The sequence below is a fragment of the Mucilaginibacter sp. MD40 genome, assembly GCF_002288635.1.
Lineage (GTDB): Bacteria > Bacteroidota > Bacteroidia > Sphingobacteriales > Sphingobacteriaceae > Mucilaginibacter.
In genome coordinates, this window is the sequence record NZ_NRSW01000001.1 from 1,893,671 (window position 1) to 2,009,013 (window position 115,343).

General features: G+C 44.7%; 99 protein-coding genes and 1 tRNA gene (1 of these 100 cut by a window edge). 53 read left to right on the plus strand and 47 right to left on the minus strand.

Annotation, left to right across the window (positions count from 1 at the left end):
• Nucleotides 1–36 precede the first annotated feature (36 nt).
• The 3 genes from CKK33_RS08605 to CKK33_RS08615 all read right to left on the minus strand — a co-directional run bounded on the left by CKK33_RS08605 (nt 37) and on the right by CKK33_RS08615 (nt 3,023).
• Nucleotides 37–294, minus strand: coding sequence for a hypothetical protein (locus CKK33_RS08605; protein WP_095703712.1), 258 nt, complete (start codon nt 292–294; stop codon nt 37–39).
• Nucleotides 295–301: 7 nt separating this feature from the next.
• Entirely contained in the window at nt 302–712 is a 411-nt protein-coding gene (locus CKK33_RS08610) for a hypothetical protein (RefSeq protein ID WP_095703713.1), read from the minus strand.
• Between the two features lie 67 nt (nt 713–779).
• Nucleotides 780–3,023 carry a sodium-translocating pyrophosphatase gene (locus CKK33_RS08615; RefSeq protein ID WP_095703714.1) on the minus strand — a complete coding sequence of 748 codons (2,244 nt, stop codon included), beginning with the start codon at nt 3,021–3,023 and terminating at the stop codon, nt 780–782.
• 176 nt (nt 3,024–3,199) lie between these two features.
• On the opposite strand from CKK33_RS08615, the gene CKK33_RS08620 reads away from it, so the two are divergent.
• On the plus strand, nt 3,200–4,609 hold the full coding sequence (locus CKK33_RS08620; RefSeq protein ID WP_198952523.1) for an APC family permease: 1,410 nt from the start codon (nt 3,200–3,202) through the stop codon (nt 4,607–4,609).
• Entirely contained in the window at nt 4,581–5,999 is a 1,419-nt protein-coding gene (dacB, locus tag CKK33_RS08625; protein WP_095703716.1) for a D-alanyl-D-alanine carboxypeptidase/D-alanyl-D-alanine-endopeptidase, read from the plus strand. The genes CKK33_RS08620 and dacB overlap by 29 nt, the downstream gene beginning before the upstream one ends.
• A gap of 10 nt (nt 6,000–6,009) precedes the next feature.
• Here dacB and CKK33_RS19485 read toward each other — a convergent pair whose 3' ends face one another.
• Both CKK33_RS19485 and CKK33_RS08630 read right to left on the minus strand, forming a co-directional pair.
• Nucleotides 6,010–6,171 carry a hypothetical protein gene (locus CKK33_RS19485; protein WP_233138174.1) on the minus strand — a complete coding sequence of 54 codons (162 nt, stop codon included), beginning with the start codon at nt 6,169–6,171 and terminating at the stop codon, nt 6,010–6,012.
• Entirely contained in the window at nt 6,171–8,405 is a 2,235-nt protein-coding gene (locus CKK33_RS08630; protein ID WP_143822931.1) for an ABC transporter permease, read from the minus strand. The genes CKK33_RS19485 and CKK33_RS08630 overlap by 1 nt, the downstream gene beginning before the upstream one ends.
• Nucleotides 8,406–8,563: 158 nt before the next feature.
• Between CKK33_RS08630 and mgrA the strand changes: the two genes are divergently transcribed.
• From mgrA to CKK33_RS08660, 6 genes are all read left to right on the plus strand, one after another.
• Entirely contained in the window at nt 8,564–9,553 is a 990-nt protein-coding gene (mgrA, locus tag CKK33_RS08635) for an L-glyceraldehyde 3-phosphate reductase (protein WP_095703718.1), read from the plus strand.
• Nucleotides 9,554–9,760: 207 nt separating this feature from the next.
• Nucleotides 9,761–12,217: a DUF5686 and carboxypeptidase regulatory-like domain-containing protein gene (locus CKK33_RS08640; protein WP_095703719.1), complete on the plus strand. Its 2,457-nt coding sequence runs from the start codon at nt 9,761–9,763 to the stop codon at nt 12,215–12,217.
• Between the two features lie 51 nt (nt 12,218–12,268).
• Nucleotides 12,269–12,856, plus strand: a complete 588-nt coding sequence (locus CKK33_RS08645) for a chemotaxis protein CheB (RefSeq protein ID WP_095703720.1) — start codon at nt 12,269–12,271, stop codon at nt 12,854–12,856.
• 100 nt (nt 12,857–12,956) lie between these two features.
• Nucleotides 12,957–14,486, plus strand: coding sequence for a glutamine-hydrolyzing GMP synthase (guaA, locus tag CKK33_RS08650; protein ID WP_095703721.1), 1,530 nt, complete (start codon nt 12,957–12,959; stop codon nt 14,484–14,486).
• Nucleotides 14,443–15,702, plus strand: a complete 1,260-nt coding sequence (locus CKK33_RS08655; protein ID WP_095703722.1) for an ABC transporter substrate-binding protein — start codon at nt 14,443–14,445, stop codon at nt 15,700–15,702. The genes guaA and CKK33_RS08655 overlap by 44 nt, the downstream gene beginning before the upstream one ends.
• The gene (locus CKK33_RS08660) at nt 15,699–16,877 is read left to right on the plus strand and encodes an RNA methyltransferase (RefSeq protein WP_095703723.1); all 1,179 of its coding nucleotides are present in this window, start codon (nt 15,699–15,701) and stop codon (nt 16,875–16,877) included. Before CKK33_RS08655 ends, CKK33_RS08660 begins: the two co-directional genes overlap by 4 nt.
• Nucleotides 16,878–16,903: 26 nt before the next feature.
• On the opposite strand, the gene CKK33_RS08665 is transcribed toward CKK33_RS08660, so the two are convergent.
• From CKK33_RS08665 to CKK33_RS08695, 7 genes are all read right to left on the minus strand, one after another.
• Nucleotides 16,904–18,196 carry a folylpolyglutamate synthase/dihydrofolate synthase family protein gene (locus CKK33_RS08665; RefSeq protein WP_095703724.1) on the minus strand — a complete coding sequence of 431 codons (1,293 nt, stop codon included), beginning with the start codon at nt 18,194–18,196 and terminating at the stop codon, nt 16,904–16,906.
• Nucleotides 18,197–18,252: 56 nt separating this feature from the next.
• A complete protein-coding gene (locus tag CKK33_RS08670) occupies nt 18,253–19,059 on the minus strand; it encodes an energy transducer TonB (RefSeq protein ID WP_095703725.1) in 807 nt (268 codons plus the stop codon).
• 90 nt (nt 19,060–19,149) lie between these two features.
• Nucleotides 19,150–19,551 (minus strand): biopolymer transporter ExbD, encoded by a 402-nt coding sequence (locus CKK33_RS08675; RefSeq protein ID WP_095703726.1) that lies wholly within the window; start codon nt 19,549–19,551, stop codon nt 19,150–19,152.
• Nucleotides 19,548–20,255, minus strand: a complete 708-nt coding sequence (locus tag CKK33_RS08680; protein WP_095705796.1) for a MotA/TolQ/ExbB proton channel family protein — start codon at nt 20,253–20,255, stop codon at nt 19,548–19,550. Before CKK33_RS08680 ends, CKK33_RS08675 begins: the two co-directional genes overlap by 4 nt.
• Entirely contained in the window at nt 20,255–21,367 is a 1,113-nt protein-coding gene (locus tag CKK33_RS08685; protein ID WP_095703727.1) for an SPOR domain-containing protein, read from the minus strand. The genes CKK33_RS08680 and CKK33_RS08685 overlap by 1 nt, the downstream gene beginning before the upstream one ends.
• Before the next feature lie 38 nt (nt 21,368–21,405).
• On the minus strand, nt 21,406–23,247 hold the full coding sequence (locus tag CKK33_RS08690; protein WP_095703728.1) for a TonB-dependent receptor domain-containing protein: 1,842 nt from the start codon (nt 23,245–23,247) through the stop codon (nt 21,406–21,408).
• A 15-nt stretch (nt 23,248–23,262) separates the two neighbouring features.
• On the minus strand, nt 23,263–26,409 hold the full coding sequence (locus CKK33_RS08695; protein WP_095703729.1) for a tetratricopeptide repeat protein: 3,147 nt from the start codon (nt 26,407–26,409) through the stop codon (nt 23,263–23,265).
• Between the two features lie 295 nt (nt 26,410–26,704).
• Here CKK33_RS08695 and CKK33_RS08700 point away from each other — a divergent pair, with 295 nt between their 5' ends.
• Nucleotides 26,705–27,742 carry a hypothetical protein gene (locus tag CKK33_RS08700; protein ID WP_143822932.1) on the plus strand — a complete coding sequence of 346 codons (1,038 nt, stop codon included), beginning with the start codon at nt 26,705–26,707 and terminating at the stop codon, nt 27,740–27,742.
• Here the strand turns inward: CKK33_RS08700 and CKK33_RS08705 are convergent.
• The 6 genes from CKK33_RS08705 to CKK33_RS08730 all read right to left on the minus strand — a co-directional run bounded on the left by CKK33_RS08705 (nt 27,739) and on the right by CKK33_RS08730 (nt 36,357).
• The gene (locus tag CKK33_RS08705) at nt 27,739–28,104 is read right to left on the minus strand and encodes a PleD family two-component system response regulator (RefSeq protein ID WP_095703731.1); all 366 of its coding nucleotides are present in this window, start codon (nt 28,102–28,104) and stop codon (nt 27,739–27,741) included. The genes CKK33_RS08700 and CKK33_RS08705 overlap by 4 nt on opposite strands.
• Before the next feature lie 480 nt (nt 28,105–28,584).
• Nucleotides 28,585–31,518 carry a pitrilysin family protein gene (locus tag CKK33_RS08710; protein WP_095703732.1) on the minus strand — a complete coding sequence of 978 codons (2,934 nt, stop codon included), beginning with the start codon at nt 31,516–31,518 and terminating at the stop codon, nt 28,585–28,587.
• 139 nt (nt 31,519–31,657) lie between these two features.
• Complete coding sequence (locus tag CKK33_RS08715; RefSeq protein WP_095703733.1) at nt 31,658–32,560, minus strand: sugar phosphate nucleotidyltransferase; 903 nt, start codon at nt 32,558–32,560, stop codon at nt 31,658–31,660.
• Between the two features lie 61 nt (nt 32,561–32,621).
• The gene (locus CKK33_RS08720; RefSeq protein ID WP_095703734.1) at nt 32,622–33,740 is read right to left on the minus strand and encodes a M42 family metallopeptidase; all 1,119 of its coding nucleotides are present in this window, start codon (nt 33,738–33,740) and stop codon (nt 32,622–32,624) included.
• 225 nt (nt 33,741–33,965) lie between these two features.
• Nucleotides 33,966–34,379, minus strand: a complete 414-nt coding sequence (locus CKK33_RS08725) for a GNAT family N-acetyltransferase (RefSeq protein ID WP_095703735.1) — start codon at nt 34,377–34,379, stop codon at nt 33,966–33,968.
• Nucleotides 34,380–34,815: 436 nt separating this feature from the next.
• Entirely contained in the window at nt 34,816–36,357 is a 1,542-nt protein-coding gene (locus CKK33_RS08730; protein WP_095703736.1) for an acyl-CoA carboxylase subunit beta, read from the minus strand.
• A 191-nt stretch (nt 36,358–36,548) separates the two neighbouring features.
• Between CKK33_RS08730 and CKK33_RS08735 the strand changes: the two genes are divergently transcribed.
• From CKK33_RS08735 to CKK33_RS08750, 4 genes are all read left to right on the plus strand, one after another.
• Entirely contained in the window at nt 36,549–37,187 is a 639-nt protein-coding gene (locus CKK33_RS08735; protein ID WP_095703737.1) for a hypothetical protein, read from the plus strand.
• 116 nt (nt 37,188–37,303) lie between these two features.
• The gene (locus CKK33_RS08740; RefSeq protein ID WP_095703738.1) at nt 37,304–38,062 is read left to right on the plus strand and encodes a YoaK family protein; all 759 of its coding nucleotides are present in this window, start codon (nt 37,304–37,306) and stop codon (nt 38,060–38,062) included.
• A 5-nt stretch (nt 38,063–38,067) separates the two neighbouring features.
• Nucleotides 38,068–38,730, plus strand: a complete 663-nt coding sequence (can, locus tag CKK33_RS08745; protein ID WP_095703739.1) for a carbonate dehydratase — start codon at nt 38,068–38,070, stop codon at nt 38,728–38,730.
• 106 nt (nt 38,731–38,836) lie between these two features.
• Nucleotides 38,837–39,178, plus strand: coding sequence for a HopJ type III effector protein (locus CKK33_RS08750; protein WP_095703740.1), 342 nt, complete (start codon nt 38,837–38,839; stop codon nt 39,176–39,178).
• A gap of 3 nt (nt 39,179–39,181) precedes the next feature.
• Here the strand turns inward: CKK33_RS08750 and CKK33_RS08755 are convergent, their stop codons facing one another.
• Complete coding sequence (locus CKK33_RS08755) at nt 39,182–40,201, minus strand: LLM class flavin-dependent oxidoreductase (RefSeq protein ID WP_095703741.1); 1,020 nt, start codon at nt 40,199–40,201, stop codon at nt 39,182–39,184.
• A gap of 117 nt (nt 40,202–40,318) precedes the next feature.
• Complete coding sequence (gene pruA / locus CKK33_RS08760) at nt 40,319–41,950, minus strand: L-glutamate gamma-semialdehyde dehydrogenase (protein ID WP_095703742.1); 1,632 nt, start codon at nt 41,948–41,950, stop codon at nt 40,319–40,321.
• Between the two features lie 129 nt (nt 41,951–42,079).
• Between pruA and CKK33_RS08765 the strand changes: the two genes are divergently transcribed.
• From CKK33_RS08765 to CKK33_RS08780, 4 genes are all read left to right on the plus strand, one after another.
• The gene (locus CKK33_RS08765) at nt 42,080–43,135 is read left to right on the plus strand and encodes a restriction endonuclease (RefSeq protein WP_095703743.1); all 1,056 of its coding nucleotides are present in this window, start codon (nt 42,080–42,082) and stop codon (nt 43,133–43,135) included.
• A 106-nt stretch (nt 43,136–43,241) separates the two neighbouring features.
• Nucleotides 43,242–43,607, plus strand: a complete 366-nt coding sequence (locus CKK33_RS08770; RefSeq protein WP_095703744.1) for a helix-turn-helix domain-containing protein — start codon at nt 43,242–43,244, stop codon at nt 43,605–43,607.
• A 116-nt stretch (nt 43,608–43,723) separates the two neighbouring features.
• The gene (locus tag CKK33_RS08775; protein ID WP_233138176.1) at nt 43,724–46,501 is read left to right on the plus strand and encodes a TonB-dependent receptor; all 2,778 of its coding nucleotides are present in this window, start codon (nt 43,724–43,726) and stop codon (nt 46,499–46,501) included.
• A gap of 138 nt (nt 46,502–46,639) precedes the next feature.
• The gene (locus tag CKK33_RS08780) at nt 46,640–48,088 is read left to right on the plus strand and encodes a hypothetical protein (RefSeq protein ID WP_095703746.1); all 1,449 of its coding nucleotides are present in this window, start codon (nt 46,640–46,642) and stop codon (nt 48,086–48,088) included.
• 72 nt (nt 48,089–48,160) lie between these two features.
• On the opposite strand, the gene CKK33_RS08785 is transcribed toward CKK33_RS08780, so the two are convergent.
• Entirely contained in the window at nt 48,161–49,453 is a 1,293-nt protein-coding gene (locus tag CKK33_RS08785) for a hypothetical protein (protein WP_095703747.1), read from the minus strand.
• A gap of 95 nt (nt 49,454–49,548) precedes the next feature.
• Between CKK33_RS08785 and CKK33_RS08790 the strand changes: the two genes are divergently transcribed.
• The 3 genes from CKK33_RS08790 to CKK33_RS08800 are packed head-to-tail and all read left to right on the plus strand — an operon-like array spanning nt 49,549 to nt 52,208.
• A complete protein-coding gene (locus tag CKK33_RS08790) occupies nt 49,549–49,899 on the plus strand; it encodes a hypothetical protein (protein ID WP_095703748.1) in 351 nt (116 codons plus the stop codon).
• Nucleotides 49,896–50,450 carry an arylesterase gene (locus CKK33_RS08795; RefSeq protein ID WP_095703749.1) on the plus strand — a complete coding sequence of 185 codons (555 nt, stop codon included), beginning with the start codon at nt 49,896–49,898 and terminating at the stop codon, nt 50,448–50,450. The genes CKK33_RS08790 and CKK33_RS08795 overlap by 4 nt, the downstream gene beginning before the upstream one ends.
• Before the next feature lie 42 nt (nt 50,451–50,492).
• On the plus strand, nt 50,493–52,208 hold the full coding sequence (locus CKK33_RS08800) for a GMC oxidoreductase (RefSeq protein WP_095703750.1): 1,716 nt from the start codon (nt 50,493–50,495) through the stop codon (nt 52,206–52,208).
• Here the strand turns inward: CKK33_RS08800 and CKK33_RS08805 are convergent, their stop codons facing one another.
• Entirely contained in the window at nt 52,209–53,543 is a 1,335-nt protein-coding gene (locus CKK33_RS08805) for an MBL fold metallo-hydrolase (RefSeq protein ID WP_095703751.1), read from the minus strand. It abuts the gene before it with no gap.
• A gap of 115 nt (nt 53,544–53,658) precedes the next feature.
• On the opposite strand from CKK33_RS08805, the gene CKK33_RS08810 reads away from it, so the two are divergent.
• Nucleotides 53,659–54,135: a tol-pal system YbgF family protein gene (locus tag CKK33_RS08810; RefSeq protein ID WP_095703752.1), complete on the plus strand. Its 477-nt coding sequence runs from the start codon at nt 53,659–53,661 to the stop codon at nt 54,133–54,135.
• A 70-nt stretch (nt 54,136–54,205) separates the two neighbouring features.
• On the opposite strand, the gene CKK33_RS08815 is transcribed toward CKK33_RS08810, so the two are convergent.
• Nucleotides 54,206–56,275: a M13 family metallopeptidase gene (locus CKK33_RS08815; protein WP_095703753.1), complete on the minus strand. Its 2,070-nt coding sequence runs from the start codon at nt 56,273–56,275 to the stop codon at nt 54,206–54,208.
• Between the two features lie 490 nt (nt 56,276–56,765).
• Here CKK33_RS08815 and CKK33_RS08820 point away from each other — a divergent pair, with 490 nt between their 5' ends.
• Together CKK33_RS08820 and CKK33_RS08825 are read left to right on the plus strand one after the other, a co-directional pair.
• The gene (locus CKK33_RS08820; protein WP_095703754.1) at nt 56,766–59,435 is read left to right on the plus strand and encodes a valine--tRNA ligase; all 2,670 of its coding nucleotides are present in this window, start codon (nt 56,766–56,768) and stop codon (nt 59,433–59,435) included.
• 90 nt (nt 59,436–59,525) lie between these two features.
• Nucleotides 59,526–61,376, plus strand: a complete 1,851-nt coding sequence (locus CKK33_RS08825; RefSeq protein WP_095703755.1) for an ATP-binding protein — start codon at nt 59,526–59,528, stop codon at nt 61,374–61,376.
• On the opposite strand, the gene CKK33_RS08830 is transcribed toward CKK33_RS08825, so the two are convergent.
• Entirely contained in the window at nt 61,365–61,820 is a 456-nt protein-coding gene (locus CKK33_RS08830) for a type I restriction enzyme HsdR N-terminal domain-containing protein (protein ID WP_095703756.1), read from the minus strand. The two genes, CKK33_RS08825 and CKK33_RS08830, sit on opposite strands and share 12 nt — an antisense overlap.
• Nucleotides 61,821–61,915: 95 nt before the next feature.
• Here CKK33_RS08830 and holA point away from each other — a divergent pair, with 95 nt between their 5' ends.
• Nucleotides 61,916–62,935, plus strand: a complete 1,020-nt coding sequence (gene holA, locus CKK33_RS08835) for a DNA polymerase III subunit delta (protein ID WP_095703757.1) — start codon at nt 61,916–61,918, stop codon at nt 62,933–62,935.
• Nucleotides 62,936–62,939: 4 nt separating this feature from the next.
• Here holA and CKK33_RS08840 read toward each other — a convergent pair whose 3' ends face one another.
• The gene (locus tag CKK33_RS08840) at nt 62,940–64,814 is read right to left on the minus strand and encodes a chloride channel protein (RefSeq protein WP_095703758.1); all 1,875 of its coding nucleotides are present in this window, start codon (nt 64,812–64,814) and stop codon (nt 62,940–62,942) included.
• 69 nt (nt 64,815–64,883) lie between these two features.
• On the opposite strand from CKK33_RS08840, the gene CKK33_RS08845 reads away from it, so the two are divergent.
• The 4 genes from CKK33_RS08845 to CKK33_RS08860 all read left to right on the plus strand — a co-directional run bounded on the left by CKK33_RS08845 (nt 64,884) and on the right by CKK33_RS08860 (nt 66,830).
• Nucleotides 64,884–65,126 (plus strand): hypothetical protein, encoded by a 243-nt coding sequence (locus CKK33_RS08845; RefSeq protein ID WP_143822933.1) that lies wholly within the window; start codon nt 64,884–64,886, stop codon nt 65,124–65,126.
• Between the two features lie 156 nt (nt 65,127–65,282).
• A complete protein-coding gene (locus tag CKK33_RS08850) occupies nt 65,283–65,603 on the plus strand; it encodes a DoxX family membrane protein (RefSeq protein WP_233138276.1) in 321 nt (106 codons plus the stop codon).
• A gap of 33 nt (nt 65,604–65,636) precedes the next feature.
• Nucleotides 65,637–66,332 carry a Crp/Fnr family transcriptional regulator gene (locus CKK33_RS08855; protein WP_095703761.1) on the plus strand — a complete coding sequence of 232 codons (696 nt, stop codon included), beginning with the start codon at nt 65,637–65,639 and terminating at the stop codon, nt 66,330–66,332.
• Nucleotides 66,333–66,422: 90 nt separating this feature from the next.
• Nucleotides 66,423–66,830 (plus strand): EVE domain-containing protein, encoded by a 408-nt coding sequence (locus CKK33_RS08860; protein ID WP_095703762.1) that lies wholly within the window; start codon nt 66,423–66,425, stop codon nt 66,828–66,830.
• Nucleotides 66,831–66,834: 4 nt separating this feature from the next.
• Here the strand turns inward: CKK33_RS08860 and CKK33_RS08865 are convergent, their stop codons facing one another.
• From CKK33_RS08865 to CKK33_RS08885, 5 genes are all read right to left on the minus strand, one after another.
• Entirely contained in the window at nt 66,835–67,371 is a 537-nt protein-coding gene (locus CKK33_RS08865) for an O-acetyl-ADP-ribose deacetylase (RefSeq protein WP_233138177.1), read from the minus strand.
• Nucleotides 67,372–67,392: 21 nt separating this feature from the next.
• The gene (locus CKK33_RS08870; RefSeq protein ID WP_095703764.1) at nt 67,393–67,917 is read right to left on the minus strand and encodes an acyl-CoA thioesterase; all 525 of its coding nucleotides are present in this window, start codon (nt 67,915–67,917) and stop codon (nt 67,393–67,395) included.
• A gap of 48 nt (nt 67,918–67,965) precedes the next feature.
• Nucleotides 67,966–69,222 carry a type IX secretion system plug protein domain-containing protein gene (locus CKK33_RS08875; RefSeq protein ID WP_095703765.1) on the minus strand — a complete coding sequence of 419 codons (1,257 nt, stop codon included), beginning with the start codon at nt 69,220–69,222 and terminating at the stop codon, nt 67,966–67,968.
• A gap of 180 nt (nt 69,223–69,402) precedes the next feature.
• Nucleotides 69,403–69,942 (minus strand): adenylate kinase, encoded by a 540-nt coding sequence (locus CKK33_RS08880; protein WP_095703766.1) that lies wholly within the window; start codon nt 69,940–69,942, stop codon nt 69,403–69,405.
• 56 nt (nt 69,943–69,998) lie between these two features.
• Nucleotides 69,999–71,915, minus strand: a complete 1,917-nt coding sequence (locus CKK33_RS08885) for an ABC-F family ATP-binding cassette domain-containing protein (protein ID WP_095703767.1) — start codon at nt 71,913–71,915, stop codon at nt 69,999–70,001.
• A gap of 161 nt (nt 71,916–72,076) precedes the next feature.
• Here CKK33_RS08885 and CKK33_RS08890 point away from each other — a divergent pair, with 161 nt between their 5' ends.
• A complete protein-coding gene (locus CKK33_RS08890; RefSeq protein WP_095703768.1) occupies nt 72,077–73,117 on the plus strand; it encodes a quinone-dependent dihydroorotate dehydrogenase in 1,041 nt (346 codons plus the stop codon).
• Nucleotides 73,117–73,467, plus strand: a complete 351-nt coding sequence (locus tag CKK33_RS08895; protein WP_095703769.1) for a hypothetical protein — start codon at nt 73,117–73,119, stop codon at nt 73,465–73,467. Before CKK33_RS08890 ends, CKK33_RS08895 begins: the two co-directional genes overlap by 1 nt.
• A gap of 66 nt (nt 73,468–73,533) precedes the next feature.
• Here the strand turns inward: CKK33_RS08895 and CKK33_RS08900 are convergent, their stop codons facing one another.
• From CKK33_RS08900 to CKK33_RS08910, 3 genes are all read right to left on the minus strand, one after another.
• The gene (locus tag CKK33_RS08900) at nt 73,534–73,710 is read right to left on the minus strand and encodes a spore protein (protein WP_095703770.1); all 177 of its coding nucleotides are present in this window, start codon (nt 73,708–73,710) and stop codon (nt 73,534–73,536) included.
• A 29-nt stretch (nt 73,711–73,739) separates the two neighbouring features.
• Nucleotides 73,740–73,810, minus strand: a tRNA-Cys gene (locus tag CKK33_RS08905).
• Nucleotides 73,811–73,856: 46 nt separating this feature from the next.
• Nucleotides 73,857–74,606, minus strand: coding sequence for an RNA methyltransferase (locus CKK33_RS08910; RefSeq protein WP_095703771.1), 750 nt, complete (start codon nt 74,604–74,606; stop codon nt 73,857–73,859).
• A gap of 38 nt (nt 74,607–74,644) precedes the next feature.
• On the opposite strand from CKK33_RS08910, the gene CKK33_RS08915 reads away from it, so the two are divergent.
• On the plus strand, nt 74,645–76,951 hold the full coding sequence (locus tag CKK33_RS08915; protein WP_143822935.1) for a BamA/TamA family outer membrane protein: 2,307 nt from the start codon (nt 74,645–74,647) through the stop codon (nt 76,949–76,951).
• Between the two features lie 85 nt (nt 76,952–77,036).
• On the opposite strand, the gene CKK33_RS08920 is transcribed toward CKK33_RS08915, so the two are convergent.
• The 4 genes from CKK33_RS08920 to CKK33_RS08935 all read right to left on the minus strand — a co-directional run bounded on the left by CKK33_RS08920 (nt 77,037) and on the right by CKK33_RS08935 (nt 80,647).
• Entirely contained in the window at nt 77,037–77,570 is a 534-nt protein-coding gene (locus tag CKK33_RS08920; protein ID WP_095703773.1) for a hypothetical protein, read from the minus strand.
• Between the two features lie 52 nt (nt 77,571–77,622).
• Nucleotides 77,623–78,120, minus strand: coding sequence for a TspO/MBR family protein (locus CKK33_RS08925; RefSeq protein WP_095703774.1), 498 nt, complete (start codon nt 78,118–78,120; stop codon nt 77,623–77,625).
• A gap of 140 nt (nt 78,121–78,260) precedes the next feature.
• On the minus strand, nt 78,261–79,385 hold the full coding sequence (hppD, locus tag CKK33_RS08930; RefSeq protein ID WP_095705797.1) for a 4-hydroxyphenylpyruvate dioxygenase: 1,125 nt from the start codon (nt 79,383–79,385) through the stop codon (nt 78,261–78,263).
• A gap of 104 nt (nt 79,386–79,489) precedes the next feature.
• A complete protein-coding gene (locus CKK33_RS08935) occupies nt 79,490–80,647 on the minus strand; it encodes a homogentisate 1,2-dioxygenase (protein WP_095703775.1) in 1,158 nt (385 codons plus the stop codon).
• A 480-nt stretch (nt 80,648–81,127) separates the two neighbouring features.
• On the opposite strand from CKK33_RS08935, the gene CKK33_RS08945 reads away from it, so the two are divergent.
• The 3 genes from CKK33_RS08945 (at nt 81,128) to CKK33_RS08955 (ending at nt 83,940) form a co-directional block, all read left to right on the plus strand.
• Nucleotides 81,128–82,123, plus strand: a complete 996-nt coding sequence (locus tag CKK33_RS08945; protein WP_095703777.1) for a fumarylacetoacetate hydrolase family protein — start codon at nt 81,128–81,130, stop codon at nt 82,121–82,123.
• A 124-nt stretch (nt 82,124–82,247) separates the two neighbouring features.
• The gene (locus tag CKK33_RS08950; protein WP_095703778.1) at nt 82,248–83,141 is read left to right on the plus strand and encodes a flavin reductase family protein; all 894 of its coding nucleotides are present in this window, start codon (nt 82,248–82,250) and stop codon (nt 83,139–83,141) included.
• Between the two features lie 73 nt (nt 83,142–83,214).
• Nucleotides 83,215–83,940, plus strand: a complete 726-nt coding sequence (locus CKK33_RS08955) for a DUF3891 family protein (RefSeq protein WP_095703779.1) — start codon at nt 83,215–83,217, stop codon at nt 83,938–83,940.
• Nucleotides 83,941–84,002: 62 nt separating this feature from the next.
• On the opposite strand, the gene CKK33_RS08960 is transcribed toward CKK33_RS08955, so the two are convergent.
• The 6 genes from CKK33_RS08960 to CKK33_RS08985 form a co-directional block, all read right to left on the minus strand.
• The gene (locus CKK33_RS08960) at nt 84,003–84,749 is read right to left on the minus strand and encodes a LytTR family DNA-binding domain-containing protein (RefSeq protein ID WP_095703780.1); all 747 of its coding nucleotides are present in this window, start codon (nt 84,747–84,749) and stop codon (nt 84,003–84,005) included.
• Entirely contained in the window at nt 84,746–85,780 is a 1,035-nt protein-coding gene (locus CKK33_RS08965) for a sensor histidine kinase (protein ID WP_233138178.1), read from the minus strand. The genes CKK33_RS08960 and CKK33_RS08965 overlap by 4 nt, the downstream gene beginning before the upstream one ends.
• A 29-nt stretch (nt 85,781–85,809) precedes the next feature.
• Entirely contained in the window at nt 85,810–86,145 is a 336-nt protein-coding gene (locus CKK33_RS08970) for a DUF4288 domain-containing protein (RefSeq protein ID WP_095703781.1), read from the minus strand.
• Nucleotides 86,146–86,249: 104 nt separating this feature from the next.
• Nucleotides 86,250–87,089 carry a LiaF domain-containing protein gene (locus tag CKK33_RS08975; RefSeq protein ID WP_095703782.1) on the minus strand — a complete coding sequence of 280 codons (840 nt, stop codon included), beginning with the start codon at nt 87,087–87,089 and terminating at the stop codon, nt 86,250–86,252.
• A 183-nt stretch (nt 87,090–87,272) separates the two neighbouring features.
• A complete protein-coding gene (locus tag CKK33_RS08980; protein ID WP_095703783.1) occupies nt 87,273–88,331 on the minus strand; it encodes an agmatine/peptidylarginine deiminase in 1,059 nt (352 codons plus the stop codon).
• A gap of 118 nt (nt 88,332–88,449) precedes the next feature.
• The gene (locus CKK33_RS08985; RefSeq protein ID WP_095703784.1) at nt 88,450–89,319 is read right to left on the minus strand and encodes a carbon-nitrogen hydrolase; all 870 of its coding nucleotides are present in this window, start codon (nt 89,317–89,319) and stop codon (nt 88,450–88,452) included.
• A 210-nt stretch (nt 89,320–89,529) separates the two neighbouring features.
• On the opposite strand from CKK33_RS08985, the gene CKK33_RS08990 reads away from it, so the two are divergent.
• The 8 genes from CKK33_RS08990 to CKK33_RS09025 all read left to right on the plus strand — a co-directional run bounded on the left by CKK33_RS08990 (nt 89,530) and on the right by CKK33_RS09025 (nt 98,465).
• Complete coding sequence (locus CKK33_RS08990; RefSeq protein ID WP_095703785.1) at nt 89,530–90,501, plus strand: lysylphosphatidylglycerol synthase transmembrane domain-containing protein; 972 nt, start codon at nt 89,530–89,532, stop codon at nt 90,499–90,501.
• A 102-nt stretch (nt 90,502–90,603) separates the two neighbouring features.
• Nucleotides 90,604–92,379, plus strand: a complete 1,776-nt coding sequence (locus CKK33_RS08995) for an aromatic amino acid hydroxylase (protein ID WP_095705799.1) — start codon at nt 90,604–90,606, stop codon at nt 92,377–92,379.
• A 39-nt stretch (nt 92,380–92,418) separates the two neighbouring features.
• A complete protein-coding gene (locus CKK33_RS09000) occupies nt 92,419–93,123 on the plus strand; it encodes an SDR family oxidoreductase (RefSeq protein ID WP_095703786.1) in 705 nt (234 codons plus the stop codon).
• Nucleotides 93,124–93,275: 152 nt separating this feature from the next.
• Nucleotides 93,276–94,343, plus strand: coding sequence for an NADH:flavin oxidoreductase/NADH oxidase (locus CKK33_RS09005; protein ID WP_095703787.1), 1,068 nt, complete (start codon nt 93,276–93,278; stop codon nt 94,341–94,343).
• 222 nt (nt 94,344–94,565) lie between these two features.
• Entirely contained in the window at nt 94,566–94,985 is a 420-nt protein-coding gene (locus CKK33_RS09010; RefSeq protein WP_095703788.1) for an OsmC family protein, read from the plus strand.
• Between the two features lie 78 nt (nt 94,986–95,063).
• A complete protein-coding gene (locus CKK33_RS09015) occupies nt 95,064–95,651 on the plus strand; it encodes a DUF4230 domain-containing protein (RefSeq protein WP_095703789.1) in 588 nt (195 codons plus the stop codon).
• A gap of 80 nt (nt 95,652–95,731) precedes the next feature.
• Nucleotides 95,732–97,111 (plus strand): pitrilysin family protein, encoded by a 1,380-nt coding sequence (locus CKK33_RS09020; protein ID WP_095703790.1) that lies wholly within the window; start codon nt 95,732–95,734, stop codon nt 97,109–97,111.
• Between the two features lie 19 nt (nt 97,112–97,130).
• Complete coding sequence (locus CKK33_RS09025) at nt 97,131–98,465, plus strand: pitrilysin family protein (protein WP_095703791.1); 1,335 nt, start codon at nt 97,131–97,133, stop codon at nt 98,463–98,465.
• 120 nt (nt 98,466–98,585) lie between these two features.
• On the opposite strand, the gene CKK33_RS09030 is transcribed toward CKK33_RS09025, so the two are convergent.
• The 3 genes from CKK33_RS09030 to CKK33_RS09040 form a co-directional block, all read right to left on the minus strand.
• Nucleotides 98,586–99,704, minus strand: a complete 1,119-nt coding sequence (locus CKK33_RS09030) for an AI-2E family transporter (RefSeq protein WP_233138179.1) — start codon at nt 99,702–99,704, stop codon at nt 98,586–98,588.
• A 258-nt stretch (nt 99,705–99,962) separates the two neighbouring features.
• Nucleotides 99,963–102,062 (minus strand): tetratricopeptide repeat-containing sensor histidine kinase, encoded by a 2,100-nt coding sequence (locus CKK33_RS09035; protein WP_143822936.1) that lies wholly within the window; start codon nt 102,060–102,062, stop codon nt 99,963–99,965.
• 187 nt (nt 102,063–102,249) lie between these two features.
• Entirely contained in the window at nt 102,250–103,728 is a 1,479-nt protein-coding gene (locus CKK33_RS09040) for a glycine--tRNA ligase (RefSeq protein ID WP_095703793.1), read from the minus strand.
• A 168-nt stretch (nt 103,729–103,896) separates the two neighbouring features.
• Here CKK33_RS09040 and CKK33_RS09045 point away from each other — a divergent pair, with 168 nt between their 5' ends.
• The 7 genes from CKK33_RS09045 (at nt 103,897) to CKK33_RS09075 (ending at nt 111,413) form a co-directional block, all read left to right on the plus strand.
• The gene (locus CKK33_RS09045; RefSeq protein WP_095703794.1) at nt 103,897–104,604 is read left to right on the plus strand and encodes an ATP-binding cassette domain-containing protein; all 708 of its coding nucleotides are present in this window, start codon (nt 103,897–103,899) and stop codon (nt 104,602–104,604) included.
• A 213-nt stretch (nt 104,605–104,817) separates the two neighbouring features.
• Nucleotides 104,818–105,330, plus strand: coding sequence for an outer membrane beta-barrel protein (locus CKK33_RS09050; protein ID WP_095703795.1), 513 nt, complete (start codon nt 104,818–104,820; stop codon nt 105,328–105,330).
• Between the two features lie 99 nt (nt 105,331–105,429).
• A complete protein-coding gene (gldG, locus tag CKK33_RS09055) occupies nt 105,430–107,841 on the plus strand; it encodes a gliding motility-associated ABC transporter substrate-binding protein GldG (protein WP_095703796.1) in 2,412 nt (803 codons plus the stop codon).
• 139 nt (nt 107,842–107,980) lie between these two features.
• Complete coding sequence (gene dnaN / locus CKK33_RS09060) at nt 107,981–109,105, plus strand: DNA polymerase III subunit beta (protein WP_095703797.1); 1,125 nt, start codon at nt 107,981–107,983, stop codon at nt 109,103–109,105.
• Nucleotides 109,106–109,282: 177 nt separating this feature from the next.
• The gene (locus CKK33_RS09065; protein WP_095703798.1) at nt 109,283–109,948 is read left to right on the plus strand and encodes a DUF4397 domain-containing protein; all 666 of its coding nucleotides are present in this window, start codon (nt 109,283–109,285) and stop codon (nt 109,946–109,948) included.
• Between the two features lie 4 nt (nt 109,949–109,952).
• The gene (locus CKK33_RS09070; protein WP_095703799.1) at nt 109,953–110,702 is read left to right on the plus strand and encodes a DUF4397 domain-containing protein; all 750 of its coding nucleotides are present in this window, start codon (nt 109,953–109,955) and stop codon (nt 110,700–110,702) included.
• A gap of 48 nt (nt 110,703–110,750) precedes the next feature.
• A complete protein-coding gene (locus CKK33_RS09075; RefSeq protein WP_095703800.1) occupies nt 110,751–111,413 on the plus strand; it encodes a DedA family protein in 663 nt (220 codons plus the stop codon).
• On the opposite strand, the gene CKK33_RS09080 is transcribed toward CKK33_RS09075, so the two are convergent.
• On the minus strand, nt 111,414–112,373 hold the full coding sequence (locus tag CKK33_RS09080) for a zinc dependent phospholipase C family protein (protein ID WP_095703801.1): 960 nt from the start codon (nt 112,371–112,373) through the stop codon (nt 111,414–111,416).
• Between the two features lie 346 nt (nt 112,374–112,719).
• On the opposite strand from CKK33_RS09080, the gene rpsT reads away from it, so the two are divergent.
• The 4 genes from rpsT to pheT all read left to right on the plus strand — a co-directional run.
• Nucleotides 112,720–112,974, plus strand: a complete 255-nt coding sequence (gene rpsT / locus CKK33_RS09085; protein ID WP_095703802.1) for a 30S ribosomal protein S20 — start codon at nt 112,720–112,722, stop codon at nt 112,972–112,974.
• A 262-nt stretch (nt 112,975–113,236) separates the two neighbouring features.
• Nucleotides 113,237–113,935: a DNA repair protein RadC gene (radC, locus tag CKK33_RS09090; protein ID WP_095703803.1), complete on the plus strand. Its 699-nt coding sequence runs from the start codon at nt 113,237–113,239 to the stop codon at nt 113,933–113,935.
• A gap of 105 nt (nt 113,936–114,040) precedes the next feature.
• Complete coding sequence (locus CKK33_RS09095) at nt 114,041–114,259, plus strand: hypothetical protein (protein WP_095703804.1); 219 nt, start codon at nt 114,041–114,043, stop codon at nt 114,257–114,259.
• A gap of 150 nt (nt 114,260–114,409) precedes the next feature.
• Nucleotides 114,410–115,343: the start of a phenylalanine--tRNA ligase subunit beta gene (gene pheT, locus CKK33_RS09100; RefSeq protein ID WP_369803591.1), read on the plus strand. Its footprint extends 1,481 nt past the window's final position; the window shows 934 of its 2,415 coding nt (coding positions 1–934); it begins with the start codon at nt 114,410–114,412; its stop codon lies beyond the right edge, outside the window.

The following is a 115,343-nucleotide window of genomic DNA, read 5'->3' on the forward strand; positions in this document are numbered from 1 at the left end:
TTTTTATTTATATTAATCCAACAGCCTCATACATGGCTATGGCAAAGCCCTCCAAATAAACCAGGGCGTTAATATTAAATTTAAACCCATCATGGCCCAGCCCAGTTTTTTATCGCCCCGCCTGCGCAGCAGGTAGCCCAGCACCAATCCACCGAACAGTACCATAGCCGCGTCAAAATACATCAGACTGTCCAAAGTTGGCGGGATGATATTAATATTCAACAGCGCAAAAATATCATCCAGGTACAGATAGATATTGTAAAGGCAAAGGATATAAAGAATGGCTTTTTTCATCAATCATTTATAAAACGCTCACGCTTCCATCTGCTTTAATAAGAAAGATTGTTATAGAAAGTTGCTTCAAAGGCTGTAGTATTTTTTCCGAAAGGTTTCTATGCCCGAAATTATCCGGTAACGCAATTGCAACTTTGGTTTTAGAACCTGCGGGTTTTTGTTGCGAAATTATCATCGATGTTAAGATAGCACGAGCGACATGTGATTTAATTTGATTCGGACTAAATGTCAAACCATATCTATTAGTGCCTTTCTTAGAACTTGTTTCCCCTTTCGCTTCAATGTAGAGGGTTTCATTCGAATTTTCTGCAACTAAATCGATACCAGTTTGGATAGTAGTTGATTTTTTTTTGATAGAATACCCCAATGAGATTAGATGCGTTTCTAAGGTGTTAATAACGTCGTTTTCTGTTAACATATGCATTTAATTTTGATATACAAAAGCCCCGCTGGTTGGCGGGGGCTTTTGTATAGATTGCGTATCTTCAGATCTTCTTATCAGTCTTGATCACATGCGTTGTGGTGTTCATCGACTGTATTTTTAATTGCTTTTGAATGTGCTCATTGGTATTCACCGCATTATTTAAGTGCGGAGCAATAACCAGCGATACGATAGACATCAGCTTGATGAGGATGTTCATTGACGGGCCTGAAGTATCTTTGAACGGATCGCCCACGGTGTCACCGGTAACCGAAGCTTTATGTGGCTCCGATTTTTTGTAATAGGTTTCACCGTTTATCTCTACGCCTTTCTCGAATGATTTTTTTGCATTGTCCCAGGCACCACCGGCGTTGCTCTGGAAAATACCCATCAGCACGCCTGATACGGTTACACCGGCTAATAGGCCACCTAACACTTCCGGGCCAAAAGCAAAGCCGATAATAATAGGGGTGATCAAAGCGATCAAACCCGGGGCAACCATTTCTCTGATGGAAGCTTTGGTAGAGATAGCCACGCATTTCTCATACTCAGGCTTGGCCTTGTACTCCATAATGCCCGGTATCTCACGGAACTGACGACGAACTTCTTCAACCATTGCCATAGCCGCGCGGCCTACTGCTGAAATGGCCAGGGCCGAGAAGATAAACGGAATCATACCGCCTACAAATAAGCCGGCCAGTACATTGGCTTTATAAATATCAATGTGCTCTATGCCTGCCACACCCACAAAAGCCGCGAATAACGCTAAGGAAGTTAATGCAGCAGATGCGATAGCGAAACCTTTACCGGTTGCGGCGGTAGTGTTACCCACAGCATCCAGGTTATCGGTACGGTGGCGAACTTCAGGTGGTAACTGGCTCATTTCGGCAATACCGCCGGCATTATCCGCGATAGGGCCAAAGGCGTCAATGGCCAGCTGCATAGCGGTAGTAGCCATCATGCCCGCAGCGGCAATAGCCACGCCGTATAAACCGGCAAAGAAGTACGAACCATAAATACCGGCCGCTAATACGATGATCGGCAACACGGTTGATTCCATACCTATAGCCAAACCGGCAATAATATTGGTAGCGTGCCCGGTTGATGATTGTTTAATGATGCTCAGCACCGGGCGTTTGCCCATTGCGGTATAGTATTCGGTAATGATAGACATCAGCGTACCTACAACCAAACCTACCAGGATAGATCCAAACACACCATTCTTGGTGAACACCAATGCCCCTGCTTTAATAGCGCCGCTTGCATCCAGGTCGCGTTTTAGGTGCATTTCGCCTCCTGGCAGCATCCATTGCACCAGGAAGTAAGTTGCAATAGCGGTTAACAGGATGGAGGCCCAGTTACCCATGTTCAGGGCGATTTGCACGCTATCTGTTTCATTTTTAATTTTTACAAAGGCGGCTCCTACTATAGAGAATATTAAACCTAAACCGGCAATTACCATTGGTAATAAAACCGGTGCAATGCCGCCAAAGCTATCTGCTGATACTATTTCGCGGCCCAATACCATAGTAGCCAGCATGGTAGCAACGTAAGAGCCGAACAGGTCGGCGCCCATACCAGCTACGTCGCCTACGTTATCACCTACGTTATCGGCAATGGTGGCGGGGTTGCGCACGTCATCCTCAGGGATACCTGCTTCTACTTTACCTACCAGGTCGGCGCCTACGTCGGCCGCTTTGGTGTAAATACCGCCACCCACACGGGCAAACAGCGCAATAGATTCAGCACCTAACGAGAAACCCGCCAATACCTCAAGGGCTTTCTCCATATCGGCTCCGTTAACGTCGCCTCCGGTATTTTTAACATAAAGGGTGTAAAATACTATAAATAGCGAACCTAAGCCTATGATAGCTAAACCCGCTACGCCAAGGCCCATTACCGTACCACCTGTAAATGATACTTTAAGCGCTTTGGCCAAACTTGTTTTAGCTGCCTGGGTGGTGCGTACGTTGGCCTTTGTTGCTATACGCATACCAATAAAACCCGCAAAGGCTGATAGAAACGCGCCAATTAAAAATGAAATGGCAATAACCGGGCTTGAGGTAGCAACGGTTGTGCCGCTCCAGGCCAGTAAAATGCCGGCGATGATGACAAAGTAGCTCAGTATCTTCCATTCGGCCCTTAAAAAAGCCATCGCGCCATCGGCAATGTAGCCGGCCAGTTGGTTCATAGAGGCGTCGCCCGTTTCCTGTTTGGTAACCCATGCAGATTTGCCCGCCATAACGAGTAAACCTATTAAGCCCATCACAGGGATCAGATAAATTAGGTAATTGTTCAAAAGATCCATATAATAATTTAGTTATAAAGTGTGCTTAGTTGAAAAGCCGGGGGAAGCTTTTAATAATTGGTTGCTGCAAAATAGTAAATTAATTTATTTACAATAGCGTGTCAATTAGAAAGTTTTAAATAGTTTAGTGGTTTAATGAAAAACCCTAAATGACTAACGATTCCTCTCCCTCTAAAATGAAACACGAGCTGAGCCTGCTCGATGGCACCATGCTGGTATCGGGCTCCATGATCGGCTCGGGTATCTTTATCGTAAGTGCCGATATTATCCGCAATGTAGGTTCATCCGGCTGGCTTATCGCCGTATGGTTGATTACCGGCTTTATGACGCTAACTGCGGCATTAAGTTATGGCGAACTCAGCGCCATGTTCCCAAGGGCGGGTGGGCAGTATGTTTACCTGAAAGAGGCATATAATAAGCTTATTGCTTTTCTGTACGGATGGAGCTTTTTCGCGGTGATACAAACGGGTACCATCGCGGCGGTAGGGGTGGCATTTTCAAAATTTGCCGCTTATTTGTGGAAGCCTTTAAGTGAGGATAATATTATTTTCCAGGCTGGCGCTGTTAAGATCAGCGTGGCGCAGCTGGTATCTATCGTATTGATATTCTTACTTACCTATATCAATACAAAAGGTGTTAAGGGAGGTAAACTTATTCAAACCACCTTTACGCTTACCAAACTATTAAGCCTGTTCGGGCTTATCGCTTTTGGCTTTTTAGCTTTTAAAGGCGATATATGGCGCGCCAACTGGGCCAGTCCCTGGGGTTTGCATAACCTGGCAAAAGATGGCAGCGTTACACAACTGGGCATGGGGGCCGCGCTTGGGGCTATAGCCGCCGCCATGGTAGGTTCTATCTTTAGCAGCGACTCATGGAACAGTGTTACCTTCGTAGCCGGCGAAATGAAGAACCCCAAACGAGATGTGGCCCTGAGCATGATGTTTGGTACCATCATCGTTACGGTTATTTACATTCTGGCTAACGTGGTATATACCGGCGTACTTTCGTTACAGGATATTGCCAGCGCTGATAAGGACCGTGTGGCAGTTACGGCCTCGCATGTGATCTTTGGCAACATAGGCACCTACATTATCGCGCTCATGATCATGATCTCTACCTTTGGTTGTAATAACGGGTTGATATTATCAGGGGCGAGGGTGTATTATACCATGGCTAAAGATGGTCTGTTCTTTAAAAAGACAGGCGAACTAAACAAAAACTCGGTACCGGAGTTTGGCTTATGGATACAGGCGGTAGTAGCTTCGCTGCTTTGCCTCAGCGGCAAGTACGGCGACCTGCTGGATATGATATCATTTGTTGTAGTCGTATTTTATGTACTTACCATAATTGGTATTTATATTTTGCGCGCTAAACGCCCCAATGCTGAGCGCCCGTATAAGGCGATAGGCTATCCGGTATTACCTGCCTTATATATAATTATGGGTATTGCTTTTTGCGTATTGTTATGCGTTTATAAAAGCGATTACGTTAAATACGGATTAGGTATTGTATTGGTAGGTATACCTATCTATTATATTTCGCAACGAAACACTGGTAATGAAGATAAAACAGACCTGGTTAGTTAGTATCTTATTTATTTCGAACGCGCTATGCGCGCAAACACCTTTACAAAAGCGGCTGCAAACCGCTTTTGCCCGTTTACAAACCGATGAACAATGCAAATATGGCGCGGTATCATTAACCGTACTGGATGCTAAAACCGGCGAACTGGTTTTTGGCGGCAACCCGGATATGGGCCTGGCGCCGGGCTCTACCTTAAAAACGGTTACCAGCATTACTGCTTTCAATGTTTTAGGGAAGGATTTTCAGTTCCAAACCCAGTTAGGCTATAGCGGAGCAATTACCGCCGATGGCACGCTCAACGGAGATGTGGTGATCAAAGGCGGTGGCGACCCGACACTGGGCAGCTGGCGCTATGCAAACACCAAAGATAATGTAGTTTTAAACACTATGGTTGCTGCTTTGAAAAAGGCAGGCATCAAAAAGATCAATGGGCGGGTAATAGGCGATAACGGCGCTTACAATGGGCAATCCATCCCCGATGGCTGGATATGGCAGGATCTGGGCACCTACTACGGCGCGGGTATTGCCGGGCTTTGCTGGCGCGAGAACCAGTTTGACATACTACTGCGTACAGGCAGCGTGGGCACACCTGTAGGCATAGCCGGTACCAACCCCGAAACCAATTACCTGCAATACAAAAGCGAGCTTACCAATGGCGCTGCTAAAACCGGTGATCAGGCTTATCCTTACCTGCCGGCCTTTAACAGTAAGGTAATGTACCTGCGTGGTACATACGCTATTGATCAAACTAAAAAACGCGTAGGGGCGGCCATACCCGATCCGGCTTATGATGCCGCCCTGCGGTTAACAGATACCTTAAAACACATTGGCATACAGGTAAGTGGCGAGCCGCAGTCGTCCATAATGCTGGCGGAAAAGAACCAGGCGGTACCGGCTAACGCTACCGGTTTAATTACTATATTATCTCCCAACCTGAGCAAAATTGTTTACTGGCTTAACCAGAAAAGCATTAACCTGTATGCCGAGCAATTACTGGCCACCATTTCTTTAAAGATGGGCAAAACAGCTACCGCTGCTGATGGGGTTGCAGTTGTAAAATCGTTTTGGGAACAAAAGGGGATAGACAAGCGCTCTATGAACATCTTTGACGGTAGCGGCCTTTCGCCCGAGGATCGCATCACTACCTCAACTATGGCCCGCATACTGCAGTCGGCCAGCAGCCAGCCGTGGTTTGGTGATTTTTACGAAAGTCTGCCCGTTTATAACGATATGAAAATGAAAAGCGGAAGCATTAACAGCGTGCAGGCTTATGCGGGTTTTCAAACGCATGAGGGCCGCCAGCTATGCTTCGCTATTATGGTAAATAACTACAGCGGCACCGGCAGCGCCATACGCGAAAAAATGTTCAGGCTGCTGAACGAGTTAAAATAATATACGCTTGCTACTCCGTCCTGAGGCTTTTTACCGGGTTGGCATATGCTGCTTTTAACGTTTGCAGGGTAATAAGCAATGCTGTAACCACTAAAAGCACAACCATACTGATGAGGAAAGGCATGGGTGTAAGGCTTATTTTGTAAGCATAATCGTTTAACCAGTGCCGCATCAATAAGAAAGCCACGGGGCAGGCATAGCGCCTGATACGGCTATCGTTAGTAAAAAGTCCTTTAAAAAAAGCTTCACAATATTACCGGCTGATGAGCCTAACACTTTACGCACGCCTATTTCTTTAGTGCGTTTTTGCACACTGAGCGATATCAGCCCTATAATACCCAGTAATACAATAATTATGGCCAGCCCCGTGGCAAGGTAGCTCGCTTTTTTTAGTTGTATCTCTGTTTGATATAACTTGGCCAGCGCCTCGTCCATAAAGCCGTACTCAAAAGGTGCGTCGGGCATTTCCTGTGCCCACTTCTTTTGCAGCGCGGTAATACCCGCTTCCAGATCGCCGGGTTTCAATTTTACGGAGAAGAAGCGGTACAAGGGCTGGTAATTTACGTTTACAAACGTCATGGGCTGCAGTTCTTGCTGCATAGAACCAAAGCGGAAATCCTGCACCACACCGCAAATAGTTAATACCGGCATCCCCTGTGCTTTAAACGGTTGCCCAATAGCATCAGCCGCATGGTTAAACCCTAAAGCATGCATGTGTTTCTCGTTGATCACCACCCTGGCAGAATCGGCAGGCACATACGCGGGCCCGAAAAATTCTCCGGCCTTCAGTTTTAAATTGTAGGCTGCCGCATACTGGTTATCTACGTTTACTACCTGAGAGGTGAAGGTGTGCAGGCTATCATCGCTCATTTTGTAGGCCTGTAACTGCGCGCTGTAATTACCGTCGGGTATGGCCCATGATAGTGAAATAGCTTTTACCTGCGGCAGCTGTGCTATGCGGGCGCGTATGCCTTCCATTTTTGCCACTCCTTTTTTAGACCAGTCGCGGGGCAGCTGCGCGTAAAGCACGTGTTCTTTATCGTACCCAAGGCTTTTACCAAAGAACAGGTTGGTTTGCCGTGATACAATTATCGCGCAGATCAATACCACCGCGGCGGTGGCAAATTGGAACCCTATTAATGTTTTTCTCAAAACAACGTTCTCTTTAACCGTCCCCAACTTGCCCTTAAGCGAATCAACCGATTTAAGCGATGATAACAACACAGCAGGGTACAAGCCGGCCAAAATACCGGTAACTATAACCATGCCCGGTATAATAACGTAGAAGTACCAGGGGAAGCTAAACAAGCCTGTCATTTCGGTTTGTAAAATATCCGCGAAATAGTAGCGCCCGATCATGTACAGCACCATAGCAAAAAGGGTAGCCACGACAACCATAATTACCGATTCCGTCAGGAACTGTTTAATGAGCGCCCCGCGCAGCCCTCCTAAAACTTTCCGTATACCCATTTCCTTCATGCGCTGTGCCGACCGGCTAATACAAATGTTCACAAAGTTGATAATGGCCATAAACAGGATAAAAGCCGCTACAAGGCTCAGCGTATACAGCATTTTCTTTGGCCCCCAGTCGAGGTAATAGGTATTTAGTGGCACAATATACGGTACCAGGTTGGCGGCAACCTGTGGCTGCGCGTGTGCTTTAACGAGCTTTAGCATAGCGGCGTCAACAGCACTTTTGGAAGCACCGGGCTGTAACTCAACCAAGCCTACAACAATGGTATTGGCCCAGGTATCCAAATCGCGGCCCATAAATTTGGCTGCTCCTAATGACAGGAAGATATCGTTATTATCATCCTGGCTCAGGTTGGTAACCGAGTTTTTTGGAATTTTATCCAGTACGCCGCTTATCATAAAAGCATGCTTATCGCCCTTAAAGCTTTCAACGGTGATGGTTTCGCCTATGATATTGGTATGCCCGAAGTATTTTATGGCCTTATCCCGGGTGATCACTACCGAAAAAGGGTCATTAAAAGCAGTCGCCGCGTTTCCGGCAAGTAGTTTAAAGCCGTATATATTTAAAAGCGTGCTATCGCCTATTTGTATATGTTCGCGAAAGTGTTTGTCGCCTTTTGATACATTGGAAGTTACCCCATCCCAACGGTAATAATTTTTAACCAGGTTGGGGTATTCCTTTTTTAGCGCTAATGGTAATGGCGCGCAGGTGCCAATTTCGTAACCCATGTTGGGGTCTTTCCATTTACTAAGCAGTATATATTGGTTGCCGGCATTTTTAAGGTGATGGTTTACCTGCATTTCCTGCCATATGTAAACGGTGGTAAGCATGGTAAAGGTGATACCGATGGCTAAACCGATAATGTTGATAGCGGAGAATGCTTTGTTCCTTAAGATATTTCGCCAGCCAATAAGAAAGTAGTTGTACAGCATAGGGTTATGGTTTGTACGAATGTAGTTACCCAAAACAGGATTGCCGAAACCATTAACATATTTTAACTTATGGAGCGGCTTGTAAGTGTAGTAACTTAAAAGATACAAGTAAAACTGATTAACCAAAAAGTATTACTTTAGCCTTAAACCCAAATATGATGAATTATCAACCTTCTGCCGATAGATATCAAAAAATGCGTTATCGCCGCTGCGGTAAAAGCGGCATTAAATTACCCGAAATTTCACTGGGCCTGTGGCACAACTTCGGCCATGTGGACGTGATGGAAAACTTCCGTAAGATTTTGCACCTGGCTTTTGATAGTGGTGTTACCCACTTTGACCTGGCCAATAACTACGGCCCGCCTCCCGGCAGCGCGGAGGAAAATTTCGGTAAGATACTTAAAGACGATTTTTGTGGCTACCGCGATGAGATGATCATTAGCAGCAAAGCGGGTTATACTATGTGGGATGGCCCTTACGGCGATTGGGGTTCAAAAAAATACCTGGTTGCCAGCCTTGACCAAAGCCTTAAACGCATGGGTTTGGATTATGTAGATATTTTTTATCACCACCGCCCTGATCCCGAAACCCCGCTGGAAGAAACCATGGCCGCGCTTGACCTGATTGTACGCCAGGGAAAGGCCTTGTATGCCGGTATTTCTAATTACCCCGCAGCGGAGGCGGCAAAGGCCATTGCCATGCTGAAGGAAATGGGTACACCATGCCTGATCCATCAGCCTAAATACTCCATGTTTGTACGCGAGCCGGAACAGGGCCTGTTAGATGTTTTGGGCGAAAATGGTGTTGGCTGTATTCCTTTTTCGCCATTGGCGCAAGGTTTATTAACCAACAAATACCTGCATGGCATACCGGAAGATTCACGCGCGGCAAAATCGACCGGCTTTTTACAGGAAGGCCAGGTAACGGAAGAAGTGGTAACCAAAGTAAAGCAACTGAACAGCCTTGCCGAACAACGCGGACAAACCCTTGCCCAAATGGCACTGGCCTGGTTACTGAAAGACGAACGCGTAACATCCGTGTTGATAGGTGCCAGCAAGCCTGAACAATTGGCTGATTCGCTGAAAGCTTTGGACAATATCAGTTTCTCAGGAGAGGAATTGGCGCGTATAGAGGGGATTCTTAGTTAATACTATCCAATATGTCATTGCGAGCGATAGCGCGGCAACCTCAAAGGATAAGCATATTCGACGCACTATGAGATTGCCGCGTCGCTGACGCTCCCCGCAATTAAAGGCGTACCAAAAAAGTACGCCTTTAATTTAACAAATATTAACAGGTAGCATCTAATAAGTGCAAACAATAAAACCCATATTAGCGCTTACTTAAACTCTTTCATGAGAAACTACCTGATCATTCTATTCTCTCTTTTTGCCCTTCCGGGCTTCGCGCAAACTTATGTGTTAAGCGGTAAAGTAACGGATGATGCCGGCAAGCCAATTCCGTTTGCCTCGGTATATGTTCGCAATACTACAAAAGGTACCTCTGCCAACAGCGACGGTGGCTATACCCTCAATTTAACTAAAGGCCGACACGAGGTATTATTTAAAGCGGTAGGATATAAACAGGAGAGTCGTAACATTAGTCTGCTGGCTGATACTAAAATTGATGTCAGCCTAAAAGGGGAGCAATATCAGTTAAACGAGGTGTCTGTAAGGGCCGGGGGCGAAGACCCCGCTTATGACATTATCCGTAAGGCCATCAAAAAACGTAAGACTTACCTTAACGAAGTAAATGCTTACACCTGCGAGGTATACATAAAAGGTTTGCAGCGGTTGCTGGATGCACCTAAGAAATTCCTGGGCTTTGATGTTCAAAAATTCGCGCGGCAAAATGGCCTGGATTCTAACCGCAGGGGGATCATCTACCTTTCGGAATCGCAATCAAAACTCAGCTTTATGAAGCCCGATAAGGTACATGAGGAAATGATCTCATCAAAAGTATCAGGTAGTAACCAGGCTTTTAGTTTTAACAGGGCAGGCGATATACGGGTGAATTTTTATGAGAACATGCAAAACTGGGAAGGGTTAAGTAACCGCCCCGTGATATCGCCCATTGCCGATAACGCGCTGAGCTATTACAAGTACAAACTGATAGGTGCTACAATAGAAAACGGCGAAACCATTAACAAGATACAGGTAACGCCGCGTAATGAGAGCAACCCATGCTTTAGCGGCTATATCTATATTTTGGAGGATAGCTGGCGTCTGCAGGGTTTATCGCTTTATATCACCAAGAAAGCCAACATCAACTTTGTTGATACCCTGCGGGTAGATGAACAGTATGTGCCTGTGACCAATAAAGTGTGGATGCCGGCATCCATGAAATTTGAGTTTAACGGGGGCTTTTTGGGTTTTAAGTTTGCCGGGTACTTTGTATCGTTGTATAAAGATTATGAGATCGATCCTCAGTTAGATAAGAGCCAGTTTAAAGAAGTGTTGCGCATTAATAAAGGTATTAACAAGCTCGACTCAGTTTACTGGCAGCAGCAGCGTCCCATTCCGCTTACCGATGAGGAGAAGATTGATTACAAAAAGAAAGAGGTACTTGCGGCCAAACGCGAATCAAAAGAGTACCTGGATTCTATAGATCGTGAGAACAACAAAGTGAACATAACCAGGCTGCTATTGCGTGGCTACTTCCACCGCAACCGTTTTAAGCATGAGTATTTCACTACCAGTTCGCTCCTTAGCGCGGTGCAGTACAACACGGTTGAAGGCTTGGCGCTCAATTATGGCGGTACATTCAGCAAATTGATAGATAGTTTGAACAACAGGCGTTTCGCGGTATATGGCAATGTGCGCTACGGCTTCTCTAACAAGTTATTTAACGCTTATGGAGGGGTGGTGGTCCCGGTTGGCCCGGCTACCCTTAATCTATCAGGCGGCTCTACCATAGCCGACCTCAACGACCGCGAGCCGATGTCGTCTTTCGTTAATTCTATACATACGCTGCTCTATCGACAGAATTACAAGAAGCTTTACCAAAAGCAGTTCGCTTCGGCAACGCTTAGCACCCGTATTTACGGCGGCTGGCAAGCCAGCGCATCCGCAGAATGGGCTAACCGTAAGTGGTTAGATAACACGTCCGACTACAGCCTTTTTCACCCTAAGGGAAAGGAGTTTACGTCGAACAACCCTTTTATTCCGGAGGCGGATGTTCCGCTTTTTGAGAATAACCAATCGTTCAAGGTTACCTTAAGAAGCACCTACGATTTTAGCAATCAGTATGAAACTTATCCTACGGGCAGGCGTTACCTGCCATCAAAGTACCCTACCATCGGTGTAAGCTTTACCAAGGCTATTAAAAACGTGTTGGGCGCTGATGCCGATTACAGTCTTATCTCCGCAGACATCACCAAGAGCGACATCCCTGTGGGCTACTATGGTAAATTCTCCTTTTGGGTAGGCGCCGGTAAATTCTTTGATGTAAAAAACATCTATTACACCGATCTACGCCAGTTCTCAGGAAGCCAGATAACGGTCTATAGGGTGGGTATCGACAAGTTTATGCTGTTAAATTATTACGGCTATAGTACCGGTAATAAATACCTGGAAGGGCATATCGAACATAATTTTACAGGCCTTTTAGTAAACAAGGTGCCCCTGTTGCGCAAGCTTAAATTACAGGAGATCATCGATGTGAATTATTTAACTACCCCGGCCCTTAAGAATTACACGGAATTGGGCTTCGGCTTCCAAACCAATTTTGGCCTGAGGGTAATGTACGGCACCTCGTTTAACACCGGCGAAGGAAACGTGAAGAACGGGTTGAGAGTGGGCTTGAATTTTTAAATTCTAACAATTCACCGCTTCCCCCGTTATTAGCTAATAACCCTCCTCTCTATGAACAACTACAACTTTTATGTGATCGGTATGGGTGCTTCGGCAGGGGGGATTGAGCCTTTGGTAAATATTGTTACCGGCATACCGGCCAACATCAACGCCGCTATTATCCTAAATCAGCATTTACCCACCGGCACACCAAGCAATTTGGGTAAACTGGTAGAGCGTAACTCCAAACTTAAAGTTGTTGTAGTTGAAACCATTGAATACATTGAACCGGGTAATGTATATGTTATGGCCAGCGGCATGCAATTTAAACTGGAGGGGTGTTTTTTGCAGGCAGAGGCACGTGATGCCGGCGAAAAGATCAACCATACCATTGACAAACTTTTCTTTAGCCTTGCCAAGGTTGCAGGCGATAAAAGCGTTGGCGTGATATTATCGGGTACGGGAAGCGATGGTTTGCAGGGCGCGCAAGCTATTGAAAACCAAAAAGGTTTGGTGATCGTTCAGGATCCCATAACCGCCGAGTTCCCATCGCTACCTCAGAACCTGATCGCGAATGACCACCCCGATTATGTGCTTAGTCCGGATGAGATAAACCGAAAGATCTGTGAGTACGCGGGTACAAGGGCTTTAAATAACTAATTCTGTACATCTGGCTACGTGGTTTTCATCTACAGTTAACCCGCTGAAAACCTTTTGACTTTTTACTTTTAATTTTCACTTTGCAAGGGTATCTTTGCCCATGCAAGAAAAAATCCTTATTCTTGACTTTGGCTCGCAATTTACCCAACTCATCGCGCGCCGTGTCAGGGAGCTCAATATTTACTGTGAGATCCATCCTTTCAATAAATTTCCTGAAGTTGACAGCAGCGTAAAAGGTATCATCCTTTCGGGTAGTCCCTACTCTGTTCGCCAGGACGATGCACCTCATTTTGAGTTTGCTAAACATCACAAAAACCTGCCTATCCTGGGCGTTTGTTATGGCGCACAGTACGTTGCCCATTTCAACGGTGGTGAGGTGTTGGCATCAAGCACCCGCGAATACGGTCGTGCCAATCTGGATTACATCAAACCGGATACCATCCTGTTTAAAGATGTACCGCAGGGTTCGCAGGTATGGATGTCGCACGGGGATACCATCGCGCGCATTGCTACTGATTTTGAAATTATAGCCAGCACCGATAGCGTAAAGGTTGCGGCTTACCATATTACAGATACTAAGACCTACGGCATCCAGTTCCACCCGGAGGTTACCCACAGTATTGACGGCAAACAGATCCTCCAAAACTTTTTGGTTGACATTTGCGGCTGCGCGCAGGATTGGACACCGGATTCTTTCATTGAAACCACCATTGCCGAATTGAAAGCTAAACTGGGCGACGATAAGGTAGTTTTAGGCTTATCTGGCGGTGTAGATTCATCAGTTGCCGCAGTGTTATTGCACCAGGCTATCGGCGCTAACCTGCACTGTATTTTTGTTGATAACGGCTTGCTGCGTAAGGATGAGTTCCAATCTGTATTAGACTCTTACCAGCACATGGGCCTTAACGTTAGGGGTATTGATGCCAAGCAACGGTTTTACGATGCGCTGGCCGGTTTAACCGATCCTGAGAAAAAACGTAAAGCCATTGGCCGTGTATTCATTGAAGTATTTGATGATGCCGCGCATGAGATACAGGGCGTAAGCTGGCTGGGGCAGGGTACTATTTACCCGGATGTGATCGAATCGGTTTCAGTTAAAGGTCCGTCGGCAACTATTAAATCGCACCATAACGTAGGTGGTTTGCCTGACTTTATGAAGCTGAAGGTAGTTGAGCCGCTGAATACCTTATTTAAAGATGAAGTGCGCAAGGTAGGTGCCGCATTGGGTATCGACCAGAACATATTAGGCCGCCACCCATTCCCGGGCCCGGGCTTGGCTATTAGGATATTGGGCGACATTACGCCGGAGAAGGTTGATATTTTGCAGCAGGCTGACGCGATTTATATCAACAATTTACGCTCGGCAGGTGTTTATGATAAAGTTTGGCAAGCAGGCGCCATTTACTTACCAGTACAATCGGTGGGAGTTATGGGCGATGAGCGTACCTATGAGAACGTGATATGCCTGCGCGCAGTAGAATCATTAGATGGTATGACGGCAGATTGGTGCCATTTGCCATATGACCTGCTGGCCAAGATCTCCAACGAGATCATCAATAACGTAAAAGGAATTAACCGGGTAGTATATGACATCAGTTCCAAACCACCGGCCACTATTGAGTGGGAATAAGTGGTTATTATTTGTTTTAGCAGCGGTAATTGGTGCATGTTCGCCCAAGGTGAAACCTGTATCTAAACCCGTTGCTAAACCAACGACTGATCAAACTAACGAAAAGAAGAATAAACCTGCTGAAAAGCCCCAGGTAAAACAGTCTGAAGAAAAGGCTTCTGTTGTTTCGCTGATATTACCATTAGGCTTGGAGCATGCCGTGGCGGGGCAAAGCTATACAGCCGCCAAACTAAAGTCGGCCAATTTATCGGTAGAGTATTACCAGGGCTTTAAACTGGCGCTTGACTCTGCCGCCGCCGATGGGCATAATTTTAAGCTACAGGTTTTTGATTCTAAAGACAATACCGCGCAGGCCCATAGCCTCGCGCTGAACCCGCAGGTAAAAACAAGCGATTTGGTTGTAGGGCCGGTATTCCCGGATGATATCAAAGCATTTACAGCAGGGCTTGGCACAACCCGTGGTGCAGTAGTTTCGCCATTATCACCGGCCTCGCCTGCTGCGTTTAAGAGCGATAATCTCATTACTATGACACCGCCGCTGGAATACCATGCCCGGGGTGCCGCGGAGTATGTGGCTAAAAGGCTCAAGCCGAAAAAGGTATTTATCCTCACATCGGGCTACAGCAGCGAGAAAATATATGCCTCACCATTTAAACGTACTATTGATAGCCTTACCAAACGCCGTGTACAGGTAATTACCATGGTTATTAACCGGGGTAACTTAACGCCGTTGGTAAAGCAATTATCACCCACAGAACAGAACGTTTTTCTGGTGCCCTCTACCAAACAAGCTTTTTTAATGGTTACGCTGCGTTCCCTGGATACCTTGTCTAAAAAATTCCCGGTAACGCTTTTTGGGCATCCTAACTGGGAGAAATTCGCGTTTCTGAAAGCGGCATTGCTGCAACGGTTAAATACGCATATTACCTCGGCAGATAAAATTGATTACAAAAGCGGCGAAACCAATGTATTCCTGCGTAGCTACCGGCGCGCCTATCATGCCGAGCCTACCGATTTTGCCATAAAAGGATTTGACGAAGGCCTGTATTTTGCTCAATTATTGGCTGATGGCGAAAATATGGGTCAGCCCGATCTCAAAGATTTTACCGGTATACACAACAGTTTCCACTTTGTGAAAACGCCCCGTACCGGTTGGGTGAATACACATGTTGATGTATTACGATACGAGAACTTTGATCTTAAACGGGTAAAATGAAGGCAATAAACCAGTTAAAGACATTTTTGCGCATACTGGATGAATACCCGGCGGATACGCCTTTAAATAAGTTTTTGCCCGGTTTTTACCGGCAGAATAAGCAAATGGGTTCTACCGACCGTAAGGTTGCCGGCCGTTTGATTTATAACTATTTCCGGTTGGGTAGTGCCTTACCCAACCTGCCGCCTGAGGACAGGCTGATGGTTGCTGAGTTTTTATGCAACACCCAAACCAACTCTTTTTTGCAGCATTTCAAACCCGATTGGGCAGCTTGCATCGCTTTCAGTATCGACGAAAAGATAGCGCTGGTTAAAACCACCTACCCGGATTTTAAACTGGAGGATGTTTTCCCCTGGAGTAAAGAACTATCTGATGGCATTGACAAAGAGGGCTTTCTGAAATCGTTTTTTGTACAGCCCGATCTTTTTATCCGCATCACTAAAGGATTTGAGCAACAGGTAAAGGCAGAACTAACCAAAGCCGATATCAAGTTTAGGGATGAGGGCAACAACTGCCTGTCGCTGCCCAACGGCACCCGGCTGGATGTAATATTTCCAAAACAGCATTGGTTTGAGGTTCAGGACCTATCGTCGCAGCAAACAGCTAATTATTTTAAACCCAACCGCTGGGATAGCTGGTGGGATGCCTGCGCGGCATCAGGCGGTAAATCATTGCTGTTGCATAGTCTGCAGCCTGAACTTAAATTAGTGGTATCAGATATCAGGGAATCCATCTTATCCAACCTGGACGAGCGTTTCCAGCAAGCCGGGTTGATGAAGTACCAGAAAAAGGTGATGGACCTGATGCAGAACAACGAGCAGCTACTATATAATTACGCTTTTGACGGGATAATCCTCGACGCGCCTTGTAGCGGATCGGGTACCTGGGGGCGTACGCCGGAGATGATCAGCCAGTTCGAGATGCATAAACTCGATTTTTTTAAACGCCTGCAGCAAGGTATCGCCAAAAATGTGGCTAAGCATTTAAAGCCGGGCAAACCGCTCATATATATCACCTGTTCTGCCTTTAAATCCGAGAACGAAGACGCCGTGAGCTACCTGGTTAATGAGCTTGGCCTTCAACTGGAGGAGCAACAAGTGCTAAAAGGTTACGAGCATAAGGCAGATACCATGTTTGTGGCCAGGCTGGTAGCACCAGTCGTTATTGAAGAGTAATATTCGCATTTAAGCTGCCGCGTAAGTCAAACCACTTCGGCTACCACGAAAGTACTGCCACCAATAAACACCAGATCGTTATCTCCTGCTGCTTTTCTGGCCGCGTCATAGGCCGCCTGTACAGAAGGATAGGAGCGCCCCCGTAAATTGAACACCGCCGCTTGTTCCTGTAATATTTCAGCGCTTAGGCCTCTTGGTATATCGGGTTTGCAAAAATAATAAGTAGCATCTTTTGGCAACATGCCCAGCACCTTGCTGGTATCTTTATCATTCACCATACCGATCACAAAGTGCAGGTGATCATACTTAACTGCAGCTATATTTTTCATCACCTCTTCAACGCCATCGGGATTGTGGCCGGTATCGCAAATAGTGAGTGGTTGGGTATGGAGTGTTTCCCAGCGGCCATGCAGCCCGGTTAAGGTTTTTACCTGCCTGAGCGCTGTAGAAATGTGTTCATTAGTAATAGTGAAGCTCTGCTTACGAAGTTCGTCTACTGCGGTTAAAACCGTTCTTACATTCTTAAGCTGATAGGTGCCGGTAAGGTCCAGTTGGAAGCTTAAAGTATGCAGTTCTGAGTCGGCAGTTACGCTCACATCCAGCAGCCCGTCTACTTTTGACTTTTGACTTTTAACTTTTGACTTAACTTCCGATGCAAAGCATATTTCGCTCCCTTCTTTTTTTGCCTTTTCTGTAAACACATAGGCTACATCCGGCTGGTGCTCGCCTATTACTACAGGTATGCCGGGCTTAATGATACCGGCTTTTTCGCCTGCGATCAGTTCAAGGGTATTACCCAGCATATTCATATGATCCCAGCCGATGTTGGTAATTACCGACAGGATAGGCGTGATGACATTGGTAGAATCTAAGCGACCGCCCAAACCTACCTCAACAACAGCAATATCTACCTGTTCTTTCGCAAAAACATCAAAGGCCAGCGCCACCGTCATCTCAAAGAAGGAGGGTTGTATATCTTCGAAGTTTTTACGGTTAGCCGCTACAAAATCAACAACGGTTTGTTCGCCGATCATTTGTCCGTTAATACGGATGCGTTCGCGGAAATCGCGCAGGTGAGGAGAAGTGTACAGTCCTGTTTTGTAACCGGCTACCTGCAGAATAGCGGCCAGCATATGCGATGTAGAACCCTTGCCATTAGTGCCGCCCACATGCACGCTTTTAAAGCGCTGTTGCGGGTTATCTAAAATCCTGCAAAGCGCAAGGGTATTAATCAAGTCCTTTTTAAAAGCGGATGCCCCGTCACGCGTGAACATGGGGAGCTGGGTGTACAGGTAGTCGAGGGTTTGCTGGTAGTTCATGGTCAATGGTCCATAGCTATGGATGACAATGCAAACTTAAAATAAAATCAGGATGATTACTGGCGTTTAAATACGAAGGTTTGGCGATAGGTTTGCTGGTCGCTGGCGCCGGCAGAAGGGCTAACCTTGGCGTTTTTAACCGCTTGTATACACTTGTCAACCACGTCGCCTTCTATCAGGGTGGAGCCACGGCCTACACCCGCGTATACCACGTTACCATCTTTATCTATCCTGAACTCAATTACTACTCTTCCTTCAATATTTGAAACAGTTGGTTTGGCAGGCGCACGTACAAAGCTGCGTGCGTTTAGCGAGTTACCTCCATTACCCGATCCGGTTCCATTATAATTATCGGTAAGCGTGGTGCCTGTAGTTTTACCCTGGTTACCTGGGGTGCTGCCGGTGCCATCGCCTTCGCCGGTGCCTGTATTGGTTTTACCTTTATAAAGCGCGTTTTGGTTGACAGTTGGCTTGGCTTCGGTTTTATTAGGCGTAGTAGATACGGTTTTGCTTGGCGCTTTAGAGTTGGCTGTAACCTCGGGCGCGTCCTCGTTATTTTGCGTAACCACATTTTTATCACTCTGTTCCGCCTCTGTTTTTTCTTCGGTAGGCGGGGCAGGGGTTACTTTGTCGGGCTTGGTCTTATTAGCTTTCTCAGCGACAGAAGGTTCTTCGGTGCTGGTGTAATCGCTGCCCATGCCTTCATCTACCGTACCATAATTTACCAGTATACCTCCGGTGCCGTCTTCCTGCTTTACCGGCATCTGGAAAACAATAAAATAGCACAAGGCTATCACAATGCCCAGTATTACGCCGGTCGCGGCAAACGCCTTAGGATAATTATTTTCTTCCCTGTAGTTCATTTTTGTAAGGTGAAAGGCGAAAGGTTAGGGGTAAAAGGTTTTGGTAGCTTGCAATTACCTTTGACCTTTTAGCTTTAACCTTTCAGCTTCCTATGCTTTCGGCTCGGTGGCCAGTACCAGTTTAATATTTAATTTCTGCGCTATATCCATTACGGTTACTACATCCTGTATGGCCACGGTGCGGTCAACATACAACACAATGGTAAGCTCTGATGCCAGGCTTTTGTATGATTGCAGCGTAGGTTGTAGCTGGTCAACCGGTACTTGTTTCTTATCAACCGTATATACCAGGTTTTTGTCGATAGATACGTTGATGGTTTTTTTAGAAACCGATTGCCCGCTTGACGATTTCGGCAACATCAATTTTACCACGTTAGGGTTGGTTACCGTTGACGCGATAAGGAAGAAGAGCAGCAGGAAGAACATGATATCATTCATGGCCGAGGTATGTACCTCTGCTGATGCTCCTCTTTGTCTTTTTCTTAAATTCATTTGCTGGGCTCCTCTAACAGGTCAATAAACTCAATAGCGTCAGTTTCCAGTTTCAGGATCACTTTATCCACCATCATGTTAAGGATATGATAGCATACATAAGCAATGATACCTACGAATAAGCCGGCCGCAGAAGTTACCATCTTTACATACAAACCACCCGAGATAACACCCATGGAGATGTTATCGGTTTTTGAGATATCGTAGAAGATCTTGATCACACCCGCGATAGTACCCAGGAAGCCGAACATGGGCGCTATACCTGCTACTATACCGATGATACCTATGTTTTTCTCCAGTTTGGATACTTCCAGTTTACCAACGTTCTCAATAGCGCCTTCGATATCTTTTATAGGGCGGCCAATGCGTAGCAAGCCTTTCTCGAGCATGCGGCCCAATGGCGAGTTGCTGTTGCGGCAAATGGCAATAGCCGACTGTAGATTGCCCGACATGACGCTGCCGCGTACCTGCTGCATTACATGCGACTCGTTTTTTGCAGCTTTACGAATGGTAAAATATCGTTCAAAAAATATCACCAGGCCAAGTACTGCCAGTATACCAATTGGTATCATTACCCAGCCACCTTTTATGAGCAGGTCTCCAAACCTTAATTCTTCATCTGGTATTTTGGCAACCTGTTGCGCGGCCTGGTGCGCGGTATCAATTAATTTTGCTGCGGTATCCGTAACCTGCAATAGTAACATCATAGTTTTGGTTTAATTTCTAATGTATAAATATCCTTGTTTACTTTTTTGGTAGCCAATATTGCCTTACGCGCGGCTTCGGCCTCGGCACGGGTTTTATAAGTACCTAAAGAAAGCTTCACACGCCTTCCGGGCGCGTCGGTAACAATGTGGGCGTCAACTCCCAGTTTTTTATAATTGGCAATAGCGGTATTAGCCTCTTTTTCATCTTTAAAAGAGCCTCCCATGATCTCGAAGCGGGGCCCGGCCGCCACTTCATCCTTCACTACAGGTGCTGTGCTTTTTGCCGTGGTGTCTTTAATTGGCTTTTCTGCTGTATGCGTTGCAGTTTGTGTTTTAGGCGTATCAGTAGCCGCAGTATCCTTATCTACCTCTATAGCGGCGTTGATCACTTTGGTATCTTTTACAGGCTGCTTGGTGGTGGTTTCTCTTTTTTTGCCGATAACATTAAACAGGACAGGGTTGTAGCGGTTAACCAGGTAAAGCGCGCCGGCGGAGAACAAGATCATTAGTATAATAAACAACCAGGTAGTACGCCGTTTACGTTTGCGTACCTGGTTAACAAGGTACGCTTCCTCCTCTGCAGACAGATAATCTTCATCGTCTGCCGGATTTAATGTTTCAGCCGGTGCAGCAATATTTACCGCGACAGGGGCTGTTGTAGTATCTTCCTGAATAAGCTGTTTAGGCAGCGCAGGAGCGCTGCCCACTTTATGCAGGCTTAGCGGCTCGTAGCCAAAAAAATCGGGGCTATTGCGCTGGTTCTGGTTGGTTTCAAAGAAAAGCTTTGAATCTTCCATGTAAAAACAGCCCAGATCAGCTAATGGCGCGTCGCCATTTTGCGCCTGCATTTTTATGGTGTTGATGTACTTTTCAGTAAAATACTTAGCCGATGCTACAGAGATATTCTTTTTATCGGCAATGTATTTAGGAAGGGTTTCATCATCAATAAACTGTGGGTCAAACTGCACACTGTAGGTAGGCGGGTAAAACCGGCCTTCCTGCTCATTATAGTGCCCGTTAACACGGGTATGCGCAAAATAACCCAGGCCGGGCACGCTAACTTCGCCGTGTAGTGCCAGCAATTCGCTTATATAATTACCTACATCCATTCGCTAAAAGTACGTATTATTATACAACCTCAAAAAGCTTAAAACGAATAGCCTACGCCTCCGAATATGTTAAAGCCATAGTTAGGATAGTATACCCAGGTTTTACTGCTGGCATTTAACAGGTTGTTTGCCTGTATAAATACCGATAACTGCTTGTTGATCTTGTAGGTAGCGCCGCCGCTAAGATCAGCAAATGATGGCACAGTAGTATACAAGGGGTTAGCCGGTGTACTGCCTGTTACCAGCAACGGATCCTGAGCCGAACCACGGAACAGCAGCGAGCCGTTAATATCAATTTTGTTGTTGATATGGATGGTTGTACCCGCTGTTAATAAAAATTTAGGCAGGTTCCATGGCTTCGCTTCGCTGGCCATTTTATAATCCTTTACCTCTACACGGCCAAACAGGTTAAAATCATCACTGGCTTTATAATCCAGTTCACAATTAAAGCCGCTAACGCGGGTATCGCCATTGTCATATATCACACTGAACTTGTTGCCCTCTGCCGCGAAGTTGTTAACAAACAGCGGCAGGTTTTTAATACTATTGCGGAATACCGCGGCTTTAAACGACAGCCCGGGCGCCAGTGTGCCTTTTAAACCAAGTGTAATATCCAGCTTATCTACCGAGTTTACGAGGTTAAGGTTTTGGCCCAGGAAAGGGTTAATATTGGTGAAGTCTTTTAAAGAGGCCTTGTTTACATCACCTTTAGCCTCGGCAAACAGGCGTATGTATTTAGGTACCACCTGTAATTCTAACTTAGCTGCCGGGAAAATATAGAACCTCGAGTAAACGCCAAACTCTTTAGCAATGTTAACCCCGGCTTCTATCTTGTAGTTTTCGCCCTGGAACTTGATGTACGGGTTAGCCCTTACGATGCTGTTGTTGTTTGAATACAGGCTATCCTTTTGTGTGCCAAGGTCTAATGACGCGGCCAAACCTGCATAGAACTGTTTCACCGTTTTGTTCATGAAACCGCTGAGCACAATGTTATTTTCGCGGGCGTTGAAGGCATTGCTCCATAAGTAGCCTTTAAATTTGGCGGCGTAGGTAAAGGCATTCTCTTCGTCCTTAAAGTTTTTGGCTATTTCGCCTTCGCCGCTAATAGTGTTAAACGTTTGTTTCTGCGGATCAAAAGCAGGCGGTGTTGAGGCGTCCTGGTCAAAGCCATAAAAATAAGTGGCATGGCGCTGGTAGTTAAGGCGACCGGTAAGCGTAGTTTCGCTGTTAATGCTCTTGCCAAATACGCCAATTTCCTGGCGACTATCGCTTTGCTTATTGATACTGCCTGCTTGCGCGAAGTGTTTTACAAACCCGCCAACCTGCAGGGCTTCGTCGCGGCCGCCACCAAAGTAGCCTTCGGCAAAGCTGGTTTTCATGCTACCCAGGCCAGCTTTAACATAATTGTTCAGCAGGGCCGAGTCTTGTTCGGCAGGGCGTTTCATGGCGTCGAGCTGCCTGATGTTATTATCCTGCGATAGCTTACGATCAATTGGCGCATAGTTAAGCGGTGCTTTGTAAGGCTCCTTATCTTCCAGATCGGGGTTGCGGCGAATTTTTACCGCTTCGGCCAGTACAGGTTTGTAAGAAGTGGTTACCACGATCTCTTCTGCCAGGCTGGCTTCATTATTAGCGTTTTTGGCGCCATTTTTTGTGGTGTCGGCTGCCGGTACTTTTGAGGCGGCTTCTCCCAGGTTTTTTGCGTTAGCCTTTTGCTGCGAACCCGTGGCGGCTTTTGCAGCCGGCTTTTTCGCGATGGTTTTTTTAGCAGTTTTAGCCGGTTGTTTTTTATCAGCCGGTTTCTTTGTTTGCGCGTTGGCAGAGGCAAAGAAAAATACCGTTAATAAGGTAAGCAGTGTTAATTTATATACTGATCTCATTGCTTGTCTCTCCGTTTATTGTTCTTTGGTCTCCTGTTGTTGTTTTTGCTCGGCAGCGGGCTCGGTTGTTGCCGGCTTATCTTCAGTTTGTGCAGCCTTTTCTTCTGTAGCGGCAGGGGCCGTACTACTTTGTGCTTTACCCAATAGCCTGTTCAGTTTTTCGCGTGCGGCTGGCAGTACATCATCATTGCCTTTGTAATTATCTATCACACTTTGCAGCGTAGCCTTAGCCTGGAAGTTATCCTTAAGGGCCACATAGTTATCGGCCAGCAGGATGTAGGCCTTAGCTACCCAGTAGTCGTAGTTAGATAGTTCCTTCACCAGGTCGAAACAGGTTTTTTGCGATGTTTTGTATTTACCCTGCAAGTATTCGATGTTGGCAATGTTGTATTTAGCTTCGGCGGCGGCAATGGTTTTGGTATTGCTTACCGTATAGTTAAACTCCTTTACGGCAGCAGCGGTATCGGCCAGTTGTAACTGCGCCTTACCTGCATAAAGGCCGGTACGGAATTTATCTTCCTGTGCGGTTTTCTCATAATCGCGTACCAGCTGCACATATTTAAGCACATCATTCGGCTGGTTAATTTGTGAGTAGCACACCAGCAGGTTATTAATGGCAAAGCTGTAATCGGCCTTGTACTCCGAGTTGGTTTCCAAACGTTTCAGGAACACAATGGCATCGTTGTACTTTTTCTGGTTCATGTACAATTTGGCCATGCTGATGAGCGATTTTTCGCTGTACGCGCTGGTCCAGTCGTTCAGGATCACGTTATAGTCAACCACGGCCTCATCGGTTTTACCCAGGTTAGCCAGGCCTTGCGCGCGGATAAAGCGTGCCTGTTTCTCATAGATCTGCTTGGTAGGGAACTTATCAAAGTAAGCGTTAACGGCATTTACCGCCCCTTGCCAGTCGCCTTTTAAATACAGGTTATTGGCGGCAGTGATCATGATACTTTCCTGCTCGGCAGAAGTATAGTTACCAATAGAGGTAGAGTTGGCATAGTTAAGGAACGAGCTCGCGTCGCCTTTATCGGTATAGATCTTCTCTACCTGTTTTAAGGCCTGCTTGGCCTCGTCAGATGATGAATAGTCTGATACTACTTTCTTGAACGCGGCAGTGGCGGCGTCATCATTACCGGCATTGTATTCAATTAAACCGATAGTGGTGTAGGCCCGTGGTATATAACTGCTGTGCGGGTACTTTTGTATCATTGCGTTGAGGTCGGCCTTGGCACGCTCACCGTCATTTTTAAGGAAATAGGCGTAAGCGATCTCAAAAGCGGCATCATCCGCATAGTCAGAATTAGGGAACTGGCTTAGCAGGCTGTTAAGTGTGCTGATCTTAGCGTCAAACGATCCCTGTAAGCCCTGGATGATACCTCGCTGAAATAAGGCGTATTCCTGGCCCTGGCTATGGCGGGCAATGATCTTGTCATAGTAAGTAAGCGCGTTGCCGTAGCTTTTCATACCGAAATAGCTATCACCCAAACGGCTGATGGCATCGTTCTCGGTATTTTGATCTTTAGGGCCGCCAGCCAAAAATTTCTCAAAGTAGGTAGCAGCCTTGCGGTATTGCTCGTCATAGAATGCCGAGTAAGCAAGCGCATAATAAGCGTAGTTGGTAAGGCCGGTTTCCTTTGACTCCGGCATGCTCAGGAACTGCTCAAAGTTCTCTACCGATTCGCCATACTTGCGTACCTCAAACATTGATTCGGCCATCCAGTATAGGGTGAGCGCTTGTATCTTGGTATCAACCGGGTTTTTCAGCGAACGTAAAAACACACCAATGGCATTTTCAAAAGCACGCTCATTATAAAATTCCAACCCGCGATAATAGGTTACTTTCTGGTAGGCTATCTGCGCGCTTTCTGATTTATTAGGGATAGGCTCCAGTATGTCAATCGCTTCTTTGTAGTTTCTGGAATTAAGTAAAGCTTCGCCCAGTAAAACCTTTACCTCATCACGGCGTGCCGAGCGTGAGTAGTTTTTCAGGTACTGGCGTGCGGCTACCAGCGCGTCGTTATTAAAATCAAGTTCATAGGAAAGCTTGGCGTATTGGTACAGCGCGTCTTCCTGCAATTGCGGGTCGTAATTTAACCTCGAAGCAGTGAAGAATGCGTTACGCGCGCCCTGCTTGTTATTCATTTTCAGGTAAACATCGCCCAATGTATAGCTACCACTTTGGCTATAGTTATCATTTTGCGCAACCAGCTTAGTTAATACGCTGGCTGCCTTACCATAGTTGCCCACTTTATAATAGGCATAGCCTATCTGGTAGCTGTCTTGCGTGTTTTGTGTGCGGCCCTGGTCCTGTTCTTCAAAGCGGCTGTAGTATTCTACCGCTTTATCGTAATTGCCTTTTGCAAAATATGAAGCACCTATAATGCGCAGCATTTCCGTTTCGTTCTGCTGCTTGGTGCTGTTGATGATAGGGATGGCGTAGTTAATTACATCGTCATAACGCTTATCCAGGAAATAAACGGCTGTAATGTAATACGGGTAACTGGCCTCGTATTTTTTAGAATTTTTTAAACGCTCAAAGTTTACCAGTGCCAAATGGTAATCTTTGTTCAGGTAAGCGATGTAGGCGAAGTAATAGGTAGCATCGTCTGTATAGGCCGATCTTTTATTTTTTACCTGGCTAAACAGCAGCTGCGCGTTCTTGTAATCGTTGGTAACAAAATAAGCGTAGCCTTTGCGGAAGTTGTATTCGGTACTCTGGCTGCCTGTGAGGTCGCCCGCGTTTACTTTATTGAACCATACCAATGCCTCACTGTACTTGCCTTGTTTAAAGTACGATTTACCTACCTGGAAATACGCGGCCTTGGCCAGCGGGTTTTCGGGGTGCTCTTTAATAAAGCGGGTAAACATGCTTTCGGCATCATCGTTACCCAGCTCCAGCGCACACAGTGCCTCGTAGTACTGGGCGTTCTCTTTAAGAAGCGATAGTTCCGACTCAAATTTTGATTGAGAAGATGTAGTTAACCTTGTTTGCTCAACCAGGCGATATTGTTCTGCCGCTGAAGCGTATTTACCCATCGCCATCAGGTTATTAGCATTCTGATAGGTGCGGTTTACATGAAATGATGGGTTTTGCTGTGCGAGCGCTGGCAGGGCTAAAAATACCGGGGCAATTAAGGCGACGTATTTATGTTTTATCATAGAGCGCAATTATAGTGGTGCTAAATTAGCGTAATCGCAAAAATGCAATCCACATTAGTAATTAACAAGTGTGGAAAAGCACTTTTTTAAAACGGTACATATTGTGGTAATGGTATGCCTGTGGAAAAATATAATATTATCATAGATGTTAGGCATAACCGGCAGGCAAATATACTTTGTAAAAGGTTTGTAAACTCGGGTTATTATAAAAATATTTAAACCGGGCCATCCGTTTTGTAAGTAAATGAATTACAAGCCTATTTTACTATTGTTTGCTTTGATTTGGATAACATTTATGGCAGCGGCACAACCCAAGCCATTTGTTATACAACTCCCTCAACCGCAAGCAGCCATCAAACCCACTACTTACTATGTTGATGATGTAGTTGACGCCCGCTCAGATAAATATATGATCGGGAAATTAATACCTGCCGGTAACACAGGCGGCGGTGTTAAATTAATTGATGCCGCTTGCAGTACTACAGCTGTAAAACGGTTTGTATTAAATAGTGTGAATAATGATCAGCATTTGCGGCCCATCATTATTACCATTCATAACCTTTTGGTAAATGAACAGCTCGGTAACGGTACCGTTAAAGGCGAAATAAGAATCGATTTATCCTTTGGGCTTAAACGGGATTATGATACCGTTAAACTTACAGACTATAGCACGGTTACCCGTTTTCAGCACCCACAAGGGAGGCCGCAAAATGTAGGAGCATTATTGGCCGGGACGATAAATGATGGGCTGGCTTATTTTAACGACTGGATGGCCGGGCAGGCTAACCATAATATTAAGCTGGCCAAAGCTGTCGAGATAGTTTTTGAGGATTACCAGGACAAACAGGATGGCGATACCATCTACTACAATGCCCGACGACCACTTACCTGGGCCGATTTTAACGGCCGGCCTTCGGGAAACAGCAATCATCTCGCAGAAGTGTTTAGTAGTATTGGATATGATGAGCATGCCGAGGTAAAGGCAGGTATAGTAAAGGTGACTATCAGCTTAAAAACGTGGCTGGCCAAAAGCGCATGCTGGGTAAGTAATGGTGTAACGGGCAGTTATGAACTTAATCATGAACAGCGGCACTTTGATCTGACGAAGATCGCGGCAGAGAATTTTAAGAAACGTTTAGATGCTATTCGTATGTCACCCCAAAACTTTGAGGGAGAAATTAATGTGGCTTATCTGGATTGCCTTCGTGAGATGAATGATCTGCAGAAAAGGTATGATGATGAAACGTCACACAGTCGAAATCGCCAAAAACAACAGGAGTGGAATAAATATATTGATGACCAACTTTCGGCTGCGGGTATAAAAAATAGTTAGGCTGCCTGCAGTTGCCTTTGTATAGAATTCAAAAGGTCGTTTATATCAAATGGCTTGGCTACAAAATCATTGGGGCCATTTTCCTGGTTTACGGTGTTACCTACGTTATGGCTGGCTGAGATCATGATCACGGGGATACCATGAGTGTCATCGCGCTTCTTTACTTCTTTGCATAATTCGCGGCCATCAACGTTTCCCAGCATAATGTCAAGCAGTATCAGGTCTGGGTTTTTTTCTCTGATGGTTTCCATTAACAGCCTGCCGTCTGATAAAGTGTCTACTTTATAACCCGAATCCTCCAGAATAAACTGCAAAATCTCTAATATATCGTGGTCATCGTCTACCGCTAAAATCCGTCGCATAAGCTCTCTATTAAGTATCTGAACATTATTACGTATGCGATAACAATATTTATACCAACAATTGGCTGTATACCAGCGATTACTCTTTTTGCTCTTTAATTATATACCTGGCTTTTTTGCAATTGGCGCAAAAATATTTTTTGTACGGGATAAAAAACAAGATGTTTTTAACAAACCAGCTTCTGTGCAGCTGGTGATGAAATAGATTGCCACATTTTGGGCAATAGGTGCTGGGGGATTTAGCAGTACGGCTCAATTTCGTAATAAGTAAGTAAATAAATGGTCATCGTAAATTACGATGCGGATCAGCAATTAGTTTTTTCCGGGTATAAATAATTGGGCTTAGTGTTGTGATTTTTTTAAATCATGGCTAATACCCAAGCGTATAATTTACAATTTATTAATTTTTGTATAATGTAAAGATGTTGTTATGTAAAAGAATCATCAGGACCGAACTATGCCGGTCCTGATGATAAAATATTAATAACCAAATATTTGCTTCATATCCGGCTTGGTGAGATCGCCATATTTTTTAAGGTCTTCGTCAGATATCCGTTTGTCTGACGCTACAATACAGTAAGTGTAGGGTTTGCCTTTTAATTCGGTATCATGAAAAGCGTTCAGCTCTGTAAAACCTAATTTTCCGGCAGTTTCGAAAACCGTTTTACGGATATCATAAGTCAACCCTTTGCGTTCAGCGGCAAGGTAGGCGAATAAGATACCATCCTGTGTTATGCGTTCGGTTTCAATTGATTTAACAATGTTTTCACGCGCAGCCTTAAATGCCTCGCCCGATTCCGGCATGTTATTTAAAAGTTCATTCATGGCAATAATGGCTTCGTTCATTTTGTCGGCCTGTGTACCCACGTAGCTGATAAAAATATCATTATCATCCTTTTTGCCTGCCTGGGCATAATTGGCATATGTTGAGTAGGCAAGTGCCTTGGATTCGCGAATGTTCTGGAAAACTATTGAGCTTATACCCCCGCCAAAGTAAGCGTTAAATAGCTCGGCGGTTGAAGTTTTAGCAGGCGTGTACATTTCCTCGTTACGTACCCATTGTATCTCGGCCTGTACCATATCAAAGTTGGCAAACAGTACGGTATTTTTGGGTTGGTTTACGCGGGTAAACTGCTTTTTGGCGGGGTAGGCTACAAATGCTGATGGGGTTTTATGCAATTGTGCCAGGGTGCTGCCGGCCTGGGCTGCTGTTTGCGGGCCATAATATAAAATGGTATGCTTATAACTGGTAAGCCCATGCAGTATATTTACAAGCTCCTGTGCGGTTACCGCGTCTATCTCCTTATCTGTTAAAGTATAGTTAAAAGGGTTATCGGCACCGTACTGCGCATAGCTTACAAGGCCCTGCATAATAGCGCTTTTATTTAGCTTAAAGTTCTCCCTTGATTTTTTCATCCGGGCCTTTAAGCTGGCTAAAGCGGTTTCATTTGGTTGGCAATTGGCCAGTACATTTTCAACCAGTGTAACAGATGGTCCAACGTTTTCCTGCAACCCGCTGATGATCACGTGCGACAGATCAGTGCTGGTATTTACACTGAATGAGGTGGCCAGCTTATAAAAAGATTTGCTCACATCCTCAGCGCTCATTTTATCTGTACCCAAAAACTGCAGGTATTGTGCAGCCATTGGTAACAGTTTGTTATTCCAGCTTCCCATATCAAACCTGTAATAAAGGCGGAAGATGCTGTTATCTTTATTCTGAACAGCTAAAACATCAACATTGCCTGATTTAGCCCTTTGTATATCCCTATCAAAATCCAGCCAAACCGGTTTAACAGAGTTTGCAGGCATAGCATTGATCATCTGTACGTAAGGCGATTGCTTACCGGCATTAACTTCAACCGGAGTAATAGGTGGTTTATCAACCTTAACCACATTCTTATCAGCCCCCTGGCGTTTGTAAACTACTACGTAGTTATTGCTGTGCAGATATTTATTGGCAAACGCCATAATATCAGCCTTGGTGATCTTTGATAACTCGGCAATTGCAGCAACGTCGGTTCTCCAGTCGACACCAGATGTAAAGTCATCCATAAGGTTGCTGGCGCGCTGTACATAACTTTCATCCTGCTCAATTTTGCTTTTTTTATAGTTATTGGCGATCGATGGAATCAGGTCGTCAGAAAAATCGCCTTTTTTCAGCTTATCTATTTCTGCCAGCATCAGGTCCTTAACTTCATCTAATGTTTGGCCTTTGGCTGGTGTACCGCGCAGCGTGAGTACGCTGTAATCTTTTAAAATATCAGCAGATGCCGATCCACTTAGCAACTTTTGCTTTTTAGTAAGGTCGAGATCAATAAGGCCGGCTTTGCCATTGGCAAGTATACTGCCTACCAGGTTAAGTACGCGGGCATCGCGTGTGCTGGCACCCGGAAAACGGAAGCCAATGGTAAGGTTTTCGGGGTTGGGGCCGTAAACCTCACGCGTTACAGGGCTGGTTATAGGCGCTTCGGGTGCAAACTTGTACGGAGGTACAGGTTTGTACTTCATATAAGCAAAATTTTTGGCCAATTTGCCTATCATCACATCGGGGTTGAAATCGCCCGACAGGATGATTCCCATGTTATTAGGCACATAGTAATCGTAATAATATCTACGAATGGCCTTTAACGAAGGGTTCTTAAGGTGTTCAATAGTACCAATGGTAGTTTGCTTACCATAGTTGTTGTTAGGAAACATGGCTGCAAATAATGCCTCCTGAACTTTGCGGGGGTCACTGTCGAGCCCGCGGTTCTTTTCCTCATATACAGCCTCCAGCTCCGTGTGGAAAATACGTAATACCGGCGCACGGAAACGCTCGGCCTGCATGGTCAGAAATTTATCTATAGACGAGCTCGGGATATCTTCTGTGTAAACAGTTTGTTCAAAAGAGGTAAAAGCGTTGCTGTTTTGGCCGCCCATACCCGTCATCATTTTATCATACTCGTTGGCAATGGCAAATTTTGCTGCTTCGCCTGATGTTTTATCTATTTGTTTATAGATCTCTTTACGCTTAGCCTCGTCTTTTGTAGAGTTGTATTGCTCGTAGAGGTCGTCTATTTTATTTAGCAAAGGTTTTTCTTTTGTCCAATCCAGGGTTCCGTATTTATCGGTACCCTTAAACATCATGTGTTCCAGGTAGTGGGCCAGGCCGGTATGGTCTGCAGGGTCGGTTTTGCTGCCTGCCTTTACCGCGATGTATGCCTGTATACGCGGTTGCTTGGCCGTAGGGCTAAGGATTATTGTAAGGCCGTTCTTTAGGGTGTAGAAACGGGAGTGAGTAGGGTCGCCGGTTACGTATTTGTAAGTATATCCGCCGGATGTGCCGGTTTTCCAAACGTAGGGGCTTTGCGCCTTTAACGTATTAGCCGAGAGGCCCGTTAAAAGCAGCATGATTGAAAGTTTGATTTTCATTTTAAAAGTTTAGGTAATAAATATAGCAAAGCAACGGCTCAAAATACAAGAGCTCGTCACCGTAGCCTATGTGTAATGAGAAAGTTACAATAAAAAAACAGCCCGTTATTAGCGGGCTGTTTTTTATTGGCTTTAAAGCTTAATTCCAGAGGTTGGCAGGATAAGTGCCGTTCTCTACCAGCTCAGAGATGCTGGCCTGTACAATGGGCTTATCTTCTTTATAAGTTACGCCAAACCATTTATTGGCAGTTGGGATTACTTTAAAAGATGCTGTGCCATTTTTAATAAGTTCGTCGGCAACCAGCGGAATAAAGAACTCAGCTTTTGGATTGGTTTTGTTGGCTTCAACAAATTTCTTAAACAGGTCTTCGCTTTGTTTAAAAACGGCCGGTGTAAAGCCCCAGAAGTTCATGGATACGCGGGTATCATTGCTTAGCGGGTGTTCGCCGGTAGCATCTTTATAAGCTACGCTGCCATCTTCTTTAAAGTATACTTCAGTACGTTCGTTTACCTCGGTCATGTTGCCTTTTTCGTCAACAGCGCAAACTCCGCGTGATACGGTGCCGTAGTCTGACAAGGTTTTGTCTACCTGGTAACCCATCAGCGCGTAGCGGTCGTCGGCTACATCTGTTGTAAGAAATTGGGCCATTTTTTCGAAGGCCTCATAGCCATAAAAGTCGTCGGCGTTAATTACGCAAAAAGGCTCGTGTACCTGGTTGCGTGCAGCCAGTACGGCATGCGCGGTACCCCATGGTTTGGCACGTTCTATCTGCTCATTAATGCCGAAGGGCGTAAGGTCAAAGCTTTGGAAAACATAGTCTGTTTCGATACGTCCTTTCAATTTAGGCTCAAAAATGGCCTTAAATGAGTCAGCAAATTCCTCACGTATAATGAAGCTCACTTTACCGAAGCCGGCTTTAATAGCATCATATATAGAGTAATCAATAATGGTTTCGCCATTAGGGCCAAAGCCATCAACTTGTTTCATGCTGCCGTAACGGCTGGCCATCCCTGCGGCCAAAATTAATAATGTTGGTTTCATGGTATAAGTAGGGTATAGGTAATGCGTTTACACAATGCCAATTGCGTAAAAATGTTTTTATTTATTTAATGTATCTGAAATCCTGTCCGTTCTGGATATTAAGTAATGATTCATAAATGAGGCGGATCACGTTGTCCACATCATCTTTATGGATCATCTCTACCGTGGTATGCATATACCTTAACGGCAATGATATCAGTGCTGATGGTACGCCGTCATTAGAGTAGGCAAAAGCATCAGTATCGGTGCCGGTTGAGCGCGACGACGCCTGGCGCTGGAACGGTATACCGGCTTTTTCGGCTGATTCAATCAGCAGTTTGTTCAGGTTATTTTGCACAGCCGGCGCATATGAAATAACCGGGCCTCTACCACAAGCAAGGTCGCCCTGGGTGATCTTGTTGATCATAGGTGTGCCGGTATCATGCGTAACATCGGTAACAATGGCTAGGTTTGGCTTAATGCGATGCGCTATCATCTCGGCGCCGCGAAGGCCGATTTCTTCCTGTACGGCATTTACGATGTACAAACCAAAAGGCAGCTTTACGTTATTTTCCTTTAACAGGCGGGCTACTTCGGCTATCATAAAACCACCTGCGCGGTTATCTAAAGCGCGACCAACATAGTAGCGATTGTTCAGCACCATAAACTCATCTTCGTAGGTAATTACACAACCTACGTGTATGCCGAGGGCTTCAACCTCTTCTTTACTGGTGCAGCCGCAATCAAGGAAAATGTTTTTAAGCGTTGGAGCTTCTTCCTTTTCGCCACCCAGACGGGTGTGTATGGCGGGCCAGCCGAATACGGCCTTAACAATTCCTTTATCGGTATGGATATCCACCCTTTTTGATGGTGCTATCTGATGGTCAGAACCACCATTGCGGATCACGTAGATCAATCCATCATTGGTAATATAGTTCACAAACCATGATATTTCATCGGCATGTGCTTCAATAACCACCTTATAATCCGCCTCTGGGTTAATAATACCTACTGCCGTACCATAGTTATCTACATAGTGGTCATCAATATATGGTTTAATGTAATCGAGCCATATTTCCTGGCCTTTCCACTCGAAACCGGTGGGAGACGGGTTGTTGATATATTTTTCAAAAAATGCTAAGGACGTTTCATTAACAACAGCAGGCTTTTGCTGCTCAACTTCGGTTTTCTTTTTCGCCATGTGCAGAAATTGTTGGTTACGCTATTGGGGAGATAGCTTCGGGGCAAATATAGTAAAGCAAATGATAAGTTTATAAATGTAATTATGACGGTTATGAAGTTTATTTATTATTTAACATATACTTCATATTACAGCCGCACTTTTGCAGCGTTAATTTTAAGAAAATTAGTTAGTCAGTTTAGTATGTAAAAGGTCAGTTTGCGCAAGGCATGCTGACTTTTTGTTTTAATCATCGAGGTATTTTTCCATTACTACATAATCAATACCTTTTTTATGGAAGGTTTTGTTGGTTTCGGCAAAGCCGAGTTTGATATAAAAGCCAACAGCCGATGTGCGCGCATTACACCACAAGCGCTCACCGTTTTCTTGTTTCACAAAGCCGGTAAGGTAATGCAGTAACTGTGTGCCTATGCCTTTACCCTGGTAAGCAGCGTCAACCGCCAACTTTCGGAATTGCCAGTCGTTGAGATCCTTAAATAAGGATACAACCCCCACCAGCTTGTTATCTGTAAATGCACCGAAGTGGTAGCCGTGCTCATCCTCGGGCATTTCCATATTAAATTTATACTCGTTAGGGTAGAGTATATCCCGGCGTAACTGCCAGGTGAGGTGCGGTGTGATTTGTTCGATGGAGAGCATGTACTAATAAAAGCAAAAACATTTAATATTAAACACTACATGTTGAATTATGAAGGGCACATCATTGCTGCAGGCCGTCCCTTGAAAGGGATGGCCATGAATGAAGATGCGAGAGCGGAGCTATCATTGCCGTTGGCTTCAGCCAACGGATAATAGGCAAGCAAAAAGGCTTTAGCCTAAACAAAAGTTTTCGGCTAAAGCCTATTAGGAGTATTTCTTAACCGTCCCTTGAAAGGGACGGCAATGAATGGAGGTGCGAGTTGGTATGCTATCATTGCCGTTGGCTTAAGCCAACGGATAATAAGCAAGCAAAAAAGCTTTAGCCTAAATAAAAGTTTTCGGCTAAAGCCTATTAGGAGTATTTCTTAACCGTCCCTTGAAAGGGTACGGCAATGAGTTTCGCTAAAGCAATCTTTTAACTATCTACTTAACTTCATCAAAGCGGTATATTCCCGTGTTTTTTCCTTGGGTTGTTTACCACCTTATTTTCCAGCATTTTAAAAGCCTGAATAAGTTTGCTTCTGGTTTCTGATGGTACAATCACCTCGTCGATAAAGCCACGCTCGGCGGCGCGGTAAGGGTTGGCGAAAATGCCGGCATATTGTTCCTCCTTTTCGCGCCATTTAGCTTCGGGGTCTTCGGCGGCGGTAATTTCCCTTTTAAAGATGATCTCTGCGGCGCCTTTGGCGCCCATTACCGCAATTTCAGCCGTAGGCCAGGCGTAGTTCATATCGGCGCCAATATGTTTGGAGTTCATTACGTCATACGCGCCGCCATAGGCTTTACGGGTAATTACGGTGATACGTGGTACCGTTGCCTCGCAGAAGGCGTAAAGCAGTTTGGCGCCATTGGTAATAATGGCGTTCCACTCCTGGTCGGTACCGGGCAAAAATCCCGGTACATCTTCAAACACCAGCAGCGGTATATTAAAGCTATCGCAAAAGCGTACAAAGCGTGCGCCTTTGGTTGATGAGTTTATATCCAATACGCCAGCCAAAAACATAGGCTGGTTGGCTACAATGCCTATACTACGGCCGGCCAGGCGGGCAAAGCCCACTACAATGTTTTCCGCGAAATCTTTATGTACTTCAAGAAAGGTTCCCGCATCTATTACCTGTTCAATTACCTCACGAATATCATAGGGTTGAGAGGCGTTATCCGGCATTATATCGTTCAAGGCTGGTCGGGTTTCATCGCCGCTTTCATAGGGTATGGCAGGCGCACGGTCCTCACAATTTTGGGGCATATAACTTAGCAAGCGCTTAATGTGGTTAATGGCCTCAATTTCGTTGGCACAGGCAAAATGCGTAACGCCGCTTTTGGTGGCATGTGTGCGTGCGCCGCCCAGTTCCTCGGACGTTACCTGCTCATGTGTTACGGTTTTAACCACGTTAGGGCCGGTAACAAACATGTATGAGGTATTTTCTACCATCAGGATAAAATCGGTAATAGCGGGAGAATATACTGCGCCCCCGGCGCAAGGCCCCATAATGGCGGATAGCTGCGGAATAACGCCACTGGCAAGAGTGTTACGGTAAAATATATCCGCATAACCACCTAACGATACCACCCCTTCCTGGATACGCGCACCGCCTGAGTCGTTAAGGCCTATTACGGGTGCGCCATTCTGCATGGCCAGGTCCATTATCTTACAAATTTTTTCGGCGTGTGTTTCAGATAGCGACCCTCCAAAAACGGTAAAATCCTGCGAGAAAACATATACCAGCCTACCGTTGATATTACCGTAGCCCGTTACTACACCATCGCCCGGATATTTTTCTTTCTCCATGCCAAAATCGGTTGAGCGGTGTGAAACAAACATGCCTATCTCCTGAAAAGAGCCATCATCTAAAAGAAAATGCAGCCGCTCACGGGCGGTTAGTTTGCCCTTTTTATGTTGCGCCTCTATACGCACCTCGCCGCCTCCGGCAAGGGCCTGCTCGCGTTTGTTTTGTAGAATATCCAGCTTTTTGTTCACGGTATATGAATTGGTAAAGTGCTAAAAATAGGGAATTATATAATAACAACGGCTTTAACTGGTATTATACATTTTTTCTAATTTTTAGAAAATTCCTATAGGTAAGTTAAAAAATAAAAAATACAGAGCTTAAAGTTGTTTTTTTTATTTAAACGTCTTATTTTCAATGCTTAACCTTCAATCTTAATCGCATGAAAAAAATTCTCATAGCCGCTATGCTATGTACAATTGCAAGTGTAGCGTTCTGCCAGCAACAACAGCAGCAACAACAAGGAAACCGTTCGGCAGATAATGATCGCGTAAGTAATGATACGCAATGGGATCCCTATCCTAAAAGCAGAACTTCAGAATACAAAGCCACAGCCTTAAACACTAATTTTACTATACCGCTTATTCGTTTTAACTCCACCACAGGCGACCCCTCCATGAAAGGTAGTGTATCATTATTTAATTCAATAGGGGCAGGGTTTGGCATTAACTGGGGCCGAATGGAAGTAACTACCGATAGTACGGGCCATGTAATAAATTCTAATATGTACAGCACGTTCGGGCTTAACTTAGGCGTATTATTTGCCGCTAACACCAATAACGGAAACACACAAAATATTTTCGCGCCAACTTTATCAATTTCTATCTTAAACTTCCAGGTAGGATATGGTATGGAGCTCGGTACGGTTTCACCTAACCAAAAAAGAGGTTTTGTTACTATTGCCTATAATATACCTGTTTCTAAACTAATAAAAGGTGGGTTTTACATTCTACGACGTTCGAAACGGCCGGTTGATGATACTACGTCAGGACAAGGTTCTACCAGATTTTTGTCTAACTAAACTTTACGCTCAGTATAAATAGCCCGTTTTAAAAAAGGAACGGGCTTTTTTATTAATTTGTCTCCCACTTGCAAACAGGCTCATTGCAACACTGTTAAAAAGCAATACCTATTTTTATGCTGAGGCAGCCAAAGGAAAAGCGTACACTGAAACATAACTTAATGCTGGCATCGTCAAGCGCGTTTGTTGCCGGCGCAACAGATGTTTGTGGGTTGCTTGCCTTTCTCGCTTTTACGTCAAACATTACGGGGCACGTGGCCAACCTGGCCAAAAATATCGTTAACCAGAATTATCATTCGATCATCCTGTTTAGTGTATGGCTAAGTATGTTCCTGGCCGGGGCATTTGTCACCAAGTTTATTGTTAAATCGTTACAGCACATTAGCTATTACAAAGCACATTCGGTACCTGTTATACTGGAAATTGGGGTGCTTATCTTTGTAGCGGTGTATGGCAATCATTTTTATGACGAAACGCAGCAGGAAAGGGAAATCGTGATCAGCGCCATGATTTTCGCTATGGGGCTGCAAAATAGCCTGGTTTCCAATGTTTCCGGCGGGCTTATCAAATCAACCCACCTCACCGGCCTGTTTACGGACCTAGGCAGCGAACTGGCCGACTGGATGCACCCACGAACTACAGACCGGGCCGAAGTACGCAGGAAGATATACGTACGTGTAACCATATTGGCCTTTTTTATACTGGGTGGCTTTATTGGAGGTTATTTTTTTGATGAATATGAGTTTAAAGTATTTTACTTTGTACCCGTTATATTACTCACAATTATTTATTACGATCTGTTGCCGCTAATAGCAAGAAAAATATACCAAATAGTTTACCCAACTAAAACTGACAATTCATCACTGAAAAATTAATAATTATGTGCGCGAAATTAATTCTCGATACCAGCCATATTTCTTACGAGAGCCTTCTGGAAGGGAACAGGCAGTTTGTTGCCGATGCTTTAAAGGAAGACCCTGAGTTTTTTACCACCCTTGCCAACGGCCAAAAACCCCCTATATTATGGATAGGCTGCGCCGATAGTCGTGTACCCGCCAACCAGATCACCCGTACCAATCCGGGAGAGATATTTGTACACCGTAATATCGCTAACATGGTGATCCATACGGATATGAATATGCTGAGCGTGCTGGACTATGCCGTAAACGTACTGGAAGTAAAACACGTTATTGTAACCGGCCATTATGGTTGTGGTGGCGTATTGGCCAGCATGACCAATAAGCAATTTGGATTGATTGACAACTGGTTACGCCATATTAAAGACGTTTACCGTGTACATGCCGACGAGCTGAACGCCATTGAAGATGAAGCCAAACGCGGCGACAGGCTGGTTGAACTCAATGTTATCGAGAACGTAAACAATTTGTGTAAAACGTCTATCGTACAAAACGCCTGGGCCAACGGCCGTAATTTAAGTGTGCATGGCTGGGTTTACAGCTTATCAACCGGTTTAATAACGGATATGAAGGTAAGCACTCACAATAACTCAAAAATGGATGAGGTGTTTAAGTTTGAAAAGTAACGCCAAATATTGATCAAATAATTATCCCCGGCAGGTCTGTCGGGGATTTTTTTGGGACCGGAAAAAAGGTAATGACTATTTTCGCCGCTGATCATTGAAGTAATTTATGAAGGAACAGCTAAATAGTTTGCTCGCATCGTTAAAAGAAGGAAACACCGCTTTTGGCGATGTATTGCAGTTTATAGAGAAATACTATGACCACCAGCCAACCGCTTTTAAAAATGGTGAGGCTTATAACGAAGCTACACAAAACCAGGGCAGCGCGAAAGTGTTTGGTTTTGCGCAGTTGAACCACCTATCCGCCGAAGACACGTTGTGGCTGTTTGCCGAGCATTACCGTGCCGTACTGGATAACCCTAATGGGAACGATCACCAGAACATCAGGCAGTTTATGGATAATGGCTGGGCTGGTATAGCTTTTGAAGGTACACCGCTGGTGACTAAGTAAGTATTAACCTGCTTTTACCAACGGAATTACTTTGGCGCCAATAAGCTCAATGGCATGCATCAGTTGCTGATGGGTGAGGCCCGCGTTATCCATCTGGAACGTAAAGCGGTCTATACCGCCTAAAGCCTCGCTGTGCCGGAGCAGTTTTTCGGCTACGCGTTCCGGGCCGCCTAATACCAGTACCCCTTCCGGGCCGGCAAGGTGATCAAACTGCGGGCGGGTTACCGGTGGCCAGCCACGCTCGCGGCCCAGTTTGGTCCACAATTCGGCATAGCCGGGGTAGTATTCGTTAATGGTGATAGCATCAGTATCAGCTACGTATCCCGGAGAATGTAATCCTACCTTCAATTCATCGGGCTTAAAGCCGGAGCGGGTGCCTGCTTCGCGGTAAAGATCAATCAACGGGCGGAAACGCGCCGTATTACCGCCTATAATAGCCACCATCAATGGCAGGCCTAAGGCTCCGGCACGCACAAAAGATTCGGGCGTACCACCAACACCCAACCAAACGGGTAATTTTTGCTGCAAGGGCCTTGGGTAAACCGGCTGATTATGTAGCGGCGCCCTGAATTTTCCCTGCCAGGTCACAAACTCCTGGTCGCGGATCTTTAGCAGCAGATCAAGCTTTTCTTTAAAAAGCGCGTCATAATCATCCAGGCTAAAACCGAACAATGGGTAAGCCTCAACAGACGAGCCGCGGCCCACTACCAGTTCGGCACGGCCTTTGGAAATAAGATCAAGCGTTGCAAAGCTCTGGAATACCCTTACCGGGTCGGCAGCGCTTAAAACAGTTACGGCGCTGCCCAAACGTATATTTTTGGTACGCGAGGCGGCGGCAGCCAGTATCACCGCTGTGGCCGAATCCAGAAATTCTTTTTTATGATGTTCGCCAATACCGAATACATCCAGCCCCGCCTGGTCGGCCAGTTCAATGCGTTCCAGTAGTTGTTCCATAGCAACAACCGGTGTTAACTGATTGGAGCCATACATGGCCGATGCAAAGCTGTCTATCCCTATTTCCATTTGATTAGTGTTTAAACAAACATATGAAAGCCGGGGCTAATGTAGGTCATGCAGCTGTAATGAAAAAGGCGAAAGGTAGTACCTTTCGCCTTTGAATATTTGATATCCCGATAACGATTATTTAGCCAGGAACGGGTACCTGTAATCGGTAGGCGGATCAAAAGTTTCCTTAATGGTACGTGGCGATACCCAACGCAGCAGGTTGATCATAGAACCGGCTTTATCATTAGTGCCCGATCCTCTCGCGCCGCCAAATGGCTGCTGGCCAACTACCGCGCCCGTAGGCTTGTCATTTATGTAGAAGTTACCGGCAGCATTGCGCAGGCGCTCTGTTGCCAGGGCCACAGCGTAGCGGTCCTGAGAAATGATAGAGCCTGTAAGCGCATATATGGAGGTAGTATCAATTACTTCCATAATCTGCTCAAACTGGTCGTCCTCGTAAACATAAACGCTCAGTACCGGTCCAAACAATTCTTCGCACATGGTCACATAATGCGGGTCTTGTACTTGCAGCAGGGTTGGCTCAATAAACCAGCCTTTGCTCTTGTCATAGTTACCACCTGCAATTACCTCAACGCCTTCGTCGGCTTTGGCATTGTCAATATACTTAGCCAGTTTATCAAACGATACCTCGCTGATCACGGCGTTAATAAAATTCTCAAAATCTTCGGTAGGGCCCATTTTAAAGGTAGCCATTTCGCGTACCATATGTTCTTTTACCGCAGGCCACAGACTTGCAGGGATGTAGGCGCGTGAAGCGGCAGAACATTTTTGCCCCTGATATTCGTAAGCGCCGCGAAGCAGGGCAGTAGCCACTACATCGGCATTAGCGCTTTTGTGTGCCAGTACAAAGTCCTTACCACCGGTTTCGCCTACTATGCGCGGGTAAGTTTTGTATTTGTGTATGTTGGCGCCAATTTCGCCCCATATGTGCTGGAAAACTTTGGTAGAGCCGGTAAAGTGTATACCCGCAAAATCAGGGTGACTGAAAACCACATCGCCAACCTCAGGGCCATCGGCATAAATAAGGTTGATAACGCCATCAGGCACGCCGGCTTCCTTAAATATCTGCATGATCACGTTGGCGGCATATACTTGCGGGTCGGCAGGTTTCCAAACCACTACGTTACCCATCATGGCGGCTGATGCAGGCAGGTTACCCGCTATGGCCGTAAAGTTAAATGGCGTAAGCGCGAAAACGAAACCTTCCAGCGGGCGCTGCTCCAGGCGGTTCCAGATACCTTTGCCAGATACCGGAGGTTGCTGCTGGTATATTTCGGTCATGTATTGCACGTTAAAGCGCAAGAAGTCTGCAAACTCGCAGGCCGCGTCAATCTCGGCCTGGTAAGCGTTTTTGCTTTGGCCAAGCATGGTAGCCGCGTTTATGGTATAGCGGTAAGGGCCCGCAACCAGTTCGGCAGCCTTTAAAAATATAGCGGCGCGGCCTTCCCAAGGCATGTTTTCCCAGTTGGCTTTAGCAGCCAGGGCAGCATTAATGGCCGCTGTTACATGGCTTTTATCGCCATAATGGAAGGTACCTAACAGGTGCTGATGGTCATGCGGCGGGCGCAGTTCTTTCAGGTTGCCTGTACGCACTTCTTCGCTGCCAATGTACATGGGTATATCAATTTGCTGGGCGCGTGCTTTTTCGAGCGCGGCTTTGAGGGCCGCACGTTCGGGGCTGTTAGGGCCGTAGTTTAAAACCGGCTCGTTAACGGGCACAGGAACGTTAAAAAATCCTTTTAACATAGACGAGTTATTTGATGCCGCAAAGATAGGAGTAAATATGCGGATGTGGTAATGGGGGGATTGTCAAATTATGTAGCGGTAAAATATATTACCATTCGATTATATTAGTACAATATAATTATAAGTTGAATGGCAGATTGGAATAAATTATCACCAGAAAGATTTGAGCAATTATGTTGTGAAATTATAGAAGGGGAGGGTTTCTATAATATACGCAGAATGGGCGGGTCGGGTGATCGTGGTAGAGATATAATAGCAAAAAAAGAGTCAACTCTAATATTTGGTTCAAAAGAGATCCAGAATTGGATAATACAATGCAAGCGTTATGTCAGTACTAATTTAACAATTGAAAGTATAAGTGCTGAAATCAACAAAGTTAGAATGCATAATCCAGATTATTATGCGATTTTCATCACTAACACTTTGAATCCTAATGTACATGATTGGCTTGAAGGAGTTAAAAATCAATATCCATTTAAAATATTGATTTATGATGTTGATTGGTTGGAGAAACAATTAAGTAGGCAAGTGAATTTATACAAAAGGTTTTTCGAGAACCAAGAAAGAAATTTATCATTCAATAGGATAAAAAATAGTACTGACATACAAATATATACAGCAGGTAAAATGCCTACTGAAGCATTTAGAGGATCGATCACGACTTGGCGCAGTAATTTAGAATTTGAGTCGATTAGGCTTAATAAGAAAATTGGATTTTTTCACCCTGAATATGCCGGATGTGACCACACAGGAATTAATCTCTCTCAAACAGTAGAGGAAGATTTTAGAATGATTTCTCAGTCAAATTTAATGATAGCATATCTTGAAGATGACGAACAATTCGGCACTTTGACAGAAATAATGATTGCATACTCTATGAATAAACAGATGGCAATTTTTATAGATGAATCAATCACAAAGCGGATTTCGTTAAACGAATTTGATTCTTTTACAGATGGTATAATTAATTTGGAATACTACAAGGAGGTTTACAAAACGGTGTTTAAAACAGATCATGTATGTCCATGCGATCTAATGAATGAACTTAAACTCATACACATGAACAACTATTGGTTTATGATAGAATTTTTACGCTTGAGACAATCAGATATATTTATTCAAACCACTACTAAAGAAAACGTCACAACTGATATGATTAAATATATTAAAGGCTTTATGATTTGACCGCATTAAAGATATTATTCAGCGGCTACGACATATAGTTTCAGATTCAATTTCTTCTTGATTTATACACTTCCCCCACTTTACCAAAAATGTTTATACTTGCAGCATGTCTGATGATGCGGTAGTAAAACGGCTGAAGGTAATTGTAAAGGAACATGGCGGGCAACTCGCGCTGGCCAACGCCATCGGTGTGGACCAGGGTTTCATCAGCAAGGTCATCAACCGCAAGCAGGACGTGAGCTACTATCTTATCCGTAAGCTTTGTTTTCAGCTCAAATACTCGCCCGAGTGGCTCATATTGGGTACCGGCGATAAAATGATACACAAGCAGGATTCGGCCAAACTCATCACCGAGATACAAATGCTGCGTACCGAAGTGGATATCCTGCATGCCCGTATGCGCGCATATGAGCTGGAACTACAGGAAATTAAAGGCCTCCCCGGCAACGATTCCAGGCAACAGGCTGGCTAACAAATATTTCTAATCTTTATTAACATTTTCTTAATGTTAAGGCTTAGTTATGGTAATAAACCATTAACATTCAACTAACATCGGCGTAATAGTTTTGCTGCATTAAATTAAGGCACGTGAAAAAAATCGTTTACGCTATTAGCACAATGGCGCTTATTGCGCTGTTGTTTCAGAGCGCCCATGCGCAAACCACCGGGAAGATCACCGGGAAGGTAATTGACCAAAAAACCAGCGAAACCCTTATCGGCGCTACCGTTAGCATTGAAGGCACCACCAACGGCGCCGCTACCGATGTTGATGGCCATTATGTACTTAACGGCCTCAGGCCCGGTAAATACAGCGTAATGCTGCGCTACATGGGTTACCAAACCAAGGTAATATCAGATGTTGAAGTAAAAGCAGGCGCGGCCACTACGCTGGATATCGCGGCTGTACCCGCCCAAAGCACAGCTTTAAAGGAGGTGGTGATCAAGGCCACCTATCGCCAGGAGAGTATAGGAGCGCTATATGCTATACAAAAGAACAGTACCTCTATCTCTGATGGTATCTCATCTGAGCTGATAAAACGCTCGCCCGATAAAAATACCAGTGATGTATTAAAACGTGTAAGCGGTACCACCATACAGGATAATAAGTTTGTGGTAGTACGCGGCCTGAGCGACAGGTACAACACCGCTTCCCTGGATGGTGCCCCGCTGCCAAGTACCGAACCTAACCGTAAGGCTTTTTCTTTTGATATTGTGCCTTCTAACCTGATCGATAATATCGTGATCAGCAAAACTGCAACGCCTGATCTTCCGGGCGATTTCGCGGGTGGTAACGTGCAGATATTAACCAAGGATATTCCCGACCAGAATTTTGTCACCATCGGCATAAGCGAGGGTTACAATACTCAAAGTACATTTAAAGATTTTAAAAGCGGCTACCGCAGCGCGAGCGATTATTTCGCGTTTGATGACGGCTCGCGTAAACTGGCCCGTAATTTCCCTACAACAGACCAGATCAGCCTGAGGCAGCTTACGCCCAACCAGGTGATACAATCTATCAACTCCCTGAATAATAATTTTACCGTATACAATAACAAAGCACTACCTACACAGAGCTACCAGTTAACTATAGGTAACGTAAAGGAACTTGGCGCTAATAAAAACCGGCTGGGTACTACCATAGCGTTAACTTACCGCAACTCGCAGATCATTGTTCCGGATTATATTCAGCAGTACGATAGCTATAACTACCGTAGTCAGCAAAATAAGTTTTCTACCAATATTGGCGCTTTGGCTAACATCGCTTACAGCTTCGGTAAGAACAAGATCACCTTCAAAAACCTTTACAACCGCATACTCGACGACCAGTTTACTTATCGTACCGGGTCAAACCTTAATACCACTACAACAGATAACCGTTTCTACGCTTATGACATGCTGGAGAAGGGACTGTTTAAATCAACCCTTGAGGGTGAGCACGGTTTTGGTGAAAAAAGTACCAAATTAAAATGGAATCTGGGTTACAGCAATATCACTAATGACCAGCCCGACCAGCGTAAGGTAAATTACGCGCAGTTTAACCAGGGCGGCGACTATATTGCCCAGGTAACCAACTTAACCAAAGAGAACGCCCGTTTATTTTCAAAACTGAATGAGAATATCTATTCAGGTAAGGTGGATTTCTCGCTGCCGGTAAATCTGTTTAAGCAAAGCACGCTTAAAGTGGGTGTTAACTCGCAATACCGCGACAGGGTATTTAACGCGCGTTTTCTGGGTTTGGTTATCAATAGTAATGATCCTAACTCTGAGGATGTTCGTTTGCGACCTATATCTACACTTTTTGGCCGTAATGCCATTAATGCTGGTTTATATGGACTGGATGAGATACAGAACCTTACCGACCGTTACAATGCCAACAGCTGGACTAACGCCGGTTATGCCATGTTAGACAGCAAAATGGGCGATAAAGTAAGGTTGGTTTATGGTTTAAGGGTAGAGAAATTTGATCTTGACCTGGCTACTAAAGACCCTACCGCGCAAAAAGTTAAACTGAATAACCTCGATTTCCTGCCATCGCTAAACTTTACGTACTCGTTAACGCAAAAGGCAAACCTGCGTGCTTCATACGCGCGTACCATAGCCCGCCCGGAGTTTAGGGAACTTGCCGCGTTCTCTTATTATGATTATGAGTTGCTGGCAACTGTACAGGGTACGCCTTCGTTAAAAAGGACCAGCATTGATAATGCCGACCTTAGATACGAGTTCTACCCATCGGCAGGGCAGATATTCTCGGTTTCGGCTTTCTACAAGCGTTTCCAGAATGCCATTGAGCCTACTATTGAAGACCGTAACTCATCGCCAACCATCAGCTACTTCAATTCAAAAAGCGCTTACGTGTACGGATTTGAGTTAGAAGCCCGCAAATCGCTTGAATTTATTGATGATACCAAGTTCCTGAAGAATACTACCGCTTATGCTAACCTGTCTGTAAACAGGTCGCGCATCACCAATCCTGATGATGGCATCGTGAGGCTCGAGAAGCAGCGCCCGCTGGTTGGCCAGTCGCCATATGTAATTAACGCAGGTATACAACACACCGAACTTAACAATAAGTTAAGCCTTAACGTGCTGTACAACCGCCTGGGTAAGCGCATATTCCTGGTAGGTGGGTCAAACTATGCCAGCGTTTGGGAGCAACCACGTAACGTGCTTGATTTTCAGGTAGGTTACAAAGTGCTCAAAAGCCGCGGCGAGATCAAATTAAGCGGCAGCGATATCCTTAACCCGAATTACAATTTCAGGTATGAGCTGGATGGCAAACCATACGTAATATCAGGCCAGGGTTATACCTACAGGCAGTATGCTATGGGTGCAAACTATTCATTATCATTTAATTACACATTTTAATCTGCTTTTAATATTTGTTAAAGGATTTTTAATATCCGCTTAACATTAGCGCGGTTATTTTGCAGCTTGTTACGGTGTATCCTTTTAAGTATACACCTCCGGAACAGAATCTATTAAATTAAGTATAAAGTAAACCAAATGAAAAAATCATTATTATTCCTGGCGTTAAGCGCAGTGATCCTGGCATCATCGTGCTCTAAGAAAGATGCCGTAATTGACCCGCCGGTTACCCCGGGTACCGGCACCGACAAAAGTGTGGTGGAGGTATCTGGTGATATCAAAACCAACACTACCTGGACAGCCGACAAGATCTATCTTTTAAAAGGTTTCGTTTACGTAACTGATGGCGCTGTGCTAACTATCCAGCCGGGTACTATCATTAAAGGCGACAAGGCTACTAAAGGTACATTAACTATTACCCGTGGTTCAAGGATCGAAGCTGTTGGTACTGTAGATAAGCCTATCGTATTCACATCTTCATTCGCTGCCGGAACACGTGCTCCAGGCGATTGGGGTGGTTTGATCTTGTTGGGCCGCGCACCTGTAAACTCTGGCGATAACGTAGCTATTGAAGGTGGTTTAGATGCCAAAGGCGATGCCGCTAAATACATCCAGTACGGGGGTAACGTAGCTAACGATAACTCAGGTACATTGAAATATGTGCGTGTAGAGTATGCCGGTATCCCTTTCTCACCTGATAACGAAATTAACGGTATCACTTTTGGTGGCGTAGGTTCGGGTACTACTATTGATTATGTAGAAGTTTTCCGTTCTGGCGATGATGGTTTCGAATGGTTTGGTGGTACAGTAAACTGTAAACACTTACTGGCTATCGGCAGCATTGATGATGACTTTGATACCGATAACGGTTTCGCGGGTAAAATACAGTTTGGTATTGGCCAGCGTTACACTACCGTTGCTGACGTATCAGGATCAAATGGTTTCGAATCAGATAACGATAAGGACGGTTCTAACAAAACGCCTAAAACATCGGCTGTGTTCACTAACATGACCATGATTGGCCCATACGCTGCTGCAAATACTTCAAACGTAAATGCTAACCACCAGCATGCCGCTCAGATCCGTCGTAACTCATCTATCAGCATATTCAACTCTGTATTCGCGGGTTATGCCGAAGGTGTTTATATTGATGATTCAAAAGTAGCTACAGCAGGTGCTACCTCTACCAATTATACAAGCGGTAGCCTGGTGATTAAAAACAACCTGTTTTATGGTAACAACAAAAAGGGTAATGAAGTTAAAGGCGACAACGCTACTCAAAAAGCCCTGTTTGAAGCTAAGCTAAGGTTAGATAACGTGTTTGAATCAAGCCTTTTCGCTGACGCGCTGATCTCAGATCCGTTCAAATACGCTGCTGAGTTTGCTAACCCTGGTACGCCAGTATTTACAGTTAAGAGCGGTTCTGCTGCTGCAACAGGCGCTTTGTTCACCGATGCCAAACTGAACGATTCTTTCTTTGAGCAGGTATCTTACCGTGGTGCTGTTGGTACTAATGACTGGACTGCCGGCTGGACTAACTTCAACGCTGGTTCAATGCCGTACACTACTCCGGGTGCTGTAAAATAATCAATACACAAATATTAATATAAACAAGATCGCCCCTGCATTTGCAGGGGCGATCTTGTTTTAAAGAGTTTTCTATCGGTTATAAGGATATTCGTTTATCCAGTTAAAGCCCCTGTTGATCAGCCTGAATTTTTTAAGGTCTACCTTTTTAAGCCATATCTCAAGAGAATCGGAGCGTTTTACCCCTTTAAGCAATAGCTCATCTTTTTTAGGCATGCTGTAGGTATATGTGCCTTTGTTTAAGCTATCTGTATAGGGAAACATTACAACCGTGTGTTTAACGGTATCTAATTTCCAGTTGTAATATCTGGTACTATCATCCATAAATATTACTCTCGCAGTGCTATTATAGGGTAGTATGAGTTTATTCCAACGCATGGTATCGGTAGTAAGCGGCGGTACGGTATCATGGTTACGTATAAAACTTTTAACCTGGTAAATACCCCATAGAGGTGGTTTAGGCGCATGATCGCCATACTGGCTCATGGCTTGGATATCGCTTACTAAATTACCGGCAAGCACATATACGATGAGCAGATATTTTACTACAGTGGTAGTGATATTAGCCCATCGTTTCTTGAAAGTATGCGGCGTAAGGTTGGCCGGAGCCGCGGGCTTGTTAAGGATAAAGAAATTGATGAGCCTCGCGGCATCTTTAGATAGCAGGAACAGGCACATTACTGTTAACATGGTAGACAGCAGCTTCACAGGTACATCAAAGGCATAGTTAATGGCCATAATGTTGCCGGCCACAACCAACCCAAGCAGGGCCCCGAGTGTTGAGGTGCGCCTGAAAAACAGCAGCAAACCACATGTAACCTCGCCAAGCCCGGTGAAAAGATTAAAGCCGTAGGAGTAGCCCATATACGTCCACGCCAAACCCATTGGTGATGCGTCGCCGATGGGTTCCAGCAAACGGTTAAGATCAGGCGAGGGGAATTGCAGCTTGATCACCTTCACAAACCCATAAGTAAGCATGGTGATGGCCACGTAGTAACGTACCACTACCGTAAGCCAGTAAAATAGCTTGTTATAATTGCGGGTTTTGCGGTCAGCCAGGCTCCAGATAATGGCACATACTACTGCGAGCACAAAAATGAGCAGCATGATCACATAGTCATAAGTGGTATCGCCGCTGCCGTTAGTAAACGTAGTGATGGGTTTTGCCAGATGCAGCACATGGCTGCCAAGCCAAACTACAAGGCTGTGGAACGGTTCAATGTACTTTTCATATAAAACGTCAACATAGGGTAGTACGCCGTTGGGATTAAAGAAAATGTATAAAAGGAAGAACACGAGGAAAAAGCGCAAAGCGATTTTACGGGCTGCCGACCAGTGAACCGGCTCATCGTCAATAGTTTTCATGCGGTATGGGTTAAGTTTATCCTAAAATAGCATTTATCTTTTAAAGACAAATTAATTGGTATTGCATTTGTTCTGTTGCTATAAAGTGAGGAGAGATGACACCAATTTACTTTAGTATTGGAGACGGTAAGAGTATTAAAATAATACCTAATATACAGGCAAAGGCCAATGGGCACCCGGTTATTACTTATACCTACAATATTTATATGGCGAGCGAACACGAAGATGACGAGCTGGAGAAACGCCAGGAAGCTGAACTTTTGTTAGACAAAAAGCTCGACCCCAATTACCTGGGCTTTATTACTTTTGAAGACCCCGGCAAGATGTTTAGCTATACTCCTGATGGTAAGGATAAGCTAACCGCGACAGAAATAGAGGAGATCATTGAGAATATCAGTCATTTTCGCGACCATCCGGGTATGTGGGACTTAGGAGATCAGCAATGAAACACATCCTCTTTTTTGGCGATAGCCTTACCGCCGGTTATGGTCTTGCAAATCCTGCTAAAGAGTCATTTCCTGCTTTGCTGGATAATAAAATGCGGCTTGCAGGTTTTGAATACGAAATAAGCAATGCCGGTGTAAGCGGCGATACCACCGCAGGCGGCCTCGGCCGGCTTAATTATTGGCTAAGTAAACCGGTTAATATATTTGTGCTGGAACTGGGCATAAACGATCTGAGGCACGGTATACCGGCAACACAGATAGCACATAACCTACAATTGATCATTAACCAGGTACGTGACCGTTACCCTGCAGTAAGGTTATTGCTTTTGGGTATGCAAATACCATTTGCTGCAAGCGGAGGTGCGGTAGCTGCCTTTAACGCCATTTACAAGAACATAGCCGACGCCAATCATATACCGTTGGTGCCATTTATCTTAAAAGGCGTTGCCGGGCAACGGCACCTTAATCTCCAGGACAGGTTTCACCCATCTGCCGAAGGTTATAAAATAGTTGCAGAAAACGTTTGGCCGGCCTTAAGCGCCTTGCTTTAATAATGCGTAAATGTTTATCTTACGTTCGCTAATGTAAACCGTATGGCGAACGTAAATCTGAACAATTATAAAGACAATACTTTTGATGCTATTGTAATAGGCTCGGGCATAAGTGGTGGCTGGGCCGCCAAAGAATTATGCGAACAGGGCCTTAAAACGCTTGTTTTGGAGCGCGGTAAAGACGTAGTTCATCTGAAGGATTATCCTACAGCTACCAAAAACCCATGGGATTTTCCGCACCGTACCCATTTGCCTTTAGCGGTTAAACAGGAAAACCCGGTAGTTGACCGTTGCTATGCCTATAGTGAGGCCACCGAGCATTTCTTTGTAAAAGACAAAGAGCACCCTTACGTGCAGGATAAACCCTTTGACTGGATACGTGGCTACCAGGTGGGTGGCAAATCATTACTGTGGGCCCGGCAAACGCAGCGCTGGAGCAAATTTGATTTTGAAGGCCCCGCCCGGGATGGCTTCGCGGTTGATTGGCCGATAAGATACGAGGACCTGGCGCCTTGGTACAGCCATGTAGAGCGGTTCGCGGGCATTAGCGGTAACCACGATGGCTTAGAAACCCTCCCCGATGGTGAGTTTTTACCCGCATGGACCATGAACGTGGTGGAGAAAGAGATACAGAAACGCATTATGGCCAACTATAAAGACCGTAACGTCATCATTGGCCGCTGCGCACATCTTACACAACCAAAAGAGATACACCTGCAACAGGGCCGGGGGCAATGCCAGGCCCGTAGCCTTTGCGAACGTGGTTGCCCGTTCGGTGGGTATTTTAGTTCCAATTCATCAACCATTCCATGGGCGGCTAAAACCGGCAACTTAACTTTGAGGCCCGATTCTGTTGTGCATTCTATTATTTATGATGAGCAAAAGCAAAAGGCAGTTGGTGTAAGGGTTATAAATGCGCACAGCGGCAAGGCCATAGAATATTTTGCGCGCATTATCTTTGTTAACGGCGCAACGCTGAACAGTAATCTCATTCTGCTTAACTCTACTTCAAACCGTTTCCCTAATGGCTTGGGTAACGATAATGGCCTGTTGGGAAAATACATTGCCTTCCATAATTACCGCGGCTCACTAACTGCCGCTTTTGATGGGCCGATGGATAGCTACTATTATGGCCGGAGGCCGACCGCGGTGATGATGCCCAACTTCAGGAACGTTCACAAGCAGGAAACAGACTTTTTACGCGGATACATGGTGTTTTATACCGCTACCCGTGCCGGATGGGGCCACCAAACAGATGGTGCGCAGATAGGGGCAGATTTTAAGCAAAATATCGGCGAAGCCGGGCCTTGGGGTATTTATATGATGATGCAGGGCGAAACCATCCCTAAGGCCAGCAACTTTGTGCAACTAAGCAAAAATTTGAAGGATAAATGGGGCGTGCCGCAATTGCAGATCTCTGTTGATTATGATGATAACGACATTAAATCGCTCAAAGACTTTTTACAACAAGGCGCTGAGATGTTAGACAAGGCCGGATGCACGAACATTGCTACTAACGATAGTAAACAAGCCCCCGGACTGGACATACACGAAGTGGGAGGTGTGCGTATGGGCCACGATCCCAAAACATCTATGCTCAATAAGTGGAACCAACTGCACGCCTGCAAGAATGTATTTGTGACCGATGGCGCCTGCATGACATCCACCGGCACACAAAACCCGTCGTTAACGTTTATGGCACTTACCGCGCGCGCGGCTAATTATGCTGTTGATGCTTTAAAGAAAGGAGAGGTTTAATTATTTCCAATCATTTATTGCCTCACCAAGGTCATATACGGGCACATTTTTAATAACCGCGTTAACAATGCCTACCGCCGCTGCCGAACGGTAACCGGCCGCGCAATGTACCACTATAGGTTTCTCAGTGGGTATTTCACTAACGCGCTCGCGCAATTCAGGCAAAGGGATAGTTAGCGCATCTGAAAACAGCTTGCCGGCATTAATCTCTGCCCAGTTACGTACATCAACAATAGTATAGCCATCGGGATTGGATTTGAAGTTTTCCAAGCTAATTAAGGCCGACTGTTCTGTTGCTGTGGCAGGCGTTAATACAGCCGCTTTTATATGGCGCTCGTAGCCAATTTTAGCCGCTTTGGCAATAACCGTATCCAAAGCGTCATCATCGGTACCTATTAAATAAAATTGCTCATCAGGGCCTACAATTGAGCCCAGCCAGGTTTCAAATTTTTCACCATCCTGCAGATTGTATGAGCCAGGTACATGTCCGCCCCGGTAATCTTCCCGTTTGCGGGTATCTATAATGGGTAATCCTTTTTCAAAAGTAATATCTCCGGCAGGCCTGTCAACCGCAGCTATGGTTTCCGCAAAGGCAGGTGCGCCGTTTTTGTTCAGTTCCACATTGTAGCCAAAATATTTGGGCATAAAAGGCTGGTCGGCAGTGAGGGTTTTCACAAATGCCAGTTCATCCATTAATTGCAGCGCGTAGTTCTCGCGTAGTTCCTTGCCAATGGTAGTTTGCAGGTCGGGGCTCATGCTTTTACCACAAAGTGAGCCGGGGCCATGTGCAGGGTATACGGTTACTTCGGCAGGCAGGGTCATCAGTTTTTCGCGGGTAGAGTGGTACATGGCTTTGGCCAGTTCTTCCTTCTTCGCGGTAATGTTACCAACGTTTTCGCGCAGGTCGGGCCTGCCAACATCTCCTGCAAAAAGCGTATCACCGGTAAATATGGCGCAATCTTTTCCGCTTTCGTCCTCAACCAAAATACAAATAGAATCAGGCGAGTGGCCGGGCGTGTTAAGGGCTTTGAGCTTTATGTCTTCCAGTTTTATTTCGTCGCCTTCATCAAAGGTTTCGTGAGGGTAGGCTGCGCCTGCCAGTTTGCTCACGTAAATGGTGGCGCCGGTAGTTTGGTGCAGCTCAAGGTGCGCGCTTACAAAATCAGCATGCGGGTGTGTTTCTATAACGCCTAAGATATTTGCCTCATGCAACGTAGCGAAGTCATAATATGGCTGCGGGTTACGTGCAGGATCAATTACTATCATTTTTCCACTGCGCACAATAGCATAAGAGGCATGTGCCAGCCCTTTGTCGTAAAACTGGTGTATGATCATAATGAAGTCAGTGCAGCAAAGATAGGATTTTGCGTGTTACACAGCAGGATGGAAATGTCGACGGGTGGTAAGATTATTGTAATGAAAAATTTAATTTAGCGAAAATATTTTACCTATGGCGAACGTACCATTTGTGAGAGGAAAAATTGTATGGTGGTATACCATACCGCAAATATTACTCATCTTTTTACTGATATGGGGTTTCTCGCAATTCGCGGAAGAAGGCATGGATGTTTTATATGCCTTTATTGCCTATTGGGCTATTTTGTACCTGTTAAGATGGCTCATTGCAACAGATCATCGCAAAGGTATTGCGGCCCTTAAAAAGAACCATTATGAGCAGGCACTTGCTTACTTTAAAAAGAGTGTAAGCTACTTTGAACGCAATGCCTGGATAGATAAATACCGTTTTATCACGCTTTTCAGTTCGTCAAGAATGGGTTATCGGGAGATGGGGCTTTGTAACGAGGCTTTCACCCTTAGCCAAATGGGCCGGGGTGCAGAGGCAAAAGAACTATACAAGAAGATCTTATCAGAATACCCGGATAATGGTATTGCTATAGCGGCTTTAAAAATGATGGAAGCCATTTAAAAAAGCGAAGCCCGGCGTTAAATGCCGGGCTTCGCAACTAATCTCTGATCACCAATCACTGCTCACTATATTACCACACCTTTATCCTATCCTCAGGTTTTTTATACATTTTATCACCGGGTTTAACGTCAAAAGCGGTATACCAGGCATCCATATTGGTAATTGGCGCGTTGGTACGGAATTGCTCTGGCGAATGCGGGTCTGTCAGGATGCGTTGCGCGGCAGCCTCCGGCCTTTGCGAGCCTCTCCAAACCTGTGCCCATGACAGGAAGAAACGCTGATCAGGCGTAAAGCCATCAATCTTAGTGTTTGATTTACCTTGTTTGGTTTTCTTAAACGCTTCGTAAGCAATATTTAAACCGCCCAAGTCGGCAAGGTTTTCGCCAAGGGTAAGTTTACCGTTTACATGCATGGTATCTAACACGGTAAAGGCATTGTATTGGTTCTCAACCTGTGTGGCACGCACTTTAAATTTATCGGCATCTTCTTTGGTCCACCAGTCGCGCAGTGTGCCGTCAGAATCATACTGGCGGCCCTGGTCGTCAAAACCGTGGGTCATTTCGTGGCCGATAACGGCACCAATACCACCGTAGTTTACCGCATCATCCGCCTTAAAATCAAAGAACGGAAACTGCAATATACCGGCAGGGAAGGCGATCTCGTTTGTAGTTGGATTGTAATACGCGTTAACGGTTGGCGGCGTCATGCCCCAGCGGGTCTTATCAACCGGTTTACCCAGGCGGGTAACATTAAAGTTATAGCGCCAGATAGACAGGCGTTTAAGATTGCCGGCATAATCGTTACGGTCGATCACTACGCCATCATAAGCTTCCCATTTATCCGGGTAGCCTATTTTAACGGTGAAGGCGTTGAGTTTGCGCAACGCTTTTTCTTTAGTAGCATCGCTCATCCATTCTAAACGCTTAATGCGGTCGCCAAGGGTAACCTTCAGATTATTTACCAGGCCAATCATGTATTGTTTGGCAGCGGGGGTAAAGTATTTTTCTACATAAAGCTGGCCAAGCAATTCGCCCAGGCTGCCATCCACCAGGCCACTCATGCGTTCGTTACGCGGGGTTTGTACTTTTTGGCCGCTTAACGCGCTGCTGTAAACAAAGCTGGCATTAACAAAAGGAGAGCTTAGTGATGACGCCGCACCTTTTAGCACGTTCCATTTTAAATAGGTTTTCCAATCCTCAACAGATATGGCCGTTAACATGGCATCAATATCTTTAAAGAAAGCAGGCTGGCCCACCAGGATGGTGTCCTGGCCGTTTACCTTCATCATAGGTAATAACTTTACCCAGTTAAGATGAGGGGTGGTTTTGCTGAAATCGGCCACCGAAAATTTGTTGTAGGTAACATTAGGGTCGCGCATAGCTACACGGCTCATTTGAGCCGAAGCCAGTTTCTTCTCTATATCATAAACGGTATTAGCGTTTTTTGCGGCCGCATCATTAGGAGTGCCGGTTAGTTCAAACAGCGTAGTGATATAGGTTTTAAGGGCGTCCTGTATCTTTTTAGAACGAGCATCATCTTTCAAATAATTATCCCTGTCGGGCAGGCTGGTGCCGCCCTGGCGTAATTGCGTAATGTAATTATCTACATGCTTAGAGTCCTGGCCTACACCAAAACCAAACAGCGGGCTGCCTATGCCATTCATACGCTCATATACCAGCTCATTGATAACGCCATTGAGGTCGCTGATTTTATCAATTCTTTGCAGGTCAGGTTTGATAGGCGAGTAACCTTTTTTCTCGATAGCCAGGCTATCCATCCCGCTGGCATAAAGGTCGCCAACACGTTGCTTTAAGCTGCCTTTAGGCGAGTTAGGGTTTTTGCTTACCTCGTCGAGGAGCGAAAGTAGGCGGTCGGTGTTTTCTTGCCTTAGGATGTTGAAACTTCCCCAGCGGGTTTCTTTTGCTGGTATGGCGTTCTGTTTTATCCATCCGCCGTTGGCGTATTCAAAAAAATCGTCCCCGGGTTTTACCGATAGGTCCATGTTGGCCGGATCGATAAATTTTTTAGGAGGGTTAGCGGTTGTTCGCCCTTTTACAGGCTTATCTCCATTGGCGGCATAAACCGTCGCGGTAAGGCATAAACTGCCTGCGAGCATCAGATGCGTGAACTTTAACTTCATAATTAATCAGTAAAAAGCTAAAGTTAAAAAATTAATGCGCGTTGAGGCAAGTGGGCCGCGCCAGGAAAAACTTAGCGGTTAAACCAATTGATGATGGCGGATAACCTCGACACTCTAATAATAGCTGCCAGTAAGCGGTTTGCAGGCAATGTTCTCATGTTGTTGAAGTTTATTAACCTAATAACGCAGCTATGTAAAATTATTGTTGCGAAAGTAGTGCCTGAGTTAATTTATAACGGTTCTAAGGATTGAGGCTGGTCATTGCCAGCAGTCCGTTCCCATGAATGGGGCGGTAATGATTATGCATGGAAAACTTCATTGCCATTGGCTTCAGCCGACGGATTTTGATCGTCTGCAATCCGTCCATGAATGGGACGGCAATGATTTGGGAGGGCAATCTCATTGCCGTTGGCTTCAGCCAACGGAGATATGTTTTAAATAATCTCATTCCCATTGGCTTCAGCCAACGGATTTGTTATTTTTGCGGGCTATGAGTATTGCAAAGACCTATTCACCCGCAGCAACAGAAGAAAAGTGGTATCAGTATTGGTTAGATCATAAATTTTTCCGTTCGGTGCCGGACGAGCGCGAGCCATATACCATCGTTATTCCGCCACCCAATGTTACCGGCGTGCTACACATGGGTCATATGCTTAACAATACTATACAGGATGTGCTGATACGCCGTGCCCGCATGAAAGGCAAAAACGCCTGCTGGGTACCGGGTACAGACCATGCCAGCATTGCTACCGAAGCAAAAGTAGTGGCTATGCTAAAAGAGCAGGGCATCAGCAAAAAAGACCTTACCCGTGAGCAATTCCTTGCACATGCTTATGATTGGAAGAATAAGTACGGCGGTATCATACTTGAGCAGCTTAAAAAGTTAGGCGCTTCATGCGATTGGGACCGTACCAAGTTTACCATGGACGAGGATATGAGCGAAGCCGTTATCGACTATTTCGTTCACCTGCATAAACAAGGCCTCATCTACCGTGGCGTCCGCATGATCAACTGGGACCCGCAGGGTAAAACCGCGGTAAGTGATGAGGAGGTACAGCGTAAAGAAGTTAATCAGAAGCTTTACTTTATCAAGTATCATTTAGTAGGGACTGCCGTTACTAAATCTACAAACTACGAAGCTGAATCTCCTGTAATTATAGCTACAACTCGTCCCGAAACTATTATGGCTGATGCTGCGATATGTATCAACCCTAATGACGAGCGTTATAAACATCTACATGGTCGGACTGTAAATATCCCGCTAATTCACCGCGAAATCCCGATTATTCTGGATGAGTACGTGACCATGGATTTTGGTACCGGCTGTTTAAAGGTTACACCTGCGCATGATTTGAACGATTATGAATTGGGCCAGCGCCATAACCTGCCTGTCATCGATATCCTGAATGATGACGGTACGCTTAACGAGAAAGCGCAGATATTAGTTGGTGAAGACCGCTTTGCCGCGCGTAAAAAAATTGCGGTAATGCTGGAGGAAGCAGGTGCTTTAGCCAAAACGGAGGACTACACCTCACAGATCGGCGTTTCTGAACGTACATTGGCAGTAATAGAGCCAAAGCTTTCTATGCAGTGGTTCTGCAAAATGAAAGAATTGGCACAACCTGCTTTGGAATATGTTTTAAACGGCGATGTAAAACTGATCCCTGAGAAATTCATCAACACCTACCGCCACTGGATGGAAAACGTGCGCGACTGGAATATTAGTCGCCAGTTGTGGTGGGGACAGCAAATACCGGCTTACTACCTGCCAAATGGCGAATATGTGGTTGCCAAAACCAAAGAATTGGCCCTGGCAGAGGCACAAAAGCTAAATGCATCATACACGATAGATGATCTTACACAGGACGAGGATGTTCTGGATACCTGGTTCTCATCGGGCTTGTGGCCAATCTCAGTATTCGATGGTGTACGTAACCCTGATAACGCTGAGATAAACTATTACTACCCAACAAATGACCTGGTTACCGCGCCGGAGATCTTATTCTTCTGGGTGGCACGTATGATCATGGCGGGGCATGAGTTGCGCCAGCAAAAGCCGTTTAACAACGTCTACCTAACCGGCATCGTACGGGATAAGTTGGGCCGTAAAATGTCAAAATCATTAGGTAACTCGCCCGATCCGCTTGATCTGATAGCCAAGCACAGTGCCGACGGTGTACGTGTAGGTATGCTCTTATGCTCACCTGCGGGTAACGACCTGATGTTTGATGAAAAATATTGTGAGCAGGGGAGTGCCTTTGGTAATAAAATTTGGAACGCCTTTAAGCTGGTAAAAGGATGGGAGGCTGACGACAGCATCAAAGCAAATAATTCGGTAGCTATTGAGTGGTTCCAAAGCCGTTTTAACCAGGCGCTTGCCGAAATAGAAGAGAACTTTAGTCAGTACCGCTTATCCGAAGCTTTAATGGCATCATATAAACTGGTATGGGACGATTTCTGCTCGTCGTACCTGGAAATGGTGAAACCAGCTTACCAACAAAATGTTGAGAAACAACGCATTGATGCGGAGTCGTACCAAGCAACGGTAGCATTCTTCGAAAATATCCTGAAACTGCTGCACCCATTTATGCCTTTCCTGACGGAAGAGTTATGGCACGACGAGTTGTTTGGCACACGTGCCGATATGGACTGTTGCATTGTTGCACAGTTGCCAACAATTGGGGAGATAAATACACAGCTTATTGCCGAAATGGAAGTTGTACAGCAGGCTATAGCGCAGGTAAGAAATATTCGTAACAGCAAAGGCTTGTCGCCGAAAGAGACATTGCCGCTGGCTGTTAAGGCAAACGGTAATATCGATTATAATCGCTATCGCGACATTATCATTCACATTGCTAACATTAGCGAGATGAGTTTTGTAAGTGAGCCGGTAGCGGGGGCAAACACCTTTATCGCGGGTACAGATGAGTTTTTTGTAACGCTGAATATTGAAATTGACGCGGATGCTGAAAAAGAACGCCTCGAAAAAGAGAGGGAATATCTCACAGGCTTCCTGAAAACGGTAGATGCCAAATTATCAAATGAGCGCTTTGTGGCTAATGCTAAACCTGATGTTGTAGAAAACGAACGCAAGAAGAAAGCCGATGCCGAAGCAAAATTACGTATAGTGGAAGAAGGGTTACGGGGATTGGCAAATTAATTGCATTACCTGCGGCGCATAAACCTGTGTAAGCATTGCGTATTACAACGCTAATTGCTATTTTAGTTTGATCATTATCGCCGGAAAAAAGTGAATTTTCTAAACCTTTCTATCAGCAAGATACTAACCGGTGAAAAATCGTTTCTGGATAAGGCGCGTATTCGCTTGCTTTATTATGGTTTTTTACTGGTTATAGTGGGTTTATCGGCACTCTTTGTAAGTGTTTATTTACAAGGCTTACAAATAATGACTGTAACTACAGGAGTGGTGCTGGGCTCCATTATAGTGCTGTTTAAATATCTTACTTATAAGCCGCATCTACTTACTATTTCCCATTTTACGCTGGTTATTGGTACGCTTGTTAACCTGTCAAGCGTATTTGTCATACTGCAGGATGTTAATGTAATTACCATACAGGTAATCATCCTCATTATTGTATTCAGCTTTTACATGGTTGGGCAAAACTGGGGGATGTTCTATTCGCTGCTTAACCTGCTGCCTGTATTACTGTTTATGGTGATGAAGTATGATCATAATTACTTTATCAGCCTTAAACCAGAGCGTGCCGACGATTCAACCATTATCATAGCCGTTTTTGTGAATTTTATACTCATCATATTTATTCACAGCCACTTTTACAATGCCTTTATAGCTAACATTAAACAGCTTAAGGAAAAAGGGGAAGAGCAGGCTGCGCTTAACATTAAGTTTGAAAAAGCGATTGAAAAGGCCGAAAAATCATCACAGGCACAGTCTGAATTTCTCTCGACCATGTCGCATGAGATACGCACTCCTTTGAACGCGGTAATAGGGATGAGTAACCTGTTGCTGATGAACAACCCGCGTGCCGACCAAAGCGAAAACCTGGAGATACTTAAATTTTCGGCCAATAACCTGCTGGCTATTGTAAATGATGTGCTGGATTTTAATAAGATAGAGTCGGGTAAGATTGTGTTTGAAAAGATCAAGTTTAACCTGGTCGACCTTATGCAGAATATCTGCGGGGGGCAAATGATCAAAGCGCAGGAAAAGGGCTTGATTTTTAAATTGGATGTTGACAGTTCTTTAAGACGCAAGATCGTGTTCGGCGACCCCACCCGTTTAACACAGATCATATTTAACCTGGTAAGTAATGCCATTAAATTTACCTCGCAGGGCAGCATATGGGTAAGGGTTACCTGTATTGAGGACCGGCACAATAACATAACCGTAAGCTTTTCTGTAAAAGATACTGGTATCGGGATTAAAAAAGAAAACCTCGAAACTATTTTTGAGCCTTTTACACAGGAGTCGGTTACTACTACTCGCCAGTATGGCGGTACAGGTTTAGGCCTTGCTATTGTGAAACGCCTGCTGGAGTTGCAAAACTTGCAGATGTATGTGAATAGCGTAGAAAATCAGGGTTCAGAGTTCTCATTCAATATGGAGTTCACGGTATCAACAGAAACCATTACTCAGAATGCCGAAAAAGCACGTTCGGCAAGGAGTGGTGTAGCTGTGGCACCAGCCATCAGGTTCGAAGAGGATGAATTGGTACCTGCCTCATCAATTAACGTTGAACAATTGCGTGTGCTCATAGCGGAAGACAACCCTGTGAACGTCATGCTAATGAAAAAGCTTTTCTCTAAATGGAATATAGTGCCAACCATTGCTGAAAATGGCGAGCGCGCTGTAGAGATTGTACAATACGGAAACTTTGATGTGATATTGATGGACCTGCAGATGCCTGTAATGAACGGTTTTGACGCGGCCGTTGAGATACGTAAAATGCATGATCCGGCGAAGGCTAACATTCCTATCATCGCCTTAACGGCATCGGCCCTGTTTGATATACGTGAGCAGGTTAGCAATGCCGGCATGAATGATTACGTGGCCAAGCCTTTTAAACCCGAGGATCTGATGGAAAAGATACAGAACCTGGTTCCGGTATCAGTACGATAAGGGATAAGCCGGCAATTCCTGCAAAAAGGCATAAGTTGCCGCGGTATGGTCAATACGGCAATAATAATGCGCCAGCCCATTGGTAACTGCCATAACAGGGACCTTATGTACCATATTGTAACGCGCCGCCTGGTCAAAGGTATGTTGTGTTATTTTAACGGCAGGCGCTTTACACTCTACCAGTAATATTTTTCGGCCTTCGGTATCAAAAACCACAATATCTGTTCGTTTGGCAAGGCCATTGAGTTTTAGGCCGCCTTCCAGTTTTATCAACGCTCTGGGGTAGCCTTTTTCCCTGATGAGGTATTGTACAAAATGCTGGCGCACCCACTCCTCTGGGGTCAGCACTATTTGCTTTTTCCTTAGCTCATCAAAAATGCTCAGTCGCCCGTTGTCGTCAGTTAATTTAAAAGGATAGGGCGGGAGATTGAGCGGCTCTAACATGAAGTCAAAAGTAAAAAGTAAATAGTCAAAAGTACTGTGCTTTTATCCACAATGTGGGTGCTTTTTAATTTTGAATTTTTAATTTTGAGCCACCCATGGCTACCGCGCAGGATATCATCAAAGATCTTAAGAACCGTAAATTTAAACCAGTGTACCTGCTGCATGGCGAGGAGCCATATTACATTGATCTTATTGGTAATTACATTGAGCATCACCTGCTGTCTGACGCCGAAAAGGGTTTTAACCAAACGGTGCTATACGGTAAAGATACGGACATCATGACCGCTATTAACGCTGCCAAGCGGTACCCTATGATGAGCGACTACCAGGTAGTAATAGTGAAAGAAGCCCAGGATATGAAGTGGGGACGGGATGATGATGACAAGAAGGGTATTAACCCAGTGCTGGCCTATCTGGAAAACCCGCTACAGAGCACCATTTTGGTGTTTTGTTACAAGTACGGGAAGTTTGATAAGCGTAAAAAAACTTACAAGGCCATTGATAAGCATGGGCTGATATTTGAATCAACCGCTTTATATGACAATAAGATACCCGGTTGGATAGAAGCTTACATCACCGAAAAAAAATACCGAATAAGCCAGCAGGCGAGCGCTATGCTGGCCGAATATCTGGGCAATGATTTATCAAAAATTGCTAATGAACTGGATAAACTGATGCTCAATATAGCCCAGGGGCAGGAAATATCCCTGAAAGATATACAGGACAATATTGGCATCAGCAAGGAATATAACGTGTTTGAGCTACAGGCCGCCCTGGTGAAAAAGGATGCTTACAAGGTTAACCAGATAGTGAACTATTTTGAAGCGAACCCCAAAGCCAACCCTATAGTATTGGTTTTAGGCAACCTCAATAACTTTTTCAGTAAGGTGCTGGCTTATCATTACGTAAAAGATAAATCAAATGCCGCCCGTGAACTGGGAGTAAATCCCTATTTTCTGAAAGACTATGAACAGGCAGCGCGTGGCTATAACCTGGGCAAAGTATTCCAGGTGATCAGTTACCTGCGTGAGTACGATCTAAAAAGCAAAGGTGTTGATTCCAACACCGATCATGGCGGTTTAATGCGTGAACTAATGTTTAAAATAATACATTGAAACATTAAACCGTTCGCGATTGTTTATTGAGCCTGATACGACGTTTAAGAAAGATCTTTAATCTCTCGCGCTTCAGCGAAATATGTGTGCCTTCGGTTTCGGTATCTTCAAAATGCTGCTTGTATGCCGACAAAATATCCGCGTAACCAACTACCCCGGTTATTTGGTCGTTATTAATTACAGGTAGCAAGTCGGTGTTTTTCCAAGCCATGAGTTCTACCACATTTCTCAACAGATCAGTCTCTCTCAAATAACCGGTATTTGCATACATTATCGCTTTTACTGGGGTATGGTCGTTATGCCTTAAGTTAAAAACATCCATCAGTTTTACTACGCCGCTATATTTATTATTTGCATTCAGCAGAATAAGTGCGTCATCGTTAACATGGTGTGTGGTAAGCCAATCTTTCAACTCGCCTATACTCATCTCGTCATATAATTTAATATCATATTTACGCATTACCTGTGTTACCGTAATTCTTTGAAGAATGTCAGGTTCGTATGAATCTGGGGTGATAACACCACGGCGGGCTATCTTTTCTGTCATAATAGTGTTTTCCATCAGGAAGAACGAAACCAGGTACGATGCCGTGCAAGCCCCTAATAATGGCAGTAGCGCGTGCGATTGCATGGTAGCCTCTAAAGCGAAAGTTACGCTTGTAAGATAGGCCCGTGACGCACCCGCGAACATGGCAGACATACCTATCAGCGCACCCATAGGGATATTAATCCCACAATCCGGAAAGAAGTTCAAAATAAGCGCAGTAGCTATACTGCCTGATGCTCCTCCGATAGTTAAGAGAGGTGCAAGTGTACCACCGGATGTGCCGCTGCCCAGCGCTATTGCCCATGACAGAAACTTGAAAAAGCAAAGTGCCAATACAAGAGATAAGGGTAAATTACCGGAGAGTAAGCCTGTGATATTATCATAACCAACCCCCAATGTATGTGGGTAAAAGTATCCAACCAAACCTACTGCTAAACCGCCTATGGCCGGCCACAGCGTCCAATGGATGGGGAGTTTTTCAAACCAATCCTCAATTACATAAACAGCTTTGGTCAGAGCCAGTGAAAGGAAACCTATTAGTAAACCTATAAAACTATAAATAGCCAGTGCCTGGTTATTTGGTACGCTTAGTGCCGGCATTTCAAATACCGGCCCGGCCTCAAATAATAAATGGTGGCCCGCCGCCCCGGTAATACAGGCGAGTGCTACGGGCAGTATGGCCTTTGGCGAAAACTCGAACAGCAGAAGTTCAATAGCCAAAAAAACAGCGGCGATGGGTGTACCAAATATGGCAGACATGCCCGCTGTTGCACCGGCAGCCAATATTACTTTGCGTTCGCTTGAAGTAATTTTAACCAACTGGCCAAGTGTAGAACCTAATGCCCCGCCTGTGGCTATGATGGGGCCTTCCGCGCCAAAAGGCCCGCCTGTGCCAATAGCTATGGCAGATGATACAGGCTTTAAAAAAGTGATAGACGGTTTTATTTTGCTTTGGTTAACGAGTATTTGCTCCATAGCTTCCGGTATGCCGTGCCCTCTTATAGCCTTAGACCCATACAGAGCCATTAAGCCAACAACTAAGCCACCTATTGCGGGTATGATAATAACCCATAGGCCCAGGTGGTTGCCGGCCGGACTATGAAACCCTAAATCAAACTCTCCGAAGAAGGCAATATTAGTTACCAGGTTAATCAATATTACCAAAAACTTGGCTATAAAGCTTATAGTAATAGCAACCACTACCGCGTATAAGCAAATGCGCAGCAAACGTGCCTTTAAGTAACGGGTTTTAGGGCCGCGATCATCAGGTTCAGGAAGAGCAGGAGATACAGGTATACCGGTTGAATAATTAAAACCGTTTAATTTTTTCATTGTTTATACAATATTATTTATTCATTTTTGTACAAAAATATTAATAAAATAATTGTTAAAACAATAAAAATGAGAAAAAGTAGCTATTGGATGATGATACTCGGAGCAGTTATCATGATCGCCGGATGTTTGATCTTCCGTAATCTAAATCACATTAACGCGGTTGATTCGCACAATTGGACCATCAACGTTAATGGTATTCTCTCATTTCCGTGGTTAACCTACACCGGCTTCATCATATTTATGGTAGGGGCTTGTTTTTATATCGGTACAATGGAGCAGCGTAGCCTATATGGTAAGAAACTGTATTAAGTAATGATGCATAGTGGCTATGAATACGGTAAATAAAACAAGGCCCCGCGGCAGCAAACACCTCCCGGCAGTAGCAGACGTATTGCGTGTGTTATTCGGTTTTTTTTACTGCTTAAAGGATGTGCTTTCCTGGTTAATCTTAATTATCTTGAAAAACTGCTTGCCGGGCAGGAGCTCGCGGCTTTGTCAACAACCTTAATTAATGTAATAATGTGTTATGTAGTGCTGGTACATTTATCGGGTGGAGCGCTTGTCATATTAGGATTGTACACCCGCCTGGCATCGTTATTCCAACTACCCGTAGTTATAGCCGCTTTATTTATTCTAAAAGATCTGCGATCGCCGTTCAATAGCGACTTTTGGGTATCTGTAGTTGCAGCCTTGTTGTTGATATTATTTGCCATTATTGGGTCGGGAAAGTTTTCTGCGGATGAGTATCTCGCCACCATGAAACAGGATATGGTATCTGATCAATAGAACTTGTTTCCGGGTATTTTTGCAATTAGTTGTATGAAAGAAAGTCGCGTTGGTTGTAATTTAAAAAGTTGTTACTTATGTACACACTGTGTTAATGAATGGATACCGGCCATTGCCGCGAACAAAAAGAATTTCTCTGTAAAAAAGAACCAACGGATTTTTAGTGAAGGAGATGCAGTTGCGGGGATGTATTTTGTTTACTCAGGAAAAGTAAAGGTTCATAAACGCTGGGATGATGATAAGGAGATCATACTGCGTTTTGCAAGTGCCGGTGATATTTTGGGCCATATGGGCCTGGGCGATGAACCAGTATACCCGGTATCGGCCACTGCTATAGAACCTGTTACAGTGTGCTTTATTGATCTTCAGTTTTTTGAGTCGTCATTAAAGGTGAATCCCCAGCTTACTTATTCGCTCATGAAGTTTTTTGCCAACCAACTGCAGGACTCAGAGAAACGTATGCGTAACCTGGTACATATGCAGGTAAAAGAACGCATAGCATTGGCCATATTAACGCTTAAAAAGCAATTCGGAACCACCTCAGCGGGCGCCATTGATATTGAACTTACCCGGCAAGACCTATCGTCATTCGCGGCGGTATCTTACGAAACGCTCTTTAAAGTGACGAATGAATTCATTCAAAACAAACTTATATCAGTGACCGGTAAAAGCATAGCCGTGTTAAACGAGCAGCTTTTAAACAAGGTAGCTATGGAGCACCTGGTTTAATTTAAATATTACCGGTTTTAATTACCAAGGTTCTTGATAAATTTGCTGTGTTCACAACTGTGATCTTAAAACACACTTATAGCCGTAAACATGAACCATTGGTTGGTAAAATCAGAACCGTTTAAATATAGCTGGGAAAAATTTAACCAGGAGGGCCGTACCTTTTGGGATGGCGTGCGTAATTACCAGGCACGTAATAATCTGCGTGCTATGCAGGTAGGCGACCTGGTGTTGTGGTACCATAGTAACGAGGGAAAAGAGATAGTGGGTATAGCCAAGGTGGTGAAAGAAGCTTACCAGGACCCTACTACTGACGATACCAACTGGGTAGTGGTTGATCTGGAGCCGGTACAAAGCCTTAAAAAGCCCGTTACACTGGAGCAAATAAAAGCCGACGAGCAACTGAAAGATATTGGCTTGGTAAGGCAGGGCCGTCTATCGGTAATGTCTGTAAAACGCGAAGAGTTTGACCATATCCTCCAACTTGCCGGCGAATAATATTTTAGCCTGTGAGCTTGGTATACAGTTCATAATTGTCGCTATCAAAGCAAACAAATAGTACCTGCTCAATAGCCGGATTGGCTTGCAAAGCGGCATCAACAGTGTTCACCGCGACTTGTGCCGCCAAAGGCTTAGGAAAATGATATATGCCGGTACTGATATTGGGGAAAGCGATGGTTTTAACACCGTTTGCTAAAGCCAGCCGCAGGCTGTTTTGGTAACAATTAGCTAACAGGTTTTCTTCGTTATGTTTACCGCCATTCCATACCGGCCCAACAGTGTGTATGACAAATTTGGCCGGTAAATTACCTCCGGTAGTGATAACGGCCTCGCCTGTAGGGCAGCTACCCTGCCGGTTGCGTATAGCAATGCACTCTTCTAAAATTTGCTTGCCGCCTGCCCGGTGTATGGCACCATCAACGCCTCCGCCACCTAATAAACTGCTGTTGGCTGCATTTACTATAGCATCAACGCTTAGTTTGGTAATATCGCCCTGTATTACTTTTATCCGCTCATCCATAAAAAGATAACCGGACAAGTTTATATGATGTTTGCGGTTTTATTTTTTATCGGCAGCAAAGAATAGCGCTTTTAGTTCGGTAGCGTCATCGGCCTTCATTTTACCCGCCAATACCAGCCTTAACTGGCGGCGGCGAAGAGCTCCGTCAAAAAGTTCCTGCTCAGCCTCTGTTTCGGGTACTAAAGGCGGCACAGGGATGGCCCGGCCATTCTGATCCAGGGCCACAAAAGTGTAATAAGCATCGTTACTTTTTACTTTGGTACCCGATGGTATATTTTCGGCGTATACATCAAGCCTTACTTCAACCGAGGTAGTGAACGCGCGCGAAACACGGGCTTCAATAGTAATTACATCGCCCAGTTTTATGGGATGGTGAAAAGAAACATTATCTACAGACGCGGTTACCACAATACGGTTGCAGTGCTTTTGAGCCGAAATAGCCGCCGCGATATCCATAAAGTGTAACAGCCGCCCACCCATTAAATTGTTAAGCGTATTGGTATCATTGGGTAATACCAGCTCATTCATAATGGTATGTGATTCTTTGGGCGATTTTCCTTTCATGCCGCAAAGATAGGTTTTAAGTAGCAAAAATCTATGCTAACATAGCAACTACTGCTTTACGCTATTCAGCATGCCAAAGCCTATCAATTGTTCATAGCGTGAGCCCACCGGCCGGTAGTAAACCAGCATCTGGTATTCGTTCTCGGTTTCAAAATAGTTGCCTTCCAGTAAAGTATCATCCGGCTTTTTGGTGGCTTTATCTACCCAAATGTACTGGTAATCATATACGCCCTGTTTGAGTTGCAGGCGGGTATACCACCGGCCGCGGTCGTCGTATTGCAGTTTGCTTCTGTCATCCAGCTGGTAGTCGTTAAACTGCCCAACAATGTATGGCGTACCTTCGGCCTGGCTTTTATTCGCGTGGAGTGTAAAGTATACGTACGCGTAATCAGCATCGCGGCGGGCGTCGCTACCATCCTGGTTGATGATAAAAAATTTACCATCATTGTCATAATACAAGGTATAATTGGGCAGGTTGCGGCTGGGGTCGCCCAGTAGCATCACCGTATTAGCCGTATCTTTATAGATCTTTGCTACCCTGTCTGAATTAAGTTTGAGCGTACGGGTATCAAAGTGCCTGAACTCGTTACGGCCCGAAAAATCATTAATGCTTACGTCGTTGTAAATAAGTTGCTGGCCACGAATGTAAGTAGGGGCAGTGTTCATAAGCCCGGTTTCGGGGCGAGCATTTTGCATGACCAATATCCGTATCTCCGTTCTTGGGTTCTGTACCTGTAAACCCGAGCAATCTACCGTGAAATTTACCTTTTGATTTGTAGACCTTAGCGCGACATTGTTTGATGACTGTACCGTGGCTGATATGGCTGTTTTGCGGGCAACTACATATAAGCGACGGGTAAGCACCATTTTTTGCTGATCGCCGTCTTCATAAACCCTGAGGATGTAGTTCCCTGAAATTTTTGGAATGATGTTACGGTTGGGAAGCTTTATTTCGTAATGGGTGTATTTTTGATAGGTGGCACTTGAATAGGTGTAGTTATCAATACGGTCGTCGGTATAGCTTTCCAGGTATTCGGCAGTGGTGAGGTTAGATGGCTGCCAGTTGGCATCGCAGTGTTGCAGGGTATAATTAAAAGTGCGAGTGCCACCGCTCAGGTCGTCAAAACCAAGTGTTACGGTTTCGCCGCTTCCCAGGTTAATGATGGGGAATGATGCCGGCTTTGCTGAATTGTAAAACTCAACGCTTTTTATTTCGTGCCGGTAAACGTTGTTTTGGTAGGGGAGGTTTTGGGCCCGGGCTAACAAACAAAAACAGATCAACAGGCCGGTTAGCAGACTTTTCATTAATGCAAGATAAAAACAAAAACGCCGCGACGCGGAATTTATTTCGATGGAGTAAGTTGAGGATACTTATACTCGAATCCATGGCATTGCGAGGAGGAACGACGTGGCAATCTTAAAGGACAAGACCACAATACTTATAAGATTGCTACGCTATCGCTCGCAATAACATGCTTTTTTAAATTACAGGCTTTCCATCGCCTCCAACACGCTGTTTATCCGTTCCCCAACTGTAGTGTCGCCTTCTATCTTAAGAACCGGACATTGGAAGCGCTCCAGCCATTGCAGGTGTACGTTTAAATTGCGGCCGTTGGTGGTGTTATCGTCATAGCCCTTGGCCCAGTCCCTGAAATCTTTGTAAAGCTGCACCCTTACCGGGTCGGTAAAAATGTGGTCGCCATAGCGTTCTACTTCACGGGCATCCAGGCGTTGCATGCGTATCTCATGTGGTATCAAAAGAAATACTACCAGGTCAAATTTCGTAAGCCAGCTATCGTCCCAGCTTACCAATGAGCCGCCAACAATGACATTATCTGCTGCCTCAAAATCGGCAAGCAGCATGGCCTTTCGCTCCACGGGATCGCGTTTTTGGGTATACGGTACGGCCGATGGTAGCCAAAAATAGTCGTCGGTATCAAAATAGGGCCAGTCCAAGTGCTGTGCCAACGCCTTTCCCAATGTAGTTGAGCCCGCGCATGAAGCCCCCATGATATGTATTTTCATGAATGTATGATAACAAAACAGGCGGTTGTGAGTGCAACCGCCTGTTTAAATATAGGTTAACCTTCCAGTTCCATTATCTGTTCGGCGAGGGCTTCCCAGCGGGCCTGCTGCTCACGCATTTCCAGCTTTTTAAGCTGGTAAGTATCGGTAAGTTTCTGGAGCTTATCTGCCTGGTTGTAAAGGCTGGTATCAGCCAGCTGGGCTTCCAGGTTTTTTACCTCTTTTTCCAATGAACCTACCAACTCTTCTAATTTAGTAAGGTCCTGGTTCATCTTTTTTAATTGTTGGGCTTTGTTATCAGCGGGTTGTTTAACCGGATCGGGCTTTTTCTCTTCCTTTTTAGGCTGAGGTGCAGGCGCGGCTTTTGGTTCCAGCTTACGTTTGGCATACCATTCATCATACTCCTGGTAAGTGCCGGGGTATTGTTTGATCTTTTGGTCTTCAATAAACCAAATTTTGTTGGCCACATTATCCAGGAAGTACCTGTCGTGCGATACTACTATCACCGTACCCTCGTATTGCTGTAATGCCTGTATCAGTATGTTCACAGAAGCCATATCCAGGTGGTTGGTAGGCTCATCCAGTACCAGGAAGTTGGCATCGGCGGTAAGCGCTTTAGCTAATGCCACACGCGATTTTTCACCACCCGATAGTACCTTTATCTTTTTAAACACATCATCGCCGGTAAACAGGAAAGAGCCTAATATCGAGCGCAGCTCCGTATCGGTATGTTTTGGCGCGAAAGATTGCAATTCCTGTAAGATCTGGTTTTCCAGGTGCAGGCTTTCCAGTTGGTGCTGTGCAAAAAAGGTTTGTGTAACATTGTGGCCGGTTTGCGCGGTGCCTTCAAAGTCTTTATCGGCCCCTGCAACAATGCGTAACAGGGTTGATTTACCTTTACCGTTGGCACCTATCAGCGCTATCTTATCTCCTTTCTCTATTACCGCTTCGGCATCTTCCAAAATATCAATGCCCGGATATTTTTTGGTAATATGTTCTAAAGTTACCACATGCCTGCCGGATTGCTTGCTGAATTTGAAGCTGAAGTTCACCTCAGGGTTATCATCATCCACATCTTCAACACGCTCCATTTTATCCAGCATTTTGATACGCGATTGCGCCATTTTCGCTTTAGAGGCCTTAGCGCGGAAACGTTCTATCAGGCGCTCTTCCTGGCGTATTTTAGCCTGCTGATTTTTAAACTCACCACGTTGTATCTCTGAGCGAAGCTCTTTTTCTTCGAGGTAAAAGCTGTAGTTACCTGCGTAAACGGTAAGCTTACCCTTGCGCGACTCCACCGTGCGGTTGATCACTTTATCCAGGAACCACCTATCGTGCGATACAATGATGATAGCGCCTTCAAAAGATTTTAAATAGTCTTCCAGCCATTGAATAGAGGGTAAGTCCAAGTGGTTGGTGGGCTCATCTAGTAACAAAATATCCGGTGCCTGTAAAAGTATCTTAGCCAGCATTACCCTCATGCGCCAACCACCCGAGAACGTGCTTAGTTTGCGCTGGCAATCGGCCTCGCTAAAACCTAAACCGGCTAATATCTCGTGGGCTTTATATTCAATGTTATAACCATCAAGCAGTTCAAACTCGTGCTGTTTGTCGCTTAGTTTGTTTAATAGGTCTTCGCTGTAATCGGTTTCCAGCTTTTTCAGCAGGTTTTCTATCTCGTCATGCAGTTGGTTCTGGCGCTCAAAGGCTTCCATTGCCACATGCACAATGTTTTTATCAGACGAGTAGGATAGCAGGTCCTGGTTAAGATAGCCCATGGTAAGGTCCTTAGCCATTGATATCGTGCCCGATGTTGGCTTATAATCACCAACTATTAGCTTTAGTAATGTGGTTTTACCGGTACCGTTAGCGCCGATAAGGCCGATTTTTTCACCGGGTTTTATATGCCAGTTAGCTTCATCATACAGCGCGCGCGCACCAATCTCAAACGTAAGGTTATTTATAGCTATCATTTCGGGCGCAAAGATACGGTTTTGGGGTAAGAGCTGAAAGGATAAGTAGTTAATAACGAATTACGAACCCCGAATAATGAATCATGAAATATCAGGCACATACTTCATCATTCGACGTTGGAAATTTCGTGTTCGCTATTCAAATTAATTAACTTCGCGGCATGTATCAACTCATCAAGCCGCTACTATTCAAGTTCGATCCTGAAAAAGTGCATTATTTTGTTACCCGAAATTTAAAGCGGTTTAACCGGTTTCCAGGTGGCGCGGCATTAAGCCGATGGGTATGGGGAATAGATAATAAGCGGCTTGAGCGCGAGGTTTTTGGCTTGAGGTTTAAAAACCCGGTAGGCTTAGCGGCAGGTTTTGATAAAAATGCCGAGATGATAGCCGAAATGGGTAACCTCGGGTTTGGTTTTGTAGAAGTGGGCACCGTTACGCCTTTGCCGCAGCCCGGTAATCCTAAGCCACGTATGTTTCGCCTGCCGGCAGATAGCGCGCTCATAAACCGTATGGGTTTTAATAACCTGGGCGTTGATGTTGCCGCTGAACGTATAGCCGCTTACCGGCGTTCGGTAAAGCCTGGTCAGCAAGCGCTGATTATTGGCGGAAACATTGGCAAAAATAAGGTAACCCCTAACGAGGATGCCGTAAGCGATTACATTAAATGTTTCGACAGGTTGTTTGATGTGGTTGACTACTTTGTGGTAAATGTAAGTTCGCCCAATACACCCGGCCTGCGCGAGTTGCAGGAGAAAGGACCCCTGATGCATATCCTGAACACCCTGCAGCAGTGCAATAGTAAAAATGGTATCAGTCGCCCTATACTGCTTAAGATCGCGCCTGACCTAACCCATTCGCAGCTGGATGATATAGCCGATATCGTTAAACAAACCGGTATCGCGGGTATTATTGCTACCAATACTACCGTTGACAGGGAAGGCTTAACCTCTCCGCACAAAAATGAAATGGGTGGGCTAAGCGGCAAACCGGTGGCTAAAAAATCTACCGAAGTGATACGTTATTTGTATGAGGTATCTAAAGGTGCGTTTCCGATAATTGGTGTGGGCGGTATTCATTCTGCTGAAGATGCCATAGAGAAGTTAAACGCCGGAGCATCGTTGGTGCAGCTTTACACAGGCTTTATTTATGAAGGGCCCGGGTTGATAGGAAGGATTAATAAGGAAATATTGAAAAGGAAATAATGAGTGTAGAAGAATCGTTAAAAAAAGTTTGTAAGGCTTTAAAGATAGAGTTTGACCCAGGCGATACGCAAGACTGGGGGATTGTAAATTCTGACCCAACCAGGGTAGCCGAATTTATTAACTATTATAAAAGCGCCGATTTAGATGATGACGCCAGGTTTCATGTATTTGAACTGGTGGTTGCGTCATACAACGACGCTATTTTAGGCAGGCTTAACAAAGGCCAGGTAAGAACTGATTTCGCAGAACTGGTAAAGGAATCGTACAACGTGCCAAATCTTAAGGCTGTGCGCGATTACTGGAAAGAGATATACAATAAAGAGAATTTCCCAGTAGGGCGGTTGTTGTAAAAATATTGCAAATACAAAAAGGCGTATCGGTTAACGATACGCCTTTTTAATTTCCTTCAAAAAAGATTAGTTGTTAGCAGCAGCTTTAGCTAAAACCTCGTTGTTTTTTTCAATCTGGTTGCCTTTTTTCTGCGCAGAACGGCTGCCTAATTCAATGTTGGTAGCCAGTTTTAAAAACTGAACTTCTAAACGAGAAGTGGTTTTATTTCTTCTATCTTTTCTTTTTAAACGAGTAACACCCATGACTTTAGTTTTTAATATTTTAATACCTGAGGTCGGAAGCGGATTCGAACCGCTGTAGGAGGTTTTGCAGACCTCTGCCTAGCCACTCGGCCATCCGACCATTTTTAAGGACTGCAAAAATAGTAATTATTTATTGTTAATCAATTTTATTTGTAGGTTTTTGCAACAAGTTGTGAACAGCATACCGCCGCAGCTACTGCCACGTTTAATGATTCGGCCTTGCCAACGCGTGGTATGGTTACCGCTTTGGTAATTAATGCCTGTATATCAGGGCGTATACCATTGCCCTCGTTCCCTAAAACTAATAATCCCTCGTGGCCCAATTGGGTGGTATAAATATTTTCTCCGTTAAGCAGGGTACCTAACACAGGTATTTTAAGTGCTTTAATAAATTCTATCAGGTTAGCATAGCGTACGTTTACCCGTGCTAATGAGCCCATGGTAGCTTGCACCACCTTGGGGTTGTAAACGTCAACCGTATCTTCCGAACAAATAATATCTGTAAAGCCAAACCAGTCGGCCGTGCGGATAATGGTGCCCATGTTACCCGGGTCCTGTACACCATCAAGCACCAGGCTAAATTTGTTTTTTAAACGCTGGTGGTCAACATCGGTTTGTTGTGGTATATTTATAGTGGCAAGCGCATCAGCAGGGGTCTTTAACGCACTTATTTTTTGTAGTTCGGTTAAAGTTATGTCCTGATAGTTTATTTTTTGCGATAAATTAAGCAATTTTGGGGTTGCGTCAGGCGTATGGTATATGGTGTTAACGTGGTATCCGGAATCTGCAAATTCAATTATTGACTTATATCCCTCCACTATAAATAAACCATGTTCTCTGCGAAACTTTTTATGTTGTAACGAGTTAAGTAAACTGATTTGAGATTTTGAAAGCATATACCCCTTTAACTTTACGTACTGCAATATTAAGTATTTTGGCCCTGATAATTGCTTCGGGTTGCAGCGTTACGCGCGGTATCCGTAAAGACCAGGCCATAGTTCGTAAGGTGGTAATAAAAGGGGTTGACAAAGAATTCTCCGAAATGGCCCTTAATTATGTAGATAAAGAGGTTCAGCCCAACAACTGGCTTAACCTGCAAATCTACTATACCTTTAGTAAAAAAGGAAAGCGCAGTATTGGGGAGGCACCGGCCATACTGGATAGCAACCTGGTTGACTTTTCTCGCGACCAGATACAAAAATTTCTTGTTAATAAGGGTTACCTTAAAGCTAAGGTGACCGATTCCATCGGTATAAAAAACCGTAAGGCTACCCTGTATTTTACTGCCCAGCAAGGTCCTCTATTCCACATCCGGAATTTTAGGGATAGCATTTACGACCCCAAAGTACGCCAGATATACCGCAAGACCCGCGACCTGTACACACACGTAAAGCCAGGCAGCCGCTTTGATACCGATAGCCTGGCTTATGACCGCGACCAGTTTTACCAGGAGATGAAACGGAACGGTTATTTTGATTTTTACCGCCAGTACATTACCTATACCCCCGATTCTAACTGGAACAAAAGTGTGGTTGACCTGGTGATGATTATCGATAACCCACCCGGTAAATCGGCCCACCCGGTATATACCATCAATAATACGCTTATTACCATTGCCCGCAGCAACGGACGTACCCCCGGAAAGGCTGATACCTTACAGGTTGATTCGCAATTCAGGTTTGTTGATTTTTCGGGACGCTTTAAACCGCGCACGGTAACAGATTATATTTTCCAGAAAAAGGGGGAGATATATGACATTGACAAGCAGACGATGACCACCTCACGCCTGTCGGAACTGAATGTTTTCAGGAACGTGCCTAACCCCACTTACGAAAAGCTGGCCGACAGTACTAACCGCCTTAACAGTAAAATTGATATAGTACCGCTTAAGCGTATGAGCGACCGCGTGGAGGCTGAGTTTTTGTTTAACGGAGGCCGCTACGGTTATAACCTCGGCAATACCTTTACTAACCGCAACATGTTTAAACAAGCCGCGGCATTGCAGCTAAAGCTTAACTGGAGTATATTGTTTGATAACGGCTTTGCAGGTACCAAAGGCATACAAAACCAGGACTTCCGTGTAGGTGCGAGCCTGATATATCCACGTATCATATTGCCTTTCGACTTTCCTAACCTGGCTAAGTTTGGGGTGCCGCATACCACTTTCGCGTCTAACTTTCAGTTGTTTTATCAGAAAGGGCTGGTGGAGCGGCGCAGTTTCATCAATTCGGTTACATATGATTTTTTTGAAACTTTCAGGAAACAGCACTCCATTACACCTATCAGTATAGAGTTCTCTAACGGCACCATTGATCCTATTGCAAAGAACGAATTGCTTAGCCAGAACCGTTATTCGTACGTATACCTTATCGGGCGCACCACTTTTACATCCGGAAGCCAGTATACCTTTCAGTACAATGCCAACGAGTTAAATTCTTATAAGAACTTTATATATTTCAGGGGTAACCTGGATGTAGGCGGCAATTTTCTGGCCCTTGTAAGTAAGCTTACCAACTCTCCTAAAGATACACTCGGTCACCGTACACTTTTTGGATATACGTTTGCCCAGTACGTTAAAACCGAATTTGATTACCGCTGGTACCGTAGCCTGGGTGGCGAAAGGCAGTTTATCTTTCGTATCAATCCGGGTATTGGTATACCCTACGGCAATAGCGACCAACTGATATTTGAAAAGAATTTTTACGCGGGTGGCGCCAATGATATGCGTGCATGGTTACCACGTACATTGGGCCCCGGTAATTTTAACCGTGCTAGTTATGGGGTAGGCGGCGCGGCCGATACCACCCGTGCAAGGTTAAAATATCTGGACCAGTTTGGCGAAGTTAAAATTGTGGCCAATGCCGAGTACCGCTATAAAATAGCCGATAACTTTTTTGGTTCTAAGCTAAAGGGGGCGTTTTTTGTTGACGCGGGTAACGTTTGGCGCTTACATAAGCAGGCTGATAACCCTAACGGCGAGTTTAGTTTTGGTAACCTATGGCAGTCCACCGCAATTGGCATCGGTACAGGTTTACGGTTCGACCTTAGCTTTTTTATTTTCAGGCTTGATGCAGCGTTCAAGTTTAAAGATCCGCAGTTCACAGGATCTGATCAATGGGTATTCTTAAAGCACATGAATGAACTTTTTGGAGGAGGTCCTTTCAAAACCAAATACCAGCAAACCAACGGCGATAATTACGGCTTTATGCAGCTTAACTTTGGTATAGGCCTTCCGTTCTAATGTTTGGTTATTGGGGATTTGCGATCAAAGATTAGTAAAAAAGCAAACAACATTCCCGCAGATTATTCCATCTAAAATCTAAAATCTAAAACGCTCCTTTTAACCCGTCTATAATACTCTGAAAAAACGTAGGGATGCTTAGTCCATTACTATGGTTAAAGTACAGGAAAATACAGAATGCGATTATGGCGATAATGATGAGCCTTTTAAATAAGTAGCCAATAAGGATAAGTACAATGGGGATAGCCAGCAGTAAGATCCAACTAATTTTTACAGGCGAGAGCTTGCTATCGTGCCGGTAAATATAATAGAGTACGGAGTGTGTCCCTTCGTCGTTCTGATGACGGGCGTAAACAAAGCTCGATTTTTCTATTTTATGCCTGTAAAAAGCTGTGCCTTTATCAAATGTTAAGGTTTCGGTGAACCCATTTATGGTAAATGAAAAAATGCCGTTAACTTTTTCCTGTATGGTGCCGGCCGTGTCAACCGCTACAAAGGCTATCTCGTCTGTAGCAAAAGGGTTTTCTTTAACCACGAAATGGTCAATAGCTACTTTATCCGCATAGCAGAAGCTGCTGGCTGAGATAATTAACAAACAGATCAATAACAGTTTTTTCATACTTGCGTTAACATGAATAGTGGCAGACTAACGCAATAAAAATAAAGTTTTTCTATTTGTTAAATACAAAAATACTCAGGTTTAATAGCGTAGCGAATGATGCCCATAATAAATAGGGTACAAGTAAATATGCCGCCGTTTTACTGTAGCGATGGAACCAGCTGATGTTGAATATAATAAGTACCAGCAGACCTATGATGATCAATAAAGCGCCAAATATCTGGTGCATGCCAAAAAAAACTATCGACCATGCAAAATTAAAAGCCAGTTGCAGGCAGTATATCACCACAGCGGTTTTATAAGCTTGGCTGTTATCGCGTTTTACCCAAACCAGGTAGGCCGAAATGGCGATAAGAATATAGAGGATAGTCCACGCGACCGGGAAGGCCCAATTTGGTGGGACAAATATGGGTTTTTTTAAGGTTGCATACCAGCCTTCAATTTCAGGCCGTGTAAACACAGATGCCACAAAACCTATCCCAAGGGTTATACCCAGGCTGATAATGAATGGGACAAGCTGAAATCTTTTTGCTGATGCTGCTGTACTCATTGCATTGATAACAATAGTGTTTATAATTAGTTACAGCTAAGTTAATAGATAAAGCTCTTTATTACAACTACAGCGATTAAGCAAAAACAAAGGCTGGTTTTTGTAACCAGCCTTTGTTTTAATTTGCATATGATTTACTGTTACAGATTGCCGCGTGCTTCCTGTTCACGTTCGATAGCCTCGAACAGTGCCTTGAAGTTACCCGCACCGAAAGATTTGGCGCCTTTTCGCTGGATGATCTCAAAGAACAGCGTTGGCCTGTCCTCAACCGGTTTAGTGAATATCTGTAGCAGATAACCTTCATCGTCGCGATCTACCAGTATACCTAATTTTTTGAGCGGCTCAAGATCTTCATCTATATGGCCAACGCGGTCTATCAGGTCGTCGTAATAAGTGGTAGGCACGGTTAAAAATTCTACGCCACGGCTTTGCAGGTCTGTAATGGTTTTAACAATATCATGCGTAGCCAATGCCAAATGCTGTACGCCTTCGCCTTCGTAAAACTCCAGGTATTCTTCTATCTGGCTTTTCTTTTTACCTTCGGCCGGCTCGTTTATCGGGAATTTAACGTACCCATTACCGTTGCTCATTACCTTACTCATTAATGCAGAGTATTCGGTAGAGATCATCTTGTCATCAAACGTAAGGATGTTACGGAAGCCCATAACGTCTTCGTAAAAGTTTACCCACTGGTTCATTTTATGCCAGCCAACGTTGCCTACGCAATGGTCAACATACAATAAGCCGGTCTCGGTAGGGTGGTAGCTGGTTTTTAGTTCAACATAACCGGGTAGAAACGCGCCCTGGTAATTTTTCCGCTCAATGAACAGGTGAACGGTTTCGCCATACAGTTTGATGCCGCTGGTACGTACTTCACCAAATTCATCTTTTATGGTTTGCGGCTGCAAATAAGCTTCGGCACCACGGCTGGTTGTTTGCTCAAAAGCATCATAAGCATCATCCACCCAAAGGGCAAGGGCTTTCACACCGTCGCCATGCTTTTTAATGTGCTCGCTGATGGGATGGTCTGAATGCAGGGGCGTGGTCAGCATGATACGAATTTTACCCTGTTGCAGTACGTAGGAAGCGCGATCGCGCACACCGGTTTCCGGGCCTGCGTATGCCAGGTCCTGAAAGCCGAATGCTGTTTTATAGTAATGCGCAGCCTGCTTAGCGTTGCCCACATAAAACTCAACGTAATCGGTGCCATTAAGGGGCAAAAAATCAGTTGAGGTTGTTTTTTTATCTATTGTTAGTGTTTCCATTTTGTTTTTTATGTTTAAAGGTTTCAAGGTTGGAAAGTTATAATGTTGCCTGGCATCGGTCATAGGGTAACCTTTAACGTTATAACATTTCAACCTTCCAACAACTAAGAGATCCAGCTTTTATAATAATCTCCGTCTTCGATATTTACGGCATCTTCGGTAAGCATCAGTGGACGGAAAGGGTCTATCATCACCGCAAGTTCCTCGGTAGCTTCTTTGCCTATTGATTTTTCAACCGAGCCCGGTGCCGGGCCGTGTGGTATACCGCCGGGGTGCAGCGTAATTTGGCCTTTTACCACGTGTTTGCGACTCATAAAGTCGCCATCTACGTAATAAAGCACTTCGTCACTATCTACATTGCTGTGGTTGTAAGGAGCAGGGATAGACAGTGGGTGATAGTCAAACTTGCGCGGTACAAATGAGCAGACCACAAAATTGTGCCCCTCAAATGTTTGGTGTACTGGTGGTGGTTGGTGTACGCGGCCGGTTATCGGCTCAAAATCGTGAATAGAAAATGCCCAGGGGTAATGGAAGCCATCCCATCCCACAAAATCGAAAGGATGTGTGCCGTAAATGTATGGATAGATAAGGCCTTGTTTTTTGATCAGTATCTTAAAATCGCCTTTTTGGTCATGCGTTTCCAGGTCGGTAGGCCGCTTAATGTCGCGTTCGCAGTAAGGGGCGTGTTCCATTAACTGTCCATACTGGTTGCGGTAGCGTTTTGGCGTACGGATAGGGCTAAAACTTTCTACAATGAACAGGCGGTTCTGCTCGCTGTCAAACTCCATTTGGTAAATGGTACCGCGGGGTATTACCAGGTAATCGCCATGTTCGAATTTCAGTTTGCCGAAGCCCGTTTTCAGCGTTCCGGTACCCTCATGAATAAATATTACTTCGTCCGCCTGGCTGTTCTTGTAAAAATAATCTGTCATACTTTTGCGCGGGGCAGCAAGAGATATGTGCAGATCGCTGTTCACCAGCACCGGTTTACGGCTTTGCAGGTAATCATCTTCCGGTTTGATGTTAAAACCGATGAGGCTGGTATGTTTAAGGTGTTTCTCGCGGGCAATTTTAGGTTCAACAGAGTAAGGTTCGCCCAACTCTTTAACAATTGTGGGCGGGTAAGTATGGTATACTAGCGAGTACAAACTGGAAAAACCCTCCGTTGAAACCAGTTCTTCGGCGTATAAACTGCCGTCGGGTTTACGGAATTGGGTATGCCGCTTATGCGGGATGCTCCCTAAGGTATGGTAAATTGGCATAATTGGTTAGTTTAAATGTTGGAATGGTGAAAGGTTGTAAAGTTGAAAAACTTTACCCTAACAAATTAATAATCAAACATTTGAAATTAGAGATGGTTTTTTTAGAAAAGCCGGAACAACATTCCAACCTTTCGACTTTAAAACCTTACAACAGCGGCGTTAGAACTGCGCCAAGACAATTTTGGCAAGCACAGCATCCCTGAACATGGCCGACCTGCTCATTGAGGTGAGGCCAAGGGAAAAGTAGAATTGTTTACTGATGCTCATCATAAGATAAACGAAATTAAGTGGAATTTATTTAATATGCAAGCATAATAATAGTGATTGGTGATTGGTTGATCAGCGATTGGGTTATAATTGCGCACAGACCCGATACCTCGCGTCTTGGGGTTAAAATGAAACAAATTAAATGGTCAAGTACCGCACCTCTACAAGCAAAATCCCTACTTTTGAGTTCTTTTATAAACCAATTACCGCCTTATGAAATTAGTATCCTATAAAACCGAAGACAGAGAGCACCTTGGCGTTTACGTAAACGGACATATTTACAACCTTAACTCGTGCGATAAGCTGATACCCGATAACATGAACGAATTTTTGTGGGGTGGCGAAGAGTTAATGGAACATGCTAAACGCGTTAACGAAGATATCAAAAGCGGTAAGATTGAGGCTAAGGAAGAACTTTTTTATGAGTTGATGGCACCTGTGCCACATCCCACATCGTGCCGCGACGGATATGCATTCAGGCAGCACGTTGCCGCCGCGCGCCGTAACCGCAAGGTAGAAATGATACCCGAGTTTGACCAGTATCCCATCTTCTATTTTACTAACCACAACGCCATACAGGGCCCTGGTGAAATAGAGTGTATGCCCGATCATTTCGAAAAACTTGACTTTGAGCTGGAAGTTGCCGTAGTGCTTAATAAGAAAGGACGCAACATTACCGCGGCTGAGGCTGACAGTTATATAGCAGGCTACATGATCATGAACGATATGAGCGCGCGCACCCTGCAAATGGAAGAGATGCTGCTGAACCTTGGCCCGGCAAAGGGAAAGGATTTTTCTACCGTGATAGGCCCATGGCTGGTAACACCCGATGAGTTGGAACAATACAAAGTGCCTGCTAAAGAGGGGCACGTTGGCGCTAATTACAACCTGGAAATGAAATGCCACGTAAACGGCAAGCAGGTAAGCCTGGGTAATATGGGGGATATGGACTGGACCTTTGCAGAGATCATTGAAAGATGTGCCTATGGTTGCGATGTTCTACCAGGCGATGTTATCGGTTCGGGCACGGTAGGTACAGGATGCTTTCTTGAGCTAAATGGTACCGGCTTGTTAAACGATGCCAATTACCAAACCCAATGGCTGCAGCCAAATGACCTTGTTGAAATGGAAATAACCGGCTTAGGGGTTTTAGGTAATATAATCAAGAAAGCTGATAGCGAGTTTTCTATTTTGAAGTTGAAGAAGTAAAAAACATCACCGTGCCATTGCGAGGGCGTAGCAACGTGGCAATCTCATAAGCAGATCTATAAGGCCTGTTTGCTAAGATTGCCACGCCATCGCTCGCAATGACATGGTTTGACTATAAAATACCATGCTCACCCTTCAAACAAAAGACCTTACTCCGTTACAGATCCAAAGCTACCTTAACCATGCGGTGGCGCCGAGGCCTATTTGCCTGGCATCAACTATTGATAAGGATGGTAATGTAAATCTTAGTCCGTTCAGTTTCTTTAATTTGTTTAGCGTTAACCCGCCTATTTGTGTTTTCTCGGCGTCGCGCAGGGTAAGAGACAATACTACTAAACATACGCTGGAGAATATCAAAGAAGTGCCGGAATGCGTCATCAACATCGTTAGTTACGATATGGTGCAGCAGGTATCGCTCTCGAGTGTTGAATACCCTGCGGGAGTAAATGAGTTTATTAAAGCAGGGTTAACGGAGCAACCATCCGAACTGGTAAAGCCGCCCCGTGTTGCCGAATCTCCCGTACAATTGGAGTGTGTTATCAAAGATATTATTGCCTTAGGCGATGGCCCCGGCGCGGGAAACCTCATTATAGCCGAAGTGAAGGTTATCCACATCCAGAATGAAATATTAAATGATGCGGGTACCAGCATCGACCAAACTAAAACCGACCTAGTGGCCCGCCTGGGTGCCGATTGGTATTGCCGTGTTAATGCAGGTAATCTGTTTGAAGTAGCAAAGCCTGTGCGCACTATCGGCATAGGGGTAGATAGTATACCATCAGCCATAAGAAACTCAACCGTGTTAACAGGTAATAACCTTGGCCAGTTAGGTAATGTTGAGGCTTTGCCTGACGATGAGGCGATAGGAGAATATACCCAACGCGAGGAGATCAAGCAAATATTTGATGCTACCATTGGCGATAACCGCACCCGCGAGCTGCAATTACACCTGCACGCCAAACAACTACTTGAGCAGGGCCGCGTTACAGAGGCCTGGATGGCGCTGCTGGCAGAATAGTGTATTTATACTGTACCCGAATAACAGGTGGGTTTGAATTAAACATTTTCCTTTTTTGATCATTATATTTTTAATGATCGTCAACTACACAGAAAAAGGCTGGGAAATTATAACACAACGGGCGCACGGGCTGCTTGCCGCGCAAGTGGCTATGCATTGGCGTATTAAAGGCCGGCCCGAACGGTGGGCAGAAACCCTTATTGCGATTGCCGATCATGATGATGCCCAAACCGAGTTGGAAGCAGAGGACCTGCTCACCGAACAAGGAGGACCTGTTAACTTTGCCATGAAAAAGTTTGAGCTTGAGCATTGCCGTCGTTTGCATCATTTTTCATTATCTAAAAGCAAGTTCATCGCTTTGCTCACCTCTGTCCACATGGAGTTTTTGCACACTGCAGAAGCAAAAGATAACCCGCAGGTAAAGGCTTTTATAAAAGAGCAGAGGCATTTACAAAAGCAATGGTCTACAGAGTTAAAACTCACTGAAGCAGAAGTGCGGAAAGCTTATGGCATAATGGAATGGTGCGACGCGTTTTCTTTGCTGCTTGCACAGCATGAGGTGCAGCCGGAGAAAAGGGTTATTGAAGTAAGCCAGGGGCCTGATGATACCCAATACAAGCTTATGCGTAAAGAAAGCGGTAAACTTACTGTAACGCCCTGGCCATTCGAGGATGATCAATTCAGCCTGACCCTGGAAAGCAGGTTAATTCCACAGCTTAAGTTCAACAACTGTGATCAGTTTAAACAGGCCTTTGAAAAAGCAATTGTAACAGAGAAATTATGGCAAATGGAAAAGTAGTTATTCCCATCAAACCGTCCTATGGAATAACTTTCCAGTATGTGGTGAGCGAGCCCGGCACCTTAAATTCCCAGCACCTGTTTTAATTTCACATAGCCGGTTTTACTCACCGGTATTTTAGCGCCTGATTTCAGAATGGCTAAATGGCTGTCTTTCTCGTACGGGTCTAACCGGGTTATCTGCGAAATAGCTACGATGTAAGAGCGGTGCACACGTACAAACTGACCCGGATCAAGCGTTTTCTCGAAGAAGGCCATCGTTTTATTTTTCAGGAAGGCGCCTTCGGCGGTTACTACGCTCACATAATCGTCATCAGCTTGCAGATATTCAACATCCTGCACGGCAATAATTTTCACCTTAGTACCGGTTTTAACCACAATGCGCTCATTTTGCGCGGGTGATTGCGCGGCGGCTTCCAATAAGGTTTCAGTATTTTTTGTGATGACGGCAGCCGGGCTTATGGCCAGGTATTTTTCAATGGCTTTATTAAAACGCTCTTTGCTAAATGGCTTTAAAAGGTAATCAACGGCGTGGGCTTCAAAAGCTTTTATGGCGTATTCGTCAAAAGCGGTGGCAAATATTACCGCGGGGGGGCTATCAACCAGTTCCAGCATCTCAAAGCCGTTTATTTTAGGCATCTGCACATCCAGGAACACCAGGTCGGGTTGTAGCTGTTGTATAGCTTTTAAGCCTTCAAAACCATCACCGCATTCTTGTAATACCTCTATCTGGTCTTTAAAATCCTGCAAATATTCCAATACAACCATACGTGCCAGCGGCTCGTCGTCAATAATCAAAGCGCGTTTCATAACTGCGGTACTTTTATAATGGTTGTAAATATATTATCATTTGCGTGAGTTTCCATCAGGTCGTTACGTGCAAATATCAAATAAAGCCTGCGCTGTACACCGCTCAAACCAAAACCGGTGCCTTTGCGTGGGCGCGAAGTTTTGGGGTCGTACGGGTTTTGTATCATAATTACCAGGTACTGGTCTTCTACCTCGGCACGTACGCTGATGGTAACCGCATCGGTTGTATCATATAAACCAAATTTAATGGCGTTCTCTACCAGCGGCTGTAATAAAAGCGAGGGCAGCATGGCTTCGCCGCAGGCTTTATCACAACTTATTTCTGTTTGCAAACGGTGGCCAAAACGTACTTTTTCAATCTCCAGGTATAAATTCAAATGTGCCAGCTCATCATTTAACGGCACTAACAACTGCTCGTCTTTTTTGAGCGTACCACGCAAAAAATCTGATAACTGGTGGATCATTTTGCGGGCCAGCTCAGGCTTAAAGCCTATCAACGCGTTAATTGAGTTTAAACTGTTAAATAGAAAGTGTGGCTGCAGTTGCTGGCGCAGGTTATAAAGCTCTGCGTCACGAGCCAGCTTTTCGGCCTCGGTTTTACGCTGTTCGGTGCGCTTATGGTCAAGCTGGGTATACCAGAGCGCGCTGATCATGGCCATCCAGCCCAACGCCAGGAAAGTGGTAAAAAAGCGTATTTCTAATGATTGCTGCAGGAAGTTAAAATATACCTGCCCCAGGTTAAACAACGGCAATATATAACGGCAGCCGGCAACACAGGCAATAGCCAATGCCGCGCACCATATAAACAGGTAAAAATAGCTCTCTTTATCGGGCTGGTAATAGCGCAGGTTATTGTTGATGAGCCAACAGGCAATAGCCAATAAAACAGCGCTTAAAACGGCATCAATTACCGATGTAAGCCACACAAAGCCAAAGCTATGGATAATATAGCCCTGCAATGCGGCCCATACTACGCCACAAATAGCAAATGCGGTAAATAATTTGGAGGTTGATAATTGTGACGCAGCCACAGCCTTTTTATTGATTAATGAGTTTAAGTTTAGTTTCTTACGCCCAATAGCGCGCTCTTATGGTGTGCCCATTTAATGTACAGGTCAGGATCGGGGGCTTCATGTATGTTGTAATAAAGCTCGGTGCCATCAGTAAGGCCGTTAAGCATATTAAGTTCGGCCACATCAATAAACTGCCATCTTACGGTTTGTTTCTGCACGTTCAGGAAACTATCCTGGCTCGCGTAACCTATGGCGCTGGCCTTTTCAAAAGCCTGTTGCTCGGTTTCGGCGTTAATAAGCCTTAGTTGCTCATCAAACTGAGCGCTATGGTCGCCATTACCGCTTATTACCCTGAAAACCAGTTTTGCTACATACCAGTTCATGTCAATTGTAGTTTATTAGTTTATAAAACTCTTTTAAGCTCATCCCTAAGGGACATTTTTAAGAGCCTGTCCCCTAATAGGTATTAAGGGATAGGCTCTTTATATTAATAGCTCCTTATATCCACACCCGCGAATAAAGAAACGCCTTTAAGGATCAGTATTTTATCCGGGCTGTTGGGTTGTGCCGTTTTAATACGCTTATCATCCACCCCGGCAAATATGGAGGCCATATCAGACACCACATGCCAGTTGGCCGGTACAATCAGTTTGGTGCCGCCAAATACCTGGGTAATATCAATGATCACCTGTCCGTTAATATCGGCCCGGGTAAAATCAATCTCGGTACCGCCAAATATGTTGGTAAGGTCGCCGCCCCTAAAGTTTTTAGATACAATGGTGCGGTTAACACCACCAAATATGGCTGTAGCGTCTAAAAAATCATCACGTGAAGGTGGCGGAGGCATGCTGCCAGCAGGTTGTACGGGAGGCACATCAGCAGTAGCACCGCTTTCAGCATCAGCATTAACTGTGCTGCTAAAGTCGGTCAATGGCTTTTCTTCGGTAACATCTGCACGGTATTTTTTATCCCAGTAGTTGTTGTCAAAGTTCGGCACATTTTTGTGGCTCTTTTTTGACATGATCCAAAAGCCAAGCGCGATGATAGCCGCTGGCCAAATAAAGCCATCGGCATTATGGATGTTGGCGGTTATCATGAAGATAACACCCAGGCCGATAAGGATAATACCTGATGATTTTTGAAAATGATTACGTGAACCGATCACTAAGCCCCAGAATACTAACCATAATGGCCACAGTTCTACAGAATCGGGAATGAAAAGTATACCTAACTGTCTTAACAAAAGGTACACACCTACAATAAGCAGGATGGCTCCAAGCATCACTTTGCTTTTTGAGCGGTCGGGGGTATTTATATTGTTGTACATGGTGGATCTTGATTTAAAAGTTAACCAAATCTAAACTAACGTTAGAGATTAGCAAACTTAATATGGGCAACATCATTAAAGATGTCGGTAAAAGCGGATGAATTGTCGGTGAAAAATTTGCGGAACCATATGGAACAAAAAAGGGGAATGCTTATCATTCCCCTTAGCTATAATTTGAAAGCGCTAAACACTTGGTTCCTGCTGGCTCAAACAATGGAAACTCCCCAAGCCCCAGATAATATCTGTTGAATCGATACCAACTACTTTTCTGTCCGGGAAGCAGCTTTGAATGATGTCGAGCGCTCTATCATCGTTCTTCGAACGGAAGGTTGGCACTACTACCGATCTATTGGCAATGTAGAAGTTAGCATAAGATGCAGGTAAACGCTGATCTTCGTAAATAACCGGATCAGGCATTGGCAGCTCAACAATATTCAATTGCTTGCCGTTAAGCAAACGCATGGTTTTAAGCGTTTGCAGGTTCTCCTGCAGGATAGGGTAGTTCTCATCGTTCTTGTTTTCTTCAATAACGGTAAGTACGGTATCAGTATTTACAAAACGGGTAATATCATCAATATGGCCGTCGGTATCGTCACCTATAATGCCGTCGCCAAGCCAAAGTACCTGCTCAACGCCATAATATTTTTGCAGGTAACCCTCAATTTCTTGCTGGTTTAAGTGCGGGTTGCGGTTCTCATTCAGTAAACATGCGTTGGTGGTTAACACCGTGCCCGCGCCGTTAAAATCAACAGAGCCACCTTCCATCACAATGCCGGGGTGGTAAACCGGCAGGTTAAAGCGCTGCGCTATTTTGGTCGGGATCACATCATCCAGATCATAAGGAGGGTATTTATCGCCCCAAGCGTTATAACCCCAATCGACGATCACTTTTTTCTTTTCCTCGTAATTTACCAAAAACGCCGGGCCATGATCGCGGCACCAGGCATCGTTGGTAGGGAAGTGGTAGAATTCAACCTTGCTTAGGTCGGCACCAACAGCTTGCAGTTGCTGTTTGGCAAAAGCTTCCATCTGTGCATCGGCTACGTTAATGCGAACGATCTGCCCTTCAGAAACCACCTTGATGAACTCGCAGTATTTAGGGTATATCAAGTCGATCTTGCCCGGCCACGAAGCCTCCTTATGCGGCCAGCTAAGCCACATAGCAGTTTGCGGTGCCCATTCGGCAGGGAAGTGGAAGCCTTTTAAGTCGGAAAAGTTCATGGTTGATAGTTCATTGTTCATAGCAGAGCAATATAAAACATGTCATTGCGAGGAGCGTAGCGACGTGGCAATCTCGTCGCGTTCGATATGTCGGCGATAAGATTGCCACGCTGCCGCTCGCAATGACATGATAAAGAATTTAGTCATTGTCCAAAAGCCTCTTCGTAATCGGTTGATAAGAATCAATCCTTCTATCGCGTAGGAACGGCCAGTGGCTGCGGTAATAGTCTGATTTGTTGAGGTCAAGTTCTTTCACGATCACTTCTTCCTCATCAACCGTAGTTTGATGCAAAAGCTCGCCAAACGGATCGGCAAAGAAAGAACCACCCCAAAATTTAACACCTGCTTCTTCGCCAACACGATTAACGCTTACTACGTGTACGCCGTTGGCAACTGCGTGGCTGCGCTGTATGGTTTGCCATGCGTTGTATTGTTTGATATTGGTAGCTTCGTCTTGCGTGGTTGCCCAGCCTATAGCAGTGGGGTAAAACAATATCTCGGCACCCATCAACGACGTAATGCGGGCAGCCTCCGGGTACCACTGATCCCAGCAGATCAATACGCCTATAGTCGCAAATTTAGTTTTGAAAACTTTGTAACCCAGGTCGCCCGGGGTAAAGTAAAATTTCTCGTAAAAACCCGGATCATCGGGGATGTGCATTTTACGGTATTTGCCCAGGTATGCGCCATCGGCATCTAAAACGGCGGTAGTGTTATGGTAAACACCCTGCGCGCGTTTCTCAAACAATGAGGCGATGATCACCACACCTAATTCAGCCGCAACGACAGACAAAGCATCTGTTGATGGGCCGGGAATAGCCTCGGCCAATGCAAAGTTGTCGTAATCCTCAACATCGCAAAAATAAAGCGACGTAAACAGCTCCTGTAAACAAACTATCTGGGCACCCTTGGCCGCAGCCTCGCGCACTTTAACAATAGCTTTATCCAGGTTTTCCTGTTTGTTTGCGGTGCAGCTCATCTGCACAATACCTACTTGTACCTTACCCATAGCATTTATGAAATTTGCCGCAAAAATACGGTTTTTTAAAGACTGGAGATTAGTTAATTAGAGATTAGTTGATTAGTACCACTCATCTTATTGTAAAGTTTGTTGGGTGGTTTAGTACAGGTTAATGCTATATTAATTAATCGCCAATCACAAATCTCTAATAACTAATAACAAATCAACTAATCACTAATTTACTACCTTTGCACCCGCATGAAAGACTTAGCGCAAACAGAGGAAGACGAAGCACAGGAACTGGTTGCCCCCAAAACATGGAAGCAACGGTTATGGAGCATTACCAAAGTGTTGCTTAAATTCATTGTAACGGGCGTTCTGTTATACTTTGTATTCAGGAAGGTACCGTTAGAGAAAGTGAAGTACCGCTTGCTGCATGCCAATTACTGGTGGATGCTGGCCGCTTTGATAAGCTTTTTCGCGTCGATGGTGATTTCTTCATGGCGGTTATCCAGCTTCTTTAAATCCATTAAGTTGAAGCTCGACCCGAGGTTTAACTTTCGCCTGTATCTTTTAGGATTGTTCTACAATTTCCTGTTACCGGGCGGTATAGGTGGCGATGGTTATAAAATATACCTGCTTCATAAAAACTATAAACTACCGGCCAAAAAGGTATTTTGGGCAATTATGTTCGACAGGCTCAGCGGCCTTTGGGCCATCGGCCTCATCATTATCGCGTTGATATTTCTGATCCCGCAGATCGATATCCATATCGGCATCCCACTTAGCATCTTTGTTGTAGCATCAGCCATATATTACTTTATAGCGTACAAATTCTTCAGGGAATATACGCGCTATTTTTGGCAGGCGCATTTAAAGGCCATAGGCGTACAAAGCCTGCAGGTAATAGCCATTGTTTTTGTGATGATAGGTCAGGATTTTACCGGTAAGTATTCTCCGTATCTGTTGTCGTTTCTTATCTCGGCCCTGGCTACCATCATCCCTATTAGTATTGGCGGCGCCGGTATCCGCGAAACGGTATTCCTGCAGCTTACTAAAGTGTTTCCAATGGATGAGAGCCTTGCCACTTTTTTGCCGGGAACGTTTTACATCATTTCATTACTTGTAGCGCTATTGGGTGTATACTATGTGATCCGCCCAAGTCGGTTAGAAGATGGCTTGCCGAAAATGGAAGAGCCGCTTGATAGTGAAATAGAAAATTCAAAATAATATTCTTAAATATATTTCCAAAATAGAATTATAATCTGTTTTTTGGCTCTCTGCCAACCTATTGCTTAGTTTTACGTTTTGTTAATAACCAGCAAAACCGAAATGAGCCGATTTAATGATTTTAACAACGCGCAGGTTGCCGCGCTGCCCGCGCATTTAAAGCAATTTATAGTTGATCAGCATTATGAGCATTACACACCGATTGACCATGCCGTGTGGCGATATGTAATGCGGCAGAATTACAGTTACCTTAAAGATGTAGCATATTACCCCTACATACCGGGTTTGCAAAAAGCAGGTTTAACCATAGAAAAGATACCCGACCTGCAGGAAATGAATAATGCCTTAGGCAAAATTGGCTGGGGCGCCGTTACGGTTGATGGTTTTATACCCCCGGCTGCTTTTATGGAATACCAGGCTTACCGCGTGCTGGTTATTGCTGCGGATATTCGTCAGTTAAAACATATTGAATATACCCCCGCGCCGGATATTATACATGAGTCGGCGGGGCACGCGCCTATTATTGCTGATAAAGATTACCATAATTATTTAAGCTACTTTGGCTCGATAGGCGCGAAAGCCATGTTCAGCGCTCAAGATTTTGAATTGTACGAAGCCATAAGAGCATTATCCATCCTCAAAGAAATGCCTGATGCCGATGCCGCGGAAATACAAAAAGCCGAAGAACGGGTAGAGTGGCAGCAAGCCAATATGGGCGAACCGTCTGAAATGGCCCTGTTAAGCCGACTGCACTGGTGGACGGTTGAGTACGGGCTGATAGGCAGTCTGGACGACCCTAAAATCTACGGCGCGGGCTTGTTATCTTCCATAGGGGAGAGCGCCAGCTGCATGCAGGCTCATGTGAAAAAACTACCCTACACCATAGACGCGGTTAATTATCCTTATGATATTACCAAACCGCAGCCGCAGCTTTTTGTAACTCCAGCCTTCCAGAACCTGATTGATGTGCTGGAGCAGTTTGCCGATACCATGTCGTTCCGAAGAGGTGGTGTTTACGGAATGCAAAAAGCTATCGATAGTAAAAATACCTGCACGGCTGTTTATAGTTCAGGATTGCAAGTTTCGGGCACTTTTACGGATATGATAGTTGAGAACGGTTCACCGGCTTTTATAAAAACAACTGGTCCGTCGGCTTTGGCATACAATAACAAGCAGCTAAAGGGGCACGGCAAGGATTACCATAAGGACGGCTTTAGCTCTCCGGTTGGTTCACTTGCAGGCTTCGATAAACCTTTGGAAGACCTAAACGCCGAAGAGTTGGTTTTAGCAGGTATTGAGCAGGGAAAACATACTACGCTTAAATTCAAAAGCGGTATACAGGTATCAGGGAAAATTAAATCCATCCTTACTGATGGTGGTAAAACACAACTGATCACTTTTACCGGCTGCACAGTAACGGATAAGCAGGGTAATGTGTTGTTTGACCCTGCGTGGGGCGAATATGACATGGCTGTAGGAGGTCGTATCGTTTCGGTATTCTGCGGGGCGGCTGATAAGGATGCTTTTCTTGAAATAGCGCAAAAATCAACTGTAGTTACTCACCATCCTCATTATGACCAACGTACGCTGGAGCTCCATCAGCTTTGCCGGCAGGTTCGGGAACGCAGGCATAAAGGCGGCGACTTTGGTTATTTAGGCAATGTGTGGATGATGCTGCAAAAGCACCATCATGACGACTGGTTATGCGCGTTGGAGATACTGGAACTGCTGGATCATAACGACGCGGAACCTAAGCTTGCTGCGGAAATACGTCAGTTTTTGCTTACTAAAGCCGCAACGGAGCCTGAATATAAAAAGCTGATAGAAGACGGGCTTTGCCTGATAGCGCATCCTGTTACCGAGAAATTGGTGGTATAGATAATTTTATAGATTTGTAGTCGCCAATATCTGATATCTATGAACATCATTATTACCGGAGCCAGCAGTGGCGTAGGTTTCGAAGCTGTAATTGAACTTACTTCTAAAGGGAAGCACAAGGTGATGGCCTTATCGCGATCGCAGGAAAAACTCGAAAAGCTATTGGAGATATCTCAAAGCCTCAACCCCGATTGCGAGCTATACGCGATAGCATTTGATATTGTACATGACGATTACCAAGGCTTACAGCAGTTTATTGCCGCAAATATGGATGGTAAGGTGGATGTGCTCATCAATAATGCAGGCGTGCTAATCAATAAACCATTTATGGAGTTACAGGAAATGGATTTTGTAGAAATGCTTCAAAGCAATTACCTGGGGCATGTGCGTGTAATACAAAACCTGCTGCAATTTATGGGCGATGGTTCTCATATAGTAAACATTGGCAGTATGGGCGGTTTTCAGGGAAGTTCGAAGTTTAACGGTTTATCAGCGTATTCAGCATCAAAATCTGCCTTGCATACCCTCACAGAATGCCTGGCGCAGGAGTTTGCTGAACAAGGTATAAAGGTAAACTGCCTGGCGCTGGGGTCGGCACAAACCGAGATGCTGGAGAAAGCGTTCCCGGGGTATGAGTCGCCGGTTATGGCTTTTGAGATGGGTAAATACATTGCCGATTTTGCATTAACCGGTCATAAGTTCTTCAATGGAAAAATTTTACCTGTGGCTTTAACAACTCCTTAAATATAGCATTGAGTTGTTTTGTAAAGTTCCGCTTATAAAACAAGCCCCATTGTTCATTTGTAAGTAAATATGTCTGTTGTGCAGGGTTTATGACAAACCACTGAACACAGGCTGTTGAAGGTTGACCATATTTGGCAAAAAAACAAATAACCATGGCGCATCTGTTTTCTCCTTTAAAAATAAAAAGTATCGAGTTTAAGAACCGCATAGTGGTATCGCCCATGTGCCAGTATTCGTCTGCTGACGGCTTTGCTAATAACTGGCACCTGGTACACCTTGGTGCACGTGCGGTTGGCGGCGCGGCTTTAATTATAACAGAAGCCACCGCTGTTTCACCGGAGGGCCGAATCAGTTTTGCCGATCTGGGTATCTGGAAAGACGATCATATCGAAAAACTTAAAGAGATCATCGCTTTTGCAGAGCAGGAGGGCGCTGTAATGGGTGTACAGCTTGCTCACGCCGGCCGTAAGGCCAGCCATGCCGAGCCCTGGAACGGGGGCAAACAAATAGCTCCCGGGGAACCAAACGGATGGGAAACTGTTGCCCCGAGTGCCGTCCCTTTCTATGAAAATGAAATTGCGCCGCATGAACTCGATAAGGCCGGCATAAGTAACATCATCGCCGATTTTAAAGCCGCTACTGTAAGGGCACTGGAAGCGGGTTTTAAGGTGCTGGAATTACATGGGGCGCATGGCTATCTTTTTCATCAGTTTCTTTCCCCGCTAAGTAACAAACGTACAGATGAGTATGGAGGCGCTTTTGAAAACCGCGTACGCTTTTTACTGGAAACGGTTGACGCTGTTAACACCGTATGGCCGGCAGACCTGCCGCTTTTCGTACGTATTTCGGCTTCAGAATGGGTTGAGGGCGGCTGGAGTGTTGATGATTCTATCGCATTAGCCAAACTACTTAAACAAAGAAACGTAGACCTCATTGACTGCTCAAGCGGGGGCAACGCTGCAGGTGCGAAAATACCATTGAAACCGGGTTACCAGGTGGAGTTTGCCGAAGCCGTAAAAGAGAACGCCGATATCCTGACCGGGGCCGTAGGCTTAATAACAGAGCCTACGCATGCCAACGACATTATAAAAAACGGGCAGGCTGATGTAGTGCTGCTGGCGCGTGAACTCCTGCGCGACCCTAACTTCCCGCTGCGTGCGGCGCATGAGTTGGGTCAAGAGGTGAAGTGGCCCGTGCAGTATGAGCGGGCAAAATGGTAAAGTTTGATTCACCCCGCGGCACTTCGTGCGCGACCCTCTCTGCTGCGCAAAGAGGGTAACTACAGAAATCCTCCATCTTCTTTGCGCAGCAGAGAGGGTCGACCAGCGTAGCGTAGTCGGGGTGAGTAAACAAAAGGGTAAGTAAATAGGTAACATTTAAATTATTTTGAATATCAATACAACATCTTATTTTAGTATATACTCATAATCAATTAAACAAACATGAAACGTACAGCAAATGCACATTGGAATGGCAATTTAAAAAGTGGTAAAGGCGAGATCAGCAGCCAAAGCACCACACTTAATAATACACAATATTCATTTAAAACCCGTTTTGAAGAAGGCGTTGGCACCAACCCGGAAGAGTTAATTGCCGCTGCTCACGCAGGTTGTTTTACCATGGCGGTAAGCGCCGCGCTATCTCAGGTAGGTGTTGAACCGGGCGACCTTACAACAGAAGCCATTTTAGACCTGGATATGCAGGCCCTTGAAATTAAAGGTATACACCTGGAGCTTAAAGCATCGGTTATTGATGGTGTTGATGAAGCTAAATTTAAAGAAGTAGCCGAAGGCGCTAAAGCTAATTGTATAGTTTCAAAAGCGCTTAATGTGCCTATCACTTTAAACGTTACTTACGCTTAATAAAAGCGTAATATAAATACAGGCAGCGATGGCAAAACCATCGCTGTTTTGTTTTGTAGGTATTTAAAAACATTTTTTATGCTTAACACACGCTCGAGGGTTTCGCTTACCTTAATGTTCGCGCTTATTATTACCGGATTTTTAATTTTCATGTTCTTTTACATCAAACATGAATTTACCACTACCCGTACCGAGATCACTGAAGACGCGATGGTGTCAAAAATTGTGAACATGGGTAAACTGGAACTGGTTAAATACGCCATGAAAGATGTGGTTGAGAAAAAAGAACTGCATATGCTGCTGCCCGATTCTCGGGTACTGTTTGTAGCCGTTGGAGAGGTAACCGCCTGCATAGATCTTACCAGGATACGCAAGGAAAATATTATACAAACTAAGGATAGCGTTACGGTAACCCTGCCACAGCCCGAGATATGTTATGTGAAGTTAGATCACCAGAGATCAAGGGTGTATGATGTATCAGGCGTTTGGTTTGCCGATAAAAGCAAGCAAATGGTAGAAGATGTATATAAAATAGCTGAAAAAAAGATGCTGAGCAGCGCCAACGAGCTTAATATTTTAGGTAAAGCACGCGAGAACGCGGGCACCATATTTAAACCATTGCTGGAAAGTATTTCGGGTAAGAAAGTTGCTTTATCATTTAAATAGATATCAATAGTTAAACTTAAACAATAATGTAATAATTTAGGGGTCTTGTCATCTAAACGAATATCAGTATTTAAACTCTTATGACCCTTAAAATCACTAAATTATTGACGCTTACCGCGGCTGGCTTAATCGGCTCGCTTTGCGCAGTGGCTCAACCAAGGCTTCCGGAAGGCTACTTTTGGAAAAAGCTTCCCAACGGACTGGAAGTTGTTGTTATCGAGAACAGCAAAGTTCCGCTAACTACCATTGAAATTGCTGTAAAGAACGGCGCCTACACCGAAGGCCCTGAATTTAGCGGCCTTTCACACTTGTTTGAGCATATGTTCTTTAAAGCCAACAAGGATTACCCTACCCAGGAAAAATTCTTAAAACGCACGCAGGAGCTTGGCGCCATATGGAACGGTACCACCAGCGTAGAGCGGGTAAACTACTATTTTACGGTTGGTAAAGACAGCCTGGATGCAGGTATGAAGCTCATGAATGCTTCTATACGTTTCCCTATTTATCGTGAGGAAGATATGAAAAAGGAACGCCCGGTGGTTGATGGCGAGTTCCAGCGTAACGAGAGCAGCCCGGGTTTTCAGTTATACTATGATGTGAACAAACACCTTTGGGGCGATCTCATCACCCGTAAAATGCCTATCGGGATACATGAGGTCATCAATTCAGCGACGCCTGAAAAGATGATGATCATTAAGAACAAATATTATTACCCTAACAACAGTTTGCTTACCATTTGCGGTGATGTTAAACACGAAGACGCGTTTAAAAAGGCGGAGCAAATATTTGGCGACTGGCAAAGCAGCGGTTTCGACCCGCATGTAAAGTACCCTATTCCTCCATTTAAGCCGCTTGATAAAAGCGTAGCTTTCGTAAAGGAAATGTCTATAGCCCGTACACCCATGATCATGATTGACTGGCAGGGCCCGGCTTACATGACAGATTCGGCATCTACAGTAGCTGCCGATGTTTTTTCAACTATAACAGGCCTTAATTCTTCCAAATTACAGCAGGCACTGGTAGATAAAGGTCTTGCCTCGTCTGTTGATTTTAGTTACAATACCTCGCATTACATTGGTCCGGTATCGTTATTTGTGATACCCAACCCTACAAAGCTAAAAGAATGCTATGCCGAGATTAAAAACCAAATGAGCCAATGGGGCCGCCCTGATTATTATACCGATGAGCAGCTGGCTGATGCCAAAGCGATATTATTGCGTAACCACAGCAGGCAAATGGAAAAACCATCATCAATTCCATCTCAGTTAAGCTACCAGTGGTGCAGTACATCATTAAACTACTATACCGACCTTACCAGCAATTACCAGAAAGTAACAAGGGCCGATATTGCCAAGTTTATGAATACTTATGTAGTGGGTAAGCCAATGGTTGCCGGCATTATTTTAACGCCCGAGGCAAGTAAGGCGGCAAACGTAGCCTCATTTTTTGTAGCCAACTAACCTAAACAGCAAATTAATCATGAAAAAAATTATATATCTATTAGTTATCGCCGCTGCCACTGCTGGTGTTAAACCTGCTTATGCCCAGAAAAAAGCCTACGAAATGACGGTTGACGGCGTGAAGGTGATTGTACAACCAAGCGGTAACGATATTGTAGAGATACAAACTGTTATTAAAGGCGGAGTACAGAATTATCCGGCCAACAAAGCCGGTATCGAAGCTATGGCCATGAATGCCCTTAACGAGTGCGGTACCTTAAAACACGATAAGAACAGCTTTAAAAATCAGTTAGACAAGATCAGCGCGGCCGTATATGGCATGGCTACCAAAAACTATTCTGTTATAAAGGTAAATTGCATAAAGAGCGACCTGCCAGTGGCCTGGCCGCTTTATGTTGAGGCCATTACCATACCTAAATTTGACGTTAATGAGTTTGAACGTATTAAGCAGGACCAGATCAATAACCTGAAATCACAGGACTCTGACCCTGATTATGCCATAGACCAGTATGCTGATAAAGTTGCCTTTACCGGCCGCGATTATGCTAAAAACCCTAACGGTACGCCCGAAACAGTAAAAGCCCTCACCGCTGAGGAAACAAAGAAATATTACCAATCTATCCTCACCAGATCGCGTATGCTGATCGTAGTAGTGGCCGATCTGGAACGGTCTGATATTGAAGCAAAAGTGAAAGGCCTGCTTGGCTCAATCAAACAAGGTGCTCCTTTTGAATTAAAAAAATCATTTTTTAGGGCCTACAAAAACACTTTCTCTGCCGAGAGCCGCGAACTGGCTACCAACTATGTTGAGGGCGTAACAAGCGGCCCTGCCCCAGGCACACCTGATTTTGACGCTTTTAACGTAGCCATGCGTATTTTCGCTAACAGGCATTTCCTGGATGTGCGTACTAATAACGGTTTATCATATGCCCCGCAGGCATGGTTCAGCGTAGGTTCAACATCAGTTGCCAAGTTCTCCGTTTCAACCACCCAGCCTGATAAGTATATTGCTGTATTTGATAAACTGGTAGATAAAATTAAAAAGGACGGCTTTAACGATGCCGACGTAGCCGATATGAAAGTAACCTACTTAACCGGCTTTTATTACAAGAACGAAACCAATACTGCACAGGCCGGCTCTATTGTTGCTAATGAGGTGCTGCATAACAACTGGAAACGCTCTTTAACTCTTGCAGATGATGTAAAGAAACTGACCACTACCCAAGTGAGCGACGCTTTCCGTAAATACATCGGCAATATTATATGGGTTTACCAGGGTGATACTAAAAAAGTGAACCCTTTACTATATACCAATGGTACCTTAAACAAAGCCGATAACCCGGTAAGTAATTAATTGGTCATTAGTGAGTGGTTAATAGTGATTAGTCATTATTAGCGACGCCTATATTTTTTGGAAACGGCCCGGGAGTAATATACCGGGCCGTTTTATATTACATGAAATGCATTGTACTGCTTAACTATCGGCCTTAACAGGCATTACTGCCTGTCTTCTGCGGCGGTTGCGCCATATCTCAACCATATGCATGGTAGGGATGTTATCGCCCAGGAGTTTACCCCAGGGTTTCAGCGGCTCGATCCGGTCAAAAATTATTTTTAGTACAGCTACGAATGGGATAGACAGGAACATGCCCGATACGCCCCATAACTGATTACCCAGCAGTACTACGATAATAGACATCAGCGCGTTAATCTGCACTTTTGATGATACGATGCGCGGTACCAATATATTATTATCGATGAACTGAATAACAATATATGCAATTATCACACCCAGTTGCGTAGAATAACCGTCTTTTGTTACCGTAGCCATCAGTACCGGCAGTGCTATGGCGATAATACCACCCAAATAGGGTATCAGATTGAGAATTGCGCCAATACAGCCGATAAGAATGCCGTATTTTACGCCAAGCAGTATCAATGCTACCGAGTTCATGGCTGCCACAATAATCATCTCTATCAGCAGGCCAACAATATAGCTTTGTATAGCTGTTTTAGTTTCACTCAATACCTCGCTTACTTTTTTGGAGTTTTCTTCGGCGAATACCTCATACAGGAAATTAAGGATAAGTGTTTTATAATATAGCATCAGGAAGATATATACCGGCAGCAGAAAAACTACCGACAATATGCCCAATACGCTATTGAGCGTACGGCCAACCATGGCCTGGCTGTTGTTAAGCGCGTTTTTTATCATCTGCTCCTGTTTGGCAACAGCTACACCAAAATTATCCTTTACCCATATTTTTACATCGGCCGTAATGCTTTCAAACTTTTTCTGCAGCATAGGCATTGCCTCACCAAACTGAACAATTTGGGTGGAGAGAAAGTAAAACACCAAAAGCACGGTAATTATCATGATGAACATCGCTATCAGGATAGCCAGAAACCTCGGTACGCGCATTTTTTGGAGGCGGTTGCAGAGCGGGTTAAGCAAAATGGCTAAAAACGCGGCAAATGCCAGTGGTACTAATATCTCGGCAAGGATATTAAGTACGTAAACCAGTAAAATAAGCCCGAAAAGCACCACCGTACTTTGTATGTAAAAAGGCTGGTCCTTTATTTTGATGTTCATGCAGTTAGTTTATAAGCAGATAAGGAGCGTAACCCATAATTGTTTTCATGGGCCCTTAACTAACAACGCCCGTGTGAACGGGCGTTGTTTTAGTAGGTGTTTTGTTGCAGTGCAATGTTGTAACTGTTCTGAAACAGCCCCTTTGGGTCAAGTACGGTACCAGGAAGATGCTTTTATTGCTCACATAACCATTAAGCGGGAAACTCTTCTTACCTGCTGAACAAGTGTTTGATTTTTTTAAGGATGGTGTAGATGAGCCTATTTTGCCGCAGGAAGAATAAAGCTGAAAGTTGTACCCGTCCCCGGCTCGCTTTCGGCGTAAATAGTGCCGTTGTATTTCTCTATCAGGTCTTTACAGAATACCATACCCATGCCCGTTCCTCGTTCGTTAAGGGTACCCAGCTGACTTACCATTTTACCGGCGAATAGCTTTTTGAGCTGGCTGGCATTCATGCCCACACCGGTGTCTTGCACCGAAAACTTTATGCGGTTATCCAGGCAGGTGGCAGCTATGTGTATTTCGCTGTTGCAGTGCGAAAATTTTATAGCATTAGTGAGCAGGTTGTGTATTACAATGCGTATTGATTTGGGGTCGGCCAGCACCGTATGCTCGTTATTTACGTTGTTTACAGGGGTGATATTTTTTAACCTGAATTGTTCGTCCAGTATATTCAGTTCTTCGTCTACCACATCGCAAAGGCAAAAGCTAACGGTGGTATCTTCAATATTATCAACCTGGCTGTTTATCCAGAACAGCAGCGTATCCAGGAAATCGGAAGTTTGCTCGAGCTTAACAAAAACTTTTGGCACCATCGCCATAAATTCATCGGTAGTAAGGTCTTTACTGGTAAGCAGTGAAAATACGCCTCGCAGCGTGCTGAGCGGGGCCCGAAGGTCATGCGCCAGTATGCCTATAAGGCGATCTTTAAGATGATTAAGGTCGTTAAGCTTTTCTGCCTGCTCAATAACTTCTTTATTTTTTTCGGCCAGTTGGGCGTTGGCCTCAAATTGTTTCCTTTTGGCATTATAGTAAAATATCAGCATAATGGTTACCACCAGGATAATAATGCCGTATACAATATTGGTGCGGCGCTGCTGAGCCAGCTTCTCCATCAAATATTTTTCCTTGAGAGATGCCTTGCGCTGATTAGCCTCAAAATCGAGCATCTGGTTGTATGAGCTAAGCTTTTGCAGGCTTACGTCGTTTTTCAGGCTGTCCTGTAAGCGTAAGTAAAGGTTGTGCTGTGCATAAGCTTCCCGGAAGTTATTAAGCCCCGCGAGTGCGATGCTCAACTGTAATACGGCATCGGCGCGCATGTTAAGGCTTTGCAATTTATCGGCTGTTTCGCGGGCGAGTAGGGCGTATTTTTCAGCATTAAGAAAGTCTTTTTGTTGGTTATAAACAGTTGCCAAACCAATGTAAGCGTTTACTACATTGTATGGTATCCTGCTTTTTTTTGAGTAGGATACAGCTTGGTTAAGATAGTGCAAGGCCGAGTCGATACGCCCGGTATGGAAATGATAGAGGCCAATATTATAATAAATAAGGCCAATACCCTCTTCGTCGCCAAGCTCATGATACATGGCCCCGGCCTCCTTAAAGTATCGCAAAGCCTTATCATATTGCTTTTGGGCCAGCAATACTTCACCAATGTTTTGGTACGCGGTGCTGATACCCTGCTTATCATCCAGCTTTAGCCATAACGCGTTAGCCTTGTTAAAATATTCCAGCGCTTTTGCGTACAGCTCAAGGTGCTGCATCACCACGCCAATATTGCAATAGTTATCGGCGGCGGCTAACTGGTTATTCAGCCTGAGATCAATAGTAAGTGAGTGGAAGTAATTATCCAGCGCCTTATTAAAGTCGCCTTTATTATCATAAGTAATACCAATTATGGCATAGCAGTGGGCTATTTCTAATGGGTTATTGAGTTTTTTGCGAATGGCCAGCGCGAGGTGAAAATAATTGATGGCCTTATCGTAATTACCGAGAAAATCCTGCACGCGGCCAAGCCCCATGTAAGATTCGCTTATCCCTAATTGGTTATTTAATGTGGTATAAATATTTAGCGCGGTATTGTAATTTTTTTGTGCCTCGTCGTATTTACCGTTAAACGAGTTTACCCTGCCTAAAATATTGTTACCTGCTGCTTCGCCTTTTTTATAACCGCTTTTCTTAGAAAGATCAACAGCTACCTTTGCATAATAAGTACTGCTATCCGGCATGGATTCATAGTAGTGATCTGCCAGTTCATTAATGCGGTTAATAGTGGTTGTATCGCTGTTACGGATGGGCGCCGCTGATATATTCAATAACTTTTTAAGGCTATCAACCCCTTCATCTGGCGGTTTACCCACAGCAACGCTGCCGCAAAAAACAAAAAATATAAATAAGTATCTGATAGGTTTCAATAAAATTCAGGTATAAAACGGTTACGGCAAAGTTTATCATTAACCAGGTGGGGGGAACTGTTAATTTCAACACCGTTAAAATAGTAAAAGCCCGCTTTAATAGCGGGCTTTTTTTTAATATTTTTTATAAATATTATAATACGTTCTTCCAGCTCACCAGATCGCCTATAATGCGTTCCAGGTCATCGGCATTTACGCGCTCCTGGGCCATGCTGTCACGGTGGCGTATGGTTACGGTATTATCCTCCAAAGTTTGGTGATCTACCGTGATACAAAAAGGCGTGCCGATAGCATCCTGGCGGCGATAACGTTTCCCAATAGCGTCTTTTTCTTCGTATTGCAGGTTAAAGTTTACCTTTAGTTTGTCCATTATCTCGCGGGCTTTCTCGGGCAGACCGTCTTTTTTGGTTAACGGGAAAATAGCCGCTTTAACAGGAGCCAGTACAGGGTGCAGGCGCAATACCGTACGGCTATCTTGCTTATCTTCAGTGCTCAGGTCTTCCTCTTCGTAAGCGTTTATGAGGGTAAGCAGGAACATCCTGTCTAAACCTATTGAGGTTTCTATCACGTAAGGAATATAGTTGCCGTAAGGTTTGCCGGTTTCAGGATCAACCTCAGGGTCAAAGTACTGCATTTTTTTACGGGAGAATTTCTCGTGCTGGCTTAAGTCGAAATCGGTACGGCTGTGTATGCCCTCTACCTCTTTAAAACCAAACGGGAAGTTATACTCAATATCAAAGGCAGCATCGGCGTAATGGGCCAGTTTGGTGTGCTCGTGGTAGCGGTATTTTTCTGGCGAGGTACCCAGGGCAAGGTGCCAGTTTAAACGGGTTTGTTTCCATTTATCAAACCACTCGCGCTGTGTGCCCGGGCGAACAAAGAACTGCATTTCCATTTGCTCAAACTCGCGCATACGGATAATAAACTGGCGGGCAATTACCTCGTTACGGAAAGCTTTACCAATTTGCGCAATGCCAAAAGGTATTTTCATCCTGCCAGACTTTTGAACGTTAAGGTAATTTACGAAAATACCTTGCGCGGTTTCCGGGCGTAGGTAAATGGTATCAGACTCATCAGCTATAGCGCCTACCTGGGTGCTGAACATCAGGTTAAACTGGCGTACATCCGTCCAGTTGGCGGTGCCGCTGAGCGGGCATTTTATATTTTGTTCGATGATCAGTTCGCGCAGGCGCGGTAGGTTCTCGGCCTTAAGCGCGTTATCCATCTCAATTTGCAACTCCTCGGCTTCGCTGGTTTTGCCTTCCTCATCTAACTGGGCAATGCGATCTTCCAGTAACTGATCGGCACGGTAGCGCTTTTTGCTATCCTTGTTATCTATCATGGGGTCGCTAAAGCCGTCAACGTGGCCGCTGGCTTTCCAAACGGTAGGGTGCATGAAAATGGCAGAGTCGATACCCACAATGTTCTCGTTCATCTGCACCATGGCTTTCCACCAGTAGGTTTTAATGTTGTTCTTTAATTCAGAACCATTTTGGCCATAATCATAAACGGCGCTCAGGCCATCATAGATCTCGCTGCTCTGGAAAACGAAGCCATATTCTTTGGCGTGTGATATTACGTTTTTAAATAGATCGTCGGTTTGCGTACTCATAGTGTGGCAAAGATATATTTTAGAGGCTAATATTAAAGGTGTTAATGTTGAATTAATATCGAATAACCAATATCGATTTACGAATGATGAAGTGAGTAAATTCGAAATTTTGCATTCGAAATTCGGTGTTGGTTATTAAATCTGCTGTCTATGCAATACCTTTACGCCATGAGCATACAGGTAGCCAATTTAAGCAAAGTTTATGGCCGGCAAACGGCTGTTAACGCCATTAGTTTTGAAGCTAAAACCGGTGTGTTGGGCTTTTTGGGACCTAATGGCGCCGGCAAAAGTACCACCATGAAAATGCTTACCGGTTATGTGCCACCAACTTCGGGTACTGCTACTGTTAACGGGTTTGACATTTCCAGGCAGTCGCTGGAAGTGAAACGCAGCATAGGCTACCTGCCCGAGAGTAACCCGCTTTATACGGATATGTATGTGAAAGAAGCGCTTAGCTTTATCGCTGGTATTCATCAGCTACATGAACCGCAAAAGCGTATAGCCGAGGTGATTGAGCAAACCGGCCTTGGGCCCGAGCAACATAAGAAAATAGGCCAGTTATCTAAAGGCTACAGGCAAAGGGTAGGGCTGGCACAGGCTATTATGCATGATCCGCAGGTGCTGATACTGGACGAGCCTACCTCCGGACTGGATCCTAACCAACTGGTTGGCATCAGGCAGTTGATCAATGATCTTGGGAAAACCAAAACCATTATCCTATCCACCCATATTATGCAGGAGGTTGAGGCCGTATGCGGCAGGGTGATCATCATTAATAAGGGTAACATTGTAGCGAATGACACGCTTGCCGGGCTGCATTCCGCTCACCATAATGCTTCGCTTGAGAGCATTTTTATTAAGCTTACCAATGCTTAGTGGTTGTTGGAGTTAAAATTAAAGTATCTGATAATCAATTAGTATTATAATTTAAATAATGTTAACTGTAACACTATAGGTTGTAAAGCCGTCTGATAGGAAAGCTGGAAAAATGCCGTATTCGTACGATGATATGATAAATGCCTAAAAACGGGTATTTCGTATTGTATGTTAACGCCTATTTTTACCGGTAAAACTTAAACATTATTAATTATGAAAAAAGTACTACTTATGTTAACCGTTATCTGCGGTTTATCAGTTGCTGCAAAAGCACAAACATCATCACAAACAGGAAAATTTAGCATTGGCGTTGAAGCAGGTTTGCCGGTAGGTAACGCTTCGGATGTATCAAACTTTGTTATCGGTGGCTCTTTAAAATACGATCATCCGGTAGCTGAGAATACATTTCTTACGCTTTCTGCTGGCTACAACAAATTTGTTTACAAATCTGAATTTAAAGATGAAGGTAGTTTTTACGCTATTCCGGTTAAAGTAGGTGTTAAATACTTCTTTGATCAAGGCTTTTACGGCGAAGCACAGTTAGGTGCAGCTTTTCAAACTGAAAAAGTTACAGGTTTGGGTAGCTTTCACAATACTGCATTTGCTTACGCTCCTGGGATAGGTTATGCATTCAGTCCTAATGTAGATCTTGGTGTGCGCTATGAAGGTTGGTCTAAAAATGGCACAACCAGCCAGGTTGCTTTACGTTTAGCATACAGCTTCTAATTAGCCGTAAATAAAATTTAATTAAAGCCCGGTGCAATATTGCACCGGGCTTTTTGTTTGAGGGGCAATTTGTAACTTTACCGTCCTAATTACATATCCGTGCTCAGCATCCTCAAAAAAGAAATAAGTACTTATTTAAATTCATTAGTGGCCTATATAACCATAGGCGTATTCCTGCTGGTGCTGGGCCTTTTCCTTTGGGTTTTCCCCGATACCAGTATACTGGCCTATGGTTACGCCGGTTTAGAGAGCTTGTTTAGCACGGCGCCTTACCTATTTATGTTCCTGGTGCCTGCCATTACCATGCGCTCACTGGCAGAGGAACGTAAGGAAGGTACTTTTGAGTTATTGCTTACCCGACCGCTTACTAGTTTGCAAATTGTGTTAGGTAAGTACCTTGCGGCGGTACTTATTGTGCTTTTAGCGCTGTTGCCTACCTTGGTATATTATTTTAGTGTTTACACACTGGGCACACCACAAGGTAATATTGATACCGGGGCAGTAATAGGCTCTTATATAGGGTTGTTTTTATTAGGAGCCGTTTTTACAGCTATCGGGTTATTTGCCTCGTCGGTAAGTAAAACGCAGGTAATAGCATTTACCATTGCGGTTTTCCTTTGTTTCTTTTTTTACAGCGGTTTCGATTCGTTGAGCACCATATTGTCATTGCAAAGCTTAGGGTTGCAAAACCTGGGGATCACTGAACATTACAACTCCATTAGTCGGGGTGTGTTGGATACCCGCGATCTGATGTATTTCCTTGTGCTCGTAGCTTTTTTTATCTGGCTCACCCTGTATGTGCTACACCGCCAGTTAAAACGCAAATTTGTTAATACGGCGTTCTTAAGTTCATTAGGGATATTATTTTCACTTACATCGCTCACCATTGTATCCGGGAAACTGTTTACCCGGTTTGATTTTACCAAAGAGAAACGGTTTACCGTAGCTCCCGTTAGCAGAGGGATTATGCAAAAGCTGCCCGGCGTGGTAAAGATTACTGTTTATTTACAGGGAGAAAATTTTCCGGGCGGGATGAAAAGGCTGCAAACATCTGTGCGGGATATGCTCACCGATCTGCAGGCTTACAGCAGCGATAAGCTTCAATTTGAATTTACAGATGTACTCAATGGCCTTAATCAGGAGCAGCAAAATCAAAAGCTGGACGAGCTGGCCCAAAAGGGGATAGAAGCACAAAACCTAAGCGTAAAAACCGACGATGGCGTTTCACAAAAAATCATCATTCCGTTCGCGCTGGTGAGTTACGGCAATAAAAGCATTCCGGTAAAGCTGCTGGAAACGCAAAGTAATGTTAACCTTACGCCCGACGAAGTTTTAAATAACTCTATCCAAAACCTGGAGTATGCTTTTTCATCAGCCATAAAAAAAGTCACTACCGGCGGCAGGCAGCGAATTGGTTTTACCGAAGGGCATAACGAACTTACCGACCGCCAGTTGAACGGTGCCATGCAAAGCCTGAGCGATGGTTACCTCGTAGGCAGGGTTAACCTGAGCACCATTCCGTTTGATAGTTTAGAGAAAATAAGCCTTCTGGTAATACCTAAGCCCGACAAGCCGTTTACCGAGACTGAAAAATTTAAGCTCGACCAGTTTATTATGCGGGGCGGCCGTGTGCTGTGGGCCATTGACCAGGTAAGCGCCGAACTGGATAGCCTGCGCAATAAAGGCGAAGATCAACTGGCCTTTAACAAACAGCTCAACCTGGACGACCAGCTATTTAATTACGGTATACGTATTAATTATGACCTCATAGCGGATATGAACTGTTCGCAAATACCGGTTACCACGGGTGATGCCGGCGGGCAGCCGCAGATACAAATGCTACCATGGCTGTTTAACCCGGTTTTTTTGCCTTTTGCCAAACATCCTATTGTTAAAAATCTGGATGGTATCAGCAGCCAGTTTGCCAGTACCATTGATATACTGGGCGCTAAAAATGTTAAAGCTACCGTGTTGCTTACCACATCTCCTTACAATAAAAAGCTGAGCGCGCCGCATATGTTGTCGCTGCGAGCTTTGGAGCAGGAGCCCGATCCAAAAGCTTTTCAGAGTCAGCCCAAAATAACGGGCGTTTTGCTCGAAGGCGAGTTTACGTCTGACTTCCGGAACAGGCCTGTACCTGACGGGATAACTGAAAAGATACAGCCCCTGGAACAAAGCAAGCCCACAAAGATGATCGTGCTGAGCGATGGCGATATCCTGCGCAACCAGGTAAGTGCCGATGGTTCGCCTTTTCCGTTGGGTTATGATCGTTATACACGGCAAAGCTACGGTAACCGTAACCTGCTGCTTAACATGGCCGATTACCTTACCGACGACTCAGGCCTTATTACTTTACGTTCAAAAGAGATACAGATGCGCCTGCTTAGCCGTGCCCGAATCCGGCAGGAAAAGCTATTCTGGCAACTGCTCAATAACATAGCCCCGATAGCAATGGTGTTAATATTCGCTATTTTTCAACATTATTTACGCAGGCGAAAGTATGCCCATTAAATTTTATACTTTTGGTAGCACATACGCCTCACCCTGCCCTCTCCAAAGGAGAGGATAAAAGAGGTTTAAAGTCCTCTCCATTGGAGAGGATTTAGGTGAGGCTTTTTTTATACTTTTGGTAGATAAACGTTAAAGACACATGAGATTTATAGTTTCCACTTCAACCTTACTAAAGCAATTGCAGTCTGTAAGTGGCGCGCTGAGCAACAGCACCGTTTTACCTATATTGGAGAACTTTCTGTTTGAGATAAAAGAAGGGAACTTAACCATTTCTGCTACCGACCTGCAAACCAGCATGACCACTTCGCTGGCTGTTGAAGCGAAAGAGAACGGCCGTATAGCCATCCCATCACGTATATTATTAGATACGCTGAAATCGTTACCCGAGCAGCCTGTAGCTTTCTCTGTTGATGACAGTACATTCGCTATTGAAATAAGCGCCGGCGACGGTAAATACAAATTAAGCGGCGAAAACGGTGAAGACTTCCCGAAGATACCGGTTGTAGAGAATGCTTCATCGGTAAACCTGCCTGCATCTGTTTTAGGCGAGGCCATTAACAAAACCATATTCGCGGTTAGTAACGATGAGCTGCGCCCTGCCATGACGGGGGTATTTTGCCAGCTAACCACATCATCATTAACCTTTGTGGCTACTGATGCGCATAAACTGGTACGTTACCGCCGTAAGGATGCCAGGGCTGAAAGCACCACATCTTTCATCTTGCCCAAAAAGGCTTTAACATTATTAAAATCAGCCCTGCCTGCCGATGATGTAAACGTATCGGTAGAATATAACAGCACCAGCGCATTCTTTAAATTCGGCAACATTAACCTGGTATGCCGTTTAATCGATGAGCGTTACCCTGATTATGAGGCGGTAATCCCGAAAGAGAATCCAAATAAACTGTCTATTGACCGTTTAGCTTTCTTGGGCTCGCTTAACCGTGTGGCCATTTACGCCAATAAAACTACCCACCAGGTAAGGTTAAAGATCAGCGGAAGCGAATTGAATATCTCATCTGAGGATATCGACTTTGCTAACGAAGCGCATGAACGCTTGAGCTGCCAGTATGAAGGTGATGACCTGGAGATCGGTTTCAACGCGCGTTTCCTGATCGAGATGTTGAAGAACCTGAGCTGCGAAGAAGTATCGCTTGAGATGTCGACCCCTAACCGTGCCGGTTTATTACTGCCACAAGGCGGCGACGAGAACGAAGATATATTAATGCTGGTAATGCCGGTAATGCTGAATAGCTATGCGTAATTTAGTTAATTAGAGATTGGTTGATTAGTGATTAGGGCTTATACTGAAAAGAAAGCTAATCTCCGATCACAAATCTCTAATCACTATCACAAAAAAGTCCGACCAGAGTCGGACTTTTTTGTATCATTAATAACATTTATAGCTATTATGGAGTTATATAGCATCTGCTTTAAATAAATGAGGACAGGAATATTTGTTATCGCGGCCCTGGTGCTGCTGATTGCCGTAGCAGCATGCAAAAAAGGCGATGATAGCGCCACTATACAGCAATTTACCACCGTAAACTTTATAAATGCCACAGGCGATACACTAAACGTGTATGTGAATGGCAGCAGGGTAAATACTACCAATTCGCTATATCCAATGGGTTCGTCGGGCTACATTAATGCCTTATTGGGTCAGCAAAATTACCAGGTGCGTAAGTACCGCAACGCTAACGTGCTTTTTAACCTGCCTGTGCCACTGGATACGGGCAAAACGTACTCGTTTTACCTGACAGGCAACACAGCCGACCAGGCTTTTACAGATGCCGATACGATAAAGAACACGCCTGATACTACTTTAGTTCGCTTTGTACATACTGCACCAAACGCGGGTGCAGTTGATGTGGTAATGAATGATACACTGCGTTTCAGCGGCAGCGCTTTTAAAAAAACAACATCCTTCCTGGCGGTGTCACCGGGTACTAAGCGCGTGCAGATATTTAAAGCAGGCACAAAAAACGCGTTAACTACAGATACCCTTACGTTTTTAGATAACCGTGCCTATACACTGTTTGTAAAAACTGGTTTGGGTGCAAACGGGCTTGCAACAGGTAATTTAGGATTAATTGTTAACAAGTAAACACATGGCTGCAAAAAACAAGAGCGGTATACTTTATGGTTTATTCCTGTTAGTTTCGGGTTTTATGTTGTTTGCCATACTGCAGTCATGCGGTAAGGATGGTGCTATTGGCGGTAGTGGTAACAACGCGCGCCTGCAAATTGTAAGCATCAGTAATGATGTGCTGCCGTTTAACCTGTATGCCCGTTACATCAGGCAAACACCTGTTTATACTTATCCTAATCCATCGGGATATTTTCTTATTAACGCTGCTGATACCCCATTGCAGATACGCACAGCCCAAACCAGTAACAATATTAATGTGGTTAACCTGCTTACCTTAAAGCAAACGCTAACCCGTGGTGTCCCCTATACTATGTTTGTGATGGGGCTGCGTGCCGATAGCTCGTTGCAGGCGGTGGTAACGGCTGATACATCGGCGGTACCTGCGAATGGCCGTGGCAAAATAAGGCTGGTGAATGGCATGGGAAATATCCCCGCGGGGATTGACCTGGTGCTGAATGGCACCACCGCATTTAAAAAGCAATTGTACACCACGGTAAGTAACTGGGTAGAGGTAACTGCAGGTACCTATAACATTAACGTTGTGGCTAATAACGCCCCCACAACGGTAATAAAATCCCTTCCTAATTTTACCATACTCGATGGTAAACTGTATACCATATTTACTTACGGTCGCTCAACCGGTTCGGATAGTACCGCGTATGGTGTTAACGCTTTACTAAACACTTTGCCGCCAAATACAACGTATTAAAGTTGGCTAACCGCTTTATGTTTATATTTTTGCAGAAAATTTAAGGCATTGGAAGTAATACACGGCATTATAGATTTTATCCTGCATATTGATAAACATCTCTCACAGATCATTAGTCAGTACCAGGGGTGGACCTACCTCATCCTCTTTGTGATCATCTTCGCGGAAACAGGTTTTGTGGTTACTCCATTCCTTCCCGGAGATTCTTTGCTCTTTGCTGCAGGCGCTTTAATAGCCGGTGGTGCAACCGGTATGGATGTTAATCTCCTTTGCCTCATTTTGATCATCGCCGCTGTATTGGGGAATACGGTAAACTACCTGTTAGGTAAGTACCTGGGTGCCCGTGTATTTAAAGAGGAAAACAAAATACTTAAACTAAGCTACTACCTTAAGACAAAAGCTTTTTTTGACAAGCATGGTGGCAAAGCCGTAATATTTAGTCGTTTTGTGCCTATTATTCGCACTATTGCGCCTTTTGTGGCAGGAGTAGGGCGTATGCCATTTGGCCGTTACACGGTTTACAATATTGCAGGTGGCGTTTCCTGGGTAATCATCTTCCTATATGGTGGCTACCTGTTTGGTAACGTAGAGATCATCAAAAAGAACTTCTCGCTGGTGGCGATCATCATCATACTGGTATCGTTGCTTCCGCCGATATTTGCTTACCTGAAAAGCCGCGTGAGTAAGAAACACAAAGTGAATGTGGATTAGTTAAGGTTTTGTTAAAACTTTACCTGACTTAAACAGCTCCTCCTCACGGTCAATTTTTTGCCTTTCCTCCTTGGTTAGCGGCCTGGTGATAAGTTTATTCAAGTCCGGTTGCCCTGCATCAACCCAGGCGGAGAACCAAAAGCTGCCAACACTGAGTATAGATGCTCTCATCTGCCGCTGAACCATTCCGCGCAACAATTTGTGATACGCCCGGCTGTAGGCAACCGAGTACACTTTTACCTTTCTGTTACCACGCTGCTCCATGGCATACTTCTGTAATGGCGGGAAGGTTTTGTTCAGCATTCGCTCTATGCGTAATACCGTATCAACTTTTTTGTATGAACTAATACAGATCTTAAAAGCCTCATTTAACGGATTGCTAATGTACCTGGCCTTACCAACATTGTAATGATAGCCATTGGCAAAAAGCTCTGGCAGGCGGCTTTCCCAAAGCCCATGGATGCCTTGTTGGTTAGTTAGCTGTCCATCGTAATTCTGAGTCAAATGCAAAGGAGTATGCGCATCTGAAATGTAATGTGCAAGGTTAGCCGAGGTAATGAGGATGCCCGTTGTATCATGCGCCTTAAAAGCCTTTACCAGCCAATAGTAATTACTGGTAATAGCCCACGGAACGGTGCCGTATTTATTCAATGTATCTGATGAATATTTTGCCGCCGCGTCTATCCAATGCTGTGGCATTACTTTAAAGGGCTGTTTGCCGTAATGGTCCGCGTCAAAGAAATGGTGTGGTATTTCTGATGAATCTACATAGCGCTTTTTATCGGCGCTTACGGCATGTTCTGTTATGAATTCGATATTGGCTTTATAAAAACCGGCCATGCCTTTAGGAAGCGTAAAAACCGCCAACCTGTTGATGCGGTAATGGGCAAAAAATCCCCATGAACAGCAGGTAGTGATAATGATGATGCAGGAGATAAAGGTTAAAAGCCGTTGCTTCATGGTTGGGTGAAGATAGGGGATTTAGTTTAATCGGAGAACTAAGTTAGTCGAGATAGTGTTTCTAATTGAGGTACGAAGTATCTAATCGTAATCGTTTGAAATAGAAAACTTCTGTAAATTCTTTAATTTGAGTTTAGACAATACCCGTTAGGGATAGCAGCGGATACCGGCTTTGCGGCTAAGGCCTGCAGGCGTATGAGCGGATAGCCCGGGCCGCAGGTAACGCCAATATTCCTAAATTCTTAATTCGATGTTAAAAACTATGCAAGAAAATCCATAAAAACTATTGCATATAAAAAAATGTGTGAGTATATTTGCAGCCTTAAAAATAGAATAACAAGCTACAATGGCAAATCATAAATCATCAATTAAAAGAATAAGGGCAAATGCTGCGAAGCGTCTGCGTAACAGGTATCAGGCTAAAACCACCAGAAACGCTGTTAAGAAATTAAGAAGTGCAACTACTAAAGCTGATGCTACTCCGCTTTTGGCTAAAGTAATTTCTATGCTTGACCGTTTGGCTAAAAAGAACGTTATTCACAAAAACAAAGCTTCAAACAATAAATCGAAGCTTACTAAATTTGTTAACGGTTTAAGCTAATAGCTTAATTAATAATATTTAAAAAGGGATAGTGCGTAAGCGCTATCCCTTTTTTGTTTACTTACCCCCCGACATCGCTCACGCTCGTCGACCCTCTCTTCGCTGTGCGAAAAGAGGGCAAGAGAACCAAAAAGAGGCAAGAGAAAAGAGTAAAAATGGAGCTCACCCTCTTTGCGCAGCAGAGAGGGTCGCGCACGAAGTGCCGCGGGGTGAGTCAACTTTTAAATATTTCTCTTACTTTAGTCTTCTAACCCTTACCCGCTTGCAAGACTATCAAAACAAAATAAGTATTAAGTCCTGGGCCGAAGAAGACCGCCCCCGTGAGAAGCTAAGCGGACAAGGCCGCCGTGCCCTTACCGATGCCGAACTCATCGCTATCCTGATAGGTAGTGGCAGCCGTACCGAAACGGCCGTAGAATTGAGTAAACGCATCCTGCTGCATTACAACAACGATCTGAATAAGTTGGGCAAGGCTTCTATTAGTGAACTGTGCAAATTCAAGGGCATAGGCGAGGCTAAAGCCATTTCTATCATCGCGGCGCTGGAGCTTGGTCGTCGGAGGGATAATACTGAAACGCCGGTGCCTGATGAAGTTAAATGCAGCCGTGACGGGTACAACATTATGCGCCGCCACCTGCGTGATCTTAACCACGAAGAGTTTTGGTTGATGCTTATCGGGCGTTCATCAAAAGTAATTGCCAAAGAGCTGGTGAGTAAGGGCGGCCTGAGCGGTACTGTTGCCGACCCAAAGATCATCTTTCACATGGCGCTGCAGCACCAGGCCAGTGCCATTATTATGGTGCATAACCATCCCTCAGGAAACTTAAAGCCAAGCCAGGAAGACCTGAAACTCACCAAAAAGATCGTAGACGCCGGCCGGCTGCTGGATATCAACGTACTTGATCATTTGATACTGACTGATAACGGCTATTTCAGTTTTGGGGATGAAGGATTGATTTAAGTCAAAATTCAAAGGTAAAAATTCAAAAGATGAAGAAGGTTTGCGATAAATTCAAACAACGCAATATACCATGCGTTCTATGTCTATAAATCAAAAACAAAAATCATGACAACTCAACCGGAAGAACAAGACGATATGCTGCAACAGGACGACCAGTTAAGCCAGACTGAGAACGAAGAGCAAATGAGCCAGCAGGATATCCATAGCAATGGCTTTGATGATACCAACGAAGATATCGGCGAGATAGACGAAACTGACCAGGCCAACCAGGCTTATGACGCGTCGGAACCATCGTATACACTGAATGTGGATGATGATGAATAGAAAAATCTAAAAACTTTTGTCATTTCGAACGAGCGAAAGCGAGGAGAAATATTCTACGATGTAATTATTACGCGCAGGAGATTTATCACTATCGTTCGAAATGACATCAAATGAACCTAAACCGCCTTTTTCCTTTCCCCCTCAAATCATATCTTTGCCGTTGCAATGAAAATTTCATACAACTGGCTCAAAGAGTTTATTGATACTGAAAAATCTCCTGAAGAGATCTCAAAAATATTAACGGGTACCGGTTTGGAGGTTGAAAGCCTCGAGAAGGTACAGGCTATCGCCGGCGGCTTAGAGGGCCTGGTGATAGGCTATGTTAAAGAAACCACCCAGCACCCCAATGCCGATAGGTTAAAGGTTACCAAAGTTGATGTTGGTACAGGTGAAGACCTGCAGATTGTTTGCGGTGCAAGCAATGTGGCAGCCGGCCAAAAAGTGGTTGTAGCTACTGTAGGTACTATGGTACACCCGACCACCGGCGAACCTTTTAAGATCAATAAATCCAAAATTCGTGGCGAAGTATCTGAGGGCATGATCTGTGCCGAAGATGAAATTGGCCTTGGCCATAGCCACGAGGGTATTATGGTGCTTGATGCTGATGTGCCCGTAGGTAAGCCGGCTAAAGAGCACTTCAACGTACAGGACGATTACATGTACGAGATAGGCCTAACGCCTAACCGTGCGGATGCGGCTTCGCACCTGGGTACCGCGCGTGATATTGCAGCCTTCCTTAAAATTGCTGTTAAAAAGCCGGATGTTTCTGCATTTAAGGTTGATAATAACGACCTTAACATAGAAGTATTTGTAGATAATGAGCAGGCAAGTCCGCGTTACTCGGGCGTTACCATTTCAGGTATTGAAGTAAAAGAATCACCGGATTGGCTAAAGCAACGCCTGGCTGTTATTGGCGTGCGTGCTATCAACAACGTTGTAGATGTGACTAACTATGTATTGCATGAGCTGGGCCAGCCCCTTCACGCCTTTGATGCTGCTAAGATTACCGGTGGTACGGTGATCGTAAGGAATGTTGAGGATGGCACCGTTTTTAAAACATTGGATGATGTGGACAGAAAGCTAT

What these genes read in the sequence shown, in the direction of transcription:
- CKK33_RS08605 (WP_095703712.1), bottom strand. Translation starts at nt 294, where the DNA reads ATGAAAAAAGCCATTCTTTATATCCTTTGCCTTTACAATATCTATCTG.
- CKK33_RS08610 (WP_095703713.1), bottom strand. Translation starts at nt 712, where the DNA reads ATGTTAACAGAAAACGACGTTATTAACACCTTAGAAACGCATCTAATC.
- CKK33_RS08615 (WP_095703714.1), bottom strand. Translation starts at nt 3,023, where the DNA reads ATGGATCTTTTGAACAATTACCTAATTTATCTGATCCCTGTGATGGGC.
- CKK33_RS08620 (WP_198952523.1), top strand. Translation starts at nt 3,200, where the DNA reads ATGAAACACGAGCTGAGCCTGCTCGATGGCACCATGCTGGTATCGGGC.
- dacB (WP_095703716.1), top strand. Translation starts at nt 4,581, where the DNA reads ATGAAGATAAAACAGACCTGGTTAGTTAGTATCTTATTTATTTCGAAC.
- CKK33_RS19485 (WP_233138174.1), bottom strand. Translation starts at nt 6,171, where the DNA reads ATGCGGCACTGGTTAAACGATTATGCTTACAAAATAAGCCTTACACCC.
- CKK33_RS08630 (WP_143822931.1), bottom strand. Translation starts at nt 8,405, where the DNA reads ATGCTGTACAACTACTTTCTTATTGGCTGGCGAAATATCTTAAGGAAC.
- mgrA (WP_095703718.1), top strand. Translation starts at nt 8,564, where the DNA reads ATGAATTATCAACCTTCTGCCGATAGATATCAAAAAATGCGTTATCGC.
- CKK33_RS08640 (WP_095703719.1), top strand. Translation starts at nt 9,761, where the DNA reads ATGAGAAACTACCTGATCATTCTATTCTCTCTTTTTGCCCTTCCGGGC.
- CKK33_RS08645 (WP_095703720.1), top strand. Translation starts at nt 12,269, where the DNA reads ATGAACAACTACAACTTTTATGTGATCGGTATGGGTGCTTCGGCAGGG.
- guaA (WP_095703721.1), top strand. Translation starts at nt 12,957, where the DNA reads ATGCAAGAAAAAATCCTTATTCTTGACTTTGGCTCGCAATTTACCCAA.
- CKK33_RS08655 (WP_095703722.1), top strand. Translation starts at nt 14,443, where the DNA reads ATGACATCAGTTCCAAACCACCGGCCACTATTGAGTGGGAATAAGTGG.
- CKK33_RS08660 (WP_095703723.1), top strand. Translation starts at nt 15,699, where the DNA reads ATGAAGGCAATAAACCAGTTAAAGACATTTTTGCGCATACTGGATGAA.
- CKK33_RS08665 (WP_095703724.1), bottom strand. Translation starts at nt 18,196, where the DNA reads ATGAACTACCAGCAAACCCTCGACTACCTGTACACCCAGCTCCCCATG.
- CKK33_RS08670 (WP_095703725.1), bottom strand. Translation starts at nt 19,059, where the DNA reads ATGAACTACAGGGAAGAAAATAATTATCCTAAGGCGTTTGCCGCGACC.
- CKK33_RS08675 (WP_095703726.1), bottom strand. Translation starts at nt 19,551, where the DNA reads ATGAATTTAAGAAAAAGACAAAGAGGAGCATCAGCAGAGGTACATACC.
- CKK33_RS08680 (WP_095705796.1), bottom strand. Translation starts at nt 20,255, where the DNA reads ATGTTACTATTGCAGGTTACGGATACCGCAGCAAAATTAATTGATACC.
- CKK33_RS08685 (WP_095703727.1), bottom strand. Translation starts at nt 21,367, where the DNA reads ATGGATGTAGGTAATTATATAAGCGAATTGCTGGCACTACACGGCGAA.
- CKK33_RS08690 (WP_095703728.1), bottom strand. Translation starts at nt 23,247, where the DNA reads ATGAGATCAGTATATAAATTAACACTGCTTACCTTATTAACGGTATTT.
- CKK33_RS08695 (WP_095703729.1), bottom strand. Translation starts at nt 26,409, where the DNA reads ATGATAAAACATAAATACGTCGCCTTAATTGCCCCGGTATTTTTAGCC.
- CKK33_RS08700 (WP_143822932.1), top strand. Translation starts at nt 26,705, where the DNA reads ATGGCAGCGGCACAACCCAAGCCATTTGTTATACAACTCCCTCAACCG.
- CKK33_RS08705 (WP_095703731.1), bottom strand. Translation starts at nt 28,104, where the DNA reads ATGCGACGGATTTTAGCGGTAGACGATGACCACGATATATTAGAGATT.
- CKK33_RS08710 (WP_095703732.1), bottom strand. Translation starts at nt 31,518, where the DNA reads ATGAAAATCAAACTTTCAATCATGCTGCTTTTAACGGGCCTCTCGGCT.
- CKK33_RS08715 (WP_095703733.1), bottom strand. Translation starts at nt 32,560, where the DNA reads ATGAAACCAACATTATTAATTTTGGCCGCAGGGATGGCCAGCCGTTAC.
- CKK33_RS08720 (WP_095703734.1), bottom strand. Translation starts at nt 33,740, where the DNA reads ATGGCGAAAAAGAAAACCGAAGTTGAGCAGCAAAAGCCTGCTGTTGTT.
- CKK33_RS08725 (WP_095703735.1), bottom strand. Translation starts at nt 34,379, where the DNA reads ATGCTCTCCATCGAACAAATCACACCGCACCTCACCTGGCAGTTACGC.
- CKK33_RS08735 (WP_095703737.1), top strand. Translation starts at nt 36,549, where the DNA reads ATGAAAAAAATTCTCATAGCCGCTATGCTATGTACAATTGCAAGTGTA.
- CKK33_RS08740 (WP_095703738.1), top strand. Translation starts at nt 37,304, where the DNA reads ATGCTGAGGCAGCCAAAGGAAAAGCGTACACTGAAACATAACTTAATG.
- can (WP_095703739.1), top strand. Translation starts at nt 38,068, where the DNA reads ATGTGCGCGAAATTAATTCTCGATACCAGCCATATTTCTTACGAGAGC.
- CKK33_RS08750 (WP_095703740.1), top strand. Translation starts at nt 38,837, where the DNA reads ATGAAGGAACAGCTAAATAGTTTGCTCGCATCGTTAAAAGAAGGAAAC.
- CKK33_RS08755 (WP_095703741.1), bottom strand. Translation starts at nt 40,201, where the DNA reads ATGGAAATAGGGATAGACAGCTTTGCATCGGCCATGTATGGCTCCAAT.
- pruA (WP_095703742.1), bottom strand. Translation starts at nt 41,950, where the DNA reads ATGTTAAAAGGATTTTTTAACGTTCCTGTGCCCGTTAACGAGCCGGTT.
- CKK33_RS08765 (WP_095703743.1), top strand. Translation starts at nt 42,080, where the DNA reads ATGGCAGATTGGAATAAATTATCACCAGAAAGATTTGAGCAATTATGT.
- CKK33_RS08770 (WP_095703744.1), top strand. Translation starts at nt 43,242, where the DNA reads ATGTCTGATGATGCGGTAGTAAAACGGCTGAAGGTAATTGTAAAGGAA.
- CKK33_RS08780 (WP_095703746.1), top strand. Translation starts at nt 46,640, where the DNA reads ATGAAAAAATCATTATTATTCCTGGCGTTAAGCGCAGTGATCCTGGCA.
- CKK33_RS08785 (WP_095703747.1), bottom strand. Translation starts at nt 49,453, where the DNA reads ATGAAAACTATTGACGATGAGCCGGTTCACTGGTCGGCAGCCCGTAAA.
- CKK33_RS08790 (WP_095703748.1), top strand. Translation starts at nt 49,549, where the DNA reads ATGACACCAATTTACTTTAGTATTGGAGACGGTAAGAGTATTAAAATA.
- CKK33_RS08795 (WP_095703749.1), top strand. Translation starts at nt 49,896, where the DNA reads ATGAAACACATCCTCTTTTTTGGCGATAGCCTTACCGCCGGTTATGGT.
- CKK33_RS08800 (WP_095703750.1), top strand. Translation starts at nt 50,493, where the DNA reads ATGGCGAACGTAAATCTGAACAATTATAAAGACAATACTTTTGATGCT.
- CKK33_RS08805 (WP_095703751.1), bottom strand. Translation starts at nt 53,543, where the DNA reads ATGATCATACACCAGTTTTACGACAAAGGGCTGGCACATGCCTCTTAT.
- CKK33_RS08810 (WP_095703752.1), top strand. Translation starts at nt 53,659, where the DNA reads ATGGCGAACGTACCATTTGTGAGAGGAAAAATTGTATGGTGGTATACC.
- CKK33_RS08815 (WP_095703753.1), bottom strand. Translation starts at nt 56,275, where the DNA reads ATGAAGTTAAAGTTCACGCATCTGATGCTCGCAGGCAGTTTATGCCTT.
- CKK33_RS08820 (WP_095703754.1), top strand. Translation starts at nt 56,766, where the DNA reads ATGAGTATTGCAAAGACCTATTCACCCGCAGCAACAGAAGAAAAGTGG.
- CKK33_RS08830 (WP_095703756.1), bottom strand. Translation starts at nt 61,820, where the DNA reads ATGTTAGAGCCGCTCAATCTCCCGCCCTATCCTTTTAAATTAACTGAC.
- holA (WP_095703757.1), top strand. Translation starts at nt 61,916, where the DNA reads ATGGCTACCGCGCAGGATATCATCAAAGATCTTAAGAACCGTAAATTT.
- CKK33_RS08840 (WP_095703758.1), bottom strand. Translation starts at nt 64,814, where the DNA reads ATGAAAAAATTAAACGGTTTTAATTATTCAACCGGTATACCTGTATCT.
- CKK33_RS08845 (WP_143822933.1), top strand. Translation starts at nt 64,884, where the DNA reads ATGAGAAAAAGTAGCTATTGGATGATGATACTCGGAGCAGTTATCATG.
- CKK33_RS08855 (WP_095703761.1), top strand. Translation starts at nt 65,637, where the DNA reads ATGAAAGAAAGTCGCGTTGGTTGTAATTTAAAAAGTTGTTACTTATGT.
- CKK33_RS08860 (WP_095703762.1), top strand. Translation starts at nt 66,423, where the DNA reads ATGAACCATTGGTTGGTAAAATCAGAACCGTTTAAATATAGCTGGGAA.
- CKK33_RS08870 (WP_095703764.1), bottom strand. Translation starts at nt 67,917, where the DNA reads ATGAAAGGAAAATCGCCCAAAGAATCACATACCATTATGAATGAGCTG.
- CKK33_RS08875 (WP_095703765.1), bottom strand. Translation starts at nt 69,222, where the DNA reads ATGAAAAGTCTGCTAACCGGCCTGTTGATCTGTTTTTGTTTGTTAGCC.
- CKK33_RS08880 (WP_095703766.1), bottom strand. Translation starts at nt 69,942, where the DNA reads ATGAAAATACATATCATGGGGGCTTCATGCGCGGGCTCAACTACATTG.
- CKK33_RS08885 (WP_095703767.1), bottom strand. Translation starts at nt 71,915, where the DNA reads ATGATAGCTATAAATAACCTTACGTTTGAGATTGGTGCGCGCGCGCTG.
- CKK33_RS08890 (WP_095703768.1), top strand. Translation starts at nt 72,077, where the DNA reads ATGTATCAACTCATCAAGCCGCTACTATTCAAGTTCGATCCTGAAAAA.
- CKK33_RS08895 (WP_095703769.1), top strand. Translation starts at nt 73,117, where the DNA reads ATGAGTGTAGAAGAATCGTTAAAAAAAGTTTGTAAGGCTTTAAAGATA.
- CKK33_RS08900 (WP_095703770.1), bottom strand. Translation starts at nt 73,710, where the DNA reads ATGGGTGTTACTCGTTTAAAAAGAAAAGATAGAAGAAATAAAACCACT.
- CKK33_RS08910 (WP_095703771.1), bottom strand. Translation starts at nt 74,606, where the DNA reads ATGCTTTCAAAATCTCAAATCAGTTTACTTAACTCGTTACAACATAAA.
- CKK33_RS08920 (WP_095703773.1), bottom strand. Translation starts at nt 77,570, where the DNA reads ATGAAAAAACTGTTATTGATCTGTTTGTTAATTATCTCAGCCAGCAGC.
- CKK33_RS08925 (WP_095703774.1), bottom strand. Translation starts at nt 78,120, where the DNA reads ATGAGTACAGCAGCATCAGCAAAAAGATTTCAGCTTGTCCCATTCATT.
- hppD (WP_095705797.1), bottom strand. Translation starts at nt 79,385, where the DNA reads ATGGAAACACTAACAATAGATAAAAAAACAACCTCAACTGATTTTTTG.
- CKK33_RS08935 (WP_095703775.1), bottom strand. Translation starts at nt 80,647, where the DNA reads ATGCCAATTTACCATACCTTAGGGAGCATCCCGCATAAGCGGCATACC.
- CKK33_RS08945 (WP_095703777.1), top strand. Translation starts at nt 81,128, where the DNA reads ATGAAATTAGTATCCTATAAAACCGAAGACAGAGAGCACCTTGGCGTT.
- CKK33_RS08950 (WP_095703778.1), top strand. Translation starts at nt 82,248, where the DNA reads ATGCTCACCCTTCAAACAAAAGACCTTACTCCGTTACAGATCCAAAGC.
- CKK33_RS08955 (WP_095703779.1), top strand. Translation starts at nt 83,215, where the DNA reads ATGATCGTCAACTACACAGAAAAAGGCTGGGAAATTATAACACAACGG.
- CKK33_RS08960 (WP_095703780.1), bottom strand. Translation starts at nt 84,749, where the DNA reads ATGAAACGCGCTTTGATTATTGACGACGAGCCGCTGGCACGTATGGTT.
- CKK33_RS08970 (WP_095703781.1), bottom strand. Translation starts at nt 86,145, where the DNA reads ATGAACTGGTATGTAGCAAAACTGGTTTTCAGGGTAATAAGCGGTAAT.
- CKK33_RS08975 (WP_095703782.1), bottom strand. Translation starts at nt 87,089, where the DNA reads ATGTACAACAATATAAATACCCCCGACCGCTCAAAAAGCAAAGTGATG.
- CKK33_RS08980 (WP_095703783.1), bottom strand. Translation starts at nt 88,331, where the DNA reads ATGAACAATGAACTATCAACCATGAACTTTTCCGACTTAAAAGGCTTC.
- CKK33_RS08985 (WP_095703784.1), bottom strand. Translation starts at nt 89,319, where the DNA reads ATGGGTAAGGTACAAGTAGGTATTGTGCAGATGAGCTGCACCGCAAAC.
- CKK33_RS08990 (WP_095703785.1), top strand. Translation starts at nt 89,530, where the DNA reads ATGAAAGACTTAGCGCAAACAGAGGAAGACGAAGCACAGGAACTGGTT.
- CKK33_RS08995 (WP_095705799.1), top strand. Translation starts at nt 90,604, where the DNA reads ATGAGCCGATTTAATGATTTTAACAACGCGCAGGTTGCCGCGCTGCCC.
- CKK33_RS09000 (WP_095703786.1), top strand. Translation starts at nt 92,419, where the DNA reads ATGAACATCATTATTACCGGAGCCAGCAGTGGCGTAGGTTTCGAAGCT.
- CKK33_RS09005 (WP_095703787.1), top strand. Translation starts at nt 93,276, where the DNA reads ATGGCGCATCTGTTTTCTCCTTTAAAAATAAAAAGTATCGAGTTTAAG.
- CKK33_RS09010 (WP_095703788.1), top strand. Translation starts at nt 94,566, where the DNA reads ATGAAACGTACAGCAAATGCACATTGGAATGGCAATTTAAAAAGTGGT.
- CKK33_RS09015 (WP_095703789.1), top strand. Translation starts at nt 95,064, where the DNA reads ATGCTTAACACACGCTCGAGGGTTTCGCTTACCTTAATGTTCGCGCTT.
- CKK33_RS09020 (WP_095703790.1), top strand. Translation starts at nt 95,732, where the DNA reads ATGACCCTTAAAATCACTAAATTATTGACGCTTACCGCGGCTGGCTTA.
- CKK33_RS09025 (WP_095703791.1), top strand. Translation starts at nt 97,131, where the DNA reads ATGAAAAAAATTATATATCTATTAGTTATCGCCGCTGCCACTGCTGGT.
- CKK33_RS09030 (WP_233138179.1), bottom strand. Translation starts at nt 99,704, where the DNA reads ATGAACATCAAAATAAAGGACCAGCCTTTTTACATACAAAGTACGGTG.
- CKK33_RS09040 (WP_095703793.1), bottom strand. Translation starts at nt 103,728, where the DNA reads ATGAGTACGCAAACCGACGATCTATTTAAAAACGTAATATCACACGCC.
- CKK33_RS09045 (WP_095703794.1), top strand. Translation starts at nt 103,897, where the DNA reads ATGAGCATACAGGTAGCCAATTTAAGCAAAGTTTATGGCCGGCAAACG.
- CKK33_RS09050 (WP_095703795.1), top strand. Translation starts at nt 104,818, where the DNA reads ATGAAAAAAGTACTACTTATGTTAACCGTTATCTGCGGTTTATCAGTT.
- dnaN (WP_095703797.1), top strand. Translation starts at nt 107,981, where the DNA reads ATGAGATTTATAGTTTCCACTTCAACCTTACTAAAGCAATTGCAGTCT.
- CKK33_RS09065 (WP_095703798.1), top strand. Translation starts at nt 109,283, where the DNA reads ATGAGGACAGGAATATTTGTTATCGCGGCCCTGGTGCTGCTGATTGCC.
- CKK33_RS09070 (WP_095703799.1), top strand. Translation starts at nt 109,953, where the DNA reads ATGGCTGCAAAAAACAAGAGCGGTATACTTTATGGTTTATTCCTGTTA.
- CKK33_RS09080 (WP_095703801.1), bottom strand. Translation starts at nt 112,373, where the DNA reads ATGAAGCAACGGCTTTTAACCTTTATCTCCTGCATCATCATTATCACT.
- rpsT (WP_095703802.1), top strand. Translation starts at nt 112,720, where the DNA reads ATGGCAAATCATAAATCATCAATTAAAAGAATAAGGGCAAATGCTGCG.
- CKK33_RS09095 (WP_095703804.1), top strand. Translation starts at nt 114,041, where the DNA reads ATGACAACTCAACCGGAAGAACAAGACGATATGCTGCAACAGGACGAC.